The organism is Ruegeria sp. YTSA108 (assembly GCF_059610185.1).
This window is the reverse complement of the sequence record NZ_JBXWND010000005.1, coordinates 167,745-267,274: the sequence shown is the minus strand read 5'-3', so window position 1 is coordinate 267,274 and position 99,530 is coordinate 167,745. Positions and strand designations below refer to the sequence as shown.

Genomic DNA, 99,530 nt, shown 5'->3' with positions numbered 1-99,530 from the left:
TCATCTGCACATGCCCACCAATGGACGCTTACGAAGAAGCCGCAGAGTAAACAGACGACAACCAGATCAGCCCCCGCACTGGCCAGGGGCTGATCTTATGGGATGAAATTGTCAGGAATCCCAAATGGCGGCGTCTTGATGCTGGTCCCGGTCAGACCATGCAGGAATTCCACAAGACTGGTGATTTCTGCATCTGTCAGGTCAATCTCTGGGATGTCGATCCGGCTGCGTAGGCGCGCCATTTCGAACTGATCGCCCCATACCGCGAAATCAATCTGTTCCAGCCACGGAATTTCGGGCAGGGCGGCCATGTCACGGGTCCAACGCGACAGGCTGCGTTCAGGGTTGAGGTGATGGCGGATCACGCTGTCGAGATCGGGAAAGGCTCCGTTATGGCCGTATGGTGCGGTTAGAGCAACATTGCGCAGCATCGGCGTTCGAAAGCGGTAGGCATCCTCAAGCCGATCACTTTCGCCCATGCGGCCAACATCGCGGACATTGGGATCCCATTGCCGGGTGCGGCCCGGGCCAAAGGGCGGCAAGGCCAGCGCGTGGAACTTCTGATCCGACATTAGGGGCCCGGCGTGGCAGGTGGAACATTGCGCCTTGCCATAGAAAAGGGTCATTCCAGCCTTCTGAACCGGTGACAGCGCATCGGTGTTCCCTGCCAGATAATGATCAAAGGGGCTGTCGATACTGCGCCATTCGATAGCCATGAAGGCGGCCAGAGCATTGGCGATCTGGGTGATGGTTATGTCTTCGGATGTCTTGACTTCAGGAAAGGCTGCGATCATGGCCGGACCGTAGGCGGGGTCGGTGCGCACACGCTTGGCAAGAATCGGCCAGCCCTTGTCGATCCGGTCATGCACAGCGCCAGTCACCTGGTTTTCGGCAACATTCCCGGCCATCTCAAACTGCGAGGTCAGCGGGAACAGCGCCTGCGCGGCCAGCAGAGAATTCAATCCCGCGGGCAACCATTCCTGCGCCGGAGAGTTGAAGCCGTTGCCATAGACATCCGAGATACTCAGTCGTCCGTCATGGAAAACAGTATGGATGTCCTTTGCCCCGAGGTTCCAAAGGCCGGGCGAATTTCGGGGAATACGCTTGCGGATTTTGTCGGACCCAGTGCCCGGCGTGCGATCGGGGCCTAACCCCTGACCGCCTTCGCCGATGCCCAGTGACAGCCCATCGGATGTGCCGAAATCCGGGTGGTGGCAATGGGCGCAGGCGATGTTTTGATTGCCCGACAGGATCGGATCGTAAAACAGTTGATGACCAATCGCGGCCTGTTCCATATCAAAGGACAGGAAATCATCATCGGTCAGCGGGCGTGGCAGCTCTTGCGCTGCGGCCGCGCCGGCAAAAAGGAAAGCAATCCCATGCGCCAGATTATATTTGCCCTGTGTATGCTTGCGACCCCTGCGCTGGCCGAGCTGGAACAGGCGCGTGACATGATGGAGGCCGGCGCGTTCGAGGCCGCGCGCGAGGAACTGCTGCCCGCCGCCCGATCCGGCAATGCCGAGGCCGAGGAATTGATCGGCGTGATGTACGGGTTGGGTCTTGGGGTCGAGCAGGATTATGAACGTGCCTTTGAATGGTATCTGCGCGCATCGATGAAGGGGCATCCGGGCGCACAATCGGGGGTCGGCTGGTATTACGAACTGGGTCTGGGCTTGCCTGCGCCGGATCTTGTGCGGGCTTACATGTGGTACACGCTCAGCGCCATTGGCGGCGATCCCGACGCGGCAATCAGCCTTGAGGAAGTGGTCAAGAAAATGTCGCCGGAGCAGATTGAAAGAGCCCATGTTCTGGTCAACGACTATAAAGGGTGGATGTACCCGTTTCGGTGAGGGTCGGGCCAAACGCCCGACCCTAAATGGCTTAGTTCAGGTCCGCGTCACGCGATGCGTTGACGTCTGCCTCGGCCGCTGCAACGGCTTCGGTGAGCGCGGTGAAGACCTCATCACCACGACCGACGTTGGTTTGGAACCACTCGTAGACCGGGGTTGCCGCCTCTTTGAACGCGGCTTTCTGCTCGGGGGTCGGCACGTACAGATCACCGCCACCGGCGACGAAATCCTCATAGGCCTGGATCGACTTGCGCTTGGGTGAGGCAAAGGTGGCCTGCTGCAGCGCATAGAACCCATCGACCACGACACGGCGCATGTCTTCGGGCATCTCCTGGAACTTGGCGTTATTCATCCACCACAGAGCGCCCATATAGGCATGGCCGTCCAGGGTGACATATTGCAGGCCTGCATCGGGGAATTTCATGCCCATGATGTCGGTGATGCCGTTCTTGGACCCTTCAACCACACCGGTTTGAAAGCTGGTGAACAGTTCCGGCCACGGGATCGGGGTGGGCGATGCACCCAAGGCTTTAACCAGCTCTTGTGGCAGGTCAGCGACCACGGTGCGGATTTTCAACCCTTCCATATCAGCTGGTTCAGCCACGCGACGCTGGGTGTTGGCAAAGTTGCGCCAGCCACCAGTGTTGCCGATGGTCATCAGACGGATCGCGCCGCCGGAATCCTCAAGCGCCATGTCGCGCATGGTGCGGGTGAAATCGCCGGATAGAACATGCTCGGCAATCCGGTCATCCGCCATAAGGTAGGGTAGGTCGAGGACCTGAACATAGGGAAAGATGCCTGACGCCCCGCCCGAGGTCGAGATATAGATGTCGATGGTTCCATCGGCCACACCCTGCAGGCATTCCGCGCCGTTCGAACACAGCTGCGTACCGATGAACAGCTCGACCTCGATCGCGCCGTTCGAAGCGGCTTCGACATAGTTCTTGAAAACGATTAGACCGTCATAATCCTCGTCATTTTCGTTCGAGTTGGCCGTGGCGCGCAGCGTATAATCCGCTGCCGTGGCCGCGATGGCTGATGCGGCGACCAGCGACGTGGCCACCGCTGCGGTTTTGATAAAGGTTCTGAGCATGCGTTTCCTCCCTGTGGAACTCAGTTAGTTGGCAAATCCCGTTATCCTCGGGATCGTCATGGATAATGCGGGGATGTAGGTGATCAGAAAGATCACGATGATTTCAACGGCCAGAAACGGCAGGATCGCCTTGGCAATGGTTTCAACCTTTTCGCGCGACACGGCGGCGGCCACGAACAGCACTAGCCCCATGGGGGGTGTGGCCAGACCAACGGTCAAGTTGACGCTCATGATGATGGCAAAGTGGATCGGGTCGACGCCGAGGCTGGTAAAGATCGGTCCCAGGATCGGCCCAAGAATGATGATCGCAGGCCCGGCATCCAAAAACATGCCGACAACGAACAAGAGCAGGTTGATCAGAAACAGCAGGATCAGCGGGTTTTCCGACAGGCTGAGGATCAGCGAGGCCAACTGTTCTGGCGCATGGCTGAGGCTGACCACGGTTTTGAACGCCATGGCCGCCCCCACCAGCAGCAGAACGACGGCGGAGGTTAGGCCGGCATTGCTGAGGATCTCGGGCACTTCTTTGAGCGTCAGGGTGCGCAGGATGAAAAAGCCGATCAGAAAGGCATAGCCGACGGCCACCGCTGCGGCTTCGGTAGGTGTAAAGATACCGCCCAGAATACCACCCAGAATGATCACCGGAGTCAGCAGTGGAAAGAACGCCTTGAGGCTGGCCTGACCCCGTTCACCCCATGTGTATTTGCGGCTGGCAACGGGAAAATCATACTTGTCGGCCATGAATTTGATCATCAGCATCAGGCCAACGCCAACCATGACGCCCGGCACGATCCCAGCCAGAAACAGCGCCGCAACGCTTTCGCCCATCACATACGCGTAGATGATCATGATGCCCGAAGGGGGAATGATCGGACCGATCACCGAACTGGCCGCAGTGATCGCCGCAGCGAATTTGCGGGTATAGCCCTGCTTCTCCATCGCTGGGATCAGCATTGAACCCAGCGCTGATGTATCCGCCACGGCAGAGCCTGAAAGTCCCGCAAACAGGATCGAGCTGAGCACGTTCACATGCGCCAACCCGCCGCGAAAATGGCCCATCAAGGCTTGGCTGAATTCCACCAGACGGATGGTTATCCCGCCGCGGTTCATTAGCTCTCCGGCCAGCATGAAGAAAGGGATTGCCATCAGGGGAAAGCTGTCCATGCCGTTATAAACATTGCGGTACAGCAGGGTGATGTCATTGGATTGGCCATTTAGCCACAGCAGGATACCCGGGGCGGCCAAAAGGGCGAAAAAGACCGGCAGGCCGATCATCAGAAAGACAAGGAAAGTGGGCAGGAACCAAATCAACATCTATTCAGCCCCCACCGGTGCGTCGGCAATTTCAGGCAGCAGGTCTGCGCCCCCCAATAGCGAGACAATCGCGCGCAGGATCAGCTCGACATTTACTACGATCAGAAGGGCCACCCCTACCAGCAGCGAGGCCATCATCCAGCTGCGCGGGACGCGGTACCATTCGTCAAAGCCAAATGAGGTGGGAATATACAAAGCGGCGGTTGCGAATTTGCCCCCGAACCCGGTCACTTCGGACCAGCCGATCTTTACCGCCACCAGCAGCACCGCCAGTGACACGAACAGCAGCGCGAGCATCAGTACCTGTCCCAATACGCGCGGAAGCATCAGGGGCACCATGTCGATGGCCACGAACCCGCCGCGGCGAAATGCGGTCGGGGCCATCAGACCCGTCATCCAGAGCATGCAGAACCGGGCGGCCTCATCCGGCCAGGGCAGTGCGTTGCCCAGCACATATCGGAAGAATACCTGAATCAGGATTGCGGTCACCATGAATGCAATCGCAACGACGCCAACCGCGCGGCCCAATCGCAGCACGGTTTCGTTCACGAATGCAATCGGCGCCAGCATCGTTGCCAGTCCGCCCATGCGTTTCCTCCCTATGTCAGCCGCGGGTTGGTCCCGCAGTCGTCAGAGCGCGCTTAGGACTGCGCGAATTGGCCGAGTTTTCCGGCATAAAAGGTCAGCGCGTCTCCATCGCTAATGCTGGCCTTCAGGACTTTGCCCACGACGATCACATGATCGCCTGCGTCGTGATAAGCGTGTTGTTCACATTCAAACCGTGCCAGACAATCCGGCAGCAGAGGGGTACCATTCGAGCAATGCCCATGGGCGATGTCTCGCAGCGCAAAGGCGTTTTTCGAGCAGCCGAAACACAGCTCGGCCTGTTCAGAGGACAATACATGAACGCTGAAATGGCGCGCCTTGTGGAAATAGGGGAAGCGGCGCGAGTTGCGGTCGCCGGCCCACATGATCAGGGGCGGGTCCAGCGATAGGGACGAAAAACTGTTGGCGGTGATGCAGACCGGGCCGTCCGTGCTGTTGCAGGTGACGATGGTAACTCCGGTGGCAAAGCGGCCAAACGCATCGCGCAGGGTTCGGGTGTCATCCTTGTGTGGGATGAAAGTATGGTTCATGTCCTGTGACATTGCATTCATCATGGTACCTCATGGCCCAGTGCCGCCTCATAAAGGCGGTACCAACTCTCGCGATCCAGATTGACTTTCAAGGCGTCCGAAATCTGTTTGATCCGGCCCAGATTGTTGGTGCCTAGCACCGGCAGGATGCCTGCAGGATGTGCCAGAAGGAAGGCCACGGCCACTGCGGCCCGGTCCACTCCGAATTCGGCGGCGATCTCATCCGCGACCACGCCGACCGGAGGGTTCCCGGCCATCAGCAGTCCGCCGCCCAGCGGCGACCACGCCATCACCGGCTGCCCATGCTGTTGATGAAACGCTAGGTCGCCATTGGTGAAGGGGCGGATTTCGCCCAGCGAGATCTCGACCTGGTTGGTGACCAGTTGGGTCTTCATCGCTGATTGCAGAAGCGTCCAGTCCCACGGGCGGAAATTCGATACGCCAACCGCGCCCACTTTGCCGCTGGCCACGACCTCGTCCAGCGCTGCGCCGGTCTCATGGTGGTCCATGAAGGGATCAGGGCGGTGGATCAGGAGCAGGTCGACATGGTCGATTGCCATCTCGGTCAGCGAGGTTTCAACCGATTTCAGGATATGCGCGCGCGATGTGTCATAATATTTGACCATGGCGTCTGCGTAACGGCCCATCGGCGCAACGATGTCGCATTTGGTGACGATCTCCATCCGCGCGCGCAGCGCCGGGTTGGCGCGCAGGGCATTGCCCAAAACCGCCTCGGCCGCGTAACCGCCATAGATATCGGCCTGATCGAATGTGGTGATGCCCTGATCCAGGCAGGCTTGTATCTTGGCTTCGACATGATCCGCCGAGGTGTCACTGTCATCACCCAAGCGCCACATGCCGTATACCAGGCGGCTCATTTCCAGCGTGTCTGAAAGCTTTACACGTTGCATTAGCGGCGAACTCCGTTGCCCAGCGGGGTGGCTGGGATGGTTTTGGGCACGCGTCCGTATTCCTCGGGAAGCGAGCAGGTTTTCAGGTTGGGCATCACGCGGGCACCGAAATGGCGGGCCTCGTCCAGATGTGGATAGCCCGAGAAGATGAAGGCGCGGATGCCCATCTTTTGATAGTTTTCAATCTTGGTCATGACCTGATCGGTGGAGCCCACAAGCGCTGCGCCGCAGCCAGACCGCGCCCGGCCCACGCCTGTCCAGAGACCAGGTTCGACATAGCCGTATTCATCCGCCAGATCGCGGTTTTTGGCCTGATGCGCCACACCCAGCGAGGTGGAATCCAGCGCCCGTTCGCGGATGGCGCGACCGTATTCGTCGTCCAGCTTGGATACGATGTAATCAGCGTATTCCTGCGCTTCGGTCTCGGTATCGCGAACGATCATGTGAACGCGCAAGCCGTAATCCAGAGTCCGGTTGTAATTCTCGGCTACCGCATGAACCGCCTGCATCCGCCCGGCCAGTTGATCCTCGGTTTCTGGCCACATCAGGTAGACATCGCAATGCTCTCCGCACAGTTCGAGCGCAGATGGGGAATAGCCGCCGAAATACAACAGTGGTCCGCCGGTCTGATAGGGTTTGGCTGGATCGGTGGTCAGGCCCGAGAAATTATAGACCTCGCCCGCATGGTTGATCTCATCCCGCGTCCAAGCCTGTTTCAGGATTTCGACGACTTCGCGCGAGCGTTGATAACGGAACGCGCTGTCTGCCTTTTCACCAGGGAAATCGGACGAGATGATGTTGACCGTCAAACGCCCCCGCAACATGTGATCCAGCGTCGCGATGGTGCGGGCCAGCATGATGGGCTGCATTTCACCGCAACGCACCGCGGCCAGCAGGTTGATCTTGTCGGTGATCGGTGCGCATCCAGCAACAAAGCTAAGTGTGTCCTGACCGACCTGATAGGATGACGGGCACAGGATGTTGCGAAACCCCTGTGCCTCGGCCTCTTTCACGATGGCGGAACAGTGGTCCCAGCTGGACCGCAGATCGCCATCGGGCATCCCCAGAAACTGATAGTCATCCGAACACAGAGCCGAAAACCACGAGACCTCGGCCGCGTTCAGATCGGGGGAGGTGATTGGGACGATCGTCATCTGAGTCGGTCTCCGCAATGGATTTGCTTTTTCTCTTGCGTAGCAATCACATTGATGTAGATCAATAGTGTATCAATTTTTCCTGTGACCAATCGAAGCGCCCCGACGTGCCCCCCTCAAGCCGAAACCCCAATGCCCTGCCGATATATGTTCAGATTGCAGAACTGCTGATCCGCGATATTGCGGCCGGCCGTCTGATTGACGGTGAGCGCCTGCCGCCGGAACGGGACATGGCGGCGGACCTGAATGTCTCGGTCGGGACCCTGCGAAAATCGCTGTCTGAGCTTGAGAAAAAAGGGATGTTGGAACGCATTCAGGGCTCGGGCAATTACATCCGTGAGACCGGAACGCAGAACAGCGTCTATGCGATGTTCCGGCTTGAGCTGCCCGAAGGGGGCGGTTTGCCAAGCGCGGATATCCTGTCGGTCGATCATCTGGAAAAGCCTGCCAATCTGCCCGGTTTCGGAGCCGCGGCCACGGGGTCGCGCGTGCGCCGGATGCGCTATTTGAATGACACAATCATCGCGGTCGAAGAGATATGGCTCGACGAATCAGTGGGTTTGATCGACGGCAACCTGCTGTCTGACTCGCTGTATCGCTATTATCAGCAGCAGTTGGGGTTCTGGATCACGCGGGCCGTAGACAGGGTTTCAATCGCCGCGCTGCCCGATTGGACACCGACGGGCTTTACCAAGCCCTTCGGGCAGACGGTCGGGTATATCGAGCGGTTCAGCTGGTCAGAACAGGTCGAACCCGTCGAATTCTCTAAAACTTGGTTCGATCCGGATCGGGCCACCTATGTTCAACGCTTGAAGTAAAAGGAAACGCGCATGACCCGGACCATCAATTACGGGCTGATCGGATGCGGCATGATGGGGCAGGAGCACCTGCATAATATCGCTCTGCTGGATGGCACGCGCGTGGCGGCAATCTATGAGCCCGACCCGCAGATGGCCCACGCCGCGCAAGAGATCGCGCCCGAGGCTGTGATGGTGGGGTCGGTGGCTGATCTTCTGGCGGTCGAGGATCTGGATTGCCTGGTCATCGCCAGCCCGAACCACCTGCATGTGGATCAGATCTGCGACATTGCGGCGATGCGCCCACTGCCCCTGTTGGTGGAAAAGCCGCTTTTTACCGATCCGCAGGATGCGGCGCGGCTGGAAACGGTGCAGCGTGACTATCCCCATCCAATCTGGGTGGCGATGGAATATCGCTATATGCCTCCGATTGCCGCTTTGATCAAAGGGCTCCAATCCACCGGCGGGGTGCAGATGCTGACGATCCGAGAACATCGATTTCCCTTTCTGGAAAAGGTCGGCAACTGGAACCGGTTCAACCGCAATACCGGCGGCACATTTGTCGAGAAATGCTGCCATTTCTTCGACCTGATGCGGCTGATCCTTGGGTCCGATCCGGTGCGGATCACCGCCAGCGGTGGGCAGGCGGTAAACCATCTGGACGAAAGCTATGATGGGGAAACGCCGGATATTCTGGATCACGGTTATGTTCTGGTTGATTTCGCCAACGGCACGCGGGCGATGCTGGAACTGTGCATGTTCGCCGAAGGATCGCGGTACCAAGAGGAAATCTCGGCCACAGGACAACTGGCCAAGATCGAGGCGCTGGTGCCGGGGCCGGGGCGCTTTTGGCCCGATCATCTGGGTGAGCCGCCGGTGCCGCAGGTGATTGTCAGCCCGCGTAATCCGAAGGGGCCGGTGTCACAGGACATCCCCGTCGATCCGCGCCTGCTGGCCGCCGGGGACCACAATGGATCGACCTATTACCAGCATCAGGGGTTCCTGGCGCTTGTTCGAGGCGAGCGGGCTGCGCCGGATGTGACGCTGCAGGATGGGCTGTGGTCCGTTCGTATGGGGTTGGCGGCACAACAGGCGCTGGCAACGGGTGAAGCCGTTCGGTTGACCTGATAGGCAACAAGGACGATGCGCTGTGCCGGTGACGAAATTGCGCCTATCGGAAACGCGCTCCCCCAACTTGCGCATAAAAACCTGTCGTTTTTGATTTCTGATGGGTCTTTTTCGCTTGTTGATGCTGCGTCTGCACCCTAGCTCTGTCCGTGGGACACCCCTCCCCAACGAGGGGCGTGTATCTGGAAGGGTAATACACATGACTATCGAACAACCGGCGTCGCATGACGCCGTGCGCAAACCTGAAATGCGGCCGGCAAATCCGCGCTTTTCCTCGGGCCCCTGCGCCAAACCCCCCACATTTGACCTGACCAAACTGGCTGACGCAGCGCTTGGCCGTTCGCATCGCGCTGCTGTTGGCAAGGACAAGCTGAAAGCGGCCATCGAAGGTACGCGTGAAGTGCTGGGCATTCCAGCAGATTACAAGATCGGCATCGTTCCCGCGTCTGACACCGGCGCGGTTGAGATGGCGCTGTGGTCGCTGTTGGGTGAACGCAAGGTCGAGATGCTGGCCTGGGAAAGCTTTGGCTCGGGATGGATCACGGATGTGGTCAAGCAGCTAAAAATCGACGCCGAAGTGAAAACAGCCGATTATGGGCAGATCATCGATCTGGCCTCGGTCGACTTCTTCCATGACGTGGTCTTTACATGGAACGGCACGACTTCGGGCGTGCGGGTGCCAAACGGTGACTGGATTGCGGATGACCGTCAGGGTTTGACGATCTGCGATGCGACTTCGGCGGCCTTCGCGATGGACCTGCCGTGGGACAAGTTGGATGTGACCACGTTTAGCTGGCAGAAAGTTCTGGGCGGAGAGGCGGCGCATGGGATGCTGATCCTTTCCCCACGCGCTGTGGAGCGGCTTGAAAGCTATACCCCCGAATGGCCATTGCCCAAGATTTTCCGCCTGACCAAGGGCGGTAAGCTGATCGATGGTATCTTTACTGGCGCCACGATCAACACCCCGTCGATGCTGGCGGTTGAGGACTATCTGTTTGCATTGGACTGGGCGCGCTCAGTTGGTGGTCTGCAGGGATTGATTGGCCGGGCCGATGCGAATGCCGGTGCGGTGCATGCGTTCTGCGAGCAGAATGGCTGGATCGCCAACCTGGCTGACGACCCGGCGACGCAGTCGAATACGTCTGTCTGTCTGAAATTCACCGATGCGCGCATTCGGGACGGCGCAGCCTTTGCCAAGGCCGTTGCAAAGCGGTTGGAGGCCGAGAATATCGCGTTGGATATCGGGGCTTATCGCGACGCACCTGCGGGTCTGCGTATCTGGTGCGGCGGCACGGTCGAAACTTCGGATATCGAAGCGATGTTGCCCTGGCTAGCCTGGGCCTTCGAGGCTGAGCTCGCAGCACAAACTGAAGCCGCCTGATCTTTCGCAATCTTCACCGGGCCGCCTCAGGCCCGGACATCTCATTACATTCAAGGACCACAGACATGGCTCCCAAAGTACTCGTTTCTGACAAACTCAGTGAAACCGCTGTTCAGATTTTCCGCGACCGCGGCATCGACGTGGATTTCATGCCCGATCTGGGCAAGGACAAAGATAAACTGGCCGAAGTGATTGGCCAATATGACGGCCTTGCCATCCGCTCGGCCACCAAGGTCACGCCGACCTTGCTGGAACATGCGGACAAGCTGAAAGTCATAGGTCGCGCCGGCATCGGCACCGACAATGTCGACAAAGATGCCGCCAGCAAGAAGGGCGTCATCGTGATGAACACGCCCTTTGGCAACATGATCACCACAGCCGAGCACGCGATTGCGATGATGTTCGCCGTGGCGCGGCAGATCCCCGAGGCCAGCACTTCGACCCATGCGGGCAAATGGGAAAAGTCTAAGTTCATGGGGATCGAGCTGACCAACAAAACCTTGGGCGTCATTGGTGCGGGCAATATTGGCGGGATCGTCTGCGAACGCGCCCTGGGCCTGAAAATGAAGGTTGTCGCCTATGATCCCTATCTGGGCGAAGAGAAAGCCGCCAAGATGGGTGTTGAAAAGGTTGAACTGGATGAGCTGCTGTCGCGTGCCGATTTCATCACCTTGCATGTGCCGCTGACCGATCAGACTCGCAACATCCTCAGCCGCGAAAATCTGGCCAAGACCAAGCCTGGCGTGCGCATCGTCAACTGTGCCCGCGGCGGTCTGGTCGATGAAGAGGCGCTGGCCGAAGCATTGCAATCCGGTCACGTGGCGGGTGCCGCCTTTGACGTGTTCAGCGAAGAGCCCGCGAAGGACAATGCGCTGTTCAACCTGCCCAACGTCGTCTGCACGCCGCATCTGGGGGCCGCAACGACCGAGGCGCAGGAAAACGTGGCGCTGCAGGTGGCCGAGCAAATCTCGAACTACCTGCTGACCGGCGCGGTTGAGAACGCGCTGAACATGCCGTCCGTCACCGCCGAAGAAGCCAAGGTCATGGGGCCGTGGATCAAACTGGCCGGACATCTGGGCAGCTTCATCGGTCAAATGACGGATGAGCCGATCAAGGCGATCAACATTCTCTATGACGGTGTCGCGGCTGAGATGAACCTTGCGGCTCTGAACTGTTCGACCGTGGCCGGGATCATGAAAAAGTTCAACCCCGAGGTTAACATGGTCTCTGCCCCTGTGGTGGCCAAAGAGCGTGGCATCAAGATCTCGACCACCAATCAGGATAAATCGGGTGCCTTCGAGGGGTACATCAAGGTTACTGTCGTGACCGAAAAGCGCGAGCGTTCCATCGGTGGCACGGTGTTCAGCGACGGCAAACCCCGCTTCATCCAGATCAAAGGCATCAATATCGACGCCGAGGTCGGCGCGCATATGCTGTACACCACCAACGAGGATGTTCCGGGTATCATCGGTGCGTTGGGCCAGACCATGGGTGAAAGCGATGTGAACATCGCCAACTTTACCCTTGGCCGGTCCGAAGCGGGCGGCGAAGCGATTGCGCTGCTGTATGTCGACGAACCGGTGCCAGCCGAAGCGCGGGCAAAGCTGGCCGAAACCGGCCTGTTCACGCAAATCAAACCGCTGGAGTTCGACGTTGCCTGAGGCGGTGTTGAATATCTGAGACACTTCATACCCGCGTCTTCCAAGGCGTGGGTATTTTCTTTTCCCGGCCGCCAAGACGCGTCACAAGCAGGGTGTTCCTGTTGATTTAGGGTTTTCCATGTCCTCGCCAATTTATGCAATCGGTGACATCCACGGCCAGCTCGGCATGCTGCAGGTTGCGCTGTCGCGGATCGAGGCCGATGGCGGGCCAGATGCAAAGATTGTGTTTCTGGGTGACTATGTCGATCGAGGCCCGGACAGTCGTGGTGTTCTGAACCTGCTGATCGAAAGCCAACAGACGGGGCGGAACTGGGTCATGGTCAAGGGTAACCACGACCGCATGATGACTCGCTTCGTGCAAGAGCGCGAGATTGCAGATAAGCAACTGCCCGTCACGCTGAACTGGCTGAACCCACGGCTGGGTGGTCGGGATACGCTGGCCTCCTATGGGGTTGAAGTCACGGACAATGACCGCATCTATCAGGTCCATGAACGGGCCTGTGCCGCCGTACCGCCAGCACATCTGGATTTTATCAACGCTTTGCCAGTTTACCATCAGGAGGATGAACTGCTGTTCGTCCACGCTGGCATCAGGCCCGGTCTTCCACTGTCGCAGCAATCCGAAGATGACCTGGTTTGGATACGGCAGGAATTTTTGGTTGAATCTGGCCCGCACCCCTGGCTGATCGTGCATGGTCACACCCCTGTGGATACGGCGGAACATTGCGGCAATCGGATCAATTTGGATGCGGGCGCGGGCTATGGTCATCCGTTGGCCACTGCCGTGTTCGAGGGCCGTGATTGCTGGTTGCTGACCGCACAGGGGCGCGCGCCGCTGAGACCTAGTCTTCGGTAAACAGGTCTTTGTAAGCTTCGCGTAGCGCGTTTTTTTGCACTTTGCCCATCGTATTGCGCGGCAATTCGTTCAGCACGATCAGCTTGCGGGGATGTTTGAATCGCGCCAGTTGGGTCTGCGCGCTTGCCATGATGGCCTCGAGGTCGGGCGACTTGTTTGGTTCGGCTACCAACAGGCCCAACACGGTTTCGCCGAAATCCGGATGGGGCACGCCGATAACTGCGCTTTCCAGAACACCGAGCTGGTCGTCCAGCACCAGTTCGACCTCTTTGGGATAGATGTTGTACCCGCCCGAGATGATCAGGTCCTTGCCGCGTCCGACGATATGGACATAGCCGTCCGCGTCCACACGTCCAAGGTCGCCGGTGATAAAGAACCCGTCCTCGCGCAACTCTGCTGCGGTCTTCTCGGGCATTTCCCAATAGCCCTGAAAGACGTTGGGGCCACGCACCTCGATCATGCCGATTTCGCCCTGTGGCAAGGTTTCACCCGTCTCAGAGTCGGTCACTTTGAGCTCAACGCCCGGCAAGGGGAACCCCACGGATCCGGCGCGGCGTTCACCGTCATAGGGGTTCGAGGTGTTCATGTTGGTCTCGGTCATACCGTAGCGTTCAAGAATGCGGTGCCCGGTGCGGGCCTCAAACTGCTGATGCGTTTCGGCCAGCATTGGCGCCGAACCCGAGATGAACAGCCGCATATGACATGCCAGATCGCCGGTGAACCGGTCGTCATCCAACAGACGGGTGTAGAAGGTCGGAACCCCCATCATCGCGGTTGCATCAGGCAAATGCCGCAGTACCTCATCCAGATCGAATTTCGGCAGAAAGATCATCGACCCGCCCGAAGCCAGTACCACGTTGGTTGCCACGAACAGCCCATGAGTGTGAAAGATTGGCAGAGCATGCAGCAACACGTCATCGTCGGTAAACCGCCATTCCCGTACCAATGTTTCGGCATTCGACAGCAGATTGGCCTGTGACAACATCGCGCCCTTGGATCGGCCGGTCGTGCCGGACGTGTACAGGAAGGCGGCCAGATCATCCTCGGTGCGGTTGACCGGCTCGAAAGCAGGCAGCATACCCAGCGCACGCCGCATCAGGCTGCCGGATCCATCAGCGTTTAGCGTTTCAAGCCGTGCCTTCTGGGCGGCGGCGGCGGGTGCCAAACCAGCCCTATTTACATCATCGCAGACCACCAGCGCAGCGCCGCTGTTTTCGATGAAATAGCTCAGTTCGCTGACCGTATAGGCAGTGTTGAGTGGCAGAAAAACCAGACCGGTCTGCACACAAGCAGCAAACAGCGCAAGCGCTTCGGGCGACTTTTCCACCTGAACCGCAACTCGTTGTCCGGGTTCGAGCTCAAAGCCGATTAGGGTATTGGCCAACCGAGATGCCATGTCCAGGAAATCAGAATGGGTCAGCACCTGACCGTTGGGCAGATGCAGGAAAGGCGTCTCTTTGCCCGCGTGAATGCCAAACAAGCGATCGTAAAGCAGGTTGCCCATTTACCGAGTTCCTTTCTGTCCAGTCCTGGCGAATCTGTCTTGGAATGGCGTGCTGGTAAAGCCCTGAATGGCGCAATCGGTCGCCGTTCTGTCCGCATGATGTGCCAGAGGTTGCTGCGGACAAACTGTCTTCTGGCGATCGGGGGCTATCTGCGTTAATCGCAGGTGAATTCGCCGGAGATAGACTATGTATGTTGCCACCCTGTTGACCAATCCCGAAACGCGCGCGCTGGATTTGGCACTGGTCGAGTCGTTGCGGAATGCCTGGGGCGGGGCCGAGATCATCTGGCTCAGCCCGGATGAGGCGGCAGAGTTCGCGCTGCAGGAACTTCTGGGCAACCAATGGGATGTCTGGGGTGATTTGCAGAAGCTTGGCGTTGACCTGATCGTGCAGCCTGCCGAGGGACGGCGCAAAAAGATGCTGTTGGCGGATATGGACAGCACCATGATCCAGCAGGAATGCATCGACGAACTGGCGGATGAGGCCGGGGTCGGCGACCGCGTCAAGGACATCACCGCCCGCGCAATGAATGGCGAATTGGATTTCGAAGGCGCGCTGACCGAACGGGTCGGGTTGCTGAAAGGGTTGGATGAGGCCGTGATCGGCAAGGTTCTGGCCGAACGCATCACCTTGATGCCCGGTGGGAAGGAGCTGGTCGCGACGATGCGCGCCAATGGCGGCTATGCGGCACTGGTCTCGGGCGGGTTCACGGCGTTTACTGCCGAGGTGGGCAGTGAATTGGGGTTTGACGAAAACCGTGCCAACACTCTGCTGGCCGAAAACGGCAAACTGACCGGCGATGTGCAGCGACCGATTCTGGGACGACAGGCCAAAGTTGATGCTTTGGAACAGATCACCGCGCGTCTGGGCCTGTCCGAAAACGATGTGATCGCTGTGGGTGACGGGGCAAATGATCTGGGCATGTTGGGCCGGGCCGGAACCGGGGTTGCGCTGCATGCAAAGCCTTCGGTCGCGGAACAATGCGAAGTGCGCGTCAACCATGGCGATTTGACCGCGCTTTTGTATCTGCAGGGCTATGCGCGGCAGGAATTTGCCCAAGCCTGAAAACCGGGGCTTTCCTTTATTTAACAAAAATGTTAAACAGTGGTCATGAATACGCTTCTGACCACATTCTCCGCATTGTCCGACGCCACGCGGTTTTCCATCGTTGAACAGTTGATGCAGGACGGAGAGCAGCCCGCGGGCGACCTGATCGAAGGGCGCGGCATGTCGGGTGCTGCGGTCTCGCGCCACCTGAAGGTTTTGCGTGAGGCCGGGCTGGTTCGGCAACGGGTGCAGGGCACCCAGCGGATGTATTCGATCCGCCCCGAAGGTCTGTACGCGATCGCGGAGTGGACCATTTCGAAACGACAATTCTGGGAAAGCAGTCTGGATCGTCTGGGCGATGCTATTGAAAGGGATACCTCATGGCCGATCTAAAGCTGGAGCGCACGTTCCCGATACCGCCAGAGGATCTGTTTGCGTGGATCAGTGTCGCAGAACGGCTGTTGCAATGGTGGGGCCCCGAAGGGGTGCATGTGCCCGAACATACTCTCGATTTTTCGCGCGTTGGTCCGTGGTATTCTGTCATGCAGAATGGCGAGGGCCAGCGGTTCAAGGTCTCGGGCCATGTGACCCATGTCGATCCGCCCAATTCGGTTGGCTTCACCTGGGGCTGGCATGACGATCAGGATCAGCGCGGGGCCGAAAGCCATGTAACGCTACGGATCGAAGCCGCAGGCGGCGGCGCTCGGCTGGTGGTCGATCACCGCGACCTGGGCGATGACGAGATCGCCGCAAACCACGAGAAAGGCTGGACCTCGACGCTGAACAAGCTGGCCGGTCTGGTGCAATAAGTTTTCATCTGGGAGGAAAGAAATGCCACAGTTTCTGTTTGTCTATCACGGCGGGACCACGCCATCGGACCCGGCCGAAGTCGAAGCAACCATGGCCGCCTGGGGCGCGTGGTTTCAGAATATGGGCCCGTCACTAGAAATACCCGGCAACCCGGTGGGCCAGTCCTATACCGTCAGCTCGGGCGGTGTGGTCGACAATGGCGGTGCCAACCCGGTATCCGGCTTTACCGTGATCAAGGCCGACAGCATCGACGCCGCCAATGAAATGGCCAAGGGATGCCCCATGGTCGTGAACGGGTCAGGCTCGGTCGAGGTGGCTGAGATTCACGAGATTGAGATGTAGCCGCCCTAGCCGGGGAAACCCGGCGCGGGTCGGATCACGCCACATTCCAGCCCGCGACGGCTGTATTGCGTGGCGTTCATAAAGGTGCGGGTGGCCGGGTGATCGGCCTCCAGCACGCCGAGGCTGACCAGAATGGCTGCAATGGCGCATTCGCTGGCACGGGTGGCGCCATCGGTGATCTTCAGGGCGACACCCATGCGTTTTTCAGGGATGATGGCGATGAATACGGCCTCGGCCCCGGTCTTGATCGCGGCGCGCCCGTTCATGGCGCGCATCAGCTCGGTACAGGCGCGCGTCTCTCCGGCCACCAGCTCGGGATGTTTGATCATCGCCGCGGTCAGGTGTTGTGCCGCATCGCTGGCCCGGTCCGACCGGTCCGCCGCCGAGGCAAACCACGCCATCGACCGTGCCATCCCCTCCAGCGAGGTGGCAAAGTTCGGGGCGGAACAGCCATCGATGCCATAGCCAGGGCTGGTTTCGCCGGTGGTTTCTTCCAGCGCGGACAAACAGGCCTGTTGAACCGGGTGGTCGATTTCAAGATATTCCGGCCCGGCGCCCATATGCTGTGCTACCGTCAAAAACCCGCAATGTTTGCCCGAGCAGTTGTTGTGGATCTGACAGGGCGTGTCGTCGGCAAGTATCAGCCCGTCGCGCGCCGCCATATCCTGAGGCTCTTGCGGCCCACAGCGCAAATCGGGTTCAGCCAGGCCCAGATGGTCCAGCCAGGACGTTACCCTGTCTGTGTGAATATGCGCGCCGTTATGCGAGGCACAGGCCAACGCCAGATGCTCGCTGTTCAGCCCGTATTTCGCGGCCGCCCCAGATGTAATCAACGGCAGGGCCTGTATCATCTTGGCCGAAGACCGGGGGTAGATTATCGCCTCCGGGTCGCCCCAGCTGCGCACGATTTGACCCGTGTCATCACAGATAACCGCATGTCCCAGATGCAGGCTTTCCAGTAAAGGCCCCCGCCATAGTTCGGTCATTGCTACAGGCTGCGTCATCGGGACCCTCCTAAACATGCGCAAAAAACTGCCAACCGCCCTTTCGCCTATGGCGAAACTTGCGATAGTGTGTGTATGTCGGCAATCACCGGAAGACGCAACTTACAGACGAACCGTCAGGGTTCGCGAGCCATTCCGGTGGGTATGAGGTATTAGGTCGAGCTAGGAGGCTGGACAGATGGGATCAAAGCTCGTCCGCGTAATCGCGGGCCTGTGCGTGGCAGGGATGACAACGGCTGCAACCGCTCAGCAGGCAGACAGCACCAATAGAGTATCCGTAAACACCGACTGGAGTGTGTTTGTGGAAGAGGACCCAACCGAATGCTGGAGCGTTGCAACGCCGGATGAAACCGTCAACACGCGCGGCGGGCGCGTTGTTTCGGTGAGGCGCAGCGACATCCTGCTGTTTGTCGTATTCAGACCTGATCCCGATGTGAAGGGGCGCGTTTCATTCACCGGGGGCTATCCGTTTGCCGCGGGATCGACCGTATCTGTATCCATCGACGGAAACAGCTTCGAATTCAGCACCGAAGGCGAATGGGCCTGGCCCGCGTCAGAGGGTGATGACCAAAAAGTAATCGCTGCCATGAAAAGCGGTACCGAAGCAGTGCTGACCGCCCGGTCCGAACGCGGCACTCAGACCAAAGATACTTTCTCATTGCTGGGCTTCACAGCCGCTTTAGACGACGCCGAGAAACGCTGTACCAACTGAGCGCGCCAGCGCTCGGGCATTGGCCAGGCTCGCAAAGTGGTGCCAGTTTCGCAGGATAGGACCGCCCTCCTTCATAGCTTAACTTAACGTCATCTATAAATTTGATCTGCGTCAATGCTCCGCGCTCTGAAATACTGAACTAATCGGTTCAAGCAGAGAGAAAAGGAGAGCATCGATGCAGAAGAAAGTTTTGGGCCTGTTTGTGCTGACCGCCGTCGTATTGCTGAGCGCTTGTGATAAATCCGCTGAGACATACCCGGTTTCGGGAGAGCAATGTGGGCCAAACGATCCGGTCAAAACGCTGGACGCCGAGGATTGCTTTATTCCACCAGCAGGTGCGTGATCCAATACGGCTGGCCTGGAAACGTCCGGGCGGCATAAGAGTTCGAATGACCGCGGGGTTGATCCCCGCGGTTTTTTGTAACCTCTGGCGTCGCTATGCTAAGCTGAGCGCGTTAGTTTAACGACCCTTCGAGGAGTATGTCATGCGTTTGGTGATACTGGCTGTTTTAACCCCCACGTTGGCTGTGGCGGATCCTGCAATGGAATGCACGAACGCAAGTTCACAAGTCGAAATCGGATCTTGCGTTGCCAGTATGGAAGCGGGGGTTGAGGCCGCGCTGACCGATAGTTTTGGCTTTGCCATGGATGCAGCCAACGCGTTGGACGAGGTGACCGGACGGACAAGCGCGGCGCCTGCGATGGAGGCGGCGCAAAGCGCGTGGGTCGGGTATCGTGATGCGCAGTGCGAGGCGGTCGGCGCGTCTTTTGGTGGTGGGTCGGGAACCGGCATTGGTATCACCTCTTGTCGGATTGAATTGGGGCGCCTGCGGATTGACGAATTGCTGCGTTTTGTAAATTAGGCGCGACGAATTCTTTTGATCTTTGCGCGCAGTCCTATATAGAGGCGCATTCCAAGCCAGAATCTTCGAGACCCACCTATGTCGCCCAAAGCGCCGATCACTCAAGACGTCATGACCATCCCCCGCAAATTGCCGGAGGGGAAGGTGAACCTTGTCGGGTTGACCCGGGATCGCCTGCGCGAGACCCTGATCGAACACGGCACGCCTGAAAAACAGGCCAAGATGCGCACGGGCCAGATCTGGCAGTGGATTTACCAATGGGGTGTGCGCGACTTTGCCGAGATGACCAATCTGGCCAAAGCCTATCGCACCCAGCTGGCCGAGCATTTCGTGATCGAAATCCCCGAGGTTGTGACCCGACAGGTGTCCGAGGATGGCACACGCAAGTATCTGGTCCGTATTGCTGGCGGCCATGAGGTCGAGGTGGTCTATATTCCCGAGGACGATCGCGGCACGCTGTGTATCTCGTCTCAGGTCGGTTGCACGCTGACTTGTTCCTTCTGCCATACAGGCACGCAGAAACTGGTGCGCAACCTGACGGCGGCGGAAATTGTCGGTCAGGTGATGATGGCGCGGGATGATCTTGACGAGTGGCCGGTACCGGGTGCGCCCAAGGACGAAACCCGCCTGCTGTCGAACATCGTTCTGATGGGTATGGGCGAGCCTCTTTACAATTTTGAGAACGTCCGCGACGCGATGAAAATCGCGATGGACCCCGAAGGTATCTCGCTGTCTCGCCGCCGGATTACCCTGTCGACATCGGGCGTGGTGCCCGAGATTGCGCGTACCGCGAAGGAAATCGGCTGCCTGCTGGCAATTTCGTTCCACGCGACGACCAATGAAGTCCGCGATGTGCTGGTGCCGATCAACAAACGCTGGAATATCGAAGAGTTGCTGCAGGCTTTGGCCAGCTATCCCAAGGTTTCCAATTCGGAACGGATTACGTTTGAATACGTGATGCTTGATGGTGTGAATGACAGCGATGAGGATGCGCATCGTCTGATCGAACATATCAAGCGCCACAAAATCCCGGCCAAGATCAATCTGATCCCGTTCAACGAATGGCCCGGCGCGCCGTATAAGCGCAGCTCAAACAATCGTATTCGGGCTTTTGCCAATATCATCTATCAGGCCGGGTATGCCTCGCCCATCCGCAAGACGCGGGGCGAGGACATTATGGCGGCCTGCGGTCAGCTGAAATCGGCCACCGAACGCGCCCGTAAATCGCGCAAGCAGATTGAGGCCGAGGCCGGTCTCGACCGCGGATAAGCGGCTGAATAGCAGGGCGTCGCAAAATTAATTTTTGGGGCGCTGTCTATCGAATGCAAAATTTGATATGTTTCATTGGCTAGGTGTGGATGCACCAGGCTCACTTGCGCACAATAGGGTGAGTTCGGTGGCTGGCATGTGGCAAATTCGTTCACGGCGGCTACCTTGTATTTCAGCTCCGTGTGCCGATTGCGGCATAACAGGTTACGAGTTGGGTTATCTCTATGATGTTTCGATTGAAAATTCCGTACTTTAATTTTGTTTTAGTTTTGGCTTGTGCGGCCGTCGCCGTAACTGATGCTGTTGCGCAGTCAAATGATGAGGATGCTCATCTGGCTATCGAAAATCCGGCTGATCTGACCAAGGACGACGCGCGTGAAATTTATGACTCGTTGCAGCGCCGGATGGCACGCGGCTATGCCGCAGCGCAGTTGGATCTGCTTCTGAATTACCAAAACTGGCCGCTGTACAACGATGCGCCCTATATATCTGAAACCCATGGTCGGCGATTTGTGAACAGCTATGCAAACCGGATGGCGTATAATTATGCAACCCTGACGGAAGGCGAAAAGCTTCCGGTGGGGTCTGTGCTGGCCAAGGACAGCGTGACCGTTACGGATGAGGGGAAAAGCCATCCCGGCGCGATGTTCGTCATGCAGAAACTGGCCGAGGGCGCCAACCCTGCTACGGCTGATTGGCGTTATATCATGGTCATGCCGGATGGGTCATTGTTTGGGGACACGATGGGGGATCGCGCCAACGCAGTTGCGTATTGCCACGATTGCCACGAGGCGGTTGCCGACCGAGATTACACATTCTTCGTTCCCGAAGAATATCTGGTCGACAATTAGGCCTCTCTCACCCAAATCTCGCGGTGCCGATCACTTTGATCAGTTGCTGACGAACCGGATCTGGCTGCGCTGCGACGGCGTTCAGGACCTCTCGAAGTTCTGCGCGCAACCCATGCAACTGGTCGATCAGGGAAATCATCATCGACACTGCGTCTGCCTCCATTTCGTATTGGTCGTGCAACTCGCAGGCCAACTCCAGCCGGGCAACGTCGATGCTGTGATAGACCAATCCGCGATCTGTTTGTTCGGGGATCACGATTTCGGCGGCCAGATATTCTGTCAATCGGGTCGAAGTCAGCCGGGCTACGGCGGTGATCAGTTCCTCTTCGGTCAGGGTGCGGGTCATGACGGCATTCCTTTGCGTGGGTCATAGCGGTGGGTTTCTCGCCATGAATCCATAAATTGCCTCAACTCATCATCGATTTGATCGGGCATTGAAATGGTCAGCTCGATCAACTGGTCGCCCCGTTCGGCCGAGCCGCGCTTCTTGACGCCCTTACCCCGCAGGCGCAGGGTTCTGCCGCTGCTGGTTCCGGCCGGAACGGTCACGTTTACGCCCCCATCGATCGTGGGCGCCGCCACTTTGCCGCCCAGCACCGCCTCATCAATCGTGATGGGCAGCGTGATGTGAATGTCATTTCCCTGACGGTCGAATACCGGATGATCCGCGACTGATACTGTCACCAGCGCATCGCCGCGCGGCCCCTCACCATAGCCAGCGGCACCCTTGCCCCGCAGGCGAATGGTCTGACCGCTTGTGATCCCTGCGGGTATCTTGACTTCGATCCGGTCCCCATCCGGCAGGGTCAGCTTCTGGCTGGCGCCGAATACCGCATCCAGAAAGCTGATCTGAAGCGTGAAGTTCAGATTGTGGCCGGGCGCGTGAAACTCGCGGCCGCCTTGCCCACCAAATCCGCCGCGACCCCGCATGAATTCGGCAAATATATCCGACATGTCGTCCGGGTCCGTCGCCTGCCCGCGATAGGGGTTGCCGGCGGCTTCGGCGTAATCGCGATAGTATTGCTGTTGCGGGCGTTCCTGTCCCGAGGCATCAATCTCACCATTGTCATAGCGTTTGCGCGTCTCAGGATCTTTCAACAGATCATAGGCCGCGGCGGCGGCCTTGAACTTGGCTTCGGCCTCGGCGTCCCCGGGTTTCAAGTCCGGATGGCATTCCTTGGCAATACGCCGATACGCTTTTTTGATTTCAGCGTCGCTGGCATCTTTGGCCACGCCAAGTGCGGCATAGGGATCGTCGCTCATCTCACCTCTCATGGATGGGGGAAGGGCTGATCATGATGAAGGTATTTTATCACGTGATTTCAACAGGTCAAAAAGGACCGGTGGCTAAATTGGTTCGCAAGTTTCGTAATCTCTGATACTATCAGGCTGTTTCATATTATTCATTGACGGAGATTAGCCGATGACGCGCAGACTTAAATCGGTTCTGGCCCTGCTGGCGGGCAATGCCATTGGGTTAATGTTGGCCGCTTTGCTACTGACCGGTTTTGCAATCAAGCCGATTTCATTCATCGTTGTGGTGATCGTCTTCACGCTGGTGCAGGTGGTGGCCGAGCCGCTGATCCTGAAGTTGGGTGAGAAAAGGGCGCCTTCGTTGAAAGGCGGGATCGCGTTGATCGTGACCTTTGTTGGCCTGCTTGTGACCGATCTGGTGACCAATGGGTTGACGGTTGGCGGAATTTCCAACCTGCTGGCTGCGACACTGCTGGTCTGGGTGGGCGCGCTGATCGCCAGCGTCGTGCTGCCGATCTACGTGTTCACCGAGCTGCGCACGCCCAAAAAGTAATTACAGTGCGTTCAGGCTGGCATCGATTGCCTGCCAAAGCTCAACCACCGGCTCGCATCCCACGGACAGACGGACAAAAGCGGGGTCAACGTCGTCGCCCCAACGGGCGCGGCGCTCGGCCGAGCTATGGACGCCGCCAAAAGACGTCGCAGGGCGCAGCATTGGACAGGTGTTGATGAAGGTTTCGGCCTTGGCCTGGGTTTCCAACGTGATCGAAAGAAGGAATCCGAACCGCGTGGTCTGAGCCTGTGCCAAGGTGTAGGATGGGTCACCTGGCAGGCCGGGATAGCGGATGTCTTTCACAGACGGATGCGCCGCCAACCGTTCTGCCAACACCTGGGCCGAGCTGCACATCCGGTCGAACCGAACATCCAGTGTTTCCAGCCCACGATGCAGCAACCAAGCCTCGTGCGGACCGGGGATCGCGCCAGAGACACGCCGCCATTCCTCGACCCGCTCCATGACATCTGTATTGCGGCTGGCCACATGGCCCATCAGCAGATCGGAATGCCCACCCATGGCCTTGGTGTCCGAGGACACCACGATATCTACGCCCATATCCAAAGGAAGCTGGCCCAGTGGTGTCATGGTTGTGTTGTCAGCGATGGTGATCCCACCAGCTGCGCGCACGGACGACGCGATGGCTGGCAGGTCCATCATATCCAGGCCAGGGTTCGAGGGGCTTTCGACAAAGACCACATCGAACCCGTCGAACCCGCCTTCGGAAAAGGCGGTTGTCGGGCGTTCTGTCACGATGACACCTAGCCCAGACAGAAACCGGTCTGCCAGCACGCGGGTGACGTAATAACCATCCGACGGGATCAGGATGCGCGACCCGGCTTTGACCGTGGCAAACAACGCGGCCGAGATCGCCGCCATGCCCGACGGGAAAGCCAGGCAGGGGGCGTCTTCAAGATGGGCGAGAACCTGTTCCAGATGTTCCCAGGTTGGGTTGTTGACGCGACCGTAGAAATCATGCCCGTCCGGTGCGCCGGGCAAGTGGAACATACTGCTTTGGGTCAGGGGCAGGGCCACGGGTTCGCCCTTGGTCAGTGCGTTGCCCCGCAGATGCAGCATCTCGCCGGTCTTGCGCCCCATCGTTTAGCGCCCCGGTATTTCGTCACGGGGCGGGGTGGGTTCCCATTTATCGATTATGTCGACCGCCTCTTGCGCGGTATCGACGAACCGGAACAGGTCCAGATCCTCGTCCGAGATGGTGCCGGCGTCGGCCAGCGCCTCCCAGTTGATGACCTTTTCCCAGAACGCGCGACCGAATAGCAGGAAGGGCACACGCTCCATACGGCCGGTTTGAATCAGGGTCAGGGACTCGAACAGCTCATCCATGGTGCCAAAGCCGCCGGGGAAGATGGTGATGGCGCGGGCGCGCATCAGGAAATGCATCTTGCGGATGGCGAAATAGTGGAAGTTAAAGCTGAGCTCGGGCGTAACGTACAGGTTCGGTGCCTGTTCATGCGGCAGCACAATGTTGAGACCGATGGAACAGCCGTTCGCATCCTGTGCGCCGCGGTTGCCAGCCTCCATCACGCCGGGGCCACCGCCGGTGACGATTACATTCTCGCGCCCGCCGGTTTCGTTCGATTTCTCGGTCATCAACCGGGCAAACTCGCGCGCTTCGTCGTAATATTCCGACAGCCCGGCCAGCGTTTCCGTCCGCGCGGTGTGTTTCTGTGACGGCTCAGGGATACGCGCGCCGCCGAACATGACGATGGTCGAGGTGATCTCACGCTCGGTCATGATCATCTCGGGCTTGAGCAGTTCCAGCTGCAGGCGCACCGGGCGCAGCTCATCCCGGCACAGGAAATCCTCATCGGCAAAGGCAAGGCGATAGGCGGGTGAGCGGGTTTGCGGGGTGTCGGGTACCTCGCTTGCGGTCGAACGGTCGGTCTGCGCGTCGCGAAACGGGCTGAGGCGGTCTTCTCTCATGGGGTAACGATCCCTGCTTGCGTGTTTTCCAAACAGCTATAGGGTTCGGGCGCAGAGTGCCAGTCACGGAAAGATGAGAATGAATTGGAAGAGCGAAATACTGGCGGCGCAACACCGCATAAGTGGCTATGCGCAGGTGACGCCAGTGGTGGAAAGCCGTGCCCTGGGGCTGGATTTTCCGGTGGAAATGAAGCTGGAGCATATGCAGCACACCGGCAGTTTCAAAGCGCGCGGGGCGTTTAACACTCTGATCAGTTCGGATGTGCCCGAGGCTGGTGTTGTGGCCGCATCGGGCGGCAATCATGGCGCAGCCGCAGCCTATGCGGCACAGGCGCTAGGCTATCCGGCCAAGATTTTTGTCCCGGAACTGGCAGGGCCGTCCAAGATTGCGCTGATTGAACAGGCAGGCGCAGATCTGAGCGTGGTGCCGGGAGAATATGCCAACGCTCTTGCTGCGGCGCAGGCGTATGAGGATGCGTCGGGCGCGATGCAGATTCACGCCTATGACGCCCCCGCTACGGTCGCCGGGCAGGGAACCTGCTTTGCCGAATGGGAGGCACAGGGCCTGAAAGCGGATACCGTATTGATCGCGGTGGGCGGTGGCGGTTTGATCGCCGGGGCGCTGGCCTGGCTGCAAGGCACGCGCAAGGTCGTGGCGGTTGAGCCGGAAACCTCCTGCGCGCTGAATGCAGCCCTGCAGGCGGGAGAACCGGTGGATGTGTCCGTCTCGGGCATTGCGGCAAATGCGCTGGGCGCGCGGCGGATCGGCTCAATTTGTTTCGATCTGGCACAGGGCGTGCAATCGGTTCTGGTCAGTGATCAGGCCATTTCTCAAGCGCAGCAGGCCTTGTGGCGGGCGCATCGCGTTCTGGTGGAACCAGCGGGCGCAACAGCCTTGGCTGCGCTGCTATCGGGGGCTTACACGCCAGAGCCGGGCGAACGGGTGGCGGTGCTGATCTGTGGTGGAAACATCTCACCGGACCCTCTGAACGGTTGAAACCGCAACAAACAGCCGCAAAGCGCGCGCTCAGCGTCGCATTGCAGCCAGTCCGTCGCTTGCGTATAGGCAACACAAGCGTGAACAGAATCTGCAGGGAGCCGCCAAATGTCCAACGCGCAACTGGAAGCCGCCATCGAAGCCGCCTGGGAGGCGCGAGATGCCATCACCCCCGCCACCACCGGCGAGACACGCGAAGCGATCGAAGATACGCTGAATGCGCTGGACAGCGGGTCGCTGCGGGTCGCGGAAAAGCAAGACAGCGGCGACTGGCATGTGAACCAGTGGGCGAAAAAAGCGGTTCTGCTGGGCTTTCGCATCAAGGATATGGAAATCCAGACCGGCGGCGCTCAGGACGGCGGCTGGTGGGACAAGGTGGACAGCAAGTTCGCGGGTTGGGGTGAAAACCAATGGCGGGCCGCTGGCTTTCGCGCGGTGCCGAATTGCGTCGTTCGCAAATCCGCCTTTATTGCGCCCGGCGTGGTTCTGATGCCGTCATTTGTGAACCTGGGTGCCTATGTGGACGAGGGCACAATGGTTGATACTTGGGCCACCGTCGGTTCATGCGCGCAGATCGGCAAGAACGTCCATCTGTCGGGCGGTGTTGGGATCGGCGGCGTTCTGGAACCGATGCAGGCGGGTCCGACCATCATCGAAGACAACTGCTTTATCGGCGCGCGGTCCGAAGTGGTCGAAGGCTGCATCGTGCGCGAAGGCTCGGTTCTGGGCATGGGCGTGTTCATCGGCAAATCGACCAAGATCGTCGACCGCGAAACCGGTGAGGTCACCTATGGTGAGGTTCCGCCCTATTCGGTGGTTGTTGCGGGCTCGATGCCGTCCAAGAACAACATCAACCTCTATTGCGCTGTGATCGTGAAGCGGGTGGATGAAAAGACCCGCTCGAAAACCGGGATCAACGAATTGCTACGCGACTAAACTGGGCGCGGATCAAACAAGTGGGCTGCAGCGCGATCCGCTGCGGCCCTTTTTTTGTTATCGCTTACCCTTTGACCGGATAGCGGTCCGGTTCTTCGAACACATCAATGACGCGCGACCCGGCTTTGATCTTGCCGCCATGCTCCACTCCTGCGGGGATCGAATAGCTGTCACCGGGGCCATATCTCTTGGTTTCATCGCCAATGGTCAGCTCAATCTCACCTTCGACCACAGTTCCCCATTGTGCCAGATGGGAATGAAGGGGCAGTTCGAAATCCTGAAGAAAGGTAAAAAACGCCACCAGCCCCGCGTCTGATCTGATCACGGCCGTTTGCACCACATCTTCGGGGAAGGGCACGTCGAGGCTTGGGAATCCTGTGATGAAATCCGGATAAGTCATGGCAACGTCCTTTTGTGATCGGTGTCAGGTTACTGCGGGCACTATGGCGGCACAGGCGATCCACTGCAATTCCCCGGCTGCTTGACCGCAGGCAGGTGCGCGGCTATGGCCCCTTGCATGGAAAAGCAAAAGAAACCTTCGCGTCAGCAGGTCTATACCCTGCTTGTGCAGATCGGTCGCAAGGATGGCGATGGCCTGCCCGACGGCGCAACCGGGGCGGCATTGATATGTTTTGCCAGCGGCGTCGACGAGGCCGAGGCCGTGCGCGAAACGGTGGCGATCCTGAAACAGGCAGATACCGCGCCTTTGGATGTCACAGGCTATGGCACTTTGGCTGAACGTGAAGCGCAAGGTCACGAGATCGACCCGGATGAACGGGCCCTGATGCAGCGCGCGCTGGATGAAAATGCAGTGATCGTGGCGCAGATGACCCCGTTTTTCGGGGATGAAGAGACGGCTTAGTTCCGCGCCCCAAACCACTTGCGATAAATCTCGTCATAGGTGCCGTCTTCGCGCAGCGCCAGCAGCGCCTGGTTGACGTCTTCGACCAGGGGGGACCCGGTGGGGAAGGCAATGCCGTAATTCTCGCGCAGGAATATACCGCCTGTCATCGAGGCAATCCGGCGGCCTTCATGGGCGGCGAAATAGGACAGGATCGGCGCGTCGAACACGATGGCGTCCAGTTCCTCGTTGCGAAAAGCTTCAAGCATGGGGTCGAGCCCATCATAGTTGGTAAACTCGATCTCGCGGCGGTTCAGAAAGTTAGCAGCGGTTGAATTCGAGATTGTTCCGACCTCTTTGCCGTAAAGGTCATTTATCGAATTCACGCTGCCACTGATTGCATCCACTGTCATGACCGAGGTGATCCGCGCAGTGAAGACCGAGACGATAAACAGCGAAGATACAACCAGCACTACACCCAGAATTCGACCAAATGGCGTGCGCGGCATTCGTTCCTCAAACCCGCCATTGACCACCAGGTTCAAGGCCCACCAGAATGAGGGGAACCAGGCCTCGTCAAGCTTGCGGTCGAAATAGGGCTGCGAGCGGCGCTCGAACACCCACATCAGCATGCCGCCGCCAAGAAGGATGGCAAAGGCGAGCCCGATAGCAATGAACAATTCGCGCGACAGTAACGCATGTAGCAGTGACGGGCGGCGCACCGCGTCCGATGGCACCATGATCTGCAAACCAGCCTCGAAAATCGGCTGGCTGAAGTCCATCTGCGTTTCTCGCGAGGCAGTGATCGAGATATTGGCGATGGCCAGATCTGCGGATCTGTTCTGCACTGCGCCCAGCATGTCGCCAAAGGCGTCGGAACGTTGGATGGAATAGTCCCAATTCAAGGATTCAGCCAACGCCTCAAGCAGGTCCATCGAGAATCCGGTTTGGGCTCCATCTTCGACAAAAGAAAACGGAGGCCGTGTCACGGTCGAAACCGTCAGCGTCTGGGCCTGGCTTTGCTGGCCGAGAACGGCGAAAGTCAGGCAGATCAATGCGAAAAGAGCACGTGTCATCGTAAAATCACCTGTTTCGCGGCCCTCTAGCGCATATTCGAACCGGCAGACAAGGCAATCGCAGCGTAAGGCCCCATGTTTTCCGGGGGTGTCAGTTCGATACAAGGTGGAAAAAGCCCGCGGTTTCTGGCCTGTTGGGGTTGGCAATCGGGCCAATTCGTTGAATCTGTGCACGAACCTGAAAGAAATTTTATGAAAAGGGCCCACCATGACAGATCCGATTGCGTTGACGGCCGACCTGATCCGTTGCCCATCGGTCACACCTGAAGAAGGCGGTGCCCTTGTCCTGCTGCAGGATGTCCTGTCACAGGCGGGGTTTGATTGTACCCGTGTTGATCGCGCCGGCATCAGCAATCTGTTTGCGCGATGGGGTGCAAAAGGTCACGCCCGAAGCTTTGGGTTCAACGGTCACACCGATGTTGTTCCGGTGGGCGACGAGGCCGCTTGGACCACACCGCCTTTCGGGGCAGAAATCCGGGAAGGGTTCATGTATGGACGCGGGGCCACTGACATGAAATCGGGTGTGGCGGCCTTTGCAGCGGCGGCAGTGGATTTTGTACGCGACACGCCGCCCGACGGGGCGATCATCCTGACGATCACGGGTGACGAAGAGGCTGATGCGCTGCATGGCACCACCGCCCTGCTTGACCATATGGATCAATGCGGCGAGCGGATGAGCGTCTGCCTGGTCGGTGAACCCACCTGCCCGAACAGGATGGGTGAAATGATGAAGATCGGCCGTCGCGGCTCGATGACAGCCTGGTTTACCGTAACAGGTGTGCAGGGCCATTCGGCCTATCCACACCGGGCAAAGAACCCACTGCCCGCCATGGCCCGGCTGATGGACAGGCTGGCCAGTCACGAGTTGGACCGGGGATCAGATCATTTTGACGCCTCGACACTGGCGGTTGTGGCGATCGACACGGGTAATTCCGCCACAAATGTCATCCCGGCACAGTGCAGCGGGACCGTGAACATCCGGTTCAACGATCTGCATTCCGGCGCCAGCCTCAGCGATTGGCTGCAAGCGCAGGCGCGCGATGTAGCCGCCGCGTTTGGCGTTGATGTTGATGTGCGTATCAAGATATCGGGCGAAAGCTTTCTGACCCCTCCTGGCCCTCTGTCGGAATTGGTGGCCAAATCGGTTGCGGCTGAAACCGGGGTCACGCCCGAGATGTCAACAACCGGGGGTACTTCGGACGCGCGTTTCGTCAAGGATCATTGTCCGGTTGTCGAATTTGGTTTGGTCGGCAAAACCATGCATCAGGTGGATGAATGCGTTGAGGTGGCGCAGATTGAACAGCTCAAGGCGGTCTATACCCGTATCCTGACCGACTATTTTTCCTGATTCATGCAGCGCACCCTGGTGATCATGGTGAAAGAACCGCGCCCGGGCCGTGTCAAAACCCGGTTGGGGCGCGATATCGGTATGGTCGGTGCGGCGTGGTGGTTTCGGCATCAGACCCGCTCTTTGATCCGGCGCCTGCGCGATCCGCGCTGGCAGATCGTGCTGGCGGTCTCGCCGGACCGCGAAGGGCTGACCAGCCGCATCTGGCCCGCTGATCTGCCACGTGCGCCACAGGGGCGTGGGGATCTAGGCGATCGTATGGGGCGGATGCTGCGGGAAATGCCAACAGGGCCAGTCTGTCTGATCGGTGCGGATATCCCAGGGGTTACACGGGGGCATATCGCGCGCGCGTTCCGGGCATTGGGGCGCAACCAGATGGTGTTTGGTCCGGCCCCGGATGGCGGATATTGGCTGGTCGGGGCGCAACGCATTGGTGCCCTGCCACACAGCCTGTTTCAAAACGTGCGCTGGTCGACGGAACATGCGCTGGCTGACACGCTGGCCTCAATCCCCGGATGCCGGGTGGCGATGCTGGATCAGCTGCGCGATGTCGATACGGTTGCCGATCTGCGAGCCTGACCCTTTTTGGTCATGACGCCGACGCATCTCCGTGATAGGCCGAAATCATGACTCGCATCCCTACCAAGCAAGAGGTCCTCGATTGGATCTCGGCGAACCCCACCCTGACCTCGAAACGCGACATTGCTAAAGCCTTTGGCATCAAGGGCGCGGATCGGATCGACCTGAAACGGATCCTCAAGGAACTTGAGGCCGAAGGGCATCTTGAAAAGCGCAATCGCAGCTATCGTGACCCGGATCGTTTGCCGCCTGTCAGCGTGTTGCAGGTGAAGGCGCCGAATGCCGATGGTGATCTGTTCGCGCGCCCGCTAGAATGGCATGGCGAAGGGGTCGAGCCGGTTGTTCTGATGATCACCCGCGCAAGTGACCCGGCGCTGGGTGAAGGCGACCGCATTCTGGCCCGCCTGACCGTGGTGCATGAGGAAGACCATAATTACGAGGCCCGCCTGATTCGCCGGATCGGAACCAACCCGCGCAAGATCGTCGGTATCTTCCGCAAAGGGACCGAGGGCGGACGGATCGTGCCCATCGACAAGGCCGGACAGAACGAGTGGCTGGTCAATGAAGGTGCCGTACTGGGTGCAAAAGACGGTGAGTTGGTCGAGGCCGAACAGGCCGGACCCAAGACCCGCATGGGCCTGCCACGTGCCCGCATTGTCGAACGGCTGGGCGACCCGTCGGCCCCCAAGGCAGTGTCGCTGATCGCCATTCATCAGCATGGCATTCCCGATGACTTCCCCGACACAGTGATTGCAGAGGCCGACAAGGCCAAACCCGCTGGCCTGAAAGGGCGCGAAGATCTTCGGGATATTCCGCTGCTGACCATCGACCCCTCAGACGCGCGGGATCATGATGATGCCTGTTTCGCTCATGCTGACGATGATCCTAAGAACCCCGGGGGGCATGTTGTTTGGGTCGCCATTGCTGATGTCGCCGCCTATGTGCAGCCCGGTACGGCGCTGGATCGCGAGGCGCGCAAGCGGGGCAACTCCAGCTACTTCCCCGACCGCGTGGTGCCGATGCTGCCGGATCGGCTGTCCGGTGATTTGTGTTCGTTGCACGAAGGCGTCCCGCGCGCGTGTATCGCCGTGCGGATGCAGGTCGACGCCGAGGGCAACAAGATCGGCCACCGGTTCGTGCGGGGGCTTATGCGCTCCGCCGCCTCGCTGCATTATACCGAGGTGCAGGAGGCCATCGATGGCGCCCCCAATGACCGCACCGGGCCGCTGTTAGAGACCGTACTGAAGCCGCTCTATGCTGCTTATGCTGCACTGAAAAAGGCGCGGGGTGTGCGGCAACCGCTGGAACTGGACCTGCCGGAACGCAAGATTATCCTGAGCGATACGGGCGACGTTCAAAGCGTGGCTTTCCGCGACCGTCTGGACGCGCATAAGCTGATCGAAGAGTTCATGATCCTCGCCAATGTCGCTGCGGCTGAAACCCTGATCGCCAAGCGCCGCCCGCTGCTGTTCCGTGTCCACGAAGAACCAGCACCCGAGAAGCTGGAAAGCCTGCGGGAAACGGCTCAGGCGGCGGGGTTGAATTTGGCCAAGGGGCAGGTGTTGCAGACCCGCCACCTGAACGCACTGCTGAATGCGGCTGCGGGCACCGAGGATGCAGAGTTGATCAACCTGACCACCCTGCGGTCGATGGCGCAGGCCTATTACAACGCTGAGAATTTCGGCCATTTCGGGCTGGCGCTGCGGAATTATGCACATTTCACCTCGCCCATCCGGCGCTATGCCGACCTGATCGTGCACCGCGCGCTGATCTCGGCCCATGGCTGGGGTGCCGATGGCCTGACCGAGGATGAGATCGCCCGGCTGGACGAAACTGCCACTCATATCTCGGATACCGAACGCCGCTCGATGATGGCGGAACGAGATACGACCGACCGGTATCTGGCGGCTTATCTGAGCGAGCGTGTTGGGACTGAGTTCTCGGGTCGGATCAGTGGTATCGCCCGGTTTGGGGCTTTCGTGAAAATGGACGAGACCGGCGCGGACGGTCTGGTACCGGTGCGATCCTTGGGGCGCGAGTTCTTCCATTTCGACCGGGAGGCCGGAACCCTGATGGGGTCGGACACCGGGCTGATCATAGCCATCGGCCAACGCGTCACCGTGCGTCTGACCGAGGCGACACCTGTGACGGGTGGGCTGGAGTTGGAGCTGTTGTCGATCGACGATCAGGCTCTGCCGACGGGGCGCGGAGGAGCATCCAAGCGCCCAACGCGACGCAAGGCGGTCAGCACCAAGCGCAAGAAGGACAAGATCAAACGCAAGGTGGAACGCAAACGCCGTCAGAAGTGAGTTCGCATCTCGGGAACAAGGCGCATGTAAGTCAGCCTTTTGCGGGAAGGTGATAGGTCAACGCGCGGGCTATCAGCCAGCCATGGCGGGTGGCGTCGATCTGATCCGGATCATCAAACAGAACAGCCCGGTTGCCGTCTATCCGATCTTCGCCCGGAAAGGCCGAGGTGAAATCGCCCATCAACCGGCTTTGGCAATGCACGAACAGGGCAAAGCGGGCCGCTTTGTGCCCGCCCAATCGGATCGTGGATCCCTTGGGCGCCAGATAGGCGGGCTGCCCCCAGCGCAATGCCTCTTGCAACGGCTGCGCGCGGGGCAACGAAGTGGCGGTTTCCAGGATCAACTGACGCAGCGCAAGCGCCCCGGCACGTGTGCCTTCGGGCAGGGCATGATAGGCCGCTGCCACTGCGGGATCGTCAAATTGTGTCATGACAGCGGTATCGCCTGCTCCATCCGGTCTATGTAGTCGCTCAACAGCTTATCCTGTTTGATCCGCTGGGTCAGCGGTGTATTGGCCGGCGTCGCGCGCATCGCGGCAAGCATGGGGGCCACGCTCATATCCACTGAGGTCGGGGTTTCTCCCATCAAATAGGTCGACTGCCATAGATAGGCCGAGATCGCCTCAAGATCGCGTTCCAGCCTGTCCTGACGTTCCGCATCTGAGAATCGAGAGACGCCCTGAAACCCCAATCCTTTAACAACGTTCTTGCGGATAGAATTGGCAACCGGTTTGCGGATCAGGGCGGGGATGCCAGTGAAAAAGGTCTTATACAGAATCGGCCAGACTTCGTCATTGGCCCAGCGGTCTTGGACGATCTGAAAATACAGATGCTCTTCGGCCAGGCGGATCAAGGCGCGCGATTGGGCCTTTTGCAGATCGCTCAGCCCGTGATCAAAATCACTGCCTTGCGCCTCAAGCCAGTCGCGGATCAGGTCGCTGTCGGGGATCAGACGCTGCGGCGTGCGCAGAACCGGCAGCTTCTGATGCGGCATCTTGCGCGGATCAAGGAGGTCAGATCGCTGCCAGCGTTGGCCCGATGTTTGCAGCATTAGTGCCGTCTTCACGCAAAACGGGCTGGCGCTGAACAGGCCAAAGGCAGAGGGGTAGGTCAAAAGGGTCAGCATCTTGGGCTCCATCATGGGTATAGGTGATGGGTATGCCGAGCTAATGACAATTTCTGTCATTAGAGATAAAGTAACCTGCATTATGACCCGCACCGCCCGTTTGTTCCAATTAATGCAATCCTTGCGCTCTGGCCCGTCGCCAAGAACGTCGATTGAGCTGGCTCAGGATCTAGGCGTTTCGCCGCGCACGATTCACCGAGACATCGATTCATTGCGCAGCCTCGGCGCCGTGATCGACGGAGAGGCGGGGTTCGGGTTCACCCTGATCGAGGACGCCACCCTGCCACCGCTTGGCTTCACCGATGATGAGCTTGAGGCCCTGGTGCTTGGCCTGCGCGAGGTACAATCCATTGGTGATCCCGGCCTCTCAGAGGCTGCCAGCGAAGTTCTGCGCAAGCTGCAGGGTCGTTTGCCACCGCGCCAGTCTCAGCGCCTCAGCCATGCGGTGCTGACCGCCACACGGTTTGACCGGCCGGCGAAACCAACGGTGGATGTCGCTGAACTGCGGCGGGCCACCTGGGACGAACAGACGATCGAATTTTCCTATTGGGATGCCAAAGGCGACGAGACCCGTCGCAGTGTAAACCCGCTGAGCATTGTGTACATGGATCGCGCCAGCGTGCTGATCAGCTGGTGCCTGTTGCGGCAGGATTTCCGCGTGTTTCGGTTGGATCGCATGCAAGAGATGCAGACGACCGGGGCCTCGTTCCGGCCCAACCGGGTCCCTCTGCTGCGCGAAGCTCTGAACCGGCTGCGATCCGAGCGAAAGGCGAGAGACCGCGACTCGGAAAGCTGAGCGCTTTGAGATTCGCCATTTTTGCGCTATCCTGTGGTTGAGCAGTTATCAGGAAATTCGGAATGCGTAGATGCGTAAGCGGCGTTATGACCGCAGCATTATGGGCATCCATCGTACAGGCGGAGTCCATCAAAAGCCCGGAAGGGCCACAGCCGATACAATTGGCGTCGGCTGATCTTACAGTCTCAATCCGACCGGTCGTCCGACCATCGGAGGAAATGTATCGCGTGTCAGAGGAAAGAAGCGCCCGGTTTCAGGCGTGGCTTGGTGATTTTCGGGCGAGGGCACAGGCGCAGGGCATCCTGCCCGGGACTTTGGACCGCGCGCTTGCGGGGCTGGCCTATGACAAGGACATCATCAAGCGCGATCGTAATCAGGCTGAGTTTACCAAGCCCATCTGGGACTATCTGGATGCGGCCGTTTCTGATCGGCGCGTCGCGGACGGTCGCGCGGGGTTGGAACGCCATGCCGCGGTGCTGACCCGGATTGAGGCGCAGTATGGCGTCGAAAAAGAGGTCGTGGCCGCGATTTGGGGGCTTGAGACATCTTTCGGCACATTTCGGGGGTCGGATCAGACGATCCGTTCGCTTGCGACGCTGGCCTTTGATGCCCGACGGGCTGAGTTCTTTGAAACGCAACTGATTGCCGCCTTGCGGATCATTCAGGCAGGCGATGTCAGTCCCGCAACGATGGTCGGAAGTTGGGCCGGAGCAATGGGGCATACGCAGTTCATGCCGACCTCGTTTTTGGATCACGCCGTGGATTTCGACGGTGATGGGCGGCGGGATATATGGGCGGATGACCCGACCGACGCGCTGGCCTCGACAGCGGCCTATCTGGCGCGTCATGGGTGGACCAAGGGACAGCCATGGGGTGTTGAAGTGCGCCTGCCCGCCGGGTTCGATTTTGCGGCCGCGAGACGCGATTACACGCTGCTGCCGTCAGACTGGGCGGCGCTGGGCGTGGTTGCGTGGGATGGACAGCCGCTTACGGATCATGGTCAGGCAGCGATCTTGTTGCCAGCGGGTGGTGAAGGCGTTGCATTGATGGTCTTCGAAAATTTCCGCGTGATCGAGCAATACAACGGTGCAGATGCCTATGTGATCGGCATTGGACATTTGTCCGACCGTCTGGCGGGCCGCGCGGCGTTTCAGGCCGAGTGGCCTCGGGGTGATCGGGCGTTGAGCTTTGCTGAGAAGAAGGAATTGCAGCTCCGGCTGACCGAAGCCGGGTTCGATACACAGGGGATCGACGGGCGCACCGGCCCGAACACCACCGAGGCGGTTCGGGCCTATCAACTGGCACAGGGGCTTTTGCCGGACGGCTATGCGTCCGCGCCGCTGTTAGAGCGGTTGAGGTAGGGGAGGGGGCTCTGCCCCCGTCGCCTGACGGCGCCTCCCCCGAGGTATTTTCAGCCAGATGAAGCTGCGCGGGTCAGGAGGCCGCTTTCATCAGGCCCTGTGCGATGATCTCGGCCTGTGCCTCGTCCAGAGATTTGTGGATGCGTACGAGCATCTCATCAATTTCCGCGGGTGTCAGAACCAGCGGAGGAGAGATGATCATCCGATCGCCCACATGGCGCATGATCAGGTTATTCGCAAAGCAGCGGTCGCGGCAGATATAGCCGACTGTACCCGGATCGGAGGCGAATTTGGCGCGGCTGGCCTTGTCCGGGGTCAACGCAATCGAGGCCATCATGCCGACGATCTTGGCCTCGCCCACAAGCGGGTGATCGGCCAGCGCCTCCCATTTTTCCTTCAGATACGGCGCGGCCACATCGCGGACATGCTCGACGATCTTTTCTTCTTCGAGGATGCGCAGGTTTTCCAGTGCCACGGCGGCGGCGACCGGATGGCCGGAATAGGTGTAGCCGTGATTGAACTCGGTGCCACCAATGACCTCGGCGATTTCATCGCTTACGATGGATCCGCCAATCGGCGCATAGCCCGAGCTGAGGCCTTTGGCGATGGTCATGATATCGGGGCGAATGCCGACGGTTTGTGACCCGAACCAATTGCCGGTGCGGCCAAAGCCGCAGATGACCTCATCCGCGATCAACAGGATATCGTATTTGTCACAGATGCGCTGAATTTCAGGCCAGTAGGTATCCGGTGCAACGATCACGCCACCTGCGCCCTGTACGGGTTCGGCGATAAAGGCTGCGACGCGGTTTTCGCCAAGTTCCTCAATCGCCTCTTCCAACTCACGCGCGCGGGCCAGGCCGAATTCTTCGGGTGACATGCTGCCACCTTCGGCCCACCAGTTTGGCTGGTTGATATGGTGGATATTCGGGATCGGGATTCCACCCTGCGCGTGCATCCCTGCCATGCCGCCCAACGACGCCGAGCCGACCGAAGAGCCATGATAGGCGTTATGGCGGCTGATGATGATGTTCTTGTCGGGCTGGCCTTTTTCGGCCCAATAGGTCCGAACCAGACGGATGTTTGTGTCATTCGCCTCAGACCCGCCGGCTGCAAAGAACACATGGTTCAGATCGCCTGGCGCAAGTTCCGCGATCTTCGCGGCCAGCGCGATGGCAGGGACGTGGGTCGTTTTGAAAAAGGTATTGTAATACGGCAGTTCGCGCATCTGGCGGGCTGCGACCTCGGCCAGTTCATCGCGACCATAGCCGATATTGACACACCACAGGCCCGCCATTGCATCGAGTATTTCTTCACCCTCGCTGTCCGTAAGGTAGACGCCCTTCGCACGGGTGATCACACGCGCGCCTTCTTTCCCTAGGGCGCCATTGGCCGAAAAAGGGTGCATGTGGTGGGCGGCGTCCAAGGCCTGCAACTGGGCCGTGGGCAAATGGTTTGTGATGGTCGACATCGGAAAATCTCCTGCAAGAGCGATTGGCAGCTACAATATGATCAAATTTTTTCCTGTCAATCGAATCGGACAGATCTAAGCGTTGACTAAGGCGTCTGCCATCAGCTCCATGCCCTGTTCGATATCTTGTGCGGTTGCTTTTGCTGCCATATCCGCGTCCTGATTGCGCAACGCCGAAATGATATCCTTGTGGCGGTCCGGCAGGCTCTGAGTGCCGAATCTACCACATACAACGCGCAAAGACGGCCCGAATCTAAGCCACAGGCGCTCGGCCAGATCATTGAGAATCGGGGCATTTGCATGGCCGTAAAGCGTTTCGTGAAACCGGTGGTTGAGGCGCAGATAGCCGCTGACGTCTCCATCGCTGATAGTGCGATCCAGACGTTGGTCGATCTGCTCAAGATGATCAATGTCCTGAGGTGTCACATTCGCAGTTGCACGCCTCGAAAGCTCTGATTCTATTTTGATTCTTGAATAAATCATCTGTTCGACATCGCCGTCGGTCAGAAGAGGAACACTCACTCGGCGGTTGCCCTGAAACACCAGAGCACCATCGGATATCAGGCGCCTGATCGCCTCCCGCACAGGGGTCATTCCAACACCCAGCGAATCAGTGAGACCCTGGATCGTGACGGGTTGCCCCGGCACCAATTCGCCGTACATGATTTGTGATCTGAGGGTATTATAGACCTGTTCATGCGCAGGTCGTTTTTCACGCGCACCGTCAGTGCTGGATGCCTTATTTTTGATCAAATCCAAGTGGTTTGCCCTGTTTCCCGCTATGTTGACTTGTCAGGTTTCTGACCTCGTGAAACCATACGACGGATCGTGCGAAAACGCAAAACTTGATCAAATCCAAAAAAACGGGAAAATAGCGCGTACACTTGCAGGGAGAATAATATGACAATCAAAACGCTGACCATGACAGCGGTCATCGCATTGGGGACTTCGGCGGCCTTCGCTGAAGAGGTGCGTGTTTACAACTGGTCCGACTATATCGACGAAGAGCTTCTGACAAAGTTCGAGGAAGATACCGGTCTGACTCTGATTTATGATGTTTTTGACAGCAACGAGGTATTGGAGACCAAGATGCTGGCCGGTGGATCAGGCTATGACGTGGTGGTGCCTTCGGGTACTTTCCTTCAGCGTCAGATCCAGGCTGGAGCCTTTCAGGCGCTTGACGCTGCACAGTTGTCGAATTCAGGCAATCTGTGGGATGTGATTCAGGAACGTACTGCCGGGTATGATCCGGACAACGCCTATTCTATCAACTACATGTGGGGCACAACCGGGCTTGGTGTAAATGTTGGAAAAGTGCAGGAAGCGTTGGGCGAGGATGTTGCGCTGAACAGCATGGATCTGGTTCTGAAACCCGAGAATATGGAGAAACTTGCATCCTGCGGCGTACATTTCCTGGATGCTCCGGCAGAAATCATTCCGATGGTTCTGCAATATTTGGGTGAAGACCCGGACAGCCATGACAAAGATGTTATTGGCAAGGCCGAGGCGGTTTTGACCAGCGTTCGACCGCACATTCAGAAGTTCCACAGCTCGGAATATATCAACGCATTGGCCAATGGCGACATCTGTGTCGCCGTGGGGTGGTCGGGTGATATCCTGCAGGCCCGCGATCGTGCGGCCGAAGCCGATAATGGTGTTGAAATTGAGTATCATCCCTTTGCTGAAGGGTCGTTGATGTGGTTCGACCAGATGGCGATTCCGGCTGATGCTCCGAACCCGGAGGGTGCGCATAAATTCCTGAATTTCATTCTGGATGCCAACAATATGGCTGCGGCCTCGAACTATGTTTACTACGCCAATGGCAACAAGGCTTCGCAAGAATTTCTTGAGGAAGACGTGATCGGTGATCCGGCCATCTATCCGGATGATGCGACCATGCAAAACCTCTATATCACGACGCCTTACCCGTCGAAGATACAGCGGGTCGTGACCCGTTTGTGGACCAAGATCAAATCGGGCACCTAATCCGGCTTGTTTCAGCAGGGCGGACCAACCGCCCTGCCATTCTTTTCAGATTGCCGAACGGGGGCCGTTTTGAACTCTACTGTTTTTGTGCCGTGGGAAGACCCACAGGCGAAACCTCTGATCCAGTTCCAGAATGTCACCAAACGGTTTGGTGAGTTCACGGCCATCGACAATCTGTCCTTGGATATATTTGAGAAAGAATTCTTTGCTCTGCTAGGGCCCTCGGGCTGCGGCAAGACCACGATGATGCGAATGTTGGCCGGGTTTGAAAAACCGACCGAAGGGCATATTCTGCTGGGCGGGCAGGATATAGATCCCATTCCGCCGAACAAACGGGCTGTGAACATGATGTTCCAATCCTACGCGCTGTTTCCGCATCTATCTATCTGGGAAAACATCGCCTTTGGTCTGCGTCGGGACAATATGCCTAAGCATGATCTTATGGATCGTGTCGAAGAGATGTTGCGCCTGACCCGGCTTGAACAATTCGCCCGTCGCAAACCGCACCAGATCTCGGGTGGTCAGCGTCAGCGCGTGGCGCTTGCGCGATCCCTGGCCAAAGCGCCAAAGCTGCTGTTGCTGGACGAACCTTTGGGGGCGCTGGATAAGAAACTGCGACAGGATACGCAATTCGAGTTGATGGATATTCAGGAAAAGACCGGCACCACCTTTGTGATCGTGACCCATGATCAGGAAGAGGCGATGACCGTGGCCAGCCGGGTTGCGGTAATGGATCAGGGTAATCTGATACAAGTGGCGACACCCGACCGGATTTATGAGAATCCCAGTTCGGTCTATGTGGCCGATTTCATTGGCGACGTGAACATCATCCAGGGCCGAGCCACGGCAAGCGCCGATGAGACCTATCAGATTGACTGGGCTGAAGGTCAGGCACCTTTGACTGCGTCCTCGACCACAGAGTTTTCGAACGGCCAGCTATGTCATCTGGCGATCCGCCCCGAGAAGGTGACGATCTCGGTTGATCGTCCTGCGGATGCAATCAACGCAGTGCAGGGCAAGGTGCTTGACATTGCCTATCTGGGCAATCTGTCCACTTATCACGTCGAACTGAATAACGGCACGATTATCAAGGCGCAGACGGCAAATACCCGTCGCATTTCGCGTCGTTCCTTTACATGGGAAGACCCGGTCTGGCTGTCCTGGACAGCCACCGCCGCGGTTCTGTTGGCGGATTGATGCGCCGCGCCCTTCTGATCGCCGTCCCGTATGTCTGGCTTTTGGCGCTGTTTCTGGTGCCATTTTTCATCGTTCTGAAAATCTCGCTTTCGGACACGGAACTGGCCATCCCGCCTTACACGCCGACACTGGATTTATCTCAGGGCTGGGCCGGGCTCAGGGATTTCTTCAGCCAGCTGGATTTTGAGAATTTCGTCTGGCTAACCGAAGATGACCTGTATTGGAAAGCTTACCTGTCCAGCGTCAAAATCGCGTTGATTTCAACCATACTGACTTTGCTGGTGGGGTATCCTATCGCGTATGGCATGGCCCGCGCACCAGCTGAGTGGCGCCCGACGTTGATGATGCTGGTAATCCTGCCGTTCTGGACGTCGTTCCTGATCCGGGTCTATGCTTGGATGGGTATTCTCAGCAACGAAGGTTACCTGAACCAACTGCTGCTGTGGACGGGCATCATCTCGACCCCGCTGACCATTCTGAACACCAACACAGCTGTCTATATCGGTATCGTCTATACCTATCTGCCCTTCATGATTCTGCCGATCTATTCCGCGCTTGAACGAATGGACGAGTCGCTGATCGAGGCCGCAGAGGATTTGGGCTGTTCGCGTATTCAGGCCTTCTGGCTGATAACGATCCCCTTGTCACGCCCGGGTATCATCGCGGGTTGTTTCCTGGTGATGATTCCGGTGATCGGCGAATTTGTGATCCCATCATTGCTCGGAGGATCCGGGACATTGATGATCGGCAAAGTATTGTGGGAGGAGTTCTTCTCGAACCGCGACTGGCCGGTGGCCGGTGCCGTGGCAGTTGTGCTGTTGCTGATCCTTGTGATTCCCATCGTGCTGTTCCAGCGCAACCAGCAGAAACAGACGGAGGCTGAGCAATGAACAGGTTAAGCTGGTTCAACGTCGTCTCGTTGACGCTTGGTTTCGCGTTTCTCTATATCCCGATGCTCATTTTGATCATCTTCTCTTTTAACGAAAGCAAACTGGTCACGGTTTGGGCTGGATTTTCGACCAAATGGTATGGTGAGTTGGTCCAGAACGAAGCGTTTCTTGATGCTGCCTGGGTCACCTTGCGGGTTGCAGTATTCTCGTCGACCCTGGCTACCATTCTGGGTACGGCGGCGGCCTATGTGCTGGTACGCGGTGGGCGGTTCTTTGGCCGGACTCTGTTTTCGGGCATGATCTATGCGCCTCTTGTGATGCCCGAAGTGATCACTGGCCTGTCGCTTTTGCTGCTGTTCATCGGAATTGGACTGGACCGGGGTATTTTGACCATCGTGCTGGCACATACGACCTTTTCAATGTGCTTCGTGTCGGTTGTTGTATCCTCACGTCTGGTCACGTTTGATCAGTCTCTGGAAGAGGCAGCGTTGGATCTTGGGTGCTCACCCGCACAAGCCTTCCGTCTTGTCACCCTGCCGATCATCGCCCCGGCGGTGATTTCAGGCTGGCTATTGGCTTTTACGCTGTCGCTGGATGATCTGGTGATCGCATCATTCACATCGGGCCCGTCAGCCACGACTCTGCCGATCAAGATTTTCTCAGCTGTGCGGTTGGGCGTCAGCCCAGAAATCAATGCGCTATCCACGATCATGATTGCGGTCGTGACGGTCGGTGTCATAGCAGCATCTTTGGTCACCAAGCGCGCGATGGTCCGGCAGAAACAGGATGAGATGGCGGCAGTGCGTGCGGAATGAAACGCCTGTTCCCTGAGTTCACCTATGGATCTGGACCGCGATCAGGGTGCTGGTGGGATGAAACTATCGCAGCACCGGACTGGCCGGTGTTGCAGGATGATCTGAGCGTGGATGTCGCCATCATCGGCGGCGGGTTCACAGGTGTTACAGCCGCGCTTTTCCTGGGGCAGGCAGGCCTATCCGTCGCAGTTCTCGAGGCGGAGACGCCGGGGTGGGGTGCCTCGGGTCGCAATGGTGGGTTTTGCTGCCGAGGTGGGTCAAAGCTGAGCGATCGTGGCATGGCTCGGCGATATGGGGTCGAGGGGGCCGAAAGCTTTGCCCAGGCCGAAGTGGATGCGGTCAATCTTGTCGCCGACCTGCTTGAGGCGCATCAGATCGAAGCGGACGTTCATTCCAAGGGCGAGACCGCCCTGGCCCACACCGCCCGCGCCATGGAGAAATTGCGACGCTCTGCGGATGACGGGGGCTGCTTGCATGAGGCAGCCGACCTGCCCGGGCTCGGGTTGGGTGGGGATTTTTTCGGGGGCTATAGCGTGCCGGTCGGATTTGGTCTGAACCCCCGGAAATACCTGTTCGGCATTGCAAATGCGGCCGCTTCCGTTGGGGCCCGATTTTTTCAGAAAACCATGGCCAGAGACATTACCAAAACCAGCGCGAGCTTTGATGTTCGAACCGGGTCAGGGCGGATCAAAGCGTCGAATGTACTGATCTGCACCAACGGATATTCCAGTGAAAACATGCCTGAATGGCTGTCTGGGCGCTATATGCCAGCGCAATCAACCGTTCTGGTGACCCGCCCATTGACCGAGGCTGAGGTGTCGGCGCAGGGCTGGACCTCGGATCAGATGTCTTACGATACACGAAATCTTCTGCACTATTTTCGTCTTATGCCGGATCGGCGGTTTCTGTTTGGGATGCGCGGTGGCCTGCGCTCATCACCTAAGGCCGAGGCTGCGATCCGGCAAAAGGTGCAGCGTGATTTCAAGGCCATGTTTCCGGCATGGGCCGATGTGGACGTGACCAATATGTGGTCAGGGATGGTGTGCCTTACCCAGGATCTGACGCCGTTCGCAGGGCCCGTTCCGGGTCAGAATGGGATGTTTGCCGGGCTGGCCTATCATGGAAACGGTGTCGCGATGGGTACCTATTGTGGGCGGGCGCTTAGTCGCATGGTGCTTGGACAGGATGCGGAATTGCCTGAGCCAATGGCCCGACCCCCGCGGCGTTTTCCACTTGGGTCCTGGCGGCGGGCGCTGATGCCGCCAGCCTATGCGTTAATGGCACTGGCCGACCTCTGACATTCACAAAGCGGCCAGTTCCAGCTCGAGCCCTTGTTCATAATCCGGTGCCCCATGTTCTGCGCGCCATAGGCAGTAGGCTGCCATCCTCCACCCGTACCAGCGGCGTAAAGACCGGTAGCGGTTTACGGTTTCCTGCCGGTCATACGCTGAAAGAAAGGACTTTTGCTCGTCAACGGTCAAAACCGCACCTCTGTAAAGATATTGCATGGCGGGTGACAGGAACAGCGCAAGGTCCTCGCAAGGATCACCAACGGCTGGGCATTGCCAGTCAATCAGCGTCAGACCAGAGGATGCGACGAGGATGTTTCCCGCCACCGGGTCGCCGTGAATCAGGCAAGTATGATCCGACCGCAAAATATGATGCTGTGGTTGCATCTTTTCCAGCTGAGCCCGTCGATCCGATGTGCACATCGCCAGAATGCTTTGACTATGTTCGGCCAGATCTGCGCTACCGTTTTTACCGGTGGGTGCGTTCTCTATGTTTAGGTTGAGCGAATGCAGGCGGTGCAGCAACCGGGCCACTGGGGCCGGGTCAGACCGCCAGGGGGTGCCCTGTGCGTGGTCGTAGAACACCCAATATCCGTTGTCATGTTGTCCCGTTGCCCGCAATCGCGGCACAACCCCAGAAGAAGCCAGTGCCCGCAGACAGGCGGCTTCCAATGCGGGATCGTTGCGAAACAATGGGTTTTCCAGGTCCGAGCGGTACAGTTTCAATACCTGATCACTGTCGTCGCCCAGCACCTTCCACACCCGGTTTGTCCTGCCACCATACAGAGTTTCGAACTGTGCCCCAGCGCTGGCAAATCCGAGCCTGACAAGTTGAGCAACAAGGTCGCGCGGTGGGGACGGTATTTGAGGCAGGGAGATCACCAATCAGTCAACGAGTCGGGCATTGCCTTGGTTTCGCCTGTCGTTAACCGTAGATCAAGCTCCTGTTCGCACCGCAGTGACTATTCCTGCTGGCACCACCTCTCCGCCAGCGAGCGTCAGCAACACTGCATCAGTGCCGACCTGCGCCTCGAGCACCTGATTATACGCTGAGGCGATGCGTTCAGACAGCAGCTCATCGCCGTCATAACTTTCCATCGTTGCGGTATAATTTCCTGCCGGTAACGGGGCGGCATCGTCATCGGTTCCGGCCCAGACAAACTCGGATTCCGTCGTAGAAACAGCGATGCGTTCAACGACCTCGTCCGAGTCGTTGCGGATCACCATAAAGGCGCTGTCCGCCCCGGGGTCGGCCTGCGCATACAGCGTTTCTGGTGAACCGTCGAAATGAAAGGCAGAGGCGGTTCGCACATCCATCCCGACCCAGCTGGCAAGCTCTTCAAGGTTTACACTGCCAAGCGAATAGGCAAGCGCTGAGAGCAGATCGTTGGTCTGAACTTGCTGCTCGACCATCGAGAACTGAGCCAGTTGCGAGGCGTATTCTGATGAATCCAGCGGCTCCAGCGGGTCTTGGTTGCGGGCCTGGGCGGTCAGCATCAGAAGGAAGGTTTCAAAATCCGAGGCCAGGCCGGATGTTCCAGATTGCGCCGAAGATTGGGTCTGTGTGGCGGTAGCGCCTGTATTCTGTGTGGGCGTGATCATGCTCAAAGCCTCATATCAACGCGGCCACTATGGCCGATCCGGGTTAAGACCGGCTCGCTGGCCTGATCCATTTCGGTCTGGGTTGTATTCAGACCGGACTCCGCGTGTCTATCCGCGCTTTCGGACTGGCCGTCTGACGAACCACCCAGATTGAAAGACAGATCGCCAAGCCCGAGGTTTTTGAACTCAGCCTCAAGAACCGAAAGATGTCGCCTCATCATTTCCAGAGTTTCCGGCCGCTCGGCTGCGATCGTCATCTGCAACCCGTCATCCCGGCCATTCATGACGATTGAGATCTTGCCCAGCTCTTCCGGATTCAAGGTCAGTTCAATCGTGCCGGATTGTGGTCTTGCATGTATCGCAGCGGCCATCTGCCCCGCGATTGCCCGCGCCGTTTCTGCCCGTGCTGAGGTTAAAAAGTGCTGATGGCTTGCTGACGTATCTCGTGCCGTTGAAAATGGCTGGCTTTCGCGCGCGGGCAGAATCCCCTCGGCATCCGGGTCTGATACCAAATCAACGTCCTGCACCTTGGCAGACGCCATCAGTTGTATTTGAACAAATGTCGGAACGGATTGCGTTGTCGGCGGTGAACCGGTGGCTTTGGGAGCCCGAGCCGCATCGGGTGTATCTCGCGAAACCAGCTTTGGTTCTGGCACTTCGGGTTTTTCGGACGCAGAATCCGAGGGTATCGACGCCTTGGTCCGATAGCCCTTTGCAATAGCGGTTTGCGTCAGATTGTGTTCCGGGTTTTGCTGAGCGGTTTTCGCCTGCAACAAAGCCGGAACCTCAGATCGGGCGCGTTGCGCCGCGTTTCCAAGCGCATCACCCCGAGGATCGGGGGTCGCATTGTTTGGCGCTGCGAGTATTACGGCCTTGTCAGGTTCGGGCAGCGATGCCGGCGTTTCCTCAGGTGCCATCTCTTCGTCCTGCGCCGGCGCGCGGGTGGGCGGGTCAGTTACAGGTTTTCCCGACAGGCTGGTCGCAAGATCAACAGAGTCTTCTTCGACCACATCCTCTTCAACCTGCACCTCGGCATTAATGGTCAGTTCGGGCACGTCCTCATTCAAGCTGTCACCTTCGGAACGCTGCAATTCCTGCTCCATTACCTCAGCAAAGGTGTCAGCCCCTTCCGAGATTGGGTGTCCCTTGGCGGCAGTTTCAGATTTTGCGGCGCTGGCGGTCGAGGATGTGGACAATATAAGAGGGTTGGGCATTTTGCTCCGGCTCCGGTTTGCGTAACCAGGAATTTGCCCGCAGGAAGTTACGTTTATTTTAACCGCTTTCATATTTGATCCAGAAAGTTCGATGCAATTTTCGGAGAAAGCGATGAAGCTATCTGGTATTCCAGCGGCGCCGCAGCCCTTGTCTGTTGAGCAAAAGCTGAAAGATGCTGCGGTAGAGCTTGAGGCGGCGTTCCTGTCTGAAATGCTTAAGTCCGCAGGTCTGGGCGAATCCCGAGATTCGTTCGGCGGCGGTGCGGGTGAAGACCAGTTTTCATCGTTTCTTGTTCAGCAGCAGGCACTGCAGCTTGCCAGGTCCGGCGGTGTTGGCCTGTCCGAAATCCTGTTTCAGTCCATGATGGAGAATACCAATGCCTAACAAGTCTGAACATGACCTGATCAAATCTCTTGAAGAAGTTCTGGACCTTGAACGCAACGCCTTGGTGACCGGGGATCTGGATCGGTTGAATCACATGGTCCCGGAAAAGGAAAAGCTGATCGGTGCGATCAATGATCTTGAGGTGATTGATAGTGATGAACTGATCGGGGTTCAAAAGAAAGTCGACCGGAATCAGGCTCTGCTGAACAATGCGGCCGAAGGGATTCGGGCGGTTGCCGGGCGCATGGCTGAACTGCGCCGAGTGCGTCAGGAATTCAGTACTTATGGAGCGGATGGGCAACGCAGCGATTTTACCGTTCGCAGTCACGCAAAGCTGGAAAAGCGGGCCTAGCGCGAGGATTGAATCAAATCCGAGCTTTCTGATTTTCGAGTCTTAGCACTCCGTTAGGAGATCGGCGTCAAAGGTGATCCTGCATCTGGAAACTCAGATGGCGCGAAAAGCCCGACGGCGGGTCGCAGTGATCAGAAAGACGTCAAAGCCCGTACATGTTGCGGGGTAAGCAAGGGCGCAAAAGGCCCGAACGGAAAAGGAAGAAAGCTATGTCCAGCATTCTGACAAACAACGGCGCAATGGTTGCGCTGCAAACCCTGAAATCGGTCAACAGGAACCTGGCGCAGACCCAGAACGCGATTTCGACCGGTAAAGACGTCGCCACAGCCAAGGACAATTCAGCCGTCTGGGCGATTTCCAAAGTCATGGAGTCGGACGTTAAGGGGTTCAACGCCATCAAAGACAGTTTGGCACTGGGTGAATCGACCGTTGCGGTGGCCCGGAACGCGTCCGAGACAGTCACTGACCTGCTGTCCCAGATGAAAGAGAAGATCGTTGCGGCACAGGAAGACAATGTTGACCGCGGCAAAATCAATGACGACGTGACTGCTCTTAAAGATCAGATCGCATCGGTGGTTGGAGCGGCGCAGTTTAACGGGCTTAACCTGGTTGACGGGTCGGCGGGTACAGCCTCGATCCTGTCGTCTCTGGATCGTGACTCCAGTGGCAACGTAACCGCATCTTCGATTTCGGTGGCCTCGCAGAACCTGTCCACAGGTGGGTATGCCAGCAAAGGTGTTCTGGCCGGCTCGGACAACGTCACAACCGACAATGACGCCGCGGGCTTCACGATGGACAAAGCTGGTGGAACCGGCGACATCGTGGTGGACAGTTCAACGGACAACTTTGCTGCTGGTGACAAGATCTCGATCACTATTGGTGACAAGGTTGCGTCCTACACGGTGCAAGCTGCTGATCTGGACCCATCTGGAACATATGACGCCGCTTATACGGATGCCATTGTTGCCGTTGGCCTGAAAAATCAGATCGATTCCCTGGGGATCACGGGTGTCGCAATCGACTATGACTCGGCCAACCCGGGCACTTTGACATTTGTAACCGGTGCTGCGACGGCTGGTGCCGACGCTGATCGGGACGTTACTGTCTCGGCGCAGTTCACCAATGCCAATGCAGGTGGCCTGGGGGCGTTGGCTTCGATTGATGTTTCGACAGATGCTGGTGCTCAGGCGGCGCTGGGTACTATCGAGACCTTGATCGACACGTCCATTGATGCATCTGCGGCGTTTGGTTCGTCTCAGGGCCGGATCGAAACGCAGAAAGAATTCATCTCGAATCTTTCTGACTCGTTCAAGTCCGGTATCGGAGCGCTGGTTGACGCTGATATGGAAGAAACCTCGGCCCGTCTGCAGGCCCTGCAGGTACAGCAGCAACTGGCAACGCAGTCGTTGTCGATTGCCAACCAGGCGCCGCAGTCGATCCTGTCTCTGTTCCGCTAAGTTCAGGACCCTGGCCGGGGCGTGGAGACGCGCCCCGGCTTTGACCGCCGTAAGACGGCCTTTTGGAAGGATTTCAAGTGACACCGCAAACTCTTGCACAACGCGCCTATGCGCAGACCGCTGCTCCGACGCGCACACCGCGTGATACGGAATATGAGGCGATTTCCAAGATCACGCATCGGTTGAAGGCTGCGGCCGCGCGGCACAAAACCGACTTTGGAGCGTTTGTTCAGGCTTTGCATGAAAACCGGAGGCTTTGGTCTGTGTTGGCAAACGGGGTTGCCGATTCCGATAACGCCTTGCCGAATGACCTTCGCGCCCGGATTTTCTATCTAGCTGAGTTCACCGAACAGCACAGCAGCCAGATACTCAGCAATAAGGCTTCGGTAGAGCCCCTTCTGGAAATAAACATGGCCGTTCTCAAAGGCCTTCGGCAAATGGGTGCGAATTGATGGCGGGTTTGGTATTGAAGCTAGCACCAAAAGAACGCGTGCTGATTAATGGTGTAGTTGTGGAAAACGGCGATCGTAGAAGTCGGTTTTCAATCATGACACCACAGGCAAATGTCCTGCGTTTGCGCGATGCGATACATCCTGATGAGGTGAACACACCCGTTCGCAGAGTGTGCTATGCGACGCAACTGGTTCTGTCTGGAGACATGGAAGCTGAAAGCGCCCGCCAACAACTGCTGCGTCGGGTGGAAGAGTTGAGCCAAGTGTTTACGGATGCGGACAGCCGCAGAGTTTTGGCCGAGGCAACCGAAGCCTTGTTGGCCGAGCAGTATTACAAATGCCTTAAATCCCTGCGTGCTCTGCTACCGCGAGAAGAGCGCCTCATGGCCTACCAGCAATGACCTTTCAGCCGGTCATACCCTCAGGTGGCATTGTTGGCTGGCGGTTCCTTCAACGCACCTACGAAGGCCAGTTGAACAGCTTTTCCTCTTCGTCGGTCAATGAGCGTGAGGCGACGTATTTCCGGGAAAACATCGGCAAGGTTCAGACGGCTGAAGATCTGGTTTCTGACCGCCGGCTGCTACAGGTTGCCTTGGGCGCATTTGGTCTGGAGAGCGACATCGACAACCGCTATTTCATCCAGAAAATCCTGTCAGATGGAACAAGCGCAGATGATGCATTGTCCAATCGCCTATCTGATAAAAGATACCGTGAATTCTCTGAGGCATTTGGACTGGGCCCTGGCGAAATTCGAAGAACCATTCTTTCGACATTTATGGAGGATATTGCCCGGGACAACGTGACCTCACGCTTTGAGGTCGCCGTGGGTGAACAGGACGAGTCAATGCGCATATCCCTGTATGCACAACATGCGCTGGCTGAGTTGGCATCGCAAGACAGCAGTGGTGACACGAAATGGTTCGACTTGATGGGCCTTCCGCCGTTGCGAAAGATGATGGAGACGGCGCTTGGGCTGCCTTCAAGCTTTGGTCAGTTGGACATCGACAAGCAGCTTGAGGTGTTCAAGGATAGGTTGTCGAACCTGACTGGATCTGACGATTTAGCGCAGTTCGCGGATGAAGAGGCGATCGGGGATTTGACCGACAGATACCTTGCGCGCAGTCAGATCACGCAGCTTCAAAGCACAATTTCCCCGGCCCAAACCGCGTTGCTTCTGCTGGGCGGGTAATGCTGTCCCTATCGCAAGATGCGTGAGTATCAAACGCAACTTCGCGCGACTATCCGTTCAGAATCGCGTCCGCCGAGGTTTTGAGCGCGTATGAGCACACGGGTTGTGACACGTTGTGCAGCTTGACCTCTCCAAGTGGCAAAGCGTCTGTACAGGCCGGCACGATGTCTTTGGTAACAACGATCCTGTGATTCACGATCTTGCTGTATTCCCCAAGCCGTGCGGCGACGTTCGCAGCTTGTCCGATCACGGTGAAGTCTAACCGTTCGCGCGACCCGATATTGCCGTAAGTTACGCGCCCATAAGCGACACCAATCGAACAGTCGCAATGCATGTCCGACCCGGACTTGCGCAGGTCTCCAAGCCTTTCAACGATTCCAACTGCTGATCGCTGCGCGTTTTTGCGGGCTAAGGTAGAATCTTCGCCTGCCGGGAATACAGCAAGAACAGCGTCCCCGATGAATTTTAGAACTTCACCACCGTTTTCGTCGACGATGCCCGAGACCGTTTCAAAGAAGTCATTCAGCAGGTTGATATAGGCGGCGCGGCCCAGCTTTTCTTCTAACAGGGTAGAATTGCGCAGGTCGCAGAACATGATGGCTGCATCAATCTCATCCCCGTCGCCACGACGGATTTCTCCGCCCAGGACACGCGCGCCGGTCCGCTTTCCGACATAGGTTTCCAGCAATACCTGGGCGTTTTCGCGCTGCATGAAGACTTCGTAGAACCGGGCAATCACCGAGGAGCATTCGAACACCAGCCCCAGATTGGCCGTTGTGAACCCGTCGGGGTGATCGCAGGTCAGCGTCAAGACATTGGTGCGCCCGTCGGAAAATGGCAGGGGCATCGCGACATAGTCAGTCGCCCCTTTGGCGCGCAGGTCTTCCATGATTGGAAAGCTGTGCTGAGGGTTCTCGTCATTCAGCCTTTGGCGCACGCCGCCCATACCGTTGGACACGTGGCGCAGAGGGCTGTTGATATAGGCGGGGTGGTCGTGGATTTCATAGGTGGGCACATTGGTCGAAATCTCGGCCTCATCCTTTTCCCAAATATAGTGTTTGCCCGCGATCAGCGGATGTAGGGACCAGGCAAGGATACTGAGGCGCTGAATGGCAATTCCATGTTCCAGCATCTTCTCGGCCAGCGCTTTGGTGAATGCTTCGGGCGTGCTGAGATCACTGGCCCCCCGCATCAGCCAATCAATCAGCGGCCCGCTGATATTGCCGTCTTCCGGGTTGCGCAGGTTGTTTTCACCCAGCTCAATCCGCGTATATGCGGTGGGCATAAAGCCGATATGGCCCTGGATCGCGGCGCTTTCGGGCAGGGCGTTCTCGTAAGCCCAGACGGAGTTGGCCAATCGTTGATCCGCCAGAACGACATCGTGGTAAGTGGCGGTGCCTTTGAACGGGCAGAATGTCTGAAGTTCGGTCTCATCGCTGAGATCGACATGTACATCCTGACGGGGGATGTAGATCATCGGCGGCAACCGAGTTTCGTACATTACCTTGGCATCAAAGCTTTCAGCCAGAAGGATCTCATCCCGGTAGATTGCGATACGGCCGACAAGTGGTTCGACCGAGATCCCATAGCCTTTGATATTTGGAGTCACGTGAACGTTCATAATCATCCTCCCCGGCACGGGTCTTTATAGGATGGGCGTTTGATCCGTGTTTTCCAAGGGGCAGAGCAGGATTTTCCCAATATCAAATCATCTGAATGACGTCTTTTTCGATCGACAACATATAGCCTTTTTTAGCAATGTTCTTGACCAGCAACTCGCTGACCATCTGATTGCCCAAAGCATCGCGCAGGCGCTTGATCCGCGTCGCGCCAGCAGCCTCGTCACAATCAGCTGTGCTTTTGCCGGAAATCATCGCCTCGATCTGAATGCCGGATAGAACCTCGTCATCCAACCTGGATTCGGCAAGAACTGACAGGGTTTCCATCGCCGACGCTGTCAGTTTGAAATCCATGTTATTGAGATAGACGGTATTCTCTTCCCGGCTGATCAAAAGTGAAGTGACCTGAATCCCAGTGCGCTCAATCTGTGCCATGCGTCGGTTCAACAGCACCAGCATGACCAGAAACACCAGCGCAGCAATCAGCATTGCAGTGGCGAAAACCAGCAAAACAAAGATAACCATGCGGTAACTGGACAATGTATCGGCAAAGGCAGTGCCGGACTGGGCCAGAATCTCGAGTAGGCGAATCTCGGTCTGCGAGGTCAGATCACTCTCGACGAACAGACGTTCGACGCGGGCATTGAACGCGTTTGCATCTGGCAATGTCCAGAACAGAAAGGCGGCAGAGGCCACAAGTATGACAACGATTACCGTGATGCCCGCGCCAACCAACCTGACGCCCGAGCGCCGTGCCTCAGTAACGGAGATAGAATTTTCCGGCATTGGCCTTCCTTTTATCCAACCCTTCCGGTCCAAAAACGGACATGACGTTCAGCAGGGTCCAGCCCGAGCCGCGCAGCCGTTGCGCGACCTCTTTTTTGGCTTTTCCTTTGCCGCAGGACGAAACCTGCATGACGCCATAATGCAGGCGCAACGGATTGTCCTGCTTGGCCTTGTAATCGGCATAGCAGTCCGCTGCTGACGCCATGGAACCAAGCGATATCAGGGCCCCGATGGCCAGAGAAGAGAGGATCTGTTTCATAGGCCGCATCCTGCGCATGGCTTTGGTTGATATTCAATAACGCAAAGGGGTTTCGCGGTCTGATATCAGATAACAAAACGGCGTTATTGCTTGTCTGAAGGGGACATCCCCAATGTCGGGTCATCGAATTTACGGACTGTCATCACGTCCACCGAGTACCCGAAAGGACAGCACCATGCATAAGAAATTCATCGCTCTGATCATTGCCTCTGCAGTCGCAATTACCGGCGTTTCTGCATCCCAGGCCCGTGCCGCTGATGCAGAAGATATTCTTGGCGGGCTGGCGGCGATTGCCTTGATTGGCGCTGCCATCCATCATTTTGACAAGCAAGGCGACAGCAAAAAGGTTACCCGCAACTACAACCACGTGTATCAGGCCCCCAAACAGCACATCCAGAGGACCCCCAGGCATCGGCCGAACCATATCCGTCCCTTGCCCGAGCGCGTTGCGCGCTATAGTCTGCCGCAAAGGTGCCTGGAAACCTTCAAGGGCTATGGCAAAAAGCGCCCGCTTCTGGGGACGCGCTGCCTGGATAAGCACTACAAATACGCCAATAGCCTGCCCAAAAAGTGCAAGGTCGGTTTCTGGAATGGCAATAAGGTCAAGCGGGCCTATGAACCCGCCTGCCTGCGCCAACAGGGATACCGCGTCGTTTACAAGTAATACGGTTCGAGCAGGAGTGGTGCCTTAGAAGCATCACGTCGGAGAGGGCAGCGATTGCTGTCCTCTCTTTTTTCTTGCGCAATGGGGGAAAACAGGATTTTCCCAAAACATGACCACACCAGATTATGAGATTGAAAAAGCCGCTCTTGCGCAGGGATATCTGCGGATTGCCGGTGTCGATGAGGTTGGCCGAGGTCCGCTGGCCGGTCCTGTTGTGGCGGCGGCGGTGGTCCTGAACCCCGCGGAAATTCCCCAAGGTCTGAACGATTCAAAGAAACTCTCGGCCAAGCGCCGGGCCGCATTGGATACTGCCCTGCGTGGCTGCGCCGAATTCGCGGTGGCCGAGGCTTCGGTGGCCGAGATTGATGAGCACAACATCTTGCGTGCCTCGCATCTGGCAATGGAGCGCGCGGTGGCGGCGCTGGATCCCCCCCCTGATTATCTGTTGATCGACGGAAATATGATTCCGCGCGGACTGGCCATTCCGGCACAGGCAGTGGTCAAAGGCGATGCCCATTCCGTGTCGATCGCCGCAGCTTCGATCCTTGCCAAAAACTGGCGCGATCAACTGATGGTGGATTTGGCGCAACAGCATCCGGGGTACGGCTGGGAGACAAATGCCGGTTATCCGTCAAAACAACACAAGGATGCGCTGCGAAATCTTGGTGTGACCCCTCACCATAGAGTTTCGTTCAAGCCCGTCCACAATATGTTGTATCAAGAGTAAATCGTAAGCCGCTGATTCAAAAAAGAAATTGACGGCGAATCGTCTTTGACTCATCCTTGTCTCAACCAAATGAGCGCATAAGCGCCGTGGAACTTGAGGCAGCGATATGACAACGACCACCAAAAAGGGCGCGACAGCGCTCCCTGTAAACACGATTCTATCCGGGGACTGCATCGAAGTGATGAACAGTCTTCCCGAGGCATCGGTTGACCTGATTTTTGCCGATCCCCCATATAACCTGCAGTTGAAAGGGCAACTGCACCGCCCCGATAACAGCCAAGTGGATGCAGTCGATGATCACTGGGACCAGTTTTCCAGCTTTGGCGTCTACGACCAGTTCACGCGGGAATGGCTGAAGGCGGCCCATCGTCTGCTGAAGCCCAATGGCGCCATCTGGGTGATTGGATCGTATCACAACATTTTCCGCGTTGGGTCTGCGTTGCAGGATGCAGGGTATTGGATCCTCAACGATGTAGTTTGGCGCAAATCGAACCCGATGCCGAATTTCCGTGGCAAGCGGTTCACCAATGCGCATGAGACAATGATCTGGGCCTCCAAGCGTGAAGGGGCGAAATACACCTTCAACTATGAGGCACTGAAAGCGTTGAACGAAGGCGTCCAGATGCGCAGCGACTGGGTGCTGCCGATCTGCACTGGCCATGAACGGCTCAAGGATGAAAACGGCGACAAGGCGCATCCGACGCAGAAACCGGAATCATTGCTGCACCGCGTGCTGGTTGGATCAACCAATCCGGGTGACGTTATTCTGGACCCGTTCTTTGGCACCGGGACTACGGGGGCCGTGGCCAAGATGCTGGGTCGCGAATTCATCGGGATCGAGCGCGAAGAAAGTTATCGCCAAGTGGCTGAAAAGCGCATCGCGAAAGTGCGTAAATTCGACCGCGAGGCGCTGGAGGTCAGCGCCAGCAAACGCGCCGAGCCACGCGTGCCCTTTGGCCAGTTGGTCGAACGAGGCATGCTACGCCCGGGCGAGGAACTCTATTCCATGAACCAGCGTCACAAGGCCAAGGTCCGCGCCGATGGCACGCTTGTGGGGCAAAACATCAAGGGTTCGATCCATCAGGTCGGTGCCCATCTTGAGAATGCGCCCTCGTGCAATGGCTGGACTTACTGGTGCTTCAAGCGCGACGGCAAAACCGTGCCGATCGACGTCTTGCGTCAGCAAATCCGGTCCGAGATGCACAACTGATTTCACCAATACCGCCGGTGCCTGTGGCCTGACACAAGGCACTAAGCCTTGCCCCGCCGATCAACGGCGGGGTCTTTTGTTTCTTTCCCTGATGAGTTCCGATATGAGCCTAATGAAGCAATCGGCGCAGTGTAGGAGCTTTCGCAATGTCGGACACAGCAGCCAGCGAACCTCGGGCTAGGCGGTTCTTTTTCACCCGCCCGAACGAAGTAGAATTCGAGAATAAATACACCGAAGCTGCGCTGGAACGGCACAAGCGCGAGGGGCTGGAGCTTGCTGTCCGGGCCCGCTGGATCGCAATGGGTCTGACTGGCCTTTTGCTGATATACCTGAACCCGCATTGGGAGGTCCTTTGGTATCATTTCATCCTTTTGCTGATTTGCGCAAATGGTTGGATGATCCGACGGGCAGGCCGTGTAGGGCAATCTCGGACAGAGTTGCTACTAATCTTTGTTGACCTTTTGATTATGACTTTGGGAATGATCATTCCCAACCCGTTCAGCGATGATGTGCGCCCATTGGCAATGCAATTCCGGTTTGACAACTTTCAGTATTTCTTCGTCATTCTTGCAGCAGGAACCATGGCCTATTCCTGGCGCACGGTGATTGCCATAGGCACATGGACTGCAATAATCTGGACTACCGGATGGGTGATCGCCTGGTGGGTTGCGTTTCCGATTCCCGGCATAAGTGAGAAAGTGGCCGAGGCCTTGCAGGGGTATCCGGATGTAGCCGAGATGTTGGATCCAAACAGCTTTGAGGTTCACGACCGAATACAGCAAGTGATTGTGTTCCTGATGGTGGCGGTGACGCTGGGCGTGTCGATGCGGCGACTCAATCATTTGCTGATGACCAATGCTGGGTTGGAACGGGAACGAGCGAACCTGTCGCGATATTTCTCACCAAATGTGGTGGAGGAACTGAGCCAAAATGATGATCCGCTCAAACAGGTGCGAAAAGAGAATGTCGCAGTGCTCTTCATCGATATTGTGGGGTTCACCAAATATGCGGCGGGTCGTGATCCTTATGACGTGATCGAGGTGCTGCGTGGATTTCACGCCAGGATGGAGGCCGAAGTGTTCCGCCATCATGGGACATTGGACAAGTACTTGGGCGATGGTCTTATGGCAACTTTCGGGACCCCGGTGACGACACCGTTGGATGCGACCAACGCGGTATCCTGCGCGCGCGGCATGGTGACTGTGATTGACCGGTGGAACATAGAACGTAGACGTGCCGGAGAGCCCGAGATTCATGTTGGCATCGGTGTCCATTATGGCTCGGTTGTTCTGGGGGATATTGGCGCCAACCGTCTGGAATTTGCTGTGATCGGTGATGCGGTAAATGTCGCTGCGAAACTTGAGGCAATGACCCGCGAGCTGCAGGCCCGGATCGTGCTGAGTGATGCGGTGCGCCTGCAGCTTGAGCAGGAAGGGAGCAGTGCCTCCGAACTGACAGCCGAATTTACCGAAAACAAGGGCCACCCTGTGCGCGGTGTTGAATACCCGATGGATATCTGGGTGATGTAGCTTAAGGCTCTCTCGTCGATGGACCATGCATCAAAGACGCAGGGCCAGTCGTTGGGCCGGGCAGCGCGCCGAGGCACGCTGCGGTCAGGACCCTGGCATCGGGTTTTGTGACTTGTTGTAGGGTTGCCAGTCTGTGACTTCGGGGTAGTACCGGCGCCGCCAATCCCGCACACGGGGGTTCATGACACGCCGCCAGAGCGGTGGGATCATCGCGGCGATCGTCATCACTGGGTATCCGTAGGGCAGTTGTGGTGCGGTGTTCTGATCGTGATGTTGAAGCAGTGGAAATCGACGGTTGGGTTTGTAGTGATGGTCCGAGTGGCGCTGTAGATTGATCAGCAGCCAGTTCGACGCTTTTTGCGACGCGTTCCACGAATGACAGGGCAGGACGTGTTCGTATTTCCCCTGGCCCAGATATTTTCGGGTCAGCCCGTAATGTTCGACATAGTTCACCAGTTCAAGCTGCCAGATGGCGACGCCGGCCTGAATCAGGAACAGGACAAGGCCGGACCATCCTCCAATCAAACCTGCCAGGGTCAGCATACCACACTGTAACATCCAATACCGCCAGAACGGGTTTGCGCGGTCAGTCCAGGGTTGGTTCTTGCGCGCCAGTTTCTCGCGCTCGGCATGAAAGGCGGAGGCCAGGCATTGCCACAGAACACGCGGATAGAAGCGATGAAAGCCTTCGTTGTATCGTGCTGTTACCGGATCGCGCGGGGTTCCGACATAGCGGTGGTGAACCAGCAAATGTTCGGACCGGAAGTGCGAGTACAAGACCATGGCCAGCAGGATGTCGCCAAGCCCGCGCTCCAGTCGGCCCTTCTGGTGCATCAGTTCGTGGCTGTAGTTGATTCCAATCGTCCCCGAGATCACACCCATGCCAAAGAACAGGCCGATCTTTTCTGGTGAAGACAGGTGAGAGCTGTGCGTCACATACCAAAGCAGCCCGTAAAGGGTCAGGAACTGTACCGGAACCCAGGCTTTGGTCAGCAGGATATACCAGCGCAACATGCTGTCCGGCGTATCTGGGTCCGCATTTTCGAGGTCGAGCCCGGTGAGCTGATCCAGCGCGGCAAATATCCACCATGTTGAAAGCGGCACCAGCAAGACCCACCAGCCACCCACAAAGGCCGTGGCCCAAATCAATGGAATCAGCAAAAACGAGACCCAGAATGGAAGGGTGGATTGCCAGCGAGTCAATGTTTCAGATGCGATCATCAAAAGCTCCGGTCGACGCGGGACAGACTATCCGTAGGTCGTGTTTCAGCATAATGTGTTACTGGTTGCGCCAGAGGTCAAATGCCTTGCGCATGACCGTCGGCAGATCGCTGGGCCGAAAGGCATGTTTATCAAGCAAGATCATGTCCTCCGGTGCCGCACCGGGCGGTAAAGAGGTTGCCCAAACCTGCAGGATCAGGTGGAAATGCGTGAACGTGTGGCGCACTTCGCCCGGTAGAACGCGCCAGTCCGCCGCAAACGGCGCGGTGTCAGACGGCGCATCGGACCATTCGGATCCCGGCCATCCCAGCATACCGCCCAAAAGCCCTTTGTCTGGGCGGCGTTCAAGCAACATCGCCCCGTCCGCTGTCTGGGTGATGTAGACATGGCCATAACGTGTGGGTTTTGGCTTTTTCGGTGTTTTGCGGGGCAGATCGGCCTGGGTACCCGCCGCGTGGGAGCGGCAACGCGTGCGCATTGGACATATCCCGCATGCCGGGGATCTTGGGGTGCAGACAGTCGCACCCAGATCCATCACGGCCTGTGCATAGTCGCCCGGACGCACCGCTGGGGTCAATGCAGCTGCCCGTTGCTTGAGTTGTGGTTTTGACCCCGGCAGCGGATCGTGAATGTCGTATAGGCGGGCCATGACACGTTCGACATTGCCGTCCAACACGGTTTCCGGACGATCAAAGGCAATGGCTGCAATCGCGGCGGCTGTATACGGGCCTATGCCCGGCAGGTTCAGCAGCTCATCGTGTGAGTCGGGAAAACAGCCATCATGGCTTTCAACCACAACGCGCGCGCATTTCAGCAGATTGCGGGCGCGGGCATAATATCCCAGACCGGCCCATTCCCCCATGACCTGCTCGTCAGGCGCTGCGGCCAGTGATTCAACTGTCGGCCACCGAGATGTGAACCGCAGGAAATAGTCGCGCACCGCTGCCACAGTTGTCTGCTGTAGCATGACTTCAGACAGCCAAACCCGATAGGGGTCAGGACGCATTCCGGAAGACCTATCGGCAGGACTAATGCGCCATGGCATTTCACGGGCATTGCGGTCGTACCAGGCCAGCAACTCATCGCTGAAGTCAATTTCGTGGGTGTCACGCAAGTTTTACATATCTCCTTGTCGGGTTTCGCTGGCGCCCGGTGTTCTGCCCTTTACAATAGAGAGACAGGAGTTGGAAACCAGATGCAGCCCAGACGTTCTTCGACACGCGGCTTTAAACGTACTGCGACATTGCTGAACGGCCAGATCAGGCGCGCCGGGGAAAGCCGGGGATTCGCCGTCTCTCGTCTATTGACCCATTGGGCCGAGATCGTGGGGCAGGATGTGGCCTCGATCGCGCGGCCGGTGAAAGTGGGCTATGGCAAGGGCGGTATGGGGGCCACGCTGACGGTGCTGACCACCGGTCCGCAGGCGCCGATGCTTGAGATGCAAAAGGAACAGCTGCGCGGCAAGGTGAATGCGGTTTATGGCTATAATGCCATCAGCCGGGTGCGCATCACCCAGACAGCTCCGACAGGATTTGCCGAGGGGCAGGCCAGTTTCGACCACAAGCCGAAACAGGCGAAACCCACAATCAAACCAGAAATCATAGCCGAGGCAGACCGGGCCGCGCAGGGTGTCCATGATGGCGATCTGCGCGCAGCCCTTGAACGTCTGGGCCGTAACGTTTTATCCAAGCAAAAATGCTGAGAAAGGGCTGATTCATGAGCCGTATTGCAACCGGAATCTGCGCCGCCATCGCCATAGCCGCAGGCGGCTATTGGCTGACGCAGTCGAATTCTACTCCGTCCAACCCGCTGGTTGGCAGCGCCGAGGCACAACAGACCGATCTGGATACCTCGACCATCATCGAAATGGTTCAGGGCTCGGCGGATGCGCCGGTCGAGATCGTCGAATATGCGTCCTACACCTGCCCCCATTGCGCGACCTTCCATCAGGGGACGTATAAAGAGCTGAAGAAGAACTATATCGACACCGGCAAGGTCAAATTCACCTACCGTGAGGTGTATTTTGACAAATACGGACTTTGGGCCTCGATGGTCGCGCGCTGCGGCGGCCCCGAGAAGTTCTTCGGCATTTCTGATCTGATCTACAAGGATCAGTCCAAATGGACTCGCGCCGGAGGACCTGCGGAAATCGTGGACGAGCTGCGCAAGATCGGACGTTTGGCCGGAATCAGCAACGACCAGCTTGATGCCTGCCTGCAGGACGGAACGCGTGCGCAGACGTTGGTGGCCTGGTATCAGGAAAACGCCGAGCGCGACGACATCAGAGCAACCCCATCCTTTATTGTGAACGGCAAGAAGGTCGACAATCAGTCTTACGAAGAATTCAAAAAGCTGATCGACGCCGAACTGGGCAGCTAAATCCAAACACGACCGGCCTGTCAGGGCCGGTCGCCTTCAGGGCGAAGGCGCGACCTGCAGTAGCAACTGTTTGACCCGGTCGCCCTCGTCCATATTCAGCCGGACGGGCAGGGTGATGACTTTGCTGCGAAAGGCGGCTGGCAGGCGGACCGCATCTTTTTCCGTCGTGACCATCTGAGCGCCGAGCAGGTGCGCTTCATTCTCTAGCCGTGTCATCAGGGCCGGTGTCAGGGGCTGGTGATCGTCCAGCGCTTCGGCCCGCAGCAATTTGGCGCCCTGTTGGCGCAGGGTGGCAAAGAACTTCTCCGGATGGCCGATACCGGCAAAGGCGAGAACCGGCGTGTCCGTCCAATCCATTCCTGTCTGCAGCGGTTCGACCGCACCGGTCGCATGTGGAACCGTCAGATTTCCCCCCCAGCGGGCGGCGAACTGTGTCTGCGCGTCTGTGCCGCCCAGCGACAGCACCAGATCGGCCCGTTGCTGCCCCACATCGACCGGTTCCCGCAGTGGACCCGCAGGCAGGCACAATCCGTTGCCGAACCCCCGCTCGGCATCCACCACGATGACCGAGAAATCCTTGGCGACCGAGGGGTTCTGAAACCCGTCATCCAACAGGATTACGGTTGCCCCGGCCTGGGCTGCGGCTTTTGCGCCCGCGGCGCGGTCCTTGGCCACCCAGACATCCGCAAATGCGGCCAGCAGCAGCGGTTCATCCCCGACTTCTGCCGCCGTATGTTTGCCAGGATCGACGCGCACAGGTCCTGTCAGTGCGCCGCCGTGGCCTCGGGTGACAACATGGGTCTGATGCCACGCGCCCCGCAGCTGTTCGATCATCCAGATCACGGTTGGCGTTTTGCCGGTCCCGCCTGCATTCAGGTTTCCAATGCAGATAACGGGGACGCCTGGGTTGAAACCTGTTTCCGAGGCCAGTCTGCGGGCTGTCGCCGCCGCATAAACCTGTCCTAACGGGGATAGCAGCCGGGCTCTGAGGTCCAACTGATCCGGAGCGGTATTCCAAAAGTCAGGTGCCCGCATCGTCGGTGCTCCGTTCGTCCAGATAGTCCTGTACCAGTTCGATCAGCTGATCTGATTGCGGCGCGCCGACGGTCACGATCTGCCAGCCTGCCAAAGCCATATCCGCCGCGCGGTCAGGCGCAAGTAATTCTACCACGGCATCCCCAAGTTCGGTTGCGGTTCTGACCGTCAAAGCGGCGCCTGCCTGGTCCAGCTGATCGTAGGCTGTCTGATGCTGGTCAACATGCGGGCCATGTATGACAGCCGATCCCAGGGCGGTCGCACCAAACGGATCCTGTCCCCCGTCGCCCCGTTCGAGCGAGTTGCCGATAAAGGACACTGCCGAAACACGGTACCACAAGCCCAAATCCTCTGGGTCCGAGGACAAGACGATCTGTGTGGTATCTTCAATCATGCCGCCATCGTCCCAGTTGATGCAGCGCAAGTCCATGGCTTCGAGCCGCCTGTGCAGTGGGGCGGCTTCCTGTATGTCGGCGACATGCAGGATTAGGGTCAACCGGGGCAGCATCCGCATGGCCTGACGGTGGGCGCTGAGGACCGAGATGAACTCTTTATCCTTCACCCAGGCCGCAAGCCAGATGGGTCTGCTTGAAAAGGCGTGATTGGTTTCGATCAGTTCGTCTTCGGGCCACGGAGAAGGGTTCGGACTTATCAGCAGAGGAGGCGCCTCGCTGACCTTGGTGAAGGCGATTCCCAGTTTGCGGATCTGCCGGGCCGTTTCGTTGCTGGTAGCCAGAATTCGTTGAAAGCAATCGAGAGTGTACCGGCTGATATCGGGCAGCCACCGGGTCCCACGCGCGGTGTTCAGGTCGATTTCAGCTTCGATCAGGATCAACGGCACTTCGCGCTCGTGGGCACGGGTAATCACATTGGGCATCAGCCCGCCGCCAACCCAAATGCCAATATTCGGGCGCCAATGGTCCAGAAACACCCGCGCGGCGCCGGTTTGTTCCGAAGGTAGGTTCACAAGTATGTATTTCGCGCAGTCCCACTGACTCAGGTCCGCTTCGGGTGGGGCCGACAGGACAACCGACAGGCCCAGGCGCGACTGCAGCAGTCTGTGGCAGAAATCCATCATCGCGTGAAGGCGACCCGGATTGGCAATGTGAATCCAGATCAGATCTCCTGATGGTCGGGGCACATAGGGTTGGTCCCCGTTGCCGGGTACGCCCCACGAAAGCACGCGATAGGCCGCCAGACTAAGGGATCGCGGTTTGCTCATGGCGCAATGCCCGCACTGTCTGGGTCAATCTGATCCGCCAGTTGCCGGTGCAATGGCGGGTTTGCCGCGATGACACCATTCAGGCGCGGATGTGGGTTGTTAAAGCGCAGTGGGGCGCCAAGCCGGTCCGTACATATGCCACCTGCCTCTTGGACGATCAAATCCCCTGCCGCGATGTCCCATTCCCAGCTGGGGCGCAGTGTCAACATTCCGTCAAAGCGACCCTGCCCGACCAATGCCAACCGATAGGCAAGCGACGGGCGATAGTTTCGACGGAATTGAGGAACCCGGCCCTGACACCAGTGCCGGCTGTCCAGATTGGGTTTCGCGGCCAGGATCTCGGCCGTCGTGATGTCTTGGGTGTCCGATACGACAATCGGCGCGCCGTTTAGTGTGGCCCCTTGGCCCTTGGCCGCCGCATACAACAGGTCACGCAAGGGCAGGTAAATAACCGCCGCCGTCACCTGACCATGTTCCGCCACAGCCAGGGAATGCGCCCAGGTCGAGGAACCTTCGGTGAAGCTGCGGGTGCCGTCGATCGGGTCAATGATAAAAACCCGGTCCCGGGACAGGCGATGCTGGGTGTCCTCGGTCTCTTCGCTGAGCCAGCCGTAACCCGGTCGCGCAGAGGGCAAGCGCTGTTCGAGCATCGCGTTCACGGCCAGATCAGCCTCGGTTACCGGGCCTGCACCATCGGGCTTATCCCAGCGTTGTGCTTTTGCCCCGGAATACCGTGTTGCGATCTTTCCAGACTCGCGCGCGGCGTCAATCAGCAGGGGTAGGTCAGTTGCCGGCAAGTGTCATTCCCTCGATCAGCAACGATGGGACCACACGCGACAAATAGGGGCGGGCGTCATTGGCCGGAATGATCCGCAGCAGCATATCGCGCAGGTTCCCGGCGATGGTGCATTCGTTGACCGGGTGGGTAATCTCGCCATTCTCGATCCAAAACCCCGAGGCACCACGGGAATAATCCCCGGTATTGGGGTTGATGGTCGATCCGATCATTGACGTTACCAACAGTCCGGTGCCCATATCGCGCAGCAGCTCTGCACGGCTGCGCTCGCCCTGTGTCAGGCTGAGGTTCCAGTTGCTTGGCGACGGAGGCCCAGACACGCCCCGCGTAGCATTTCCTGTCGAGGACATCTTGAGTTTTCGTGCGCTGGCCAGGTCCAATGTCCAGCCCGTCAATACACCGTTTTCGATGATCGCCCGGTGTTGTGTGGGCAGGCCTTCGGCATCAAAGGGGCGCGACCCTGACATGCGCGGGCGATGTGGGTCTTCGATCAGCGAAAGATGTTCCGGCAGAACCTGTTGTCCAAGACAATCCGACAACCAGGACGAGCCGCGCGCGATGGAGATACCGTTGCTGGCGCCCAGAAGATGCCCGATCAACGAAGATGAAATCCGTTCATCGAACAGAACCGGATAGACGCCTGTTGCAGGCTTGCGCGCGCCAACCTGCGCCACAGCACGTTCGCCTGCGGTCCGACCAATCTGGTCCGGGCTGCGCAAATCGTTTTGGAATGTGCGGCTGTCGCCGTCATAATCGCGCTCCATCCCGGTACCCTGGCCCGAGATCGCTACGCAGGAGGTTGACCGGCTGCTGCGCTCGTACCCGCCGGAAAAGCCGTTTGTGGCTGCCAGATGCACCCGATGGGTACCATAGGCGGCCGCCGCGTCCGAAACCTGTGAGACGCCTTCAACCGCCAGCGCCGCAGATTCCGCCGCCAGCGCATCATTCAGAAGATCTTCAGCTGTGGGCTCCGGCGCGGGATCGCACAGTTCCAGTGCCTGAATGTCCCAATCCCGGATCAACTGAGCCTCATTCGCCAGGCCGGTAAACGGGTCTTCGGGGGCTTCGCGGGCCATAGCGACGGCGCGTTCGGCCATGGCTGTCAGAGTTTCGGACCGGCTGTCGGAACTAGAGACGATGGCCTGTCTTTGGCCCAGAAACACCCGCAGCCCCAGATCGGTACCCTCGGACCGTTCGGCGGCCTCAAGCGCACCGGAGCGTACCTCGACCGAGACCGAAGACTCGTCCAGCACAATGGCATCCGCGGCCTCGGCCCCGGCCTTACGAGCCGCATCCAGCAGGTGTTGGCTGATCTCTTCGGGTGTGCGCATCATCTGGCCTCCGGTCTTGTTTCTTTGGACCTATCGTCCGCCCGTCCGTCCCGCAAGACCTGCGGTCATTTTCGGGGGTTTGCAGAAAGGCCAGAAAGGCGAATTTCGCATGTGGCTGCAATAATTCCGCTGTTTTGTCCGTAGCCGTAGGTTAGTAGTTGATCCAAGTGGATGAGAATGAGACGACTGGGCAGGAAGAACGGGCAGGCCAGAACATGCAGAACAATCTATCGCTGCGCGGGGTTACGATCCCCGATGATCCGCAGATCATTACGCCTAAGGTCAAGCGTTCAATCCTGGCCGAGCGTTACGAAAAAGACGAAGTGACCGGTCTGCCGAAATTTATCGACCCGAAGGATCGCGTGGTAGAGCTGGGCGCTGGGATCGGCTTCATCTCATCCTATCTGGTGACACAACTTGGTGTACGCCACGCAAAGTGCATCGAGGCGAACCCGACGCTGTGTGAATTCATCGGCCGTGTCCACAAGGCAAATGACATTGCGAATGTCGAGGTGGTGAACGCGGTTGCTCTCGGCGATACACGGGTTCCCGGAACCGCCCGATTTTACATACGTGAACCGTTCTGGTCCTCATCTCTGGACCCTGATCCTGACTATGTCAGAGAGGTCAGCGTGCCGGAACGTCCTCTGTCAGAAATTCTGCGGGACTTTGAAGCCAACGTGCTGATCGTCGATATCGAAGGGGGCGAGAAGTTTCTGTTCGACGGGGTCGATCTTGTGAATGTCCAGAAAGTCTATCTTGAGGTCCACACCCGTAAGATCGGATTGCACGGGATCAAGGCTTGTTTCGATCATCTGTCGGCACTTGGGTTTGCCTACGATCAACGTGTCAGCAGCGGTGGGTCGGTGCTGTTCCGGCGTGTTCGCCGGCGCTCGTCGTAAACAGGGAAGGCAGCCGGGCCGCCTTCCCTGTTTCTTTTATTTGATGCGCTGTCCATTGGCCAGAATTTGACCATCTTCCTTGAACTCGATTGTCGAATTCAGCGTGTCGGGCTCTTCCCCTGGCACTGCCATGAGACCCATCATCATTCGCGCGCCCATTGCGTCTTGCTCGGCAATCAGACCCATACCGATCAGAGTGTCGATCAGGGCATTCGCACCAACCAGTTGCAGGTTCGCAACGCCAGCGGGGGTCGGCAGACCGCCCAGTTCCTCAGTGTTGGAATTGTCGAAGGTGAAGTCGCCATCGCCGGACAGTTCCGCACCGACCATAGAGACCAGCAACTCGTTGATCGTCAGAGAGTGCAATTCACCCGGCGCTTCGTCCGCAAACTCAAGCGCCTCTACGGCCTCGGGGTCAAAGAAGTTGGTCAGCACTTTGGCCGTACCGGAAAGGTCCAGCGCAATCGTGGCCGGATCGCGTGGCAGGGCGGCTGCGGGGTCAAAAATGCTCCACAGCACGTCTGACATAGTGAAGTCCGTCAAGTTTATCGCCAGCCCAAAGGGTTGAATCTCTTCGGATTCCTGTACCGGGAATTCGAACTTGAAACCGCCACTTTCCATGGCAATTTCGATTGGAAAGGGCAGTTCCGCCGTTGTTACAGCAACTTTGGCGCTGTTTTGTTCGACGTCATAAGCAATTCGGTTGGCGTCGATGCTGCCGGAAAGCCGTCCGCCTTCGGATTCGCTGGCCATCGAAAAGTCTTCGCCTTCGCTGCTGCCCGCCATCGAAGACTGGCCCGATCCGTAAGTAAAGAGACCCGAGAAGGCAAAGCCAGCGTCATAGAATGCCTGCGGGTCAGAGAAATTGAAATCTGAAGGGATAATGCTGGTGCCGTCGAAGGCCAGATCGCCAAGCGTGCCGTCGAATTTCCCGGCGTCTTCGCTTTCGGGATCCTGAAATGCCAAGCTGTAGGTCATCTCTGATGCGGTAAAGCTTTGGTCGATATCGCGGTTTTCGCCGATCTTCATTTGCGAGCTGCCGCTCACATCTGCCATTTCAAGGTAGCCACCAACCACTTCGGGCGGCAACGTTTCACCGTCGACTTCGATGTTACCCAGTTTGATTCCAAGGCTGTCTGCAGAGTAATCGTAAGTCACATCATCCGGATCGCCAGAGACGGTCATAACAAGCCCGCTGTGGACGTATTCGATATCGACTGTAAATGACTCGTCCTGACCATCGACATTGCCGGTGACGGTCATGGGGAAACTTTCCGGGACACCAATATTGACGCTACCGTCGCCATTGTCGGTGAGGGTCATTTCAGGCATGGCCATGCTGAACGATCCCTCTTCTTCCGGGAGGTCCATCGACATCGTCAGGTTTTCGATGGTGATACCATTGCCGGTATCTGTCTGGTCACCTGAAACAGTATAGCCCATCTGCGCCAGATAGGACTGCCAGTCATCCCAGACTTCCTGTGGAGTAACGTCGGCAAGCGCCCCCTGCGAAATGACAGTGTAGGCCAGAACTGCGCCGCAGGTGCGGCGGAGAAAAACGGACATCATAGAACCCTTCTTGATCAAATTTGCGCGCATGGTGATGCCGGTGGCGGCGGGCGTCAAGGGGGAAGGGCTGGACCCATTCCCCGTTCGCAGGATAGAGGTTCATTAATTCTCAGGACAATGGAGGTACTGGAACCTTATGCAGGGGAAAACCGTACTGATCACTGGGGCCAGTCGCGGCATCGGGGCCGAGGCAGGGCGCGTATTTGCCGCAGCAGGGGCTAATGTCGTGCTAGTGGCGCGTAATCGGGATCAAATTCAGGTACTGGCGTCGTCGCTTGGTGAAAACGCTATTGCACTGGCCTGCGACGTCAGTGACTTCGCCCAGGTCGAGCTGGCCGTGGCAGAGTGCGTAAACAAGTTTGGCGGGCTGGATGTTCTGATAGGCAATGCTGGTGTCATTGACCCGATTTTCCATTTATCCAGCGCCGATGTCGCGTCCTGGGGTAAAGCGATCGACATCAACCTCAAGGGCGTATTTCATGGAATGCGCGCCGCGCTGCCGGTCATGCGTGCCGCGGGTGGCGGCACTGTCCTGACGGTCTCTTCCGGTGCGGCGTCGAACCCAGTCGAGGCCTGGAGCCATTATTGCGCCTCGAAGGCAGGGGCCAAGATGCTGACGGAATGTCTGCATCTTGAAGAATCCTCCCATGGGATCCGCGCCATGGGCCTGTCGCCCGGCACGGTTGCAACCGATATGCAGCGGGTCATCAAGGCCAGCGGGATCAACGCCGTCAGCCAGTTGGATTGGACCGATCATATCCCCGCCGATTGGCCGGCGCGGGCGCTGTTGTGGATGTGTTCGTCAGACGCGGATGAGTTTCTAGGCACCGAAATTTCGCTGCGACGTGAGGATATTCGGCAAAGGGTTGGATTGACGTGATTGAATTGAACAAGGCGGACGGGCTGTGGACAGTCACGCTCAACAACCCCGACAAGGCAAATGCGCTGACCGGTGCGATGCTGACCGAGCTGTGCGAGATTGCCGAGGCCGCGACCGGCGCAAGTGCGCTGATCCTGACCGGGGCTGGCAAAGTGTTCAGCGCCGGCGCCGATCTGGAAGAGGCGCGCGCCGGCCTGGCGACCTCGGATCTGTGGGAGCGGTTGTCGGCTGCTATCGCCGCGTTACCCTGCCTGACGGTTGCCGCACTGAATGGAACGCTGGCTGGTGGGGCCAATGGCATGGTTCTGGCCTGCGATATCCGCATTGCCGTACCGGAAGCCAAGTTCTTTTATCCGGTGATGAAGCTGGGTTTTCTGCCACAACCCTCCGATCCCGCACGCATGGCGGCCCTGATCGGTCCGGCTCGGACAAAGATGATCTTGATGGCCGGGCAAAAGATCACTGCGGATGAGGCTTATGCCTTTGGGCTGGTCGATCGCGTAGTTGCACCTGAAGACCTGATGCAGACCTCCCTTGATCTGGTGGCTGACAGCGTCGCCGCCAATCCTGAAATTGCGACCGGTATCGCGCGGTTATGTTCATGAGGTTGTCTGCCCTGCGTCTGCGCGTGGCTGACACGGATCGTCTTTCCGAGTTTTACAGGGATGCAATGGGTATGACTGCACGCCGGCAGGGCGCAAGCCTTCGATTGGGATATGCCGGGCAGGATGCCGATCTGCTTTTGATGCCGGGCGGCGGCGGGTACACACATGATCGGGGCCAGAGATATTGGAAGATCGGCATCACCCTGCCGGATGTTGATCTGGCTGCCGCTTTTTTGCGCGAAAAAGGCATCGAGGTTTCAGAGCCGGACCAGTTTCTGGATATCGGCTATATGTGCCACCTGACTGATCCCGAGGGTTTCGTGATCGAACTGCTGCAACACGATTTCCGTGGCAATCGCCCGGACGGTATCGCCGATCCCAAGACCCCTTTCGCGGATGCGCGTATTGGACAGATCACCTTGCGCACCGGGAATATCGCGGCCGAGGATGCCTTTTGTCGTGCACAGGGGATGCAGCTGCTATCTGTGCAGGATGTGGCACAATATGGGTTCGATCTGCACTTTTATGCTTTCACCGACGAGGTTCCCCCTAATGCCGACCTGTGGTCTGTTGAGAACCGCGAATGGCTTTGGAAACGCCCCTATACCACGCTCGAGTTTCAGCACAGCGCAGGTGCTACGTTTGCTCGGACCCCCGATTTCCGAGGGCTTGAGATGCAGGGCCTGACCCAGCCCGGCCATGATGCTTTTGGCGACCCTGTCCTGCCGGGCTGATTACCGACGACGCCGTTTTCCCGGCACTCTGGATCGAAAATCAGGGGGCCGTTTGCGAATCCAGCTCAGAAATCTTTCTAGGCGAGGGTGGGCGCGCAAAGCTTCGATCGTATTGAAATCCCGTGCCAGCTCCGCTTCGGTCAGGGTGGCGTGGATCTCTTTGTGGCAGATCACATGCAGAAAAACCGTGGGGCCGCCCTTGCCCCCTTTCAGTTTTGGGATCAGATGGTGCAGGCTGCCGTTCCCATCGGGGATCGGCCGGTCGCAGAGGGGGCAGATCGGGTCGCGGTCGGTCATATCAGCGTAACGTCGCGCCGCAGGGCGCGAAAGGCAAGAGGACAGCAATGGCACAAGCCGTCGTGATCGGAGGCGGGCCAGCGGGCCTGATGGCGGCGGGTGAACTTGCCGCCGCAGGTCATGATGTGCTGGTGGCCGAGGCCAAACCCTCGGTTGCCCGAAAGCTCTTGATGGCAGGGAAGTCTGGCCTGAACCTAACCAAGAATGAACCGCTCGAAACACTTTTGTTGTCTTATGGACCCGCCGCTGAGTGGCTACGCCCTTTGGTGGCGGAATTTGATGCTGCCGCCGTTCAGGACTGGGCGCGTGATCTGGGACAAGAGGTATTTACAGGCTCAACGGGGCGGGTGTTTCCAAAGGCTATGAAGGCCTCACCTCTGTTGCGGGCTTGGCTGGGGCGTCTTGATGCGGCTGGTGTGCAAATCAAAACCCGATGGCGGTGGACCGGATGGAACGGCGATGCTCTGGAATTCGATACTCCGGAAGGTCACCGGCAGATTGAGGCTGACACGACGATTCTGGCCATGGGCGGCGCAAGCTGGGCGCGATTGGGATCGGATGGAGCTTGGGCCCCACTGTTGCAAGGGGCGGGTGTCGACCTGTCGCCATTTGCCCCGGCGAACTCGGCCCTGTCAGTGGATTGGAGCGCACATATGCAGCCGCATTTCGGCGCTGCGATCAAATCCGTTGGGTGGACTGCCGGGGATGTGATCAGTCGCGGCGAGGCGACGATTTCATCCAAAGGCCTTGAAGGCGGAGGGCTCTATTCCCTGACGCCCGCTTTGCGAGAAGGTGCGCCGTTGAGTGTTGATCTGGTTCCCGATCTGGATGCAGCTACCTTGCAGCAGAAAATTGCAGCCAAGAAATCCAAGACGACGCAGTCGCAATGGATGAAGAAATCTCTGCATCTGTCTCCGCAAAAGATCGCTCTGTATCACGAGATGAACAGGGGAAGCGGTCTGAGTGTCGAAACGTTGAAATCTCTGCCCCTCAGCCACGCGGGGTTGCGGCCAATGGATGAGGCAATCTCAACCGTCGGAGGTGTTCGGCAAGGCGCTTTGGACGAAGGGTTGATGCTGAAATCCAGGCCCGGAATGTTCTGTGCCGGCGAGATGCTGGATTGGGAAGCTCCGACCGGTGGCTATCTGCTAACTGCCTGTCTGGCGACAGGGCGATGGGCTGGGCGATCAGCTGCAAACTGGCTGGCGCGGACCGCTTAACGCGACTTTGCCAGCATCGCCAGACGGATCATGGCACGTTCGACCAAAGCCATGGCTGGGGCCGTTTGCCCAGCTGACCGCAATGACAGATCCGTATCAGTCAGAACGGTCAAAGCGGTCTGCAGTTTGGGTGCCCCCCATCCCTGTGCTTGCCGCAGAATACGATCACGCCGCTTTCCATAGACGGGTGGGCGCAGCTTGCCGACGCCCTGTGCCGCACCACCGGGATCGGCGGCACAGGCGTAAAGCGTTCGAAAGTGCCGGGTTGCTCCGATACACAGGCTGACCGCATTTGTACCTTGCGATTGCAGCCGTCGTATCAGCGGGCTAATCTCTCCGGCTCTGCCTTCGGCGACCACGTTCAGGACATCGTCCAGAGCGGCCTCGGTCGAGCTGGGTGCACAGGCCTCGATATCTTCGAGAGCCAATTCAGTATCGTCTCCGCGCTTGTAAAGAGACAATTTTTCAATGGTTTGCGTAAAGTCCCCGGGGCTGATGGCCGTGGCAAGTTCGGTGATGGCCGACATTGCATCCGGTGGAATGTTATTGACTCCGGCCTGTGCCAGAACCCGTTCAACCTCGGCCCTAGAGGGCGGATCGTCATAGATCCCAACGGCATAGGCTGCGGGATGCGACTCGAATGCCTTACGGATCTTTGAGCTGGGTTTGAGCTGCCCGGCAGTCACGATGATCTGAGCGTCGCCCGTTGCCCAATCCTCGAATGCGGTAATGATGGCTGGGGCGGCGACATCAGTTGCATCTTCGACGAAAACTGCACGTGGGCCGGGGAAGAACCCGACAGCCTTGACCGCGTCCAGCAACAGTGCCGGTTCCCCGCGCAGATCACCACCTGGCATTCGGGTCAGGCGCATTTCCTCTTCGGCGCCTTCTCCCAGCAGGGCTGACAAGACCTGTTGCCGTTTCAAGGCCACACGCATCGCATCGGATCCGTAAATCAACAACCCTGCCTTGCCCGCGTCCGGTTTGGCGAAATACCCCTCAGCCTCGCGCGGGCTGAGCTTCATTGGGTCAGGCCCGGTGCTGCATAAAGGCGGTTCACGATTTGATCGGACAGGATGATCATCAGCCGCTCGGTCGCGTCACGTTCGTCCGCAAGCGTCGAGACGGTTGAGCCTGCAGCGGAATAGCCCACGAAATCATGGACATTTCCTGATACCAGAATCCGCCCGGTTTCAGCGGACCTGAGGGAAAATTCCGCGCGCCCTTCGATTGTATACCGGTTCGTCTCGTTGGTAGTCGTGATCGCTGCAGATTGCGTGGCCGTAGCAACCTTAACATCCAGATCATACAGCTTTTGTGCGCTCGCATCCCGGCCCAGCCGCTGTTCCAAATTCTGGACAAGCAAATAGCTTTCCACGGAATTTGGCTCAGTTACAGCAACTTTACCATGCAATGCTTCACCTGTTCCGCCCGGCGCGTAAACGGGTTGGAACCCGCATGCGGCCGCCAGCAAGCAAGCAGCCAGCGGCATCAACAAAAGGCTTCTGCGATTAAACAACGACATTCACGATCCGACCTGGAACAACGATCACTTTCTTCGGCGCGGCACCGTCCAGTGCCTTTTGCACAGCTTCGGTGCTGAGCGCGATTTTTTCAACCTCTGCCTTGTCCATATCTTTTGGAACGCTGATTTCCGCGCGGCGTTTGCCGTTGATCTGGATCGGCAGGGTTACAGTGTCATCGACCAGCATAGCTTCGTCCGCGACAGGCCAGGGGGCTGTTGCGATCAAACCTTCGCCGCCCTGATGCGCCCAGATATCTTCGGCCAGATGTGGTGTCATCGGCGACATCAACTGTGCCAGCGTCTTTATCGCCTGCTTTTGGGCCGCTGCACCCGCTTTGGATTTTGCCAACGTATTGGTAAACGCATAGAGCTTTGCAATGGCGGCATTAAAGCCGAAGCTTTCAACACCAAGCGTCACATCATGGATGGCTTTGTGCATCTCGCGCAGCAGGTCTTGATCCCCGTCGCCTTTTGCCTCGGGGTCCATCGCGCCGATCTTGTCGCAGAGGTTCCAGACACGGTTCAGGTGCTTGAATGCAGCCTCTGCGCCTGATGCTGTCCACTCCACATCCCGCTCGGGCGGTGAATCGGACAACACGAACCAGCGCGCGGTATCCGCGCCGAAGGCCGAGATAATGCTGACCGGGTCGACCACGTTTTTCTTGGATTTCGACATCTTGGCCGAGGGGATGATTTCGACCTCCGTGCCATCGGCGAGTTTGCCGTCGGTCACATCCTCGGGCAGGTGATAGACCGGACGGCCATTGGCGTCGCGGGTTTGATAAATCTCGTGCGTGACCATGCCTTGGGTAAACAAGGCATCAAAGGGCTCGATGGCCTTTTTCGGCAAATGGCCAGTGATCTGCATCGCCCGCGCAAAGAAGCGGGAATAGAGCAAGTGCAGGATAGCGTGTTCGATGCCGCCGATATATTGATCGACATTCATCCAGTATTCAGCCTCGGCCAGATCGGTCGGCGTTTCCGCGTGCGGAGCCGTAAAGCGGGCGAAATACCACGACGAATCGACGAACGTATCCATCGTGTCGGTTTCTCGCTTGGATGGCGCACCGCAAGACGGGCAGGCGCAGTCGCGCCAGGTCGGGTGGCGGTCCAGAGGATTGCCCGGTTTGTCAAAAGTGACATCGTCGGGCAGGCGGATCGGCAAGTTTTCGTTCTTTTCGGGCACCACGCCGCAGGATTCGCAATGCACCACGGGAATCGGGCACCCCCAATAGCGCTGACGCGACAGACCCCAATCGCGCAGACGGTATTTGGTAACGCCTTCGCCCCAACCCGCTTTTTCGGCGAAATCGACGGTGGTGTTGATTGCGTCATCACCCGTGGCGTCGGTCAGCCCGGCAAAATGGTTTACCCAGCGGACTTTTTCGGTTTTCGGCGGAACGTATGCGGTTTTGTCGACCGGTGTGTCATTATCAAGCGCAAAGAACGTGTCGACGACGGGCAAACCGTACTTACGGCAGAAATCCAGGTCGCGCTGGTCGTGGGCCGGGCAGGCAAAGATGGCGCCGGTGCCGTAATCCATCAGGATGAAATTGGCGATCCAGACCGGCAGCTCCCAATTCGGATCCAGCGGGTGTTTGACCTTGATACCAGTGTCATAGCCCAGCTTTTCGGCGGTCTCTATGGCCTCTTCTGTGGTGCCGCCCTTGCGGCATTCGGCAACGAACTCAGCCACTTCGGGGTTTTCGGCCTCAAGTTGCTTGGCAATCGGATGGTCCGGCGAGATGCCGACGAAAGACGCCCCCATCAGCGTATCGGGGCGCGTTGTATAGACGGTGATTGGCTCACCACTATCGACGCGTTCAAAGCCAAACTGCAATCCACGCGACTTGCCGATCCAGTTTTCCTGCATCAGGCGCACTTTTGCCGGCCAGTTCTCCAGCGTGTTCAGCGCATCCAGCAATTCCTCAGAGTAATCGCTGATCTTGAAGAACCATTGCGTCAGCTCGCGCCGTTCAACCAATGCGCCCGAACGCCAGCCGCGCCCGCCTTCGACTTGTTCATTGGCCAGTACGGTCATATCGACCGGGTCCCAGTTCACCACCGCGTTCTTGCGGTAAACCAGACCGGCCTGCAGCATATCCAGAAACAGTGCCTGTTGCTGGCCGTAATATTCTGGGTCACAGGTGGCGAATTCGCGGGACCAGTCGATGGACAGGCCCAGAGGCTTCATCTGGCTGCGCATGTCTGCGATGTTGCCATAGGTCCAGTCTTTCGGGTGACCGCCAATAGCCATCGCAGCGTTTTCTGCAGGCATCCCGAACGCGTCCCATCCCATCGGGTGCAGCACGTTATGGCCGGTCGCAAGCTTGTGGCGCGCGATTACGTCGCCCATCGTATAGTTGCGCACATGTCCCATATGGATCCGGCCAGACGGGTAGGGGAACATTTCAAGCACATAATATTTCGGCTTGTCCGCCTTGTGGTTGGCGGTGAAGATTCCAGCCTTGTCCCAGGCCTCTTGCCATTTTGCTTCGATTTCGGTGGCCGAATAGCGCGACATCGTGCGGTCCTTCGTAATGAAAACGCCGGGCATGAACCCGGCGTGGTAATATTGCGATTTGAAGCGGGTTGCTAGAGCTTGTTGTCCGCAATGCGCAGCTGACGGGCGCGGGACAGGATTGCATCTTCGATTGCGCGTGTGGTTGCCGCGCTGACCGGGGCACCCCCGCTGGTCTGCAGCGCAACCGACAAGGATCGTGCCGCCAGGGCGGGATCGCTGATGTGAACTGTGGCCCTGTATTGCCGTCCACCACCCGGAGGCGTGCCGTAACCTGTTACGATTACACCGGTAAAGGGATCGACTTCCTGCACAGGCAGAAAGTTAAGGACATCCAGCGAGGCAGCCCACAGATAGCGGTTCACATTGGTAACCTGCTCGGCGTCTGCGGTGTTGAATACATCCCAGATCGTTGAGCGATTCGGATCGTTCAGCTCACGCTCGTCCGAGCGACCGCCATCCACATTGAGTGGCGTTGCACTGGGTTCTGCGTTGCGATTCTGTCCGCAAGCCGACACCGCGGCTGTCACTATGATCAAACCGAAAATTGTCTGCAGGCGCATGTTGGACAGGTTCCGTTTCGTTGGTTTTAGGTTATTCACGTTACTCCTAGACAAGGTCTGGTTCGTCAACAAGCTTAATCATGTCACATCCAGAGCAGGCTTCGGGGTTGATTCAGTGGGTAAATCAAACTGTGGCATCCTTGCACCAATTCTAGGCCAATGCGCGTCAGTTTTTATGCCAAGCTTGCGTGACAGGGGCAAAAAGGGCGAAACGGTTCCCGTGCTGAGACATGTGCCTAAGCACGTGTCGAGTTAAAAAACTTTTGAAACCGAGGGAAACAAGATGAAAAAAGTTCTCTTCGCATCGACCGCACTGATTGCAACCGCAAGTGTTGCAGCGGCCGAAGTTAAGTTCAGCGGCTACGGCCGTTTTGGTATTGGTTATCAGGAGGACCGCACAGCGGCCACCACGACCACGACCACTACAACAACCACGACAACCACAGCAAGTAGTGCAACTGTTCAGAACGTGAACGTGAACGCGAACGCGTTCGCGAACGACACTGACGACACAATCCTGGTCTCGCGCTTCCGCCTGAACATCGACGGCACAGCCGAAACCGATGGCGGCGTTGAGTTCTCGGCTCGTGTACGTCTGCAGGCTGACGAAGACTCGTCCACCGGCGAAGCCAACTCGGCTGGCCTGAACGGCGCGCGCTTCTCGGTCATCTACGGTGGTCTGCGTGTTGACGCCGGCAACGTTGCTGGTGCTTTCGACAACTTGGCAAACTACTACGGTAACGAGCCTGGCCTGGAAAACTTCATCGGTCAGTATTCTGCCGTTGACTATGGCTTCCTGGGTTACTCGTCGACCGGTTCGGGTTCGAACGCTGTGTTCTTCCAGTACGCAGTTGGTGACTTCGCCTTTGGTGCGTCGTACGATCAAGCGACCATCTTCCAGGGCGGTGGCAACACCACGAGCGCTGACCGTTGGGACGTAAGCGCGACTTACACCTTCAACAACATCACTGCAGCGCTGGCCTATGGTCAAACTGACGCGGGCGATGCTGGCGACGACCCAAGCCTGCTGGTCTTCACCCTGGGTGCAGAATTCGGCGACTTCTCGGGTACGCTGTTTGTTGCTGACGATAAAACCGAAAACGACCTGACCGACGGCACTGCTTGGGGTGTATCGGGTGCCTACAATGTTGGCGCCGCGACCACTCTGACCTTCGCCTACGGTGACGGTAACGCTGATGCGGACACGCAGCAGTACGGCATCGGCGCCATCTACGACCTGGGTGGCGGTGTATCGCTGCGCGGTGGTGTAGGTGTCAGCGACTGTGACGTCTGCGACGACTCGACCACACGTGCCGACTTTGGTGCACAGTTCAACTTCTAAGTTGATCTGAGCCGCAAGGTTTAAGGGCAGGTCTTCGGACCTGCCCTTTTCTTTTTGTCCGACATAGTGTTTTTCTTCGCCCATAACTGATCGAGGACCCAAATGTCGCTGCAAGAAATATCTGCCCGGATAACCAAAGCCGAAACTGCCTCGGGGCGGGACGTCGGGGCCGTGAAGCTGATCGCCGTGTCAAAGGTTCAGCCGAATGAGCGTGTAGCGGAAGTGCTTGCTTTAGGGCATCGCTGTTTCGGTGAAAACAGGGTTCAAGAAGCCGTCGGAAAATGGCCGGAATTCAAGCTGCAATATCCAGATGTCGATTTGCATTTGATTGGCCCCTTGCAAACGAACAAAGCCCGCCAGGCGCTCGAGCTGTTCAGCACGATCCATTCCGTTGATCGTCCGAAACTGGCCAGCACTCTGGCCCGGCTTGCGCAAGAGGTCGGCACTTGCCCGGACCTGTTCATTCAGGTCAATACCGGTGAAGAGGATCAAAAGGCAGGAATTCTGCCCACTGAGGCAGACGCATTTATTGCCGATTGCCGCGGGCTCGACCTTCCGATTCAGGGCCTGATGTGCATTCCGCCTGTCGAGGAAGAGCCATCTCTGCATTTCGCCTTGCTTGCCAAGATAGCTGAACGCAATGGTCTGAAAGGGCTATCCATGGGGATGAGCAGCGATTTCGAGCAGGCCATTGCACTTGGCGCGACCCATGTGCGCGTCGGCTCGGCCATTTTCGGTGAACGAGTTAAGCCTGAGGGATAATCAGCCGCGTGCCTGGCTCGATTCGACGTGCGATCCACCGCAGATGGTCGCGCCGAAAGGCAACGCAGCCTTCTGTAGGAAAACCGGGCCGTCGCCATTGATGCAGGAAAATTGCTGAACCGCGCCCGGCCACCGCATTGGGCCAGTTCCAGTCAGTGATCAGAACCAGATCGTAAAGCGGGTCCGCGCGGCGGAGTTTTTCGTGGCTGAAAGGATAGGGTGCGCTGACCATATGATTGTACTGCGTGTCTTGCACATCATCTGACCAGAGGTCCTGAGGACCGATTGGGATGGCCCAAGGCGACGGTCTTGCGAGCCGGTCGGGCCGGTACAGCATACCAACGATGTTGAGGCAGCCGGTCGGCGTGGCGCCGTCCCCCTCACGCTTGCTGTTGCTTAACCCACCTTTCCCGATCGAACAGGGAAAATACCCGCCGCGAAAACGAACGCCGCGGCGGGTTAGAACTAGATCTGCGGGTGTCACAGCAAATGTCCCGACTTGGCTGCTTTGGTGGCCAGATAGTCGCGGTTATGGGCAGTTTCGCCGACTTTCAACGGGACGCGCTCGGTGACGGCGATGCCGGTCTTCTCCATCATCGCGATCTTGGCGGGGTTGTTGGTCAACAGCCTTACGGAACTGAAGCCGAGCAATTTCAGGATGTCCGAGCCCAGACGGAAATCGCGCTCGTCATCCTCGAACCCGAGACGGTGATTGGCCTCGACTGTATCGAACCCTTGATCCTGCAGGAAATAGGCGCGCATCTTGTTGGCCAAGCCAATCCCACGGCCTTCCTGATTCAGATACAGAAGTACTCCTGCCCCTTCAGACCCCATCTGGGCCAGAGCCCCACGCAGTTGTGGCCCGCAATCACATTTCAAGCTGCCCATCAGATCACCGGTGAAGCAGGCCGAATGCAGCCGAGCCAATACCGGTTTGCTGCGGTCGGGGCGGCCGATCTCTATTGCGTAATGTTCCTCGCCGCCATCTTCAGGGCGAAAAACGTGCAGGCGCCCGGCTTCGGATACCTCCATCGGCAGTCGGGCGGCCACGACCTCATTCAAAAGGCTTCGATCCGACAGATGTGGCGCGGCGCGGGTATGGTCAATACATGTCAGGCCATGTGCAGTAGCGAAGGTTCGACCATCTTGAACAGGAACAACGATTGCCGCCGGCAGAAGGTGGGCTGACTTGGTCAAAGCAATGGCAATGCGATGCAGATTGGCGTTGCCCTGACGCTCTGTCATCAGTGGGCCTTTCATAGGCGCGTTCAGATCGTCCGAGGGATCGGCCACCGCCTGCACCCAGGCAACATCGGCATCTGCTGGAACGATCACACGCGCCAGGTCACCGTCATAGGCCCGTGCCTTTAATGTCTCGGCCCGTCGGACAGTCACTGCGACTACAGGATCGCCACCCAGACCTTGCAAGTCGGCAAGCCGCTGTGCGCTCAGCGTTTCCGACGCAATGGCCAGTACGCTAAAGCCGGTGTCATCCGTCAGGGCGACCGGCAAGCCCATGCGCAGGTCAGCCCGTGCCCGAGCAAGCAGTTCCGAGATATCCGGGATAAGACTCATCTGTTGTTACCCTGTAACGATCAGCCCTTCATGTAGCCTGATCAAAAGGAAATGTGAAACAATTCCTCATCCTGAGACACGAGGGCGTGAAACGGTTGCAGCAAACCTTGTTGATTGCATCTTTCGCGCGCAAGTGGTGGAAAAGGGCTTAGGAGGACCGGATATGGCACAGCTAAAGAAAATCCTGCTAGTGGATGATGATGAGGATCTGCGCGAAGCGTTGAGCGAACAGCTCGTGATGACCGAGGATTTTGATGTATTCGAAGCGTCGGACGGGGCATCAGCCATGGAGCGGGCTCGCGAGGCGATTTACGATCTGGTCATTCTGGATGTTGGCTTGCCCGACACGGATGGGCGCGAGCTGTGCCGCCTGATGCGCAAGCAAGGTGTGAAAAGCCCGATCCTGATGTTGACCGGTCATGACAGTGACGCGGACACCATCCTGGGTCTGGATGCCGGTGCCAATGACTATGTTCCCAAGCCGTTCAAGTTTCCGGTTCTTCTGGCACGTATCCGTGCACAGCTTCGCCAGCATGAACAATCAGAAGACGCGGTATTTGTGCTCGGGCCTTATACTTTCAAGCCGGCGATGAAGATGCTGATCACCGACGAAGACCGCAAGATTCGACTGACCGAGAAGGAAACCAATATCCTCAAGTTCCTGTACCGGTCCGCCGACGGTGTCGTCGCCCGTGACATTCTGCTGCATGAGGTCTGGGGCTATAATGCCGGTGTCACCACACATACGCTGGAAACTCATATCTATCGCCTGCGTCAGAAGATCGAGCCCGATCCATCCAACGCGCGCCTTTTGGTCACAGAATCTGGAGGATATCGCTTGGTATCGTAACTTGATGTGGATTGACTTGGATCAAAGTGATACCCTGTAGACATCTTTAAGTTACTCCCAACCCGTACATGTCCGGGTAATGACATGTACCTCCCTGTTGGACTGCCGGGCCTGATGGCCCGGCCTTTTTTGTTTGTGCTGCAAAATGTTTTGCGGCTCCTAGCGGATTGCGACAAAGTATATGTTCATGTAATGTTCTATTTCTGGAGTGCAAAATTGGAGGCGAAAGTGATTCATGGAAGTTGCCTGTGTGGCGCCGTAAAATTCCAACTTACCAGTGAACCTTCGGTTATGGGAACATGCCATTGTTCGCGTTGTCGGAAGGCAGGTGCAAGCACTGTTGTCTTCGTCAAGAAAGATGATGTTGTTTGGCTGGACGGTAAGGACCGTGTTGTCACTTACCAGCCTGAACCGCCCTATAAATATGGCAGGTGTTTCTGCGATACCTGTGGGACGTCGCTTGGTGAAATTCTGGCTGATGCGGACAGTTTTCCGATTGCGGCTAATGCGCTGGACACTCCGTTTGATCTGAAAGTCCAGTTTCACGAATCCGTATCTGAGAAACCGCATTGGTACGAGATTTGCGATGATGCGCCCCAATCCTCAGGGCATCCGTCCTGATAATTTCTTTTACGATGGTACCTGTGAAAGCACCGCGTTAGGGTGCGCCAACCGCGACAGAGGAATTCCCTATGCCTTTTACTCTTGCCACATGGAACATCAACTCGGTCCGTCTGCGCGAGCCTATCGTGCTGAAATTGTTGCGCGAAGAGGCACCGGATGTTCTGTGCCTGCAGGAATGCAAGTCTCCGGTGGACAAGATCCCCACCGAAGGGTTTGCCGAACTGGGTTACACTCACATGGTTGCGCGCGGGCAAAAGGGCTACAACGGCGTTGCGATCCTGTCTCGCCTGCCGATGGTCGAGGCGGGCGACATGGATTTCGCAGATCTCGGCCATGCGCGCCATATCGCGGGGCGGCTGGAAAACGGTGTGACGATCCACAATTTCTATGTGCCTGCGGGCGGGGATGTGCCGGATCGTGAGGTGAATGAGAAGTTTGGCCAGAAGCTGGATTACCTGACCGATATGCGTGACTGGTTCCACGCGGAAAAGCCGGAAAAATCCATTCTGGTTGGTGATCTGAATATCGCTCCGCGTGAGGATGATGTCTGGTCGCACAAACAGTTGCTCAAGGTCGTTTCGCATACACCGGTCGAGGTCGAGGCTTTGGCCGAAACGCAGGACGCAGGCGGTTGGGTCGATGTCACCCGGCAGGACATCCCCGAAGGGCAGCTTTATAGCTGGTGGTCCTATCGCGCGCGGGATTGGGACGTGGCCGACAAGGGGCGGCGGCTGGATCATGTCTGGGCGACCCCGGATATCTCGAATGCAGGCCATTCCAGCCGCGTTCTGCGCAATGCGCGCGGGTGGGAAAAGCCCAGTGATCACGCCCCGGTCTTTGCGACCTTTGACGTCTGACGTGAAACTCTGCCCTTGGTTTCCGGGTCAAGCGACTGCATATAGAGCGCAAGTTTAATCGAAAGAGTGACAGCCATGGACCTTCTGAACGGCGCAGACATCCCCGCCACCGATCTGATCAAGGACGGGACCGAAGCAACTTTCATGGTGGATGTGGTCGAAACATCGCAGGACGTGCCGGTCATCGTTGATTTCTGGGCGCCGTGGTGCGGCCCGTGCAAAACGCTTGGCCCGCTGTTGGAAGAGGCCGTGACCGCCGCCAAGGGTGCGGTCAAGATGGTCAAGATCAACGTGGACGAGGCGCAGATGATCGCCTCACAGATGCGCGTTCAGTCTATCCCGACCGTGTATGCCTTTCACAAAGGCCAACCGATCGACGGATTTCAGGGCGCAGTGCCCGGATCCGAGATCAAAGCATTTGTAGATCGCGTGATCGAGGCGACAGGTGGCGAAAGCCCGGGTGGTCAACTGGACGATGCTGTCGAGGCTGCCGAGGAAATGCTGACCGAAGGTGCCGCAGCGGATGCCGCTCAGACCTTTGCTGCCATTCTGGGTGAGGATCCGAACCACGCCACCGCTTATGGTGGGCTGGTACGCGCGCATATCGCCACTGGCGATTTGGAGCAGGCCGAGGCAATTTTGAACGGTGCCCCGGCGGAGATTTCCACATCGCCAGAGCTTGAAGCGGCAAACGCACAGTTGGAACTGGCCAAGCAAGCGGCAGATGCCGGCCCGGTGGCCGAATTGACCGCAGCGGTTGAGGCCGATCCTGACAATCATCAGGCACGGTTCGATCTGGCGCAGGCCCTGCATGCCAATGGCGAGGTTGAAGAGGCGGTGGCGCAGCTGCTGGAAATGTTCCGCCGTGACCGTGAATGGAACGAAGGCGCGGCCAAGTCTCAGCTGTTCACGATATTTGATGCGCTCAAACCCAATGATCCGATTGTTCTGAACGGGCGGCGCAAGCTCAGCTCGATGATATTTGCCTAATTCTGGATCAGGGCTACACTCGGGTACATGATGCATCCCGCTGATCTGCCGGAAACGGTATCCGTTTTCCCTTTGCCCGGTGCGCTGTTGCTGCCCCGATCGCGCTTGCCGCTGCATATATTTGAGCCGCGCTATCTGCAGATGCTGGACGACGCTTTGAAGACCCAGGAACGGTTGATCGGGTTGGTTCAACCGAATCCCTGTCAAAGCAACGAAAACAAGCTGCACCAAATTGGCTGCGCGGGGCGGGTGACGCAGTTTTCCGAAACTGAAGACGGCCGCTATCTGATCACTCTGACTGGCATCTCCCGGTTCCGTATTCAGGCCGAGTTGGATGCATTTACCCCATACCGCCGTTGTAACGTGACCTGGCGCGGGTTTGACCGTGATCTTGGCAAGGTCGAGCACGACGAGGGGTTTGATCGGGTGGGGCTTTTGAAGCTGTTGGAAAAGTTCTTTTCGTCGCGAAAGTTGTCGGCTGATTGGGATATGTTGAAAGACGCGAATGATGAACTGCTTGTGAATTCGCTGTCGATGTTGCTGGATTTTGATCCGGAAGAAAAACAAGCCTTGCTAGAGGCTCCCTGTTTGCGCACCCGGCGCGAGACTTTGGTGACACTGATTGAATTCGCCATGCGCGGCGGAGCGAATGAGGAAACACTACAATGACCACCGTTGAACACGCTTTTGACCGCCACATGCTTGAGGCGCTAATTTGTCCGAAGACGCATACAACGCTGCATTATGACGCTGAAAAGCAGGAACTGGTGTCAAAAGCGGCGGGTTTGGCCTTTCCGATCCGCAATGGCATTCCTGTCATGTTGGTGGATGAGGCGCGCGAGCTGGACTAGATCGCCCGACCCTGCAGTAGTTTTGGCAGGTCTCCGGTCAGGCCGGCGGCCTCGCGCACGAAACCGCGACGCAGGCCGGGTAGTGACCCGACGACGCCCATCCCGATATCCCGTCCGATCCGTAGTAGAGGATTGTCGTTGGAAAACAGCTTGTTGAACACATCCGTCGCCATCGCCAAAGACGCGGTGTCAAACCGTCGCCATTCCTGAAAACGCTCCAAAACCAGTGGCGAACTAATATCTTCCCCGCGCCGTCCGGCCAGGGTCAGCACCTCGGCCAGAGCGCCCACGTCGCGCAGGCCCGCATTCAGGCCCTGGCCTGCAATCGGGTGCATTCCATGGGCTGCGTCTCCGACCAGTGCCATCCGTTCTCCGATGAAAGAGTTGGCGATGGTCAGGTTCAGCGGATAGGTAAACCGATCTCCGGCCAGACGGATTTCGCCCAGGAAATCGCCGAATCTGGGGCGCAGGACCTGCAGATAGTCCTCCTCGGGCAGGGCGTTGATGCGCTTGGCCATTTCTGTTCGCTCGCTCCAGACGATAGAGCTGCGATTGCCGGTCAGAGGCAGAATGGCCAAAGGGCCGGGTGGCATGAAGAACTGATGCGCGATGCCGTGATGCGGCAAGTCATGTTCGATGGCGCAGACCAGCGCGGTCTGCCCGTAATCCCATCCTGTGCGTTTGATCCCGGCACGTTCCGCTGTGCCGCTGCGACGCCCATCGCATCCGATCAGCAGCGCACCCTTGACGACCGCGCCATCATCCAATGTCAGGCTGACGCCTGTTCCCGAGGTCTGCTGTGACACTACCGTCTTGCCGCTGATCTGGGTAATGGCCTTTTCCGCGGCCATCGCGTCCAGAAAGGCACGGCGCAGGTGGCGGTCTTCGACCATAAAGCCCATCGGACCTTCTTCGATCTCGGCATGGTCGAAATGCATGAAAAACGGCGACGGGCCAGCGCCTGCATGGCCATCGGTGACCTTGATTTCGAGCATTGGCTGGGCGTGTTTGGCAACCCGTGACCAAACCCCAATCGCCTCTAGCAGGCGCTGCGAGGCCAGGGCCAACGCATAGGCTCTGCCGTCAAAAGCCGCATTTTTGCGAACCTTTTCGGCCAGCGCGTCAATGACGGTAACTCTGTGCCCTGTTTGTGCCAGTGCCAAAGCCAAAGCGGGGCCATTCAGGCCGCCGCCGACGATCAGGATATCCGAGCTCTGTTCCATGCTGCGCACTATGCGCGCCCATTCGGGATTGTCCATGTGCGGTCCTGTCGCTACCGTCGCTGGGAATGCAGAAATTGAAGGGGGCAGTGATGCAGGATTGGTTGTCGATGACGGCTTGTGATCTGGGTCGGGGCATTGGCATGGGCCAGATTGACCCGGTTGAACTGACAGAGACCTTTCTGACTGCGATAGCAGCCCACCCGCATCGCGACCGAATCTATGCCCGCGTGACCGAAGCGCGCGCCCGAGCCGAGGCTGAGGCGGCGCAGGAACGGGCCAAGCTGGGATTGCGCCGATCATTGTTGGATGGGGTGCCGATCAGTTGGAAAGACCTGTTCGATACTGCCGGGACTGCCACCGAGGCAGGAACGGCACTGCTGAAAGACCGGGTTCCCAAAACTGATGCAATCGTGCTGCGAAATGCCAGTGCCATGGGCGCGGTATGTCTTGGCAAAACCCATATGAGCGAGCTGGCGTTCTCGGGTCTGGGCCTGAACCCGATCACCGGAACACCGCCCTGCATCGATGATGAGGATGCGGTTCCCGGCGGGTCATCCTCGGGGGCTGCGGCGTCCGTGGCTTGGGGCTTGGCGGCCTGCGCGATTGGCTCGGATACTGGCGGGTCGGTGCGGATACCGTCAGCCTGGAACAATCTGGTCGGGCTGAAAACCACTGCCGGGCGGGTCAGCCTGGAGGGTACAGTCCCGTTGTGCCTGCGGTTTGATACCGTTGGACCGCTGGCCCGCTCGGTCGAAGATGCGACCCATATGCTGGCCATGCTGGAGGGCGGGACGCCAGCTGATTTGCGCGGAGCCAATCTAAAGGGGCGTCGTTTCGCGGATTTGCAGACTGTCGCCAAGGATGATTTGCGCGCAGAGCCGCGTGTCGCTTACGAGGATGCCCTGGATCGGTTGCGTGAGGCCGGTGCAGATATCCTGCCTCTTGAGGTCCCTGAACTAGCCGACGCGATGGGGCTGTCGGGGGTTCTTTACACCACCGAAGCCTATGGCCTGTGGCGAGATGTGATCGAGGCCAACCCAGATGTGATGTATCCCGAAATACTCGAACGGTTCCGTGCTGGACGAAATGCTTCGGGCCCCGATTATGTTGCAGCCTGGTCAAGGCTGAAGGCGTGTCGCGGTGCATGGGACGTGGCCACTGCCGGGTTTGACGCCGTTTTGGCCCCAACTGCACCGATCCTGCCGCCCAATCTTGAACGGCTGATGAGCGATCATGACTATTACGTCACCGAAAACCTGCTGGCATTGCGGAACACCCGGATCGGCAACCTCATGGGGCTGGCAGCGCTGACCTTGCCGACCGGAAAACCGGGCTGCGGGCTGATGATGATGGGTTATCCGGGGTCCGAAGAGGCGCTTTTGCGGCTTGGTTCCGCGGCCGAGGCCGCATTGGCCTGAATGCCACAATCCCCTGATTCGGCGCCTCTTTGTCTGGACGAAGCCCCGCCCGGACTGTAACCTGCTTGAAAACGGGGCGAAATGATCCCGATATTGAGGCAGTAGTTATGAATTTCCCCGAGCGGTTTTCGAACCTTCCGGAATACGCATTCCCGCGCCTGCGCACCCTGTTGGATCATCACCAACCGGGCGGTGAAGTGATTCACATGACCATTGGTGCGCCGATGCACGCTTTTCCGGCCTGGGTCAGCGACGTGATTGCGGAAAATGCTGCCGGTTTTCAGGGATATCCGCCGAATGAGGGTTCGGCCGAGCTGCGCGGTGCGATCACTGACTGGATTGCACGCCGTTATGGCGTCACGATGGATCCGGACACGCAGGTTATGGCCCTGAACGGGACGCGCGAAGGGCTGTATAACGCCGCCATGGCGCTGTGCCCCGAACAGAAATACGGACAAAAACCGGTCGTTCTGTGCCCGAACCCGTTCTATCAGGTCTATATGGTTGCCTCGATCTCGGTCGGGGCTGATCCGGTTTTTGTCCCGGCCACGGCGGCCACAGATCATCTGCCGGACTATGCGGGATTGCCCGCGGATGTGCTGAACCGCACTGTCGCCGCTTATATCTGCTCACCGGCCAACCCGCAGGGCGCAGTTGCCACGCGTGAATACTGGGTCGAGCTGATCCGGTTGGCTGAAACATATGATTTCCGCATCTTCGCCGATGAATGCTATTCCGAGATTTACCGCGACACAGCGCCTACAGGTGTTCTGACGGTCGCAAAGGAACTGGGCGCTGATCCTGAACGGATCACCCTGTTCAACTCGCTGTCAAAGCGGTCGAACGTGGCCGGGCTGCGGTCTGGCCTGATTGCAGGCGGGCCGGAAACGATCAAGCGGGTCAAGCAGTTACGCAATTATGCAGGCGCGCCATTGCCGCTGCCGTTGCAGGCCGCCGCCGCAAGGCTCTGGGCCGATGAGGCGCATGTGGACGAGAATCGCGCGCTCTATCAGGAAAAATACGCCATCGCAGACCAGGTGTTTGCAGGCATCCAGGGCTATATGCCGCCCGAGGCAGGGTTCTTTCTGTGGCTGCCGGTCGAGAATGGCGAGGAAACCGCATTGAAACTGTGGCAGCAGACCGGAGTTCGGGTGCTGCCGGGTGCATATCTTTCTCAAGGTGATCCGGGGCAAAACCCGGGCGAGCAATTTATCCGGGCCGCGATGGTGGCCCCAAAAACAGAGATGCGGCAGGGGCTGATCACGCTCCGCGACTGCATTTATTCGTGAGGTACGAGGGCAAAATGGCATCATATAACGCGCGCAACCGCGATCCATTGCTGGACAGCACGACTCAGGCCGCCATCGAAAGGCGCAGCAAAGAGTTGATCGGCATCGCCCTGATCCTACTTGGGTTGGCTTCGGCGGCAATGATCTGGTCCTACACACCGGATGACCCGAACTGGATGGTGTCGACGGATGCACCAGTGCAGAACTGGATGGGGCGTGTTGGTGCCTCGATCGCGGCGCCATTGTTCATGATTGTCGGTTGGGGCAGTTGGAGCATCGCGTTGGTGTTGATCGGCTGGGGTGTGCGTTTTGCCGGGCATTTCGGTGAAGATCGTGCCGTCGCGCGCCTGATATTTGCACCGATCTGGATCGCCATTGTCTCGGTCTATGCGGCGACATTAGTGCCGGGTGAGGCTTGGCGCGTAACGCATAGTTTTGGTCTGGGTGGATTGTTTGGGGATACGGTCATGGGTGCCTTCCTGACCTTGTTGCCCATATCCTCGCATTTTATTGTCAAGCTGATGTCTCTGGCGATGGCTATTGGGATGCTGACGCTGGGCGTGTTTGTTCTTGGTTTCACCAAGGACGACGTGCGCAAGGGGTTCCGTGCCTTCCTGCTGGGGCTGGTCATGTCCTATGACATACTGATGAATCTGCTGGGCCGTGGGGCTGCTGCAACAGCGGAGGCTGCGCGCGAACGTCGTGCCCAATGGGACGAACGCAAGTTGGCCCGCGCCGAAGGGGCCGTGTTCGACGACGAGATTGCCTTTGCCGACCCTGTTTATGACGAGCCGCTTCTGGAAGCGCCCGAACCGGTAAAGACCGGCCTTCTGTCGCGCATTCCTGATCTGATCCGTCGCCCGGACCCCATGCCCGAACCCGAGCTGATCGACCGTGAACCTGTCGCGGGTTACGAGGAAATGCCGGGCGAGGACCGAATCCGTTCAAAGATTTCTGCCGCTGTGCGCAACCGTAAGGTTGCAGTCGGAGAGATGGATCCTGAGCCCGATCCCGATCTGCCGCTGACCAAAGGGCGGGGCCGTGGACCTGATCCGTTGATCCTGAACGCAGGGCCTGCGGACGATCTGCCGCCCGAGCCGCCAGTGACATCAACCGGGCTGCCGCCCGAGCCGATGCTGTCAGCGCAGCCTGAAACAGAATGGCAGGAACCGTTGCATCAGGATTTTGCGCCCGAGCCGGATTTCGATGACGAGGCCGTTTTCGAGGATGACGCCGATGAGATGCCGCAAGCCCGCCCGGCGATGAAAATCCCCGTGGCCGAGCCGCGCAAGCCGGTGGTTGCTCAACCCGTGCGCCGCACCCCGCCACCCTCGCGCCGGGCCCAGGCCGAGGCCCAGCCCGCGTTGTCGTTCGAAGAAAAGCACTCCGATTTCGAACTGCCTCCGCTGGGCCTGCTGTCCAACCCCTCCAGCATTCAGCGCCATCACCTGAGCGATGAGGCCCTGGAAGAGAATGCGCGGATGTTGGAAAATGTGCTGGATGACTATGGCGTCAAAGGTGAGATCGTCAGCGTCCGCCCCGGTCCGGTTGTCACCATGTACGAACTTGAGCCGGCTCCGGGTTTGAAAGCCAGCCGTGTTATTGGTCTGTCGGATGACATTGCCCGCTCGATGTCGGCCCTCTCGGCGCGGGTTTCGACCCTGCCGGGCCGCTCGGTCATCGGGATCGAACTGCCCAATGAAAACCGTGAAATGGTGGTACTGCGCGAAATCCTTTCGAGCCGTGACTTCGGAGACGGCAATCAGGCGCTGCCTTTGGCGCTGGGCAAGGATATTGGCGGTGAATCCGTTGTGGCCAATCTGGCCAAGATGCCCCACCTGCTGATCGCGGGGACCACCGGTTCCGGTAAATCGGTGGCGATCAACACGATGATCCTGTCGTTGCTGTATAAGCTGACGCCGGATGAATGCCGCCTGATCATGATCGACCCCAAGATGCTGGAATTGTCGGTCTATGACGGCATCCCGCATCTGCTTTCTCCGGTCGTGACAGACCCGAAGAAGGCGGTTGTCGCCTTGAAATGGGTCGTGGGAGAGATGGAGGATCGCTATCGCAAGATGTCCAAGATGGGCGTGCGTAACATCGCGGGCTATAATGGCCGGGTGAAAGACGCGCTGTCCAAGGGCGAAATGTTCAGCCGCACGGTCCAGACCGGTTTTGACGACGAAACGGGTGAACCGATGTTCGAGACCGAGGAATTCGCACCCGAGTCGATGCCCTATATCGTTGTTATTGTCGACGAGATGGCCGACCTGATGATGGTCGCGGGCAAAGAGATCGAGGCCTGCATCCAACGTCTGGCGCAGATGGCGCGGGCCTCGGGTATCCACCTGATCATGGCCACGCAGCGCCCCTCGGTCGATGTGATTACCGGCACGATCAAGGCGAACTTTCCGACCCGGATTTCCTTCCAGGTGACGTCAAAGATCGATAGCCGCACCATTCTTGGTGAAATGGGCGCCGAACAACTGCTGGGGCAGGGTGACATGCTGTATATGGCGGGTGGTGCGAAGATCACACGTTGCCACGGTCCGTTTGTCTCGGATGAAGAGGTCGAGGAAATCGTCAACCATCTGAAGCAATTCGGCCCGCCGGATTATATGAGCGGTGTGGTCGATGGACCGACCGAGGAAAAGGCTGATAATATCGACGCTGTTCTGGGTTTGAACACCGGGGGCAACACCAATGGCGAAGACGCCCTTTACGATCAGGCCGTGGCGATTGTGATCAAGGATCGCAAATGCTCGACCTCGTATATCCAGCGGAAACTTGCCATTGGCTATAACAAAGCTGCGCGTCTGGTTGAGCAGATGGAGGACGAAGGCATTGTTTCATCGGCAAATCACGTCGGAAAACGCGAAATCCTGGTGCCAGAGCAATAGGATATTTAATAACAAGGGCAGAGTGCTTATCTGGGTCTTATGAAACAGATTGCTTTTGCCCTTGCACTGACACTGGCCACACCCGCCGCCTGGGCTGCGGACAAGTTGCCGCTGTCGCAGATATCGAATTACCTGAATGGTCTGAAAACTGTCGAGACGACATTTACACAGGTCAATGATGATGGCTCACTGAGCACAGGAAAGCTGTGGATCGCGCGACCTGGAAAGATGCGGTTCGAATATGACCCGCCAGACAGCGCCGTTGTGTTGGCACGCGCTGGCACCGTTCAGATTTTCGATCCGAAATCCAATCAACCGCCCGAGCAGTATCCGTTAAAGCGAACACCTCTGTCTCTGGTTCTGGCACGGAATGTCGATCTGGGTCAGGCTAATATGGTGGTTGGGCATGACTTTGACGGAACGGCCACTGTCGTGACAGCACAGGACCCGAAAAACCCTGACTCCGGTCGAATTGAGCTGATGTTCACTGGCGATCCGGTTGAGCTGCGAAAATGGGTGATCCACGATAATGCAGGCGGACAGACAACGGTTCTGCTGGGACAGCTTGATACCGAAAAAAATCTAAGCAGCAGCTTGTTTTCGAACAAGAACAGAAGCGGGTCAGGCAATCGCTGACCCGCTGTTTGTTCAGTAACGACAGCCTGACAGTTGCGCCTGGTACATCCGGGCGCGCGCATCCACATCATTGGCCACGTTCAGCAACCACGTCTTGCTGTAATGGCTGCCGCGGGCATAACCGGTATGGCCTTCATGATAGGCCAGATACTGATTGCGCGTGTCGCTTGGCTGGATGCCATTCCGCTCATAGCTTTTGTTCATGTACCAGCCGATGAAATCCGAAGCGTCGCGGATACGGTCCCGCTTGGCCCGGCGTTTGCCGGTTTCGCGCTGATACTCATCCCATGTCCCGTCCAGCGCCTGGCTGAAGCCATAGGCGCTGCTCTGGCGGCCCATCGGGATCACACCCAGAACATATTGATGCGGTGTGCGCGCATCGTGTTTATAGCGGCTTTCCTGATAGATCGTCGCCATCTGAACGTGAACGGGGATGCCCCATTTCCGTTCGGTGCTTTTGAACGCCTTGATGTATTCCGGCCGTTCACGTGCAATGCTGCATGCATCATTCAGCTTGCTGGGCGGTTGTTTGGAACCACCCCCGCAGGATGCCAAAAGCAGCACCCCGAAGAGTACGATAAGAATTCTGCTCATGTGCCTCGTGCCTTTTTCTTCATTCTAGCGCAGATTGAGCGATTAGGAAATCACAATCGCTACAGAACAATAGCTAGAATTATAGGCAAAGCGCCGACGGACATCAGGGTTGAGACCATAACCAGCCCCGCAACCGCGTCAGAATCCGCCTCGAACCGTTCGGCCAGCAGGTATGAGGTTACTGCAACCGGAGTACACATCTGCACCACCAGAACGCCGAACGCGAATTTATCCAGATCAAACCCTTTTGCGATTGCCCATGCCAGGGCAAAACACACGACCAGTTTCAACGCCGATAGCCAGACCGCTTGCCCTAGCTTTCTGGTGGTCAGCCGCGCAATCGCAACACCAAGCGTGATCAGCATCATCGGAATCGCCATCTGTCCCAGCAGGTCCAGCGTATTGGTCACGAAGACAGGTGTTTGCCAGCCCTGCCACAGAAACAGCGCCCCCAGCAGAGTAGCCCAAACCATGGGTTCACGTGCTACCTTGCCGAAAGCGCCTTTTCCCGCCACCAGGTAGATCCCGTAAGTAAAGGAAAACAGGGCGGTAACGGCCAGAAATATCACCGCGAAACCCAAGCCTGCCTGCCCAAATGCGAAAATGGCCAGAGGCAGGCCCAGATTCCCCGTGTTGCCGAATATCAGCGGCGCCAGATAGGTGCGCCTTTCCAGCTTGCTGGCCCGGACAAATACGCCAAATGCGACCGCCAGCCCGACATGGCCTATGATGGCGGCCAAAGTGAACCGGGTCAGCTCTCCGGGCGGGATCTGGGTTTGCATCAGGGCCACGAAAATCAGGCTGGGCACGGCGAGCGTCACCGCAAGGCGGGTCACAAATTGCAGCCTGTATTCAAAGCCAAGTTTGACCCAGGCAAACCCGATCCCCGCCAAGAGGAAGACCGGGGCCACGATTTCGAGTACTGTCAGTAAGAGGTTCACAGACTGTTTCCCATTATTTTAGATCAATGATTGGCATTCCTATGAGGAAACGGGTAGTAAGACCTTTGGGGGCAAACGTGATGCTAAAGACACAAGCAAAGTACCGGCTGGGCCAAGTCGTCCGCCACAAAAAACATCCCTTCCGAGGGGTGATTTTTGACGTGGACCCAGAGTTTTCAAATACCGAAGAATGGTATCAGGCCATTCCCGAAGACAGCAGGCCGATCAAGGATCAGCCGTTTTATCATCTGTTGGCGGAAAATGACCAATCCTTCTATGTTGCTTATGTTTCTGAACAAAATCTGATTGCCGACCAGTCCGGAGAACCGGTCGAGCATCCGGATATCCCCGATATGTTTGGTCCGTTTGAAAACGGCGCATATCCGTTGCATTTCCATTTGAACTAAAAATGGAAGCGCGGGTGAAACCGGGCCCATACTGTCAATAACCAAGCGCGCACCCATCTTTTCGCGGATCGCTTGCGCCTTGCAAAACGCCGCTCTTCTGGATTCGGATCGCTTGAGCCCCGCCAAGAGGTGTTTCCGAAATCAGAACTTTGTGGCCGATTTCAGATAATTGTTGCGCGACCTTCCGCGAAATTCCGCGTTCCAGTTTCAAGACAGGTCCGTCTGCAAAGGCGCGCGGTGCGTCTATGGCCTGCTGCAGAGCAAACTCATCGTCGGTTAGCAGCGAGACCAGCTTTGCATGTCCTGTGGGCTGAAAGGCACCACCCATCACGCCGAAGGGCATCAGGATTTTGCCTTTCTGATTCAACATGCCGGGAATGATCGTGTGCATCGGGCGTTTGCCGCCGCCAAACTCGTTCGGATGGCCTGATTGCAACGTAAATCCAGACCCGCGGTTTTGCAGCAGAATGCCGAATTTCTCAGAGGCGATACCCGATCCAAAGCTATGAAAGATCGAATAGATCAGCGATACCGCCATCCTGTCCCTGTCGACCACCGTGATATAAACCGTGTCCTTGTGAATGGCTTCGGTCAGTGGGGCAGCAGCGGGCATGGCATGGTTTGGATTGATAAGCTCTGCCAGTCGATCGGCTGTTGTCTGGTCCCAAAACCTGTCTGCGTGTGTCGTATGATCCGGATCGGCGATGAACCTGTTGCGGGCATCGTAGGCGAGTTTTGAGGCTTCGGCCTCGATATGCAGACGCTCTGCGGATAGCGGATACATGGATCCGAGGTCAAAGTTCTTGAGGATATTCAGCAGCAAAAGGGCGGTTGCACCTTGGCCATTGGGCGGATGTTCCAGCAGGTCCAAGCCACGATAGTGCCCTGCGACCGGAACTGTAGGTGTGGCAGCGGTCGCGTCCAGATCTTCGGCTGTGTGTACCCCGCCCATGGCCGTCAGGGTCGAGATAATATCTTCAGCGACCTCGCCCGCGTAAAACGCCTCTCGTCCGTATTTGGCGATTCTGCGCAGCACTTCTGCCTGCCCGGCGGACCGGAACATGTCTCCGGTCTTTGGAACGTCTCCTTTCAGCAGATAGTGGTTCCTGGCTGCCCCCTGCAACGTGTTAGCACCCGGGCCCCAATCAAAAGCCACACGTGGGGCGACCGGCACGCCCTGGTCTGCATAGCGGATGGCGGGTTGCAGGATGGCGTCCAGCCCTAGTTTGCCCTCGGTTTCGGCCAGCTGGCAGAACGCCTCGACCGCGCCGGGAATGGTGACCGCATCCGGTGTATTGAGTGGAACTGCAGTCAGTCCCTTATCGCGCAAGCTGCCAGCGTTGGCTGCTGCCGGTGCCCGGCCAGAGCCGTTGAGGGCCCGAACCTCATCTTCTCCGGCGCGGTTGTACAGAACAAAGCAATCTCCGCCCAGGCCGGTCATTTGTGGTTCGCAAAATCCCAAAAGCACTGCCCCGGCGATGGCTGCGTCCATCGCGTTGCCACCTTGCTGTAGAATGCCAAGGGCCGCTTGGGCTGCCAGCGGGTGAGATGTGGCGCACATCCCTTCGGTCGAAAAAACTTCGGATCTGCCTGGTGCCTGAAAATCCCGCATTGCGCTGCCTTCCCGTGTGATCGCGCAGAAGGTATCGCGCGTCCGGGTATTGTCCAGTCAAATCAAAGGGGAAGTTCCTCGGCATCGTTCACTGGGTGGGGGCTGTGACATACGATGCCGAGGGAAGCTATCTGAGCTACAGTTAAGACTTTGATCTTTGTTTGCGGCGCTACAATGGTTCGAAAAGGGCCTTATTGTGACGTTTTATAGCCCTAATCCGCGTCGAGAAAACTGAATCGCAGTGACAACCGGTTGCAGCCTTCGCTACGGTCATAGCGGATTTCACTGGTCAGTTGGTGGATCAGAAACCATCCAAATCCCCCCTCGGGCAGGTCTTCACGTCTTTGCCCCAGAGGTGCAGGTGCACCTTCTGGTACGCGAAAACCAGGAAGGGGATTGCCGGTATCCGAGATGAGGATTTCCAACCAGTTCTGATGCAGGCGGCAGTGTACCTTTACGCTGGCGGGCGTGGTTCCGGCATAGGCGTGTTCAACGACATTGTTAATGGCTTCGGCCAGGGCAATTCTGACATCAGCCGCTTTGTGTGCAGGCAGCCCTTTAGACGACAGTGCCTGGCTCAACTTGGCAATGCCAGAACTTGCTTCGACTTCGGTCGCAGCGAAGCTCAAATCGAAACTGATGCCGTTACACATTAGCCTAGCGCCTGTTCAGTTTCTCCTTGTGTTCAATCCGGCGCACCGGACAGTGCGTCATCCATCGTTGGGTAAAGCTTGAACACTGTGTCCATGCGCGTAAGACGAAACACCTTTTCCACAAAAGGCTGAAGACCTGCCAGATCCAGGCGCCGTTCAGCCCCGAGTTGTTTCATGGCGGCGACAATGGCGCCCAAACCACTGGAGTCAATGAATTCGACACCGCTGAGATCCAGAACCACGCGCACAGCCCCACCTTCGGTTTCCGTGCGCATGTTTTCTTTGAACTGAATGGCCATTGCGGCATCAATCCGGTTGGATTGTACAGTAATTATTTGAATATTGTTGGTCGTAGTACTGGACAGGCCCATACGTGACGGTCCTTTAACTGAAATCGCTCGTAGAAATACGCTAGACGGGAATTCTTACCATTCGGTATCCATTGAATGACAAGAATTTAGGAGCGCCCAGATGAAGCAAGTTGTAATCGCCGGAGCAGCACGTACCCCGATGGGTGGATTTCAAGGAATGTTCGATGGTGTTTCTGCCGCCGATCTGGGTGGAGCCGCGATCCGGGCCGCGCTGCAGGGTGCCGGTGCTGAAACGGTTGACGAAGTGCTGATGGGCTGCGTTCTGCCAGCCGGTCAGGGTCAGGCCCCTGCACGTCAGGCTGGGTTTGCAGCCGGTTTGGGCCAAGAGGTCCCGGCCACGACGCTCAACAAGATGTGCGGATCAGGGATGAAGGCTGCGATGATGGCCTTCGATCAGATCGCATTGGGCCATGCCAACACAATGATCGCAGGCGGGATGGAGAGTATGACGAACGCGCCCTACCTGTTGCCCAAAATGCGTGAGGGTGCGCGCTTGGGGCACGCTCAGGTCGTCGACCACATGTTTCTGGACGGGCTGGAGGACGCCTACGACAAAGGTCGTCTGATGGGCACCTTCGCCGAAGACTGTGCCGAGGCGTTCCAGTTCACCCGCGAAGCGCAGGACGAATACGCCCTGCAGTCCCTATCCAACGCGCTGGCTGCGCAGGACAGCGGGGCGTTCGACGGCGAAATCACTCCGGTAACCGTCCGCACAAGGAAAGGCGAGGTCACGCAGTCCGCTGACGAGCAGCCGAAAACCGCCCGCCCGGAAAAGATACCTTCGCTGAAACCGGCCTTTCGCGAGGGTGGAACGGTGACGGCGGCCAACGCGTCGTCGATCTCTGATGGGGCGGCAGCTCTGGTTTTGGCGTCAGCTGAAGCCGCCGAAGCGCAAGGCCTCTCTGTTCGGGCGCGCATTCTGGGTCATTCCAGCCATGCGCAGGCTCCGGGATTGTTCACGACTGCGCCAGTTCCCGCTGCGCAAAAGCTTTTGGCCAAAATCGGCTGGTCCAATGATGATGTGGATCTGTGGGAAGTAAACGAAGCCTTTGCCGTGGTGCCGATGGCATTCATGCATGAGATGGGTCTGACGCGTGACAAGGTAAATGTGAATGGTGGTGCATGCGCTCTGGGTCATCCTATCGGCGCTTCGGGAGCGCGTATCATGGTCACCCTGCTGAACGCGTTGGAAAAGCGGGATCTGAAACGCGGCGTGGCGGCGATCTGCATCGGTGGTGGAGAGGGGACTGCAATCGCGATTGAGCGCGTTTGACGCGGGGCCGATTCCACCATAGGTCCGGTGCTGTAGAACCTGTTTACAAGATCACTGACCGGACCCGCTCCCCATGACCGTTGATTACGATACGCTGACCAAGACAATCGTCGCCCTAACCGCAGGCGAGACAGATCAAGTTGCTCTGATGGCGACAATCGCCTGTGAGGTTCATCACGCCGATGATCGGTTTGACTGGACGGGGTTCTATCGCGTAACAGATCCGGGCATTTTGAAAATCGGCCCCTATCAGGGTGGTCACGGGTGTCTGGTTATTCCCTTCGGGCGCGGTGTCTGTGGTGCCGCGGCGCGGACCGGAAAGGTACAGTTGGTGGCGGATGTGCATGCGTTTCCAGGTCACATCGCCTGCGCCTCGTCTACGCAGTCCGAACTGGTGCTTCCGGTGCGCAATGCCTCGGGCGAGGTCATCGCGGTTTTTGACATCGACAGTGACCAGCCTGATGCGTTCACGGATGAGGACGCAGAAAAGCTGTCTGCCATATTGTCAAAGGCGTTTTCGGGCGAGTTAAGAGGGGCCTGACGCAAAATCAGCCCGTCTGTTAGACTGGAATGGATACTAATTGCGACTGGCCAAGGCATGATCCCGGACCAATTCACCACAGAGCGGCTTGCCGTCTGCCACTGGCAAGTGGAAGTCTCTGAAGCTGGTCGCCTTTCAGCGTTGACGGCCGAGTTGGCAACCGTCCTGACACCAGCGGTTCTTGAGCCCCTGCCGCCTTCGATGCAGGTCGAAGAAACGCCCAGCGGGATGACCGACTGGATCGCGGCACGCAAGACCGAAAGCGATGTTCTTCTTGTTCGGCTAAGGCAAAATAATCAGCTGATCGGACTGCTGATACTGGCCTCAGAACCCGAAGATCAGGCCGCACCAGCCATTCACCTTGGATATCTGTTTGCCGAACGAGCCTGGGGCTGTGGCTATGCAACCGAACTTGTGTCCGGCTTTATCGCGGCCTGCGGCACGAGCCGCGCCATTCGGTTTTTGGCCGGGGTCGAGCACAGCAATCCCGCCTCTGCCCGTGTGCTACAGAAATCGGGGTTCACGCGATCCTCAGCTCATTCCACCGACGATACCGATATGTATGTCTGCGACATTTCCTAGATCCCATCGGGATCTTACGTGGCTTGCGGATCAAGCCAACTACAGAATGTCTGTGATTAGGAAATATGCCAGCCCGACCTGAGTCGCAAAGATCGCAAACAGCGACAGGGAAAACCGGCCTTTTCGGGACTTGTGATTGAAAATCCAACGCCCGACCAGCGCACCGGGACTGCCGCCCAGTGCCGCCAGCCACAATAGCCTGCGTTCCGGAACCCGGCTTTTTCTGCGTCTGGCGCGCAGCTTGTCCCAGCCAAAGGCCAGCAAAGTCAGGCCGTTGATGACCCACAGGTATATAACCGCAATCCACATAGCTGACGGATAGCTAAATGCGTCGATTTTCCCAAGTGAAAAAATGCTTGGAATTTTCACCGATTCGCGGCATCGTGAAAAACACGAGGAAAATTTCACCAGATATCGGAGAGTTCGGTGAACAGCCAAGCCCCCCACAGTGCAACGCTCGGAGCCGACATTCGCGCATTGCGTAAGGCGCGTGGGTTGACGCTGACCGAGATCGCAGAGCGGTTGAACCGGTCGGTCGGA

At 57.9% G+C, this 99,530-nt stretch carries 109 protein-coding genes (1 of these 109 only partly in view); 63 read left to right on the top strand and 46 right to left on the bottom strand.

Going from position 1 to position 99,530, the window contains the following annotated elements; all coding sequences use genetic code 11:
* Positions 1 to 95 precede the first annotated feature (95 nt).
* Positions 96 to 1,295: a cytochrome-c peroxidase gene (locus tag AC2FHW_RS10105; RefSeq protein WP_334223310.1), complete on the bottom strand. Its 1,200-nt coding sequence runs from the start codon at positions 1,293 to 1,295 to the stop codon at positions 96 to 98.
* 84 nt (positions 1,296 to 1,379) lie between these two features.
* Here AC2FHW_RS10105 and AC2FHW_RS10100 point away from each other — a divergent pair, with 84 nt between their 5' ends.
* On the top strand, positions 1,380 to 1,850 hold the full coding sequence (locus AC2FHW_RS10100) for a tetratricopeptide repeat protein (protein ID WP_271949535.1): 471 nt from the start codon (positions 1,380 to 1,382) through the stop codon (positions 1,848 to 1,850).
* A gap of 31 nt (positions 1,851 to 1,881) precedes the next feature.
* Here AC2FHW_RS10100 and AC2FHW_RS10095 read toward each other — a convergent pair whose 3' ends face one another.
* The 6 genes from AC2FHW_RS10095 to AC2FHW_RS10070 are packed head-to-tail and all read right to left on the bottom strand — an operon-like array spanning position 1,882 to position 7,458.
* Entirely contained in the window at positions 1,882 to 2,943 is a 1,062-nt protein-coding gene (locus tag AC2FHW_RS10095) for a TRAP transporter substrate-binding protein (protein ID WP_142637250.1), read from the bottom strand.
* Between the two features lie 24 nt (positions 2,944 to 2,967).
* The gene (locus AC2FHW_RS10090) at positions 2,968 to 4,257 is read right to left on the bottom strand and encodes a TRAP transporter large permease (protein ID WP_142637247.1); all 1,290 of its coding nucleotides are present in this window, start codon (positions 4,255 to 4,257) and stop codon (positions 2,968 to 2,970) included.
* Positions 4,258 to 4,845 carry a TRAP transporter small permease gene (locus AC2FHW_RS10085; RefSeq protein ID WP_142637246.1) on the bottom strand — a complete coding sequence of 196 codons (588 nt, stop codon included), beginning with the start codon at positions 4,843 to 4,845 and terminating at the stop codon, positions 4,258 to 4,260.
* Between the two features lie 53 nt (positions 4,846 to 4,898).
* Positions 4,899 to 5,414 (bottom strand): flavin reductase family protein, encoded by a 516-nt coding sequence (locus tag AC2FHW_RS10080; RefSeq protein ID WP_185956692.1) that lies wholly within the window; start codon positions 5,412 to 5,414, stop codon positions 4,899 to 4,901.
* On the bottom strand, positions 5,414 to 6,304 hold the full coding sequence (locus AC2FHW_RS10075) for an aldo/keto reductase (protein WP_496677867.1): 891 nt from the start codon (positions 6,302 to 6,304) through the stop codon (positions 5,414 to 5,416). The genes AC2FHW_RS10080 and AC2FHW_RS10075 overlap by 1 nt, the downstream gene beginning before the upstream one ends.
* Entirely contained in the window at positions 6,304 to 7,458 is a 1,155-nt protein-coding gene (locus tag AC2FHW_RS10070) for an LLM class flavin-dependent oxidoreductase (protein ID WP_271949539.1), read from the bottom strand. Before AC2FHW_RS10070 ends, AC2FHW_RS10075 begins: the two co-directional genes overlap by 1 nt.
* 107 nt (positions 7,459 to 7,565) lie before the next feature.
* On the opposite strand from AC2FHW_RS10070, the gene AC2FHW_RS10065 reads away from it, so the two are divergent.
* From AC2FHW_RS10065 to AC2FHW_RS10045, 5 genes are all read left to right on the top strand, one after another.
* Positions 7,566 to 8,276, top strand: coding sequence for a GntR family transcriptional regulator (locus AC2FHW_RS10065; RefSeq protein WP_496821853.1), 711 nt, complete (start codon positions 7,566 to 7,568; stop codon positions 8,274 to 8,276).
* Between the two features lie 12 nt (positions 8,277 to 8,288).
* Complete coding sequence (locus tag AC2FHW_RS10060; protein ID WP_496689966.1) at positions 8,289 to 9,383, top strand: Gfo/Idh/MocA family protein; 1,095 nt, start codon at positions 8,289 to 8,291, stop codon at positions 9,381 to 9,383.
* A 199-nt stretch (positions 9,384 to 9,582) separates the two neighbouring features.
* Positions 9,583 to 10,764, top strand: a complete 1,182-nt coding sequence (locus AC2FHW_RS10055; protein ID WP_496821851.1) for a phosphoserine transaminase — start codon at positions 9,583 to 9,585, stop codon at positions 10,762 to 10,764.
* A 65-nt stretch (positions 10,765 to 10,829) separates the two neighbouring features.
* Complete coding sequence (serA, locus tag AC2FHW_RS10050) at positions 10,830 to 12,425, top strand: phosphoglycerate dehydrogenase (RefSeq protein ID WP_271949545.1); 1,596 nt, start codon at positions 10,830 to 10,832, stop codon at positions 12,423 to 12,425.
* A gap of 118 nt (positions 12,426 to 12,543) precedes the next feature.
* Positions 12,544 to 13,281, top strand: a complete 738-nt coding sequence (locus AC2FHW_RS10045) for a metallophosphoesterase family protein (RefSeq protein ID WP_142637230.1) — start codon at positions 12,544 to 12,546, stop codon at positions 13,279 to 13,281.
* Here the strand turns inward: AC2FHW_RS10045 and AC2FHW_RS10040 are convergent.
* Positions 13,268 to 14,785 (bottom strand): malonate--CoA ligase, encoded by a 1,518-nt coding sequence (locus tag AC2FHW_RS10040; RefSeq protein ID WP_142637227.1) that lies wholly within the window; start codon positions 14,783 to 14,785, stop codon positions 13,268 to 13,270. The genes AC2FHW_RS10045 and AC2FHW_RS10040 overlap by 14 nt on opposite strands.
* A 187-nt stretch (positions 14,786 to 14,972) precedes the next feature.
* Between AC2FHW_RS10040 and serB the strand changes: the two genes are divergently transcribed.
* From serB to AC2FHW_RS10020, 4 genes are read left to right on the top strand one after another with little or no spacing between them, the layout of a single operon-like run.
* The gene (gene serB, locus AC2FHW_RS10035) at positions 14,973 to 15,851 is read left to right on the top strand and encodes a phosphoserine phosphatase SerB (protein WP_271949549.1); all 879 of its coding nucleotides are present in this window, start codon (positions 14,973 to 14,975) and stop codon (positions 15,849 to 15,851) included.
* Between the two features lie 45 nt (positions 15,852 to 15,896).
* Positions 15,897 to 16,226 (top strand): ArsR/SmtB family transcription factor, encoded by a 330-nt coding sequence (locus tag AC2FHW_RS10030; RefSeq protein ID WP_142637223.1) that lies wholly within the window; start codon positions 15,897 to 15,899, stop codon positions 16,224 to 16,226.
* On the top strand, positions 16,214 to 16,642 hold the full coding sequence (locus AC2FHW_RS10025) for an SRPBCC family protein (protein ID WP_271949551.1): 429 nt from the start codon (positions 16,214 to 16,216) through the stop codon (positions 16,640 to 16,642). The genes AC2FHW_RS10030 and AC2FHW_RS10025 overlap by 13 nt, the downstream gene beginning before the upstream one ends.
* 22 nt (positions 16,643 to 16,664) lie before the next feature.
* On the top strand, positions 16,665 to 16,985 hold the full coding sequence (locus AC2FHW_RS10020) for a YciI family protein (RefSeq protein ID WP_142637219.1): 321 nt from the start codon (positions 16,665 to 16,667) through the stop codon (positions 16,983 to 16,985).
* Positions 16,986 to 16,990: 5 nt separating this feature from the next.
* Here AC2FHW_RS10020 and AC2FHW_RS10015 read toward each other — a convergent pair whose 3' ends face one another.
* Entirely contained in the window at positions 16,991 to 17,989 is a 999-nt protein-coding gene (locus AC2FHW_RS10015; RefSeq protein ID WP_271949554.1) for an asparaginase, read from the bottom strand.
* Between the two features lie 178 nt (positions 17,990 to 18,167).
* On the opposite strand from AC2FHW_RS10015, the gene AC2FHW_RS10010 reads away from it, so the two are divergent.
* From AC2FHW_RS10010 to AC2FHW_RS09990, 5 genes are all read left to right on the top strand, one after another.
* Complete coding sequence (locus AC2FHW_RS10010) at positions 18,168 to 18,701, top strand: invasion associated locus B family protein (RefSeq protein ID WP_142637215.1); 534 nt, start codon at positions 18,168 to 18,170, stop codon at positions 18,699 to 18,701.
* A gap of 175 nt (positions 18,702 to 18,876) precedes the next feature.
* Complete coding sequence (locus tag AC2FHW_RS10005; RefSeq protein WP_185956689.1) at positions 18,877 to 19,044, top strand: hypothetical protein; 168 nt, start codon at positions 18,877 to 18,879, stop codon at positions 19,042 to 19,044.
* Between the two features lie 142 nt (positions 19,045 to 19,186).
* Positions 19,187 to 19,564, top strand: a complete 378-nt coding sequence (locus AC2FHW_RS10000) for a lysozyme inhibitor LprI family protein (protein ID WP_271949559.1) — start codon at positions 19,187 to 19,189, stop codon at positions 19,562 to 19,564.
* A gap of 78 nt (positions 19,565 to 19,642) precedes the next feature.
* A complete protein-coding gene (gene rlmN / locus AC2FHW_RS09995) occupies positions 19,643 to 20,833 on the top strand; it encodes a dual-specificity RNA methyltransferase RlmN (RefSeq protein WP_271949561.1) in 1,191 nt (396 codons plus the stop codon).
* 269 nt (positions 20,834 to 21,102) lie between these two features.
* A complete protein-coding gene (locus AC2FHW_RS09990; protein WP_271949563.1) occupies positions 21,103 to 21,684 on the top strand; it encodes a cytochrome P460 family protein in 582 nt (193 codons plus the stop codon).
* Between the two features lie 7 nt (positions 21,685 to 21,691).
* Here AC2FHW_RS09990 and AC2FHW_RS09985 read toward each other — a convergent pair whose 3' ends face one another.
* Positions 21,692 to 22,030, bottom strand: coding sequence for a hypothetical protein (locus tag AC2FHW_RS09985; protein ID WP_271949566.1), 339 nt, complete (start codon positions 22,028 to 22,030; stop codon positions 21,692 to 21,694).
* Complete coding sequence (locus tag AC2FHW_RS09980) at positions 22,027 to 22,947, bottom strand: DnaJ C-terminal domain-containing protein (protein WP_271949567.1); 921 nt, start codon at positions 22,945 to 22,947, stop codon at positions 22,027 to 22,029. The genes AC2FHW_RS09985 and AC2FHW_RS09980 overlap by 4 nt, the downstream gene beginning before the upstream one ends.
* A gap of 160 nt (positions 22,948 to 23,107) precedes the next feature.
* Here AC2FHW_RS09980 and AC2FHW_RS09975 point away from each other — a divergent pair, with 160 nt between their 5' ends.
* Positions 23,108 to 23,491 (top strand): hypothetical protein, encoded by a 384-nt coding sequence (locus tag AC2FHW_RS09975; RefSeq protein WP_271949569.1) that lies wholly within the window; start codon positions 23,108 to 23,110, stop codon positions 23,489 to 23,491.
* Here AC2FHW_RS09975 and AC2FHW_RS09970 read toward each other — a convergent pair whose 3' ends face one another.
* Together AC2FHW_RS09970 and AC2FHW_RS09965 are read right to left on the bottom strand one after the other, a co-directional pair.
* Entirely contained in the window at positions 23,492 to 24,589 is a 1,098-nt protein-coding gene (locus AC2FHW_RS09970; protein ID WP_271949571.1) for a cystathionine gamma-lyase, read from the bottom strand.
* Between the two features lie 3 nt (positions 24,590 to 24,592).
* On the bottom strand, positions 24,593 to 25,435 hold the full coding sequence (locus AC2FHW_RS09965) for an LOG family protein (protein ID WP_271949574.1): 843 nt from the start codon (positions 25,433 to 25,435) through the stop codon (positions 24,593 to 24,595).
* Between the two features lie 79 nt (positions 25,436 to 25,514).
* Between AC2FHW_RS09965 and AC2FHW_RS09960 the strand changes: the two genes are divergently transcribed.
* Positions 25,515 to 26,432 carry a serine/threonine dehydratase gene (locus AC2FHW_RS09960; RefSeq protein ID WP_271949577.1) on the top strand — a complete coding sequence of 306 codons (918 nt, stop codon included), beginning with the start codon at positions 25,515 to 25,517 and terminating at the stop codon, positions 26,430 to 26,432.
* A gap of 108 nt (positions 26,433 to 26,540) precedes the next feature.
* Positions 26,541 to 27,368, top strand: a complete 828-nt coding sequence (gene dapD, locus AC2FHW_RS09955; RefSeq protein WP_271949578.1) for a 2,3,4,5-tetrahydropyridine-2,6-dicarboxylate N-succinyltransferase — start codon at positions 26,541 to 26,543, stop codon at positions 27,366 to 27,368.
* A gap of 64 nt (positions 27,369 to 27,432) precedes the next feature.
* Here the strand turns inward: dapD and AC2FHW_RS09950 are convergent, their stop codons facing one another.
* Positions 27,433 to 27,768 carry a cupin domain-containing protein gene (locus AC2FHW_RS09950; protein ID WP_271949580.1) on the bottom strand — a complete coding sequence of 112 codons (336 nt, stop codon included), beginning with the start codon at positions 27,766 to 27,768 and terminating at the stop codon, positions 27,433 to 27,435.
* Positions 27,769 to 27,885: 117 nt separating this feature from the next.
* Here AC2FHW_RS09950 and AC2FHW_RS09945 point away from each other — a divergent pair, with 117 nt between their 5' ends.
* Positions 27,886 to 28,230: a DUF8846 family protein gene (locus AC2FHW_RS09945; RefSeq protein WP_271949582.1), complete on the top strand. Its 345-nt coding sequence runs from the start codon at positions 27,886 to 27,888 to the stop codon at positions 28,228 to 28,230.
* Here AC2FHW_RS09945 and AC2FHW_RS09940 read toward each other — a convergent pair.
* Positions 28,227 to 29,285, bottom strand: a complete 1,059-nt coding sequence (locus AC2FHW_RS09940; protein WP_142637194.1) for a transporter substrate-binding domain-containing protein — start codon at positions 29,283 to 29,285, stop codon at positions 28,227 to 28,229. The two genes, AC2FHW_RS09945 and AC2FHW_RS09940, sit on opposite strands and share 4 nt — an antisense overlap.
* Positions 29,286 to 29,493: 208 nt before the next feature.
* On the opposite strand from AC2FHW_RS09940, the gene dapE reads away from it, so the two are divergent.
* From dapE to rnr, 3 genes are read left to right on the top strand one after another with little or no spacing between them, the layout of a single operon-like run.
* Positions 29,494 to 30,633, top strand: coding sequence for a succinyl-diaminopimelate desuccinylase (gene dapE, locus AC2FHW_RS09935; protein ID WP_142637192.1), 1,140 nt, complete (start codon positions 29,494 to 29,496; stop codon positions 30,631 to 30,633).
* Positions 30,634 to 30,636: 3 nt separating this feature from the next.
* The gene (locus tag AC2FHW_RS09930; RefSeq protein ID WP_142637190.1) at positions 30,637 to 31,212 is read left to right on the top strand and encodes a TIGR04282 family arsenosugar biosynthesis glycosyltransferase; all 576 of its coding nucleotides are present in this window, start codon (positions 30,637 to 30,639) and stop codon (positions 31,210 to 31,212) included.
* A 47-nt stretch (positions 31,213 to 31,259) separates the two neighbouring features.
* A complete protein-coding gene (gene rnr, locus AC2FHW_RS09925; protein WP_496702758.1) occupies positions 31,260 to 33,521 on the top strand; it encodes a ribonuclease R in 2,262 nt (753 codons plus the stop codon).
* Positions 33,522 to 33,552: 31 nt separating this feature from the next.
* On the opposite strand, the gene AC2FHW_RS09920 is transcribed toward rnr, so the two are convergent.
* The gene (locus AC2FHW_RS09920; RefSeq protein ID WP_281995448.1) at positions 33,553 to 33,951 is read right to left on the bottom strand and encodes a DUF1801 domain-containing protein; all 399 of its coding nucleotides are present in this window, start codon (positions 33,949 to 33,951) and stop codon (positions 33,553 to 33,555) included.
* Positions 33,948 to 34,661: a glutathione S-transferase family protein gene (locus tag AC2FHW_RS09915; protein ID WP_345741810.1), complete on the bottom strand. Its 714-nt coding sequence runs from the start codon at positions 34,659 to 34,661 to the stop codon at positions 33,948 to 33,950. Before AC2FHW_RS09915 ends, AC2FHW_RS09920 begins: the two co-directional genes overlap by 4 nt.
* A gap of 67 nt (positions 34,662 to 34,728) precedes the next feature.
* Here AC2FHW_RS09915 and AC2FHW_RS09910 point away from each other — a divergent pair, with 67 nt between their 5' ends.
* Together AC2FHW_RS09910 and AC2FHW_RS09905 are read left to right on the top strand one after the other, a co-directional pair.
* The gene (locus AC2FHW_RS09910) at positions 34,729 to 35,442 is read left to right on the top strand and encodes a helix-turn-helix transcriptional regulator (protein WP_142637184.1); all 714 of its coding nucleotides are present in this window, start codon (positions 34,729 to 34,731) and stop codon (positions 35,440 to 35,442) included.
* Between the two features lie 62 nt (positions 35,443 to 35,504).
* A complete protein-coding gene (locus AC2FHW_RS09905) occupies positions 35,505 to 36,803 on the top strand; it encodes a lytic murein transglycosylase (protein WP_496677853.1) in 1,299 nt (432 codons plus the stop codon).
* Between the two features lie 73 nt (positions 36,804 to 36,876).
* On the opposite strand, the gene AC2FHW_RS09900 is transcribed toward AC2FHW_RS09905, so the two are convergent.
* Entirely contained in the window at positions 36,877 to 38,274 is a 1,398-nt protein-coding gene (locus AC2FHW_RS09900) for an aspartate aminotransferase family protein (RefSeq protein ID WP_281995446.1), read from the bottom strand.
* A gap of 75 nt (positions 38,275 to 38,349) precedes the next feature.
* Complete coding sequence (locus AC2FHW_RS09895) at positions 38,350 to 39,033, bottom strand: GntR family transcriptional regulator (protein WP_271949594.1); 684 nt, start codon at positions 39,031 to 39,033, stop codon at positions 38,350 to 38,352.
* 141 nt (positions 39,034 to 39,174) lie between these two features.
* On the opposite strand from AC2FHW_RS09895, the gene AC2FHW_RS09890 reads away from it, so the two are divergent.
* From AC2FHW_RS09890 to AC2FHW_RS09870, 5 genes are all read left to right on the top strand, one after another.
* Positions 39,175 to 40,260 carry a polyamine ABC transporter substrate-binding protein gene (locus AC2FHW_RS09890; RefSeq protein WP_142637176.1) on the top strand — a complete coding sequence of 362 codons (1,086 nt, stop codon included), beginning with the start codon at positions 39,175 to 39,177 and terminating at the stop codon, positions 40,258 to 40,260.
* A gap of 69 nt (positions 40,261 to 40,329) precedes the next feature.
* A complete protein-coding gene (locus AC2FHW_RS09885; RefSeq protein ID WP_142637173.1) occupies positions 40,330 to 41,457 on the top strand; it encodes an ABC transporter ATP-binding protein in 1,128 nt (375 codons plus the stop codon).
* Positions 41,457 to 42,347, top strand: a complete 891-nt coding sequence (locus AC2FHW_RS09880; RefSeq protein ID WP_142637171.1) for an ABC transporter permease subunit — start codon at positions 41,457 to 41,459, stop codon at positions 42,345 to 42,347. The genes AC2FHW_RS09885 and AC2FHW_RS09880 overlap by 1 nt, the downstream gene beginning before the upstream one ends.
* The gene (locus tag AC2FHW_RS09875) at positions 42,344 to 43,162 is read left to right on the top strand and encodes an ABC transporter permease (protein WP_142637169.1); all 819 of its coding nucleotides are present in this window, start codon (positions 42,344 to 42,346) and stop codon (positions 43,160 to 43,162) included. Before AC2FHW_RS09880 ends, AC2FHW_RS09875 begins: the two co-directional genes overlap by 4 nt.
* The gene (locus AC2FHW_RS09870) at positions 43,159 to 44,460 is read left to right on the top strand and encodes an NAD(P)/FAD-dependent oxidoreductase (RefSeq protein ID WP_496708042.1); all 1,302 of its coding nucleotides are present in this window, start codon (positions 43,159 to 43,161) and stop codon (positions 44,458 to 44,460) included. The genes AC2FHW_RS09875 and AC2FHW_RS09870 overlap by 4 nt, the downstream gene beginning before the upstream one ends.
* A gap of 3 nt (positions 44,461 to 44,463) precedes the next feature.
* On the opposite strand, the gene AC2FHW_RS09865 is transcribed toward AC2FHW_RS09870, so the two are convergent.
* From AC2FHW_RS09865 to AC2FHW_RS09855, 3 genes are read right to left on the bottom strand one after another with little or no spacing between them, the layout of a single operon-like run.
* Positions 44,464 to 45,333, bottom strand: a complete 870-nt coding sequence (locus AC2FHW_RS09865) for a phosphotransferase family protein (RefSeq protein ID WP_496677850.1) — start codon at positions 45,331 to 45,333, stop codon at positions 44,464 to 44,466.
* Between the two features lie 54 nt (positions 45,334 to 45,387).
* A complete protein-coding gene (locus tag AC2FHW_RS09860; RefSeq protein WP_496677849.1) occupies positions 45,388 to 46,053 on the bottom strand; it encodes a flagellar hook capping FlgD N-terminal domain-containing protein in 666 nt (221 codons plus the stop codon).
* 2 nt (positions 46,054 to 46,055) lie between these two features.
* Positions 46,056 to 47,267, bottom strand: a complete 1,212-nt coding sequence (locus AC2FHW_RS09855; RefSeq protein ID WP_271949603.1) for a flagellar hook-length control protein FliK — start codon at positions 47,265 to 47,267, stop codon at positions 46,056 to 46,058.
* 112 nt (positions 47,268 to 47,379) lie between these two features.
* Here AC2FHW_RS09855 and AC2FHW_RS09850 point away from each other — a divergent pair, with 112 nt between their 5' ends.
* The 6 genes from AC2FHW_RS09850 to AC2FHW_RS09825 all read left to right on the top strand — a co-directional run bounded on the left by AC2FHW_RS09850 (position 47,380) and on the right by AC2FHW_RS09825 (position 51,102).
* A complete protein-coding gene (locus AC2FHW_RS09850; RefSeq protein ID WP_142637161.1) occupies positions 47,380 to 47,652 on the top strand; it encodes a rod-binding protein in 273 nt (90 codons plus the stop codon).
* Complete coding sequence (locus AC2FHW_RS09845; RefSeq protein ID WP_271949607.1) at positions 47,645 to 48,004, top strand: flagellar biosynthesis protein FlgN; 360 nt, start codon at positions 47,645 to 47,647, stop codon at positions 48,002 to 48,004. The genes AC2FHW_RS09850 and AC2FHW_RS09845 overlap by 8 nt, the downstream gene beginning before the upstream one ends.
* A 209-nt stretch (positions 48,005 to 48,213) precedes the next feature.
* Entirely contained in the window at positions 48,214 to 49,461 is a 1,248-nt protein-coding gene (locus AC2FHW_RS09840) for a flagellin N-terminal helical domain-containing protein (protein WP_271949609.1), read from the top strand.
* A 77-nt stretch (positions 49,462 to 49,538) separates the two neighbouring features.
* Positions 49,539 to 49,913, top strand: coding sequence for a flagellar biosynthesis regulator FlaF (flaF, locus tag AC2FHW_RS09835; RefSeq protein ID WP_271949611.1), 375 nt, complete (start codon positions 49,539 to 49,541; stop codon positions 49,911 to 49,913).
* Positions 49,913 to 50,314: a flagellar biosynthesis repressor FlbT gene (gene flbT, locus AC2FHW_RS09830; protein WP_271949613.1), complete on the top strand. Its 402-nt coding sequence runs from the start codon at positions 49,913 to 49,915 to the stop codon at positions 50,312 to 50,314. Before flaF ends, flbT begins: the two co-directional genes overlap by 1 nt.
* The gene (locus tag AC2FHW_RS09825; RefSeq protein ID WP_271949615.1) at positions 50,311 to 51,102 is read left to right on the top strand and encodes a DUF1217 domain-containing protein; all 792 of its coding nucleotides are present in this window, start codon (positions 50,311 to 50,313) and stop codon (positions 51,100 to 51,102) included. Before flbT ends, AC2FHW_RS09825 begins: the two co-directional genes overlap by 4 nt.
* Positions 51,103 to 51,151: 49 nt before the next feature.
* Here AC2FHW_RS09825 and AC2FHW_RS09820 read toward each other — a convergent pair whose 3' ends face one another.
* From AC2FHW_RS09820 to AC2FHW_RS09810, 3 genes are all read right to left on the bottom strand, one after another.
* Positions 51,152 to 52,723 (bottom strand): DUF427 domain-containing protein, encoded by a 1,572-nt coding sequence (locus AC2FHW_RS09820; RefSeq protein WP_496821847.1) that lies wholly within the window; start codon positions 52,721 to 52,723, stop codon positions 51,152 to 51,154.
* Between the two features lie 82 nt (positions 52,724 to 52,805).
* Positions 52,806 to 53,507 (bottom strand): winged helix-turn-helix domain-containing protein, encoded by a 702-nt coding sequence (locus AC2FHW_RS09815; protein WP_142637147.1) that lies wholly within the window; start codon positions 53,505 to 53,507, stop codon positions 52,806 to 52,808.
* Complete coding sequence (locus AC2FHW_RS09810) at positions 53,479 to 53,766, bottom strand: hypothetical protein (protein ID WP_142637145.1); 288 nt, start codon at positions 53,764 to 53,766, stop codon at positions 53,479 to 53,481. The genes AC2FHW_RS09815 and AC2FHW_RS09810 overlap by 29 nt, the downstream gene beginning before the upstream one ends.
* 175 nt (positions 53,767 to 53,941) lie before the next feature.
* On the opposite strand from AC2FHW_RS09810, the gene AC2FHW_RS09805 reads away from it, so the two are divergent.
* From AC2FHW_RS09805 to AC2FHW_RS09790, 4 genes are all read left to right on the top strand, one after another.
* On the top strand, positions 53,942 to 54,430 hold the full coding sequence (locus AC2FHW_RS09805; protein WP_142637143.1) for a hypothetical protein: 489 nt from the start codon (positions 53,942 to 53,944) through the stop codon (positions 54,428 to 54,430).
* A gap of 109 nt (positions 54,431 to 54,539) precedes the next feature.
* Positions 54,540 to 55,157, top strand: a complete 618-nt coding sequence (gene rnhB / locus AC2FHW_RS09800) for a ribonuclease HII (RefSeq protein ID WP_496692538.1) — start codon at positions 54,540 to 54,542, stop codon at positions 55,155 to 55,157.
* Between the two features lie 106 nt (positions 55,158 to 55,263).
* On the top strand, positions 55,264 to 56,367 hold the full coding sequence (locus AC2FHW_RS09795; protein WP_496692537.1) for a site-specific DNA-methyltransferase: 1,104 nt from the start codon (positions 55,264 to 55,266) through the stop codon (positions 56,365 to 56,367).
* Positions 56,368 to 56,513: 146 nt separating this feature from the next.
* Positions 56,514 to 57,896, top strand: coding sequence for an adenylate/guanylate cyclase domain-containing protein (locus AC2FHW_RS09790; protein WP_496821844.1), 1,383 nt, complete (start codon positions 56,514 to 56,516; stop codon positions 57,894 to 57,896).
* Between the two features lie 84 nt (positions 57,897 to 57,980).
* On the opposite strand, the gene AC2FHW_RS09785 is transcribed toward AC2FHW_RS09790, so the two are convergent.
* Positions 57,981 to 59,117 carry an alkane 1-monooxygenase gene (locus AC2FHW_RS09785; protein ID WP_496677844.1) on the bottom strand — a complete coding sequence of 379 codons (1,137 nt, stop codon included), beginning with the start codon at positions 59,115 to 59,117 and terminating at the stop codon, positions 57,981 to 57,983.
* A gap of 58 nt (positions 59,118 to 59,175) precedes the next feature.
* The gene (gene mutY, locus AC2FHW_RS09780; protein ID WP_271949633.1) at positions 59,176 to 60,231 is read right to left on the bottom strand and encodes an A/G-specific adenine glycosylase; all 1,056 of its coding nucleotides are present in this window, start codon (positions 60,229 to 60,231) and stop codon (positions 59,176 to 59,178) included.
* Positions 60,232 to 60,312: 81 nt separating this feature from the next.
* On the opposite strand from mutY, the gene AC2FHW_RS09775 reads away from it, so the two are divergent.
* Complete coding sequence (locus tag AC2FHW_RS09775; protein WP_142637130.1) at positions 60,313 to 60,819, top strand: DUF721 domain-containing protein; 507 nt, start codon at positions 60,313 to 60,315, stop codon at positions 60,817 to 60,819.
* Between the two features lie 14 nt (positions 60,820 to 60,833).
* On the top strand, positions 60,834 to 61,496 hold the full coding sequence (locus AC2FHW_RS09770) for a DsbA family protein (RefSeq protein WP_271949636.1): 663 nt from the start codon (positions 60,834 to 60,836) through the stop codon (positions 61,494 to 61,496).
* A gap of 36 nt (positions 61,497 to 61,532) precedes the next feature.
* Here the strand turns inward: AC2FHW_RS09770 and lpxK are convergent, their stop codons facing one another.
* From lpxK to AC2FHW_RS09750, 4 genes are read right to left on the bottom strand one after another with little or no spacing between them, the layout of a single operon-like run.
* Positions 61,533 to 62,531, bottom strand: coding sequence for a tetraacyldisaccharide 4'-kinase (gene lpxK, locus AC2FHW_RS09765; RefSeq protein ID WP_271949638.1), 999 nt, complete (start codon positions 62,529 to 62,531; stop codon positions 61,533 to 61,535).
* Positions 62,518 to 63,753 carry a 3-deoxy-D-manno-octulosonic acid transferase gene (locus tag AC2FHW_RS09760; protein WP_496821842.1) on the bottom strand — a complete coding sequence of 412 codons (1,236 nt, stop codon included), beginning with the start codon at positions 63,751 to 63,753 and terminating at the stop codon, positions 62,518 to 62,520. The genes lpxK and AC2FHW_RS09760 overlap by 14 nt, the downstream gene beginning before the upstream one ends.
* Positions 63,750 to 64,550, bottom strand: coding sequence for an inositol monophosphatase family protein (locus AC2FHW_RS09755; protein ID WP_281973057.1), 801 nt, complete (start codon positions 64,548 to 64,550; stop codon positions 63,750 to 63,752). The genes AC2FHW_RS09760 and AC2FHW_RS09755 overlap by 4 nt, the downstream gene beginning before the upstream one ends.
* Positions 64,537 to 65,883: a TldD/PmbA family protein gene (locus AC2FHW_RS09750; protein ID WP_281973058.1), complete on the bottom strand. Its 1,347-nt coding sequence runs from the start codon at positions 65,881 to 65,883 to the stop codon at positions 64,537 to 64,539. Before AC2FHW_RS09750 ends, AC2FHW_RS09755 begins: the two co-directional genes overlap by 14 nt.
* A 164-nt stretch (positions 65,884 to 66,047) precedes the next feature.
* Between AC2FHW_RS09750 and AC2FHW_RS09745 the strand changes: the two genes are divergently transcribed.
* The gene (locus AC2FHW_RS09745; RefSeq protein WP_496821840.1) at positions 66,048 to 66,782 is read left to right on the top strand and encodes an FkbM family methyltransferase; all 735 of its coding nucleotides are present in this window, start codon (positions 66,048 to 66,050) and stop codon (positions 66,780 to 66,782) included.
* Between the two features lie 36 nt (positions 66,783 to 66,818).
* Here the strand turns inward: AC2FHW_RS09745 and AC2FHW_RS09740 are convergent, their stop codons facing one another.
* Positions 66,819 to 68,348 (bottom strand): DUF2125 domain-containing protein, encoded by a 1,530-nt coding sequence (locus AC2FHW_RS09740; protein WP_271949649.1) that lies wholly within the window; start codon positions 68,346 to 68,348, stop codon positions 66,819 to 66,821.
* Positions 68,349 to 68,487: 139 nt separating this feature from the next.
* Here AC2FHW_RS09740 and AC2FHW_RS09735 point away from each other — a divergent pair, with 139 nt between their 5' ends.
* The 3 genes from AC2FHW_RS09735 to AC2FHW_RS09725 are packed head-to-tail and all read left to right on the top strand — an operon-like array spanning position 68,488 to position 70,570.
* Positions 68,488 to 69,231 carry an SDR family oxidoreductase gene (locus AC2FHW_RS09735; RefSeq protein WP_271949652.1) on the top strand — a complete coding sequence of 248 codons (744 nt, stop codon included), beginning with the start codon at positions 68,488 to 68,490 and terminating at the stop codon, positions 69,229 to 69,231.
* Positions 69,228 to 69,836, top strand: coding sequence for an enoyl-CoA hydratase/isomerase family protein (locus AC2FHW_RS09730; protein WP_271949654.1), 609 nt, complete (start codon positions 69,228 to 69,230; stop codon positions 69,834 to 69,836). Before AC2FHW_RS09735 ends, AC2FHW_RS09730 begins: the two co-directional genes overlap by 4 nt.
* Positions 69,833 to 70,570, top strand: a complete 738-nt coding sequence (locus AC2FHW_RS09725) for a VOC family protein (RefSeq protein ID WP_271949656.1) — start codon at positions 69,833 to 69,835, stop codon at positions 70,568 to 70,570. Before AC2FHW_RS09730 ends, AC2FHW_RS09725 begins: the two co-directional genes overlap by 4 nt.
* On the opposite strand, the gene AC2FHW_RS09720 is transcribed toward AC2FHW_RS09725, so the two are convergent.
* Positions 70,571 to 70,867, bottom strand: coding sequence for an HNH endonuclease (locus AC2FHW_RS09720; RefSeq protein ID WP_271949658.1), 297 nt, complete (start codon positions 70,865 to 70,867; stop codon positions 70,571 to 70,573).
* Between the two features lie 47 nt (positions 70,868 to 70,914).
* Here AC2FHW_RS09720 and AC2FHW_RS09715 point away from each other — a divergent pair, with 47 nt between their 5' ends.
* Positions 70,915 to 72,087, top strand: coding sequence for a TIGR03862 family flavoprotein (locus AC2FHW_RS09715; RefSeq protein ID WP_271949660.1), 1,173 nt, complete (start codon positions 70,915 to 70,917; stop codon positions 72,085 to 72,087).
* Here AC2FHW_RS09715 and holA read toward each other — a convergent pair.
* The 4 genes from holA to AC2FHW_RS09695 all read right to left on the bottom strand — a co-directional run bounded on the left by holA (position 72,084) and on the right by AC2FHW_RS09695 (position 76,696).
* Positions 72,084 to 73,112 carry a DNA polymerase III subunit delta gene (gene holA / locus AC2FHW_RS09710; protein ID WP_271949662.1) on the bottom strand — a complete coding sequence of 343 codons (1,029 nt, stop codon included), beginning with the start codon at positions 73,110 to 73,112 and terminating at the stop codon, positions 72,084 to 72,086. The two genes, AC2FHW_RS09715 and holA, sit on opposite strands and share 4 nt — an antisense overlap.
* Positions 73,109 to 73,612, bottom strand: coding sequence for an LPS assembly lipoprotein LptE (lptE, locus tag AC2FHW_RS09705; protein WP_142637105.1), 504 nt, complete (start codon positions 73,610 to 73,612; stop codon positions 73,109 to 73,111). Before lptE ends, holA begins: the two co-directional genes overlap by 4 nt.
* Positions 73,599 to 76,136, bottom strand: a complete 2,538-nt coding sequence (gene leuS, locus AC2FHW_RS09700; RefSeq protein WP_282027819.1) for a leucine--tRNA ligase — start codon at positions 76,134 to 76,136, stop codon at positions 73,599 to 73,601. Before leuS ends, lptE begins: the two co-directional genes overlap by 14 nt.
* 71 nt (positions 76,137 to 76,207) lie before the next feature.
* A complete protein-coding gene (locus AC2FHW_RS09695) occupies positions 76,208 to 76,696 on the bottom strand; it encodes a DUF3576 domain-containing protein (protein WP_142637277.1) in 489 nt (162 codons plus the stop codon).
* 283 nt (positions 76,697 to 76,979) lie between these two features.
* On the opposite strand from AC2FHW_RS09695, the gene AC2FHW_RS09690 reads away from it, so the two are divergent.
* Complete coding sequence (locus tag AC2FHW_RS09690; RefSeq protein ID WP_142637101.1) at positions 76,980 to 78,038, top strand: porin; 1,059 nt, start codon at positions 76,980 to 76,982, stop codon at positions 78,036 to 78,038.
* Between the two features lie 102 nt (positions 78,039 to 78,140).
* Positions 78,141 to 78,800 (top strand): YggS family pyridoxal phosphate-dependent enzyme, encoded by a 660-nt coding sequence (locus AC2FHW_RS09685; protein ID WP_271949668.1) that lies wholly within the window; start codon positions 78,141 to 78,143, stop codon positions 78,798 to 78,800.
* Here the strand turns inward: AC2FHW_RS09685 and AC2FHW_RS09680 are convergent.
* Positions 78,784 to 79,284, bottom strand: coding sequence for a L,D-transpeptidase family protein (locus AC2FHW_RS09680; protein WP_142637097.1), 501 nt, complete (start codon positions 79,282 to 79,284; stop codon positions 78,784 to 78,786). The genes AC2FHW_RS09685 and AC2FHW_RS09680 overlap by 17 nt on opposite strands.
* Positions 79,281 to 80,375, bottom strand: coding sequence for a GTP cyclohydrolase II (gene ribA, locus AC2FHW_RS09675; RefSeq protein WP_271949672.1), 1,095 nt, complete (start codon positions 80,373 to 80,375; stop codon positions 79,281 to 79,283). Before ribA ends, AC2FHW_RS09680 begins: the two co-directional genes overlap by 4 nt.
* A gap of 163 nt (positions 80,376 to 80,538) precedes the next feature.
* Here ribA and AC2FHW_RS09670 point away from each other — a divergent pair, with 163 nt between their 5' ends.
* The 6 genes from AC2FHW_RS09670 (at position 80,539) to AC2FHW_RS09645 (ending at position 84,547) form a co-directional block, all read left to right on the top strand.
* Entirely contained in the window at positions 80,539 to 81,225 is a 687-nt protein-coding gene (locus AC2FHW_RS09670; RefSeq protein WP_142637092.1) for a response regulator transcription factor, read from the top strand.
* A gap of 228 nt (positions 81,226 to 81,453) precedes the next feature.
* Complete coding sequence (locus tag AC2FHW_RS09665; RefSeq protein WP_271949675.1) at positions 81,454 to 81,846, top strand: GFA family protein; 393 nt, start codon at positions 81,454 to 81,456, stop codon at positions 81,844 to 81,846.
* Between the two features lie 71 nt (positions 81,847 to 81,917).
* Positions 81,918 to 82,706 (top strand): exodeoxyribonuclease III, encoded by a 789-nt coding sequence (locus tag AC2FHW_RS09660; protein WP_142637090.1) that lies wholly within the window; start codon positions 81,918 to 81,920, stop codon positions 82,704 to 82,706.
* A gap of 75 nt (positions 82,707 to 82,781) precedes the next feature.
* Entirely contained in the window at positions 82,782 to 83,696 is a 915-nt protein-coding gene (gene trxA, locus AC2FHW_RS09655) for a thioredoxin (RefSeq protein ID WP_271949678.1), read from the top strand.
* A 27-nt stretch (positions 83,697 to 83,723) separates the two neighbouring features.
* Positions 83,724 to 84,365, top strand: coding sequence for an LON peptidase substrate-binding domain-containing protein (locus tag AC2FHW_RS09650; RefSeq protein ID WP_142637086.1), 642 nt, complete (start codon positions 83,724 to 83,726; stop codon positions 84,363 to 84,365).
* Positions 84,362 to 84,547 (top strand): Trm112 family protein, encoded by a 186-nt coding sequence (locus tag AC2FHW_RS09645; RefSeq protein WP_142637084.1) that lies wholly within the window; start codon positions 84,362 to 84,364, stop codon positions 84,545 to 84,547. Before AC2FHW_RS09650 ends, AC2FHW_RS09645 begins: the two co-directional genes overlap by 4 nt.
* Here the strand turns inward: AC2FHW_RS09645 and AC2FHW_RS09640 are convergent.
* On the bottom strand, positions 84,544 to 85,770 hold the full coding sequence (locus tag AC2FHW_RS09640) for an FAD-dependent monooxygenase (protein WP_142637272.1): 1,227 nt from the start codon (positions 85,768 to 85,770) through the stop codon (positions 84,544 to 84,546). The genes AC2FHW_RS09645 and AC2FHW_RS09640 overlap by 4 nt on opposite strands.
* Before the next feature lie 89 nt (positions 85,771 to 85,859).
* Between AC2FHW_RS09640 and AC2FHW_RS09635 the strand changes: the two genes are divergently transcribed.
* The 4 genes from AC2FHW_RS09635 (at position 85,860) to AC2FHW_RS09620 (ending at position 92,016) form a co-directional block, all read left to right on the top strand.
* The gene (locus AC2FHW_RS09635; protein WP_271949844.1) at positions 85,860 to 87,188 is read left to right on the top strand and encodes an amidase; all 1,329 of its coding nucleotides are present in this window, start codon (positions 85,860 to 85,862) and stop codon (positions 87,186 to 87,188) included.
* Between the two features lie 107 nt (positions 87,189 to 87,295).
* A complete protein-coding gene (locus AC2FHW_RS09630) occupies positions 87,296 to 88,477 on the top strand; it encodes an aminotransferase class I/II-fold pyridoxal phosphate-dependent enzyme (protein WP_271949681.1) in 1,182 nt (393 codons plus the stop codon).
* A 14-nt stretch (positions 88,478 to 88,491) separates the two neighbouring features.
* On the top strand, positions 88,492 to 91,380 hold the full coding sequence (locus AC2FHW_RS09625; protein WP_271949683.1) for a DNA translocase FtsK: 2,889 nt from the start codon (positions 88,492 to 88,494) through the stop codon (positions 91,378 to 91,380).
* A 39-nt stretch (positions 91,381 to 91,419) separates the two neighbouring features.
* Positions 91,420 to 92,016, top strand: a complete 597-nt coding sequence (locus AC2FHW_RS09620; RefSeq protein ID WP_142637078.1) for a LolA family protein — start codon at positions 91,420 to 91,422, stop codon at positions 92,014 to 92,016.
* Positions 92,017 to 92,028: 12 nt separating this feature from the next.
* On the opposite strand, the gene AC2FHW_RS09615 is transcribed toward AC2FHW_RS09620, so the two are convergent.
* Both AC2FHW_RS09615 and AC2FHW_RS09610 read right to left on the bottom strand, forming a co-directional pair.
* Positions 92,029 to 92,610: a transglycosylase SLT domain-containing protein gene (locus AC2FHW_RS09615; RefSeq protein WP_142637077.1), complete on the bottom strand. Its 582-nt coding sequence runs from the start codon at positions 92,608 to 92,610 to the stop codon at positions 92,029 to 92,031.
* A 59-nt stretch (positions 92,611 to 92,669) separates the two neighbouring features.
* A complete protein-coding gene (locus AC2FHW_RS09610; RefSeq protein WP_496821837.1) occupies positions 92,670 to 93,551 on the bottom strand; it encodes an AEC family transporter in 882 nt (293 codons plus the stop codon).
* A gap of 80 nt (positions 93,552 to 93,631) precedes the next feature.
* Between AC2FHW_RS09610 and hspQ the strand changes: the two genes are divergently transcribed.
* Positions 93,632 to 93,958 (top strand): heat shock protein HspQ, encoded by a 327-nt coding sequence (gene hspQ, locus AC2FHW_RS09605; RefSeq protein WP_142637073.1) that lies wholly within the window; start codon positions 93,632 to 93,634, stop codon positions 93,956 to 93,958.
* Between the two features lie 34 nt (positions 93,959 to 93,992).
* On the opposite strand, the gene AC2FHW_RS09600 is transcribed toward hspQ, so the two are convergent.
* From AC2FHW_RS09600 to AC2FHW_RS09590, 3 genes are all read right to left on the bottom strand, one after another.
* The gene (locus AC2FHW_RS09600) at positions 93,993 to 95,570 is read right to left on the bottom strand and encodes a gamma-glutamyltransferase family protein (RefSeq protein WP_496821835.1); all 1,578 of its coding nucleotides are present in this window, start codon (positions 95,568 to 95,570) and stop codon (positions 93,993 to 93,995) included.
* Between the two features lie 212 nt (positions 95,571 to 95,782).
* Positions 95,783 to 96,223 carry an ATP-binding protein gene (locus AC2FHW_RS09595; RefSeq protein ID WP_496793553.1) on the bottom strand — a complete coding sequence of 147 codons (441 nt, stop codon included), beginning with the start codon at positions 96,221 to 96,223 and terminating at the stop codon, positions 95,783 to 95,785.
* A 32-nt stretch (positions 96,224 to 96,255) separates the two neighbouring features.
* Positions 96,256 to 96,594, bottom strand: a complete 339-nt coding sequence (locus AC2FHW_RS09590; RefSeq protein ID WP_142637067.1) for an STAS domain-containing protein — start codon at positions 96,592 to 96,594, stop codon at positions 96,256 to 96,258.
* A gap of 100 nt (positions 96,595 to 96,694) precedes the next feature.
* On the opposite strand from AC2FHW_RS09590, the gene AC2FHW_RS09585 reads away from it, so the two are divergent.
* The 3 genes from AC2FHW_RS09585 to AC2FHW_RS09575 all read left to right on the top strand — a co-directional run bounded on the left by AC2FHW_RS09585 (position 96,695) and on the right by AC2FHW_RS09575 (position 98,990).
* Positions 96,695 to 97,867 (top strand): thiolase family protein, encoded by a 1,173-nt coding sequence (locus tag AC2FHW_RS09585; RefSeq protein WP_271949690.1) that lies wholly within the window; start codon positions 96,695 to 96,697, stop codon positions 97,865 to 97,867.
* Between the two features lie 73 nt (positions 97,868 to 97,940).
* On the top strand, positions 97,941 to 98,408 hold the full coding sequence (locus AC2FHW_RS09580; RefSeq protein ID WP_271949692.1) for a GAF domain-containing protein: 468 nt from the start codon (positions 97,941 to 97,943) through the stop codon (positions 98,406 to 98,408).
* A gap of 57 nt (positions 98,409 to 98,465) precedes the next feature.
* Complete coding sequence (locus AC2FHW_RS09575) at positions 98,466 to 98,990, top strand: GNAT family N-acetyltransferase (RefSeq protein ID WP_142637062.1); 525 nt, start codon at positions 98,466 to 98,468, stop codon at positions 98,988 to 98,990.
* A 39-nt stretch (positions 98,991 to 99,029) separates the two neighbouring features.
* Here AC2FHW_RS09575 and AC2FHW_RS09570 read toward each other — a convergent pair whose 3' ends face one another.
* Complete coding sequence (locus AC2FHW_RS09570) at positions 99,030 to 99,299, bottom strand: DUF1294 domain-containing protein (protein ID WP_142637060.1); 270 nt, start codon at positions 99,297 to 99,299, stop codon at positions 99,030 to 99,032.
* A gap of 117 nt (positions 99,300 to 99,416) precedes the next feature.
* Between AC2FHW_RS09570 and AC2FHW_RS09565 the strand changes: the two genes are divergently transcribed.
* Positions 99,417 to 99,530, top strand: the start of a protein-coding gene (locus AC2FHW_RS09565) for a helix-turn-helix domain-containing protein (protein ID WP_142637059.1). Its footprint extends 456 nt past the window's final position; only the first 114 of its 570 coding nucleotides appear in the window; the start codon lies at positions 99,417 to 99,419; the stop codon falls past the right edge of the window.

Bases quoted from the DNA above. Each gene is read 5' to 3' on its own strand.
- AC2FHW_RS10105 (WP_334223310.1), bottom strand. From the start codon at position 1,295: ATGGAACAGGCCGCGATTGGTCATCAACTGTTTTACGATCCGATCCTG.
- AC2FHW_RS10100 (WP_271949535.1), top strand. From the start codon at position 1,380: ATGCGCCAGATTATATTTGCCCTGTGTATGCTTGCGACCCCTGCGCTG.
- AC2FHW_RS10095 (WP_142637250.1), bottom strand. From the start codon at position 2,943: ATGCTCAGAACCTTTATCAAAACCGCAGCGGTGGCCACGTCGCTGGTC.
- AC2FHW_RS10090 (WP_142637247.1), bottom strand. From the start codon at position 4,257: ATGTTGATTTGGTTCCTGCCCACTTTCCTTGTCTTTCTGATGATCGGC.
- AC2FHW_RS10085 (WP_142637246.1), bottom strand. From the start codon at position 4,845: ATGGGCGGACTGGCAACGATGCTGGCGCCGATTGCATTCGTGAACGAA.
- AC2FHW_RS10080 (WP_185956692.1), bottom strand. From the start codon at position 5,414: ATGAATGCAATGTCACAGGACATGAACCATACTTTCATCCCACACAAG.
- AC2FHW_RS10075 (WP_496677867.1), bottom strand. From the start codon at position 6,304: ATGCAACGTGTAAAGCTTTCAGACACGCTGGAAATGAGCCGCCTGGTA.
- AC2FHW_RS10070 (WP_271949539.1), bottom strand. From the start codon at position 7,458: ATGACGATCGTCCCAATCACCTCCCCCGATCTGAACGCGGCCGAGGTC.
- AC2FHW_RS10060 (WP_496689966.1), top strand. From the start codon at position 8,289: ATGACCCGGACCATCAATTACGGGCTGATCGGATGCGGCATGATGGGG.
- AC2FHW_RS10055 (WP_496821851.1), top strand. From the start codon at position 9,583: ATGACTATCGAACAACCGGCGTCGCATGACGCCGTGCGCAAACCTGAA.
- serA (WP_271949545.1), top strand. From the start codon at position 10,830: ATGGCTCCCAAAGTACTCGTTTCTGACAAACTCAGTGAAACCGCTGTT.
- AC2FHW_RS10045 (WP_142637230.1), top strand. From the start codon at position 12,544: ATGTCCTCGCCAATTTATGCAATCGGTGACATCCACGGCCAGCTCGGC.
- AC2FHW_RS10040 (WP_142637227.1), bottom strand. From the start codon at position 14,785: ATGGGCAACCTGCTTTACGATCGCTTGTTTGGCATTCACGCGGGCAAA.
- serB (WP_271949549.1), top strand. From the start codon at position 14,973: ATGTATGTTGCCACCCTGTTGACCAATCCCGAAACGCGCGCGCTGGAT.
- AC2FHW_RS10030 (WP_142637223.1), top strand. From the start codon at position 15,897: ATGAATACGCTTCTGACCACATTCTCCGCATTGTCCGACGCCACGCGG.
- AC2FHW_RS10025 (WP_271949551.1), top strand. From the start codon at position 16,214: ATGGCCGATCTAAAGCTGGAGCGCACGTTCCCGATACCGCCAGAGGAT.
- AC2FHW_RS10020 (WP_142637219.1), top strand. From the start codon at position 16,665: ATGCCACAGTTTCTGTTTGTCTATCACGGCGGGACCACGCCATCGGAC.
- AC2FHW_RS10015 (WP_271949554.1), bottom strand. From the start codon at position 17,989: ATGACGCAGCCTGTAGCAATGACCGAACTATGGCGGGGGCCTTTACTG.
- AC2FHW_RS10010 (WP_142637215.1), top strand. From the start codon at position 18,168: ATGGGATCAAAGCTCGTCCGCGTAATCGCGGGCCTGTGCGTGGCAGGG.
- AC2FHW_RS10005 (WP_185956689.1), top strand. From the start codon at position 18,877: ATGCAGAAGAAAGTTTTGGGCCTGTTTGTGCTGACCGCCGTCGTATTG.
- AC2FHW_RS10000 (WP_271949559.1), top strand. From the start codon at position 19,187: ATGCGTTTGGTGATACTGGCTGTTTTAACCCCCACGTTGGCTGTGGCG.
- rlmN (WP_271949561.1), top strand. From the start codon at position 19,643: ATGTCGCCCAAAGCGCCGATCACTCAAGACGTCATGACCATCCCCCGC.
- AC2FHW_RS09985 (WP_271949566.1), bottom strand. From the start codon at position 22,030: ATGACCCGCACCCTGACCGAAGAGGAACTGATCACCGCCGTAGCCCGG.
- AC2FHW_RS09980 (WP_271949567.1), bottom strand. From the start codon at position 22,947: ATGAGCGACGATCCCTATGCCGCACTTGGCGTGGCCAAAGATGCCAGC.
- AC2FHW_RS09975 (WP_271949569.1), top strand. From the start codon at position 23,108: ATGACGCGCAGACTTAAATCGGTTCTGGCCCTGCTGGCGGGCAATGCC.
- AC2FHW_RS09970 (WP_271949571.1), bottom strand. From the start codon at position 24,589: ATGGGGCGCAAGACCGGCGAGATGCTGCATCTGCGGGGCAACGCACTG.
- AC2FHW_RS09965 (WP_271949574.1), bottom strand. From the start codon at position 25,435: ATGAGAGAAGACCGCCTCAGCCCGTTTCGCGACGCGCAGACCGACCGT.
- AC2FHW_RS09960 (WP_271949577.1), top strand. From the start codon at position 25,515: ATGAATTGGAAGAGCGAAATACTGGCGGCGCAACACCGCATAAGTGGC.
- dapD (WP_271949578.1), top strand. From the start codon at position 26,541: ATGTCCAACGCGCAACTGGAAGCCGCCATCGAAGCCGCCTGGGAGGCG.
- AC2FHW_RS09950 (WP_271949580.1), bottom strand. From the start codon at position 27,768: ATGACTTATCCGGATTTCATCACAGGATTCCCAAGCCTCGACGTGCCC.
- AC2FHW_RS09945 (WP_271949582.1), top strand. From the start codon at position 27,886: ATGGAAAAGCAAAAGAAACCTTCGCGTCAGCAGGTCTATACCCTGCTT.
- AC2FHW_RS09940 (WP_142637194.1), bottom strand. From the start codon at position 29,285: ATGACACGTGCTCTTTTCGCATTGATCTGCCTGACTTTCGCCGTTCTC.
- dapE (WP_142637192.1), top strand. From the start codon at position 29,494: ATGACAGATCCGATTGCGTTGACGGCCGACCTGATCCGTTGCCCATCG.
- AC2FHW_RS09930 (WP_142637190.1), top strand. From the start codon at position 30,637: ATGCAGCGCACCCTGGTGATCATGGTGAAAGAACCGCGCCCGGGCCGT.
- rnr (WP_496702758.1), top strand. From the start codon at position 31,260: ATGACTCGCATCCCTACCAAGCAAGAGGTCCTCGATTGGATCTCGGCG.
- AC2FHW_RS09920 (WP_281995448.1), bottom strand. From the start codon at position 33,951: ATGACACAATTTGACGATCCCGCAGTGGCAGCGGCCTATCATGCCCTG.
- AC2FHW_RS09915 (WP_345741810.1), bottom strand. From the start codon at position 34,661: ATGATGGAGCCCAAGATGCTGACCCTTTTGACCTACCCCTCTGCCTTT.
- AC2FHW_RS09910 (WP_142637184.1), top strand. From the start codon at position 34,729: ATGACCCGCACCGCCCGTTTGTTCCAATTAATGCAATCCTTGCGCTCT.
- AC2FHW_RS09905 (WP_496677853.1), top strand. From the start codon at position 35,505: ATGCGTAGATGCGTAAGCGGCGTTATGACCGCAGCATTATGGGCATCC.
- AC2FHW_RS09900 (WP_281995446.1), bottom strand. From the start codon at position 38,274: ATGTCGACCATCACAAACCATTTGCCCACGGCCCAGTTGCAGGCCTTG.
- AC2FHW_RS09890 (WP_142637176.1), top strand. From the start codon at position 39,175: ATGACAATCAAAACGCTGACCATGACAGCGGTCATCGCATTGGGGACT.
- AC2FHW_RS09880 (WP_142637171.1), top strand. From the start codon at position 41,457: ATGCGCCGCGCCCTTCTGATCGCCGTCCCGTATGTCTGGCTTTTGGCG.
- AC2FHW_RS09875 (WP_142637169.1), top strand. From the start codon at position 42,344: ATGAACAGGTTAAGCTGGTTCAACGTCGTCTCGTTGACGCTTGGTTTC.
- AC2FHW_RS09870 (WP_496708042.1), top strand. From the start codon at position 43,159: ATGAAACGCCTGTTCCCTGAGTTCACCTATGGATCTGGACCGCGATCA.
- AC2FHW_RS09860 (WP_496677849.1), bottom strand. From the start codon at position 46,053: ATGATCACGCCCACACAGAATACAGGCGCTACCGCCACACAGACCCAA.
- AC2FHW_RS09855 (WP_271949603.1), bottom strand. From the start codon at position 47,267: ATGCCCAACCCTCTTATATTGTCCACATCCTCGACCGCCAGCGCCGCA.
- AC2FHW_RS09850 (WP_142637161.1), top strand. From the start codon at position 47,380: ATGAAGCTATCTGGTATTCCAGCGGCGCCGCAGCCCTTGTCTGTTGAG.
- AC2FHW_RS09845 (WP_271949607.1), top strand. From the start codon at position 47,645: ATGCCTAACAAGTCTGAACATGACCTGATCAAATCTCTTGAAGAAGTT.
- AC2FHW_RS09840 (WP_271949609.1), top strand. From the start codon at position 48,214: ATGTCCAGCATTCTGACAAACAACGGCGCAATGGTTGCGCTGCAAACC.
- flbT (WP_271949613.1), top strand. From the start codon at position 49,913: ATGGCGGGTTTGGTATTGAAGCTAGCACCAAAAGAACGCGTGCTGATT.
- AC2FHW_RS09825 (WP_271949615.1), top strand. From the start codon at position 50,311: ATGACCTTTCAGCCGGTCATACCCTCAGGTGGCATTGTTGGCTGGCGG.
- AC2FHW_RS09820 (WP_496821847.1), bottom strand. From the start codon at position 52,723: ATGAACGTTCACGTGACTCCAAATATCAAAGGCTATGGGATCTCGGTC.
- AC2FHW_RS09815 (WP_142637147.1), bottom strand. From the start codon at position 53,507: ATGCCGGAAAATTCTATCTCCGTTACTGAGGCACGGCGCTCGGGCGTC.
- AC2FHW_RS09810 (WP_142637145.1), bottom strand. From the start codon at position 53,766: ATGAAACAGATCCTCTCTTCTCTGGCCATCGGGGCCCTGATATCGCTT.
- AC2FHW_RS09805 (WP_142637143.1), top strand. From the start codon at position 53,942: ATGCATAAGAAATTCATCGCTCTGATCATTGCCTCTGCAGTCGCAATT.
- rnhB (WP_496692538.1), top strand. From the start codon at position 54,540: ATGACCACACCAGATTATGAGATTGAAAAAGCCGCTCTTGCGCAGGGA.
- AC2FHW_RS09795 (WP_496692537.1), top strand. From the start codon at position 55,264: ATGACAACGACCACCAAAAAGGGCGCGACAGCGCTCCCTGTAAACACG.
- AC2FHW_RS09790 (WP_496821844.1), top strand. From the start codon at position 56,514: ATGTCGGACACAGCAGCCAGCGAACCTCGGGCTAGGCGGTTCTTTTTC.
- AC2FHW_RS09785 (WP_496677844.1), bottom strand. From the start codon at position 59,117: ATGATCGCATCTGAAACATTGACTCGCTGGCAATCCACCCTTCCATTC.
- AC2FHW_RS09775 (WP_142637130.1), top strand. From the start codon at position 60,313: ATGCAGCCCAGACGTTCTTCGACACGCGGCTTTAAACGTACTGCGACA.
- AC2FHW_RS09770 (WP_271949636.1), top strand. From the start codon at position 60,834: ATGAGCCGTATTGCAACCGGAATCTGCGCCGCCATCGCCATAGCCGCA.
- lpxK (WP_271949638.1), bottom strand. From the start codon at position 62,531: ATGCGGGCACCTGACTTTTGGAATACCGCTCCGGATCAGTTGGACCTC.
- AC2FHW_RS09760 (WP_496821842.1), bottom strand. From the start codon at position 63,753: ATGAGCAAACCGCGATCCCTTAGTCTGGCGGCCTATCGCGTGCTTTCG.
- AC2FHW_RS09750 (WP_281973058.1), bottom strand. From the start codon at position 65,883: ATGATGCGCACACCCGAAGAGATCAGCCAACACCTGCTGGATGCGGCT.
- AC2FHW_RS09740 (WP_271949649.1), bottom strand. From the start codon at position 68,348: ATGTCCGTTTTTCTCCGCCGCACCTGCGGCGCAGTTCTGGCCTACACT.
- AC2FHW_RS09735 (WP_271949652.1), top strand. From the start codon at position 68,488: ATGCAGGGGAAAACCGTACTGATCACTGGGGCCAGTCGCGGCATCGGG.
- AC2FHW_RS09725 (WP_271949656.1), top strand. From the start codon at position 69,833: ATGAGGTTGTCTGCCCTGCGTCTGCGCGTGGCTGACACGGATCGTCTT.
- AC2FHW_RS09720 (WP_271949658.1), bottom strand. From the start codon at position 70,867: ATGACCGACCGCGACCCGATCTGCCCCCTCTGCGACCGGCCGATCCCC.
- AC2FHW_RS09715 (WP_271949660.1), top strand. From the start codon at position 70,915: ATGGCACAAGCCGTCGTGATCGGAGGCGGGCCAGCGGGCCTGATGGCG.
- holA (WP_271949662.1), bottom strand. From the start codon at position 73,112: ATGAAGCTCAGCCCGCGCGAGGCTGAGGGGTATTTCGCCAAACCGGAC.
- lptE (WP_142637105.1), bottom strand. From the start codon at position 73,612: ATGTCGTTGTTTAATCGCAGAAGCCTTTTGTTGATGCCGCTGGCTGCT.
- leuS (WP_282027819.1), bottom strand. From the start codon at position 76,136: ATGTCGCGCTATTCGGCCACCGAAATCGAAGCAAAATGGCAAGAGGCC.
- AC2FHW_RS09695 (WP_142637277.1), bottom strand. From the start codon at position 76,696: ATGCGCCTGCAGACAATTTTCGGTTTGATCATAGTGACAGCCGCGGTG.
- AC2FHW_RS09690 (WP_142637101.1), top strand. From the start codon at position 76,980: ATGAAAAAAGTTCTCTTCGCATCGACCGCACTGATTGCAACCGCAAGT.
- AC2FHW_RS09685 (WP_271949668.1), top strand. From the start codon at position 78,141: ATGTCGCTGCAAGAAATATCTGCCCGGATAACCAAAGCCGAAACTGCC.
- ribA (WP_271949672.1), bottom strand. From the start codon at position 80,375: ATGAGTCTTATCCCGGATATCTCGGAACTGCTTGCTCGGGCACGGGCT.
- AC2FHW_RS09670 (WP_142637092.1), top strand. From the start codon at position 80,539: ATGGCACAGCTAAAGAAAATCCTGCTAGTGGATGATGATGAGGATCTG.
- AC2FHW_RS09660 (WP_142637090.1), top strand. From the start codon at position 81,918: ATGCCTTTTACTCTTGCCACATGGAACATCAACTCGGTCCGTCTGCGC.
- trxA (WP_271949678.1), top strand. From the start codon at position 82,782: ATGGACCTTCTGAACGGCGCAGACATCCCCGCCACCGATCTGATCAAG.
- AC2FHW_RS09650 (WP_142637086.1), top strand. From the start codon at position 83,724: ATGATGCATCCCGCTGATCTGCCGGAAACGGTATCCGTTTTCCCTTTG.
- AC2FHW_RS09645 (WP_142637084.1), top strand. From the start codon at position 84,362: ATGACCACCGTTGAACACGCTTTTGACCGCCACATGCTTGAGGCGCTA.
- AC2FHW_RS09640 (WP_142637272.1), bottom strand. From the start codon at position 85,770: ATGGAACAGAGCTCGGATATCCTGATCGTCGGCGGCGGCCTGAATGGC.
- AC2FHW_RS09635 (WP_271949844.1), top strand. From the start codon at position 85,860: ATGCAGGATTGGTTGTCGATGACGGCTTGTGATCTGGGTCGGGGCATT.
- AC2FHW_RS09630 (WP_271949681.1), top strand. From the start codon at position 87,296: ATGAATTTCCCCGAGCGGTTTTCGAACCTTCCGGAATACGCATTCCCG.
- AC2FHW_RS09625 (WP_271949683.1), top strand. From the start codon at position 88,492: ATGGCATCATATAACGCGCGCAACCGCGATCCATTGCTGGACAGCACG.
- AC2FHW_RS09620 (WP_142637078.1), top strand. From the start codon at position 91,420: ATGAAACAGATTGCTTTTGCCCTTGCACTGACACTGGCCACACCCGCC.
- AC2FHW_RS09615 (WP_142637077.1), bottom strand. From the start codon at position 92,610: ATGAGCAGAATTCTTATCGTACTCTTCGGGGTGCTGCTTTTGGCATCC.
- hspQ (WP_142637073.1), top strand. From the start codon at position 93,632: ATGCTAAAGACACAAGCAAAGTACCGGCTGGGCCAAGTCGTCCGCCAC.
- AC2FHW_RS09600 (WP_496821835.1), bottom strand. From the start codon at position 95,570: ATGCGGGATTTTCAGGCACCAGGCAGATCCGAAGTTTTTTCGACCGAA.
- AC2FHW_RS09595 (WP_496793553.1), bottom strand. From the start codon at position 96,223: ATGTGTAACGGCATCAGTTTCGATTTGAGCTTCGCTGCGACCGAAGTC.
- AC2FHW_RS09590 (WP_142637067.1), bottom strand. From the start codon at position 96,594: ATGGGCCTGTCCAGTACTACGACCAACAATATTCAAATAATTACTGTA.
- AC2FHW_RS09585 (WP_271949690.1), top strand. From the start codon at position 96,695: ATGAAGCAAGTTGTAATCGCCGGAGCAGCACGTACCCCGATGGGTGGA.
- AC2FHW_RS09580 (WP_271949692.1), top strand. From the start codon at position 97,941: ATGACCGTTGATTACGATACGCTGACCAAGACAATCGTCGCCCTAACC.
- AC2FHW_RS09575 (WP_142637062.1), top strand. From the start codon at position 98,466: ATGATCCCGGACCAATTCACCACAGAGCGGCTTGCCGTCTGCCACTGG.
- AC2FHW_RS09570 (WP_142637060.1), bottom strand. From the start codon at position 99,299: ATGTGGATTGCGGTTATATACCTGTGGGTCATCAACGGCCTGACTTTG.